General features: G+C 42.1%; 120 protein-coding genes, 1 tRNA gene and 1 pseudogene (2 of these 122 only partly in view). 35 read left to right on the top strand and 87 right to left on the bottom strand.

All coding sequences use genetic code 11. From position 1 onward, the window contains the following. Both CDC33_RS29580 and CDC33_RS29575 read left to right on the top strand, forming a co-directional pair. Positions 1-56 carry the 3' end of a glycosyltransferase family 4 protein gene (locus CDC33_RS29580; RefSeq protein ID WP_109011948.1) on the top strand. 1093 nt of this gene lie to the left of the window's left edge, so 56 of the gene's 1149 nt are visible here — the last part of the coding sequence; the start codon falls outside the window, past its left edge; its stop codon occupies positions 54-56. 260 nt (positions 57-316) lie between these two features. Next, positions 317-760 (top strand): DUF29 domain-containing protein, encoded by a 444-nt coding sequence (locus tag CDC33_RS29575; RefSeq protein WP_109011947.1) that lies wholly within the window; start codon positions 317-319, stop codon positions 758-760. Between the two features lie 61 nt (positions 761-821). Here CDC33_RS29575 and CDC33_RS29570 read toward each other — a convergent pair whose 3' ends face one another. The 10 genes and pseudogenes from CDC33_RS29570 to CDC33_RS29525 all read right to left on the bottom strand — a co-directional run bounded on the left by CDC33_RS29570 (position 822) and on the right by CDC33_RS29525 (position 8525). Further along, a complete protein-coding gene (locus tag CDC33_RS29570) occupies positions 822-1634 on the bottom strand; it encodes a peptidase (protein WP_109011946.1) in 813 nt (270 codons plus the stop codon). Positions 1635-1644: 10 nt separating this feature from the next. Further along, a complete protein-coding gene (gene secG, locus CDC33_RS29565) occupies positions 1645-1878 on the bottom strand; it encodes a preprotein translocase subunit SecG (protein ID WP_109011945.1) in 234 nt (77 codons plus the stop codon). 182 nt (positions 1879-2060) lie between these two features. After that, on the bottom strand, positions 2061-3659 hold the full coding sequence (gene gpmI / locus CDC33_RS29560) for a 2,3-bisphosphoglycerate-independent phosphoglycerate mutase (protein ID WP_109011944.1): 1599 nt from the start codon (positions 3657-3659) through the stop codon (positions 2061-2063). Between the two features lie 221 nt (positions 3660-3880). After that, on the bottom strand, positions 3881-5566 hold the full coding sequence (locus CDC33_RS29555; protein ID WP_109011943.1) for an ABC-F family ATP-binding cassette domain-containing protein: 1686 nt from the start codon (positions 5564-5566) through the stop codon (positions 3881-3883). 155 nt (positions 5567-5721) lie between these two features. Next, positions 5722-6033: a hypothetical protein gene (locus tag CDC33_RS29550; protein WP_109011942.1), complete on the bottom strand. Its 312-nt coding sequence runs from the start codon at positions 6031-6033 to the stop codon at positions 5722-5724. 51 nt (positions 6034-6084) lie between these two features. Next, positions 6085-6369 (bottom strand): annotated as a pseudogene (locus CDC33_RS29545) (Rpn family recombination-promoting nuclease/putative transposase); the annotation flags it as partial. Positions 6370-6415: 46 nt separating this feature from the next. After that, positions 6416-6913, bottom strand: a complete 498-nt coding sequence (locus tag CDC33_RS29540) for a hypothetical protein (RefSeq protein WP_109012753.1) — start codon at positions 6911-6913, stop codon at positions 6416-6418. Positions 6914-7071: 158 nt separating this feature from the next. Further along, complete coding sequence (locus tag CDC33_RS29535; RefSeq protein WP_109011940.1) at positions 7072-7782, bottom strand: DUF4336 domain-containing protein; 711 nt, start codon at positions 7780-7782, stop codon at positions 7072-7074. A gap of 108 nt (positions 7783-7890) precedes the next feature. Next, positions 7891-8166 carry a DUF29 domain-containing protein gene (locus CDC33_RS29530; protein WP_109011939.1) on the bottom strand — a complete coding sequence of 92 codons (276 nt, stop codon included), beginning with the start codon at positions 8164-8166 and terminating at the stop codon, positions 7891-7893. Next, positions 8163-8525: a helix-turn-helix domain-containing protein gene (locus CDC33_RS29525; protein WP_094328443.1), complete on the bottom strand. Its 363-nt coding sequence runs from the start codon at positions 8523-8525 to the stop codon at positions 8163-8165. The genes CDC33_RS29530 and CDC33_RS29525 overlap by 4 nt, the downstream gene beginning before the upstream one ends. Positions 8526-8770: 245 nt before the next feature. Between CDC33_RS29525 and CDC33_RS29520 the strand changes: the two genes are divergently transcribed. Then, positions 8771-9217 (top strand): hypothetical protein, encoded by a 447-nt coding sequence (locus CDC33_RS29520; RefSeq protein WP_109011938.1) that lies wholly within the window; start codon positions 8771-8773, stop codon positions 9215-9217. 9 nt (positions 9218-9226) lie between these two features. Here CDC33_RS29520 and prfA read toward each other — a convergent pair whose 3' ends face one another. The 31 genes from prfA to rplC all read right to left on the bottom strand — a co-directional run bounded on the left by prfA (position 9227) and on the right by rplC (position 27383). Beyond that, complete coding sequence (gene prfA / locus CDC33_RS29515; RefSeq protein ID WP_109011937.1) at positions 9227-10324, bottom strand: peptide chain release factor 1; 1098 nt, start codon at positions 10322-10324, stop codon at positions 9227-9229. A gap of 102 nt (positions 10325-10426) precedes the next feature. Further along, a complete protein-coding gene (rpmE, locus tag CDC33_RS29510) occupies positions 10427-10669 on the bottom strand; it encodes a 50S ribosomal protein L31 (protein ID WP_109011936.1) in 243 nt (80 codons plus the stop codon). Positions 10670-10817: 148 nt separating this feature from the next. Beyond that, the gene (rpsI, locus tag CDC33_RS29505) at positions 10818-11234 is read right to left on the bottom strand and encodes a 30S ribosomal protein S9 (RefSeq protein ID WP_109011935.1); all 417 of its coding nucleotides are present in this window, start codon (positions 11232-11234) and stop codon (positions 10818-10820) included. Then, a complete protein-coding gene (rplM, locus tag CDC33_RS29500; protein WP_012410699.1) occupies positions 11234-11695 on the bottom strand; it encodes a 50S ribosomal protein L13 in 462 nt (153 codons plus the stop codon). The genes rpsI and rplM overlap by 1 nt, the downstream gene beginning before the upstream one ends. A gap of 116 nt (positions 11696-11811) precedes the next feature. Beyond that, complete coding sequence (truA, locus tag CDC33_RS29495; protein WP_109011934.1) at positions 11812-12660, bottom strand: tRNA pseudouridine(38-40) synthase TruA; 849 nt, start codon at positions 12658-12660, stop codon at positions 11812-11814. A gap of 99 nt (positions 12661-12759) precedes the next feature. Continuing rightward, positions 12760-13110, bottom strand: a complete 351-nt coding sequence (gene rplQ / locus CDC33_RS29490; RefSeq protein WP_100901254.1) for a 50S ribosomal protein L17 — start codon at positions 13108-13110, stop codon at positions 12760-12762. Between the two features lie 32 nt (positions 13111-13142). Beyond that, positions 13143-14090, bottom strand: a complete 948-nt coding sequence (locus CDC33_RS29485; protein WP_100901253.1) for a DNA-directed RNA polymerase subunit alpha — start codon at positions 14088-14090, stop codon at positions 13143-13145. Positions 14091-14417: 327 nt separating this feature from the next. Beyond that, on the bottom strand, positions 14418-14813 hold the full coding sequence (gene rpsK / locus CDC33_RS29480) for a 30S ribosomal protein S11 (protein WP_069070761.1): 396 nt from the start codon (positions 14811-14813) through the stop codon (positions 14418-14420). Between the two features lie 54 nt (positions 14814-14867). Beyond that, positions 14868-15248, bottom strand: a complete 381-nt coding sequence (gene rpsM, locus CDC33_RS29475; RefSeq protein WP_104906411.1) for a 30S ribosomal protein S13 — start codon at positions 15246-15248, stop codon at positions 14868-14870. A gap of 115 nt (positions 15249-15363) precedes the next feature. Beyond that, on the bottom strand, positions 15364-15477 hold the full coding sequence (gene rpmJ / locus CDC33_RS29470) for a 50S ribosomal protein L36 (RefSeq protein WP_015129703.1): 114 nt from the start codon (positions 15475-15477) through the stop codon (positions 15364-15366). Positions 15478-15594: 117 nt separating this feature from the next. Then, positions 15595-15819, bottom strand: coding sequence for a translation initiation factor IF-1 (infA, locus tag CDC33_RS29465; RefSeq protein WP_006196724.1), 225 nt, complete (start codon positions 15817-15819; stop codon positions 15595-15597). A gap of 208 nt (positions 15820-16027) precedes the next feature. Then, the gene (locus CDC33_RS29460; protein WP_109011933.1) at positions 16028-16582 is read right to left on the bottom strand and encodes an adenylate kinase; all 555 of its coding nucleotides are present in this window, start codon (positions 16580-16582) and stop codon (positions 16028-16030) included. Between the two features lie 2 nt (positions 16583-16584). Continuing rightward, positions 16585-17895: a preprotein translocase subunit SecY gene (gene secY / locus CDC33_RS29455; protein ID WP_109011932.1), complete on the bottom strand. Its 1311-nt coding sequence runs from the start codon at positions 17893-17895 to the stop codon at positions 16585-16587. A gap of 74 nt (positions 17896-17969) precedes the next feature. Next, positions 17970-18413: a 50S ribosomal protein L15 gene (gene rplO / locus CDC33_RS29450; protein WP_109011931.1), complete on the bottom strand. Its 444-nt coding sequence runs from the start codon at positions 18411-18413 to the stop codon at positions 17970-17972. A 48-nt stretch (positions 18414-18461) separates the two neighbouring features. Next, positions 18462-18989, bottom strand: coding sequence for a 30S ribosomal protein S5 (gene rpsE / locus CDC33_RS29445; RefSeq protein ID WP_109011930.1), 528 nt, complete (start codon positions 18987-18989; stop codon positions 18462-18464). A gap of 130 nt (positions 18990-19119) precedes the next feature. Further along, positions 19120-19482 (bottom strand): 50S ribosomal protein L18, encoded by a 363-nt coding sequence (gene rplR / locus CDC33_RS29440; RefSeq protein ID WP_109011929.1) that lies wholly within the window; start codon positions 19480-19482, stop codon positions 19120-19122. Between the two features lie 2 nt (positions 19483-19484). Then, the gene (gene rplF / locus CDC33_RS29435) at positions 19485-20033 is read right to left on the bottom strand and encodes a 50S ribosomal protein L6 (protein ID WP_109011928.1); all 549 of its coding nucleotides are present in this window, start codon (positions 20031-20033) and stop codon (positions 19485-19487) included. A 99-nt stretch (positions 20034-20132) separates the two neighbouring features. Next, on the bottom strand, positions 20133-20534 hold the full coding sequence (rpsH, locus tag CDC33_RS29430; protein WP_109011927.1) for a 30S ribosomal protein S8: 402 nt from the start codon (positions 20532-20534) through the stop codon (positions 20133-20135). A gap of 20 nt (positions 20535-20554) precedes the next feature. After that, positions 20555-21103 (bottom strand): 50S ribosomal protein L5, encoded by a 549-nt coding sequence (gene rplE, locus CDC33_RS29425; RefSeq protein WP_109011926.1) that lies wholly within the window; start codon positions 21101-21103, stop codon positions 20555-20557. A gap of 116 nt (positions 21104-21219) precedes the next feature. Further along, entirely contained in the window at positions 21220-21573 is a 354-nt protein-coding gene (gene rplX / locus CDC33_RS29420; RefSeq protein ID WP_109011925.1) for a 50S ribosomal protein L24, read from the bottom strand. Further along, positions 21573-21941: a 50S ribosomal protein L14 gene (gene rplN / locus CDC33_RS29415; RefSeq protein ID WP_012410715.1), complete on the bottom strand. Its 369-nt coding sequence runs from the start codon at positions 21939-21941 to the stop codon at positions 21573-21575. Before rplN ends, rplX begins: the two co-directional genes overlap by 1 nt. A 46-nt stretch (positions 21942-21987) precedes the next feature. After that, positions 21988-22236, bottom strand: coding sequence for a 30S ribosomal protein S17 (rpsQ, locus tag CDC33_RS29410; RefSeq protein ID WP_100901244.1), 249 nt, complete (start codon positions 22234-22236; stop codon positions 21988-21990). A gap of 6 nt (positions 22237-22242) precedes the next feature. Beyond that, entirely contained in the window at positions 22243-22470 is a 228-nt protein-coding gene (gene rpmC / locus CDC33_RS29405; RefSeq protein ID WP_109011924.1) for a 50S ribosomal protein L29, read from the bottom strand. Positions 22471-22473: 3 nt separating this feature from the next. Continuing rightward, a complete protein-coding gene (gene rplP, locus CDC33_RS29400) occupies positions 22474-22899 on the bottom strand; it encodes a 50S ribosomal protein L16 (RefSeq protein WP_069070775.1) in 426 nt (141 codons plus the stop codon). Positions 22900-23006: 107 nt separating this feature from the next. Further along, positions 23007-23789: a 30S ribosomal protein S3 gene (rpsC, locus tag CDC33_RS29395; RefSeq protein ID WP_109011923.1), complete on the bottom strand. Its 783-nt coding sequence runs from the start codon at positions 23787-23789 to the stop codon at positions 23007-23009. Positions 23790-23842: 53 nt separating this feature from the next. Then, the gene (gene rplV / locus CDC33_RS29390; RefSeq protein WP_100903154.1) at positions 23843-24199 is read right to left on the bottom strand and encodes a 50S ribosomal protein L22; all 357 of its coding nucleotides are present in this window, start codon (positions 24197-24199) and stop codon (positions 23843-23845) included. 80 nt (positions 24200-24279) lie between these two features. Next, complete coding sequence (rpsS, locus tag CDC33_RS29385; protein ID WP_012410721.1) at positions 24280-24558, bottom strand: 30S ribosomal protein S19; 279 nt, start codon at positions 24556-24558, stop codon at positions 24280-24282. Between the two features lie 127 nt (positions 24559-24685). After that, on the bottom strand, positions 24686-25549 hold the full coding sequence (rplB, locus tag CDC33_RS29380) for a 50S ribosomal protein L2 (RefSeq protein ID WP_109011922.1): 864 nt from the start codon (positions 25547-25549) through the stop codon (positions 24686-24688). 152 nt (positions 25550-25701) lie between these two features. Then, positions 25702-26016 carry a 50S ribosomal protein L23 gene (locus CDC33_RS29375; RefSeq protein WP_109011921.1) on the bottom strand — a complete coding sequence of 105 codons (315 nt, stop codon included), beginning with the start codon at positions 26014-26016 and terminating at the stop codon, positions 25702-25704. Next, the gene (gene rplD / locus CDC33_RS29370; RefSeq protein ID WP_109012752.1) at positions 26009-26647 is read right to left on the bottom strand and encodes a 50S ribosomal protein L4; all 639 of its coding nucleotides are present in this window, start codon (positions 26645-26647) and stop codon (positions 26009-26011) included. The genes CDC33_RS29375 and rplD overlap by 8 nt, the downstream gene beginning before the upstream one ends. 103 nt (positions 26648-26750) lie before the next feature. After that, positions 26751-27383 carry a 50S ribosomal protein L3 gene (gene rplC / locus CDC33_RS29365; RefSeq protein ID WP_109011920.1) on the bottom strand — a complete coding sequence of 211 codons (633 nt, stop codon included), beginning with the start codon at positions 27381-27383 and terminating at the stop codon, positions 26751-26753. Positions 27384-28476: 1093 nt separating this feature from the next. On the opposite strand from rplC, the gene CDC33_RS29360 reads away from it, so the two are divergent. Then, a complete protein-coding gene (locus CDC33_RS29360) occupies positions 28477-28953 on the top strand; it encodes an NAD(P)H-quinone oxidoreductase subunit N (protein ID WP_100901239.1) in 477 nt (158 codons plus the stop codon). A 143-nt stretch (positions 28954-29096) separates the two neighbouring features. Here CDC33_RS29360 and CDC33_RS29355 read toward each other — a convergent pair whose 3' ends face one another. Continuing rightward, on the bottom strand, positions 29097-29924 hold the full coding sequence (locus tag CDC33_RS29355) for an ABC transporter permease (RefSeq protein ID WP_109011919.1): 828 nt from the start codon (positions 29922-29924) through the stop codon (positions 29097-29099). Positions 29925-30230: 306 nt separating this feature from the next. Between CDC33_RS29355 and CDC33_RS29350 the strand changes: the two genes are divergently transcribed. Beyond that, positions 30231-30770 (top strand): DUF3172 domain-containing protein, encoded by a 540-nt coding sequence (locus CDC33_RS29350; RefSeq protein ID WP_109011918.1) that lies wholly within the window; start codon positions 30231-30233, stop codon positions 30768-30770. 110 nt (positions 30771-30880) lie between these two features. Here the strand turns inward: CDC33_RS29350 and CDC33_RS29345 are convergent, their stop codons facing one another. Continuing rightward, a complete protein-coding gene (locus CDC33_RS29345) occupies positions 30881-31645 on the bottom strand; it encodes a DeoR/GlpR family DNA-binding transcription regulator (RefSeq protein WP_109011917.1) in 765 nt (254 codons plus the stop codon). 294 nt (positions 31646-31939) lie between these two features. Between CDC33_RS29345 and CDC33_RS29340 the strand changes: the two genes are divergently transcribed. After that, complete coding sequence (locus CDC33_RS29340; RefSeq protein WP_109011916.1) at positions 31940-33859, top strand: thiamine pyrophosphate-binding protein; 1920 nt, start codon at positions 31940-31942, stop codon at positions 33857-33859. A 91-nt stretch (positions 33860-33950) separates the two neighbouring features. Here CDC33_RS29340 and CDC33_RS29335 read toward each other — a convergent pair whose 3' ends face one another. The 5 genes from CDC33_RS29335 to CDC33_RS29315 form a co-directional block, all read right to left on the bottom strand. After that, entirely contained in the window at positions 33951-34781 is an 831-nt protein-coding gene (locus CDC33_RS29335; protein ID WP_109011915.1) for an AMIN domain-containing protein, read from the bottom strand. Between the two features lie 106 nt (positions 34782-34887). Further along, positions 34888-35370 (bottom strand): hypothetical protein, encoded by a 483-nt coding sequence (locus CDC33_RS29330; RefSeq protein ID WP_109011914.1) that lies wholly within the window; start codon positions 35368-35370, stop codon positions 34888-34890. Between the two features lie 5 nt (positions 35371-35375). Then, entirely contained in the window at positions 35376-37583 is a 2208-nt protein-coding gene (locus CDC33_RS29325; RefSeq protein WP_109011913.1) for a cation:proton antiporter, read from the bottom strand. Between the two features lie 333 nt (positions 37584-37916). Then, positions 37917-38351 (bottom strand): hypothetical protein, encoded by a 435-nt coding sequence (locus CDC33_RS29320; RefSeq protein ID WP_109011912.1) that lies wholly within the window; start codon positions 38349-38351, stop codon positions 37917-37919. Between the two features lie 41 nt (positions 38352-38392). Further along, the gene (locus CDC33_RS29315) at positions 38393-39118 is read right to left on the bottom strand and encodes a GDSL-type esterase/lipase family protein (RefSeq protein ID WP_181374170.1); all 726 of its coding nucleotides are present in this window, start codon (positions 39116-39118) and stop codon (positions 38393-38395) included. Positions 39119-39198: 80 nt separating this feature from the next. Here CDC33_RS29315 and CDC33_RS29310 point away from each other — a divergent pair, with 80 nt between their 5' ends. Both CDC33_RS29310 and CDC33_RS29305 read left to right on the top strand, forming a co-directional pair. Continuing rightward, positions 39199-39609, top strand: coding sequence for a ribosomal eL19 family protein (locus CDC33_RS29310; RefSeq protein WP_219930076.1), 411 nt, complete (start codon positions 39199-39201; stop codon positions 39607-39609). A 111-nt stretch (positions 39610-39720) separates the two neighbouring features. Further along, a complete protein-coding gene (locus CDC33_RS29305; protein WP_181374169.1) occupies positions 39721-40719 on the top strand; it encodes an ATP-binding protein in 999 nt (332 codons plus the stop codon). Between the two features lie 49 nt (positions 40720-40768). Here the strand turns inward: CDC33_RS29305 and CDC33_RS29300 are convergent. From CDC33_RS29300 to hisF, 3 genes are all read right to left on the bottom strand, one after another. Beyond that, positions 40769-40841: transfer RNA gene (locus CDC33_RS29300), tRNA-Ala, on the bottom strand. A 94-nt stretch (positions 40842-40935) separates the two neighbouring features. After that, complete coding sequence (locus CDC33_RS29295; protein ID WP_012410736.1) at positions 40936-41130, bottom strand: hypothetical protein; 195 nt, start codon at positions 41128-41130, stop codon at positions 40936-40938. Between the two features lie 99 nt (positions 41131-41229). Beyond that, positions 41230-42003, bottom strand: coding sequence for an imidazole glycerol phosphate synthase subunit HisF (hisF, locus tag CDC33_RS29290; RefSeq protein ID WP_109011910.1), 774 nt, complete (start codon positions 42001-42003; stop codon positions 41230-41232). 213 nt (positions 42004-42216) lie between these two features. Here hisF and ruvB point away from each other — a divergent pair, with 213 nt between their 5' ends. The 4 genes from ruvB (at position 42217) to CDC33_RS29265 (ending at position 46628) form a co-directional block, all read left to right on the top strand. Continuing rightward, complete coding sequence (ruvB, locus tag CDC33_RS29285; protein ID WP_109011909.1) at positions 42217-43317, top strand: Holliday junction branch migration DNA helicase RuvB; 1101 nt, start codon at positions 42217-42219, stop codon at positions 43315-43317. A gap of 254 nt (positions 43318-43571) precedes the next feature. Next, on the top strand, positions 43572-44375 hold the full coding sequence (locus CDC33_RS29275) for a tetratricopeptide repeat protein (RefSeq protein WP_109011907.1): 804 nt from the start codon (positions 43572-43574) through the stop codon (positions 44373-44375). 94 nt (positions 44376-44469) lie between these two features. After that, a complete protein-coding gene (locus CDC33_RS29270; RefSeq protein WP_109011906.1) occupies positions 44470-45750 on the top strand; it encodes a glycosyltransferase in 1281 nt (426 codons plus the stop codon). 56 nt (positions 45751-45806) lie between these two features. Beyond that, the gene (locus CDC33_RS29265) at positions 45807-46628 is read left to right on the top strand and encodes an FkbM family methyltransferase (protein WP_219930075.1); all 822 of its coding nucleotides are present in this window, start codon (positions 45807-45809) and stop codon (positions 46626-46628) included. Positions 46629-46652: 24 nt separating this feature from the next. On the opposite strand, the gene CDC33_RS29260 is transcribed toward CDC33_RS29265, so the two are convergent. The 3 genes from CDC33_RS29260 to CDC33_RS29250 all read right to left on the bottom strand — a co-directional run bounded on the left by CDC33_RS29260 (position 46653) and on the right by CDC33_RS29250 (position 49450). Further along, positions 46653-48041: a cytochrome P450 gene (locus tag CDC33_RS29260; RefSeq protein ID WP_109011904.1), complete on the bottom strand. Its 1389-nt coding sequence runs from the start codon at positions 48039-48041 to the stop codon at positions 46653-46655. A 74-nt stretch (positions 48042-48115) separates the two neighbouring features. Next, positions 48116-48931: a TIGR01548 family HAD-type hydrolase gene (locus CDC33_RS29255; protein ID WP_109011903.1), complete on the bottom strand. Its 816-nt coding sequence runs from the start codon at positions 48929-48931 to the stop codon at positions 48116-48118. Between the two features lie 51 nt (positions 48932-48982). Next, positions 48983-49450, bottom strand: a complete 468-nt coding sequence (locus CDC33_RS29250; RefSeq protein WP_109011902.1) for a DUF29 domain-containing protein — start codon at positions 49448-49450, stop codon at positions 48983-48985. Between the two features lie 224 nt (positions 49451-49674). Here CDC33_RS29250 and CDC33_RS29245 point away from each other — a divergent pair, with 224 nt between their 5' ends. Then, a complete protein-coding gene (locus CDC33_RS29245) occupies positions 49675-49974 on the top strand; it encodes a 30S ribosomal protein PSRP-3 (RefSeq protein WP_069071048.1) in 300 nt (99 codons plus the stop codon). 10 nt (positions 49975-49984) lie between these two features. On the opposite strand, the gene CDC33_RS29240 is transcribed toward CDC33_RS29245, so the two are convergent. The 5 genes from CDC33_RS29240 to CDC33_RS29220 all read right to left on the bottom strand — a co-directional run bounded on the left by CDC33_RS29240 (position 49985) and on the right by CDC33_RS29220 (position 57758). Then, a complete protein-coding gene (locus tag CDC33_RS29240) occupies positions 49985-51943 on the bottom strand; it encodes a serine/threonine-protein kinase (RefSeq protein ID WP_109011901.1) in 1959 nt (652 codons plus the stop codon). Between the two features lie 53 nt (positions 51944-51996). Further along, entirely contained in the window at positions 51997-54111 is a 2115-nt protein-coding gene (locus CDC33_RS29235) for an SPFH domain-containing protein (protein ID WP_109011900.1), read from the bottom strand. A 342-nt stretch (positions 54112-54453) separates the two neighbouring features. Beyond that, positions 54454-54867, bottom strand: coding sequence for an ATP synthase F1 subunit epsilon (gene atpC, locus CDC33_RS29230; protein WP_109011899.1), 414 nt, complete (start codon positions 54865-54867; stop codon positions 54454-54456). A 159-nt stretch (positions 54868-55026) separates the two neighbouring features. Beyond that, complete coding sequence (gene atpD / locus CDC33_RS29225) at positions 55027-56475, bottom strand: F0F1 ATP synthase subunit beta (protein WP_012410748.1); 1449 nt, start codon at positions 56473-56475, stop codon at positions 55027-55029. 464 nt (positions 56476-56939) lie between these two features. Then, positions 56940-57758 carry a DUF1194 domain-containing protein gene (locus CDC33_RS29220; RefSeq protein WP_109011898.1) on the bottom strand — a complete coding sequence of 273 codons (819 nt, stop codon included), beginning with the start codon at positions 57756-57758 and terminating at the stop codon, positions 56940-56942. 1324 nt (positions 57759-59082) lie between these two features. Here CDC33_RS29220 and CDC33_RS29215 point away from each other — a divergent pair. Next, positions 59083-59907, top strand: a complete 825-nt coding sequence (locus tag CDC33_RS29215) for a SirB1 family protein (protein WP_109011897.1) — start codon at positions 59083-59085, stop codon at positions 59905-59907. Positions 59908-60115: 208 nt separating this feature from the next. On the opposite strand, the gene CDC33_RS29210 is transcribed toward CDC33_RS29215, so the two are convergent. Then, complete coding sequence (locus tag CDC33_RS29210) at positions 60116-60556, bottom strand: SRPBCC family protein (protein WP_109011896.1); 441 nt, start codon at positions 60554-60556, stop codon at positions 60116-60118. A gap of 199 nt (positions 60557-60755) precedes the next feature. Between CDC33_RS29210 and CDC33_RS29205 the strand changes: the two genes are divergently transcribed. Both CDC33_RS29205 and CDC33_RS29200 read left to right on the top strand, forming a co-directional pair. Next, positions 60756-62408, top strand: a complete 1653-nt coding sequence (locus tag CDC33_RS29205) for a mechanosensitive ion channel (RefSeq protein WP_109011895.1) — start codon at positions 60756-60758, stop codon at positions 62406-62408. Positions 62409-62544: 136 nt separating this feature from the next. Then, entirely contained in the window at positions 62545-62853 is a 309-nt protein-coding gene (locus tag CDC33_RS29200) for a ribbon-helix-helix domain-containing protein (RefSeq protein WP_109011894.1), read from the top strand. A 509-nt stretch (positions 62854-63362) separates the two neighbouring features. Here the strand turns inward: CDC33_RS29200 and CDC33_RS29190 are convergent. The 3 genes from CDC33_RS29190 to CDC33_RS29180 all read right to left on the bottom strand — a co-directional run bounded on the left by CDC33_RS29190 (position 63363) and on the right by CDC33_RS29180 (position 66657). Next, positions 63363-64283: an alpha/beta hydrolase gene (locus CDC33_RS29190; protein WP_109011893.1), complete on the bottom strand. Its 921-nt coding sequence runs from the start codon at positions 64281-64283 to the stop codon at positions 63363-63365. 271 nt (positions 64284-64554) lie between these two features. Further along, positions 64555-64851, bottom strand: coding sequence for a hypothetical protein (locus CDC33_RS29185; protein WP_109011892.1), 297 nt, complete (start codon positions 64849-64851; stop codon positions 64555-64557). A gap of 183 nt (positions 64852-65034) precedes the next feature. After that, positions 65035-66657 (bottom strand): hypothetical protein, encoded by a 1623-nt coding sequence (locus CDC33_RS29180; protein ID WP_109011891.1) that lies wholly within the window; start codon positions 66655-66657, stop codon positions 65035-65037. Between the two features lie 89 nt (positions 66658-66746). Here CDC33_RS29180 and CDC33_RS29175 point away from each other — a divergent pair, with 89 nt between their 5' ends. Next, the gene (locus CDC33_RS29175) at positions 66747-69941 is read left to right on the top strand and encodes an alpha-mannosidase (protein WP_109011890.1); all 3195 of its coding nucleotides are present in this window, start codon (positions 66747-66749) and stop codon (positions 69939-69941) included. A gap of 90 nt (positions 69942-70031) precedes the next feature. Here CDC33_RS29175 and psbN read toward each other — a convergent pair whose 3' ends face one another. Further along, the gene (gene psbN / locus CDC33_RS29170; protein ID WP_109011889.1) at positions 70032-70163 is read right to left on the bottom strand and encodes a photosystem II reaction center protein PsbN; all 132 of its coding nucleotides are present in this window, start codon (positions 70161-70163) and stop codon (positions 70032-70034) included. 85 nt (positions 70164-70248) lie between these two features. On the opposite strand from psbN, the gene psbH reads away from it, so the two are divergent. From psbH to pth, 3 genes are all read left to right on the top strand, one after another. Further along, complete coding sequence (psbH, locus tag CDC33_RS29165; RefSeq protein WP_109011888.1) at positions 70249-70452, top strand: photosystem II reaction center phosphoprotein PsbH; 204 nt, start codon at positions 70249-70251, stop codon at positions 70450-70452. A 151-nt stretch (positions 70453-70603) separates the two neighbouring features. Next, positions 70604-70876 carry a TatA/E family twin arginine-targeting protein translocase gene (locus CDC33_RS29160; protein ID WP_109011887.1) on the top strand — a complete coding sequence of 91 codons (273 nt, stop codon included), beginning with the start codon at positions 70604-70606 and terminating at the stop codon, positions 70874-70876. 362 nt (positions 70877-71238) lie between these two features. Continuing rightward, positions 71239-71880, top strand: coding sequence for an aminoacyl-tRNA hydrolase (gene pth, locus CDC33_RS29155; RefSeq protein WP_109011886.1), 642 nt, complete (start codon positions 71239-71241; stop codon positions 71878-71880). A gap of 266 nt (positions 71881-72146) precedes the next feature. Here the strand turns inward: pth and rpsU are convergent, their stop codons facing one another. Beyond that, the gene (rpsU, locus tag CDC33_RS29150; protein WP_069073049.1) at positions 72147-72326 is read right to left on the bottom strand and encodes a 30S ribosomal protein S21; all 180 of its coding nucleotides are present in this window, start codon (positions 72324-72326) and stop codon (positions 72147-72149) included. A 1063-nt stretch (positions 72327-73389) separates the two neighbouring features. On the opposite strand from rpsU, the gene CDC33_RS29145 reads away from it, so the two are divergent. Next, positions 73390-74235 carry an SPFH domain-containing protein gene (locus CDC33_RS29145; RefSeq protein ID WP_109011885.1) on the top strand — a complete coding sequence of 282 codons (846 nt, stop codon included), beginning with the start codon at positions 73390-73392 and terminating at the stop codon, positions 74233-74235. On the opposite strand, the gene folP is transcribed toward CDC33_RS29145, so the two are convergent. The 3 genes from folP to CDC33_RS29130 are packed head-to-tail and all read right to left on the bottom strand — an operon-like array spanning position 74232 to position 76055. Then, positions 74232-75092 carry a dihydropteroate synthase gene (folP, locus tag CDC33_RS29140; protein WP_109011884.1) on the bottom strand — a complete coding sequence of 287 codons (861 nt, stop codon included), beginning with the start codon at positions 75090-75092 and terminating at the stop codon, positions 74232-74234. The genes CDC33_RS29145 and folP overlap by 4 nt on opposite strands. A 52-nt stretch (positions 75093-75144) precedes the next feature. Beyond that, the gene (gene tpiA, locus CDC33_RS29135) at positions 75145-75876 is read right to left on the bottom strand and encodes a triose-phosphate isomerase (protein ID WP_109012750.1); all 732 of its coding nucleotides are present in this window, start codon (positions 75874-75876) and stop codon (positions 75145-75147) included. A gap of 44 nt (positions 75877-75920) precedes the next feature. Continuing rightward, the gene (locus tag CDC33_RS29130) at positions 75921-76055 is read right to left on the bottom strand and encodes a histidine kinase (RefSeq protein ID WP_109011883.1); all 135 of its coding nucleotides are present in this window, start codon (positions 76053-76055) and stop codon (positions 75921-75923) included. 150 nt (positions 76056-76205) lie between these two features. Between CDC33_RS29130 and CDC33_RS29125 the strand changes: the two genes are divergently transcribed. After that, on the top strand, positions 76206-77687 hold the full coding sequence (locus CDC33_RS29125; protein ID WP_109011882.1) for a GTP-binding protein: 1482 nt from the start codon (positions 76206-76208) through the stop codon (positions 77685-77687). 15 nt (positions 77688-77702) lie between these two features. Here the strand turns inward: CDC33_RS29125 and CDC33_RS29120 are convergent, their stop codons facing one another. Both CDC33_RS29120 and CDC33_RS29115 read right to left on the bottom strand, forming a co-directional pair. Then, on the bottom strand, positions 77703-78014 hold the full coding sequence (locus CDC33_RS29120; protein WP_244919376.1) for a hypothetical protein: 312 nt from the start codon (positions 78012-78014) through the stop codon (positions 77703-77705). Between the two features lie 60 nt (positions 78015-78074). Beyond that, positions 78075-78845, bottom strand: a complete 771-nt coding sequence (locus CDC33_RS29115) for an SDR family NAD(P)-dependent oxidoreductase (protein WP_109011880.1) — start codon at positions 78843-78845, stop codon at positions 78075-78077. A 201-nt stretch (positions 78846-79046) separates the two neighbouring features. Between CDC33_RS29115 and CDC33_RS29110 the strand changes: the two genes are divergently transcribed. Further along, positions 79047-79394 (top strand): hypothetical protein, encoded by a 348-nt coding sequence (locus tag CDC33_RS29110; RefSeq protein WP_109011879.1) that lies wholly within the window; start codon positions 79047-79049, stop codon positions 79392-79394. Continuing rightward, entirely contained in the window at positions 79382-79672 is a 291-nt protein-coding gene (locus CDC33_RS29105; protein WP_109011878.1) for a type II toxin-antitoxin system RelE/ParE family toxin, read from the top strand. The genes CDC33_RS29110 and CDC33_RS29105 overlap by 13 nt, the downstream gene beginning before the upstream one ends. Positions 79673-79889: 217 nt before the next feature. On the opposite strand, the gene CDC33_RS29100 is transcribed toward CDC33_RS29105, so the two are convergent. Beyond that, on the bottom strand, positions 79890-80378 hold the full coding sequence (locus CDC33_RS29100) for a hypothetical protein (RefSeq protein WP_109011877.1): 489 nt from the start codon (positions 80376-80378) through the stop codon (positions 79890-79892). Between the two features lie 163 nt (positions 80379-80541). On the opposite strand from CDC33_RS29100, the gene CDC33_RS29095 reads away from it, so the two are divergent. Next, positions 80542-82452 carry a protein kinase domain-containing protein gene (locus tag CDC33_RS29095; protein WP_109011876.1) on the top strand — a complete coding sequence of 637 codons (1911 nt, stop codon included), beginning with the start codon at positions 80542-80544 and terminating at the stop codon, positions 82450-82452. A 119-nt stretch (positions 82453-82571) separates the two neighbouring features. Here the strand turns inward: CDC33_RS29095 and CDC33_RS29090 are convergent, their stop codons facing one another. From CDC33_RS29090 to ndhL, 5 genes are all read right to left on the bottom strand, one after another. Continuing rightward, entirely contained in the window at positions 82572-83282 is a 711-nt protein-coding gene (locus CDC33_RS29090) for a PEP-CTERM sorting domain-containing protein (RefSeq protein WP_109011875.1), read from the bottom strand. A gap of 318 nt (positions 83283-83600) precedes the next feature. Beyond that, positions 83601-84263, bottom strand: coding sequence for a heterocyst differentiation related protein (locus CDC33_RS29085; RefSeq protein ID WP_109011874.1), 663 nt, complete (start codon positions 84261-84263; stop codon positions 83601-83603). A 236-nt stretch (positions 84264-84499) separates the two neighbouring features. Beyond that, positions 84500-85327 (bottom strand): tryptophan synthase subunit alpha, encoded by an 828-nt coding sequence (trpA, locus tag CDC33_RS29080; RefSeq protein ID WP_109011873.1) that lies wholly within the window; start codon positions 85325-85327, stop codon positions 84500-84502. Between the two features lie 117 nt (positions 85328-85444). Beyond that, positions 85445-85756, bottom strand: a complete 312-nt coding sequence (locus tag CDC33_RS29075; RefSeq protein ID WP_109011872.1) for a DUF3007 family protein — start codon at positions 85754-85756, stop codon at positions 85445-85447. Between the two features lie 24 nt (positions 85757-85780). Then, the gene (ndhL, locus tag CDC33_RS29070; protein WP_100900242.1) at positions 85781-85993 is read right to left on the bottom strand and encodes an NAD(P)H-quinone oxidoreductase subunit L; all 213 of its coding nucleotides are present in this window, start codon (positions 85991-85993) and stop codon (positions 85781-85783) included. A gap of 276 nt (positions 85994-86269) precedes the next feature. Here ndhL and CDC33_RS39225 point away from each other — a divergent pair, with 276 nt between their 5' ends. Then, complete coding sequence (locus CDC33_RS39225; protein WP_181374167.1) at positions 86270-86410, top strand: hypothetical protein; 141 nt, start codon at positions 86270-86272, stop codon at positions 86408-86410. 459 nt (positions 86411-86869) lie between these two features. Here CDC33_RS39225 and tnpA (CDC33_RS29060) read toward each other — a convergent pair whose 3' ends face one another. Next, complete coding sequence (gene tnpA / locus CDC33_RS29060) at positions 86870-87271, bottom strand: IS200/IS605 family transposase (protein WP_109011870.1); 402 nt, start codon at positions 87269-87271, stop codon at positions 86870-86872. 105 nt (positions 87272-87376) lie between these two features. On the opposite strand from tnpA (CDC33_RS29060), the gene CDC33_RS29055 reads away from it, so the two are divergent. Then, positions 87377-87964, top strand: coding sequence for an RNA-guided endonuclease TnpB family protein (locus tag CDC33_RS29055; RefSeq protein WP_109008102.1), 588 nt, complete (start codon positions 87377-87379; stop codon positions 87962-87964). Between the two features lie 555 nt (positions 87965-88519). Beyond that, on the top strand, positions 88520-89626 hold the full coding sequence (locus CDC33_RS29050; protein WP_501193675.1) for a Sll1247 family protein: 1107 nt from the start codon (positions 88520-88522) through the stop codon (positions 89624-89626). Between the two features lie 12 nt (positions 89627-89638). Here the strand turns inward: CDC33_RS29050 and CDC33_RS29045 are convergent, their stop codons facing one another. After that, positions 89639-90559 (bottom strand): lysylphosphatidylglycerol synthase domain-containing protein, encoded by a 921-nt coding sequence (locus CDC33_RS29045; RefSeq protein ID WP_109011869.1) that lies wholly within the window; start codon positions 90557-90559, stop codon positions 89639-89641. A gap of 468 nt (positions 90560-91027) precedes the next feature. On the opposite strand from CDC33_RS29045, the gene CDC33_RS29040 reads away from it, so the two are divergent. Further along, a complete protein-coding gene (locus tag CDC33_RS29040) occupies positions 91028-91597 on the top strand; it encodes a DUF6658 family protein (RefSeq protein WP_109011868.1) in 570 nt (189 codons plus the stop codon). A 110-nt stretch (positions 91598-91707) separates the two neighbouring features. Continuing rightward, positions 91708-92223 carry a hypothetical protein gene (locus CDC33_RS29035; protein WP_369694369.1) on the top strand — a complete coding sequence of 172 codons (516 nt, stop codon included), beginning with the start codon at positions 91708-91710 and terminating at the stop codon, positions 92221-92223. Between the two features lie 331 nt (positions 92224-92554). Here the strand turns inward: CDC33_RS29035 and CDC33_RS39935 are convergent, their stop codons facing one another. Both CDC33_RS39935 and CDC33_RS29020 read right to left on the bottom strand, forming a co-directional pair. Further along, positions 92555-93154 (bottom strand): IS200/IS605 family accessory protein TnpB-related protein, encoded by a 600-nt coding sequence (locus tag CDC33_RS39935; protein ID WP_244919338.1) that lies wholly within the window; start codon positions 93152-93154, stop codon positions 92555-92557. A 279-nt stretch (positions 93155-93433) separates the two neighbouring features. Continuing rightward, entirely contained in the window at positions 93434-93616 is a 183-nt protein-coding gene (locus CDC33_RS29020) for a hypothetical protein (RefSeq protein WP_109009857.1), read from the bottom strand. A 75-nt stretch (positions 93617-93691) separates the two neighbouring features. On the opposite strand from CDC33_RS29020, the gene tnpA (CDC33_RS29015) reads away from it, so the two are divergent. Further along, a complete protein-coding gene (gene tnpA / locus CDC33_RS29015; RefSeq protein ID WP_109011110.1) occupies positions 93692-94117 on the top strand; it encodes an IS200/IS605 family transposase in 426 nt (141 codons plus the stop codon). A gap of 366 nt (positions 94118-94483) precedes the next feature. On the opposite strand, the gene CDC33_RS29010 is transcribed toward tnpA (CDC33_RS29015), so the two are convergent. From CDC33_RS29010 to CDC33_RS28980, 7 genes are all read right to left on the bottom strand, one after another. Further along, positions 94484-95758: a glycosyltransferase gene (locus CDC33_RS29010; protein WP_109011866.1), complete on the bottom strand. Its 1275-nt coding sequence runs from the start codon at positions 95756-95758 to the stop codon at positions 94484-94486. Positions 95759-96167: 409 nt separating this feature from the next. After that, the gene (locus CDC33_RS29005; RefSeq protein WP_109011865.1) at positions 96168-97427 is read right to left on the bottom strand and encodes a glycosyltransferase family 2 protein; all 1260 of its coding nucleotides are present in this window, start codon (positions 97425-97427) and stop codon (positions 96168-96170) included. A gap of 151 nt (positions 97428-97578) precedes the next feature. Beyond that, on the bottom strand, positions 97579-98046 hold the full coding sequence (locus CDC33_RS29000; RefSeq protein WP_109011864.1) for a DUF2141 domain-containing protein: 468 nt from the start codon (positions 98044-98046) through the stop codon (positions 97579-97581). A gap of 79 nt (positions 98047-98125) precedes the next feature. Continuing rightward, positions 98126-99109, bottom strand: coding sequence for a glycosyltransferase family 2 protein (locus tag CDC33_RS28995; protein WP_109011863.1), 984 nt, complete (start codon positions 99107-99109; stop codon positions 98126-98128). Positions 99110-99293: 184 nt separating this feature from the next. Continuing rightward, positions 99294-100298, bottom strand: a complete 1005-nt coding sequence (locus tag CDC33_RS28990; RefSeq protein ID WP_109012749.1) for an NAD-dependent epimerase/dehydratase family protein — start codon at positions 100296-100298, stop codon at positions 99294-99296. A gap of 208 nt (positions 100299-100506) precedes the next feature. Next, the gene (gene devC, locus CDC33_RS28985; RefSeq protein WP_109011862.1) at positions 100507-101685 is read right to left on the bottom strand and encodes an ABC transporter permease DevC; all 1179 of its coding nucleotides are present in this window, start codon (positions 101683-101685) and stop codon (positions 100507-100509) included. A gap of 114 nt (positions 101686-101799) precedes the next feature. Continuing rightward, entirely contained in the window at positions 101800-103008 is a 1209-nt protein-coding gene (locus tag CDC33_RS28980) for an ABC exporter membrane fusion protein (RefSeq protein ID WP_109011861.1), read from the bottom strand. Positions 103009-104339: 1331 nt separating this feature from the next. Between CDC33_RS28980 and CDC33_RS28975 the strand changes: the two genes are divergently transcribed. The 4 genes from CDC33_RS28975 to CDC33_RS28960 form a co-directional block, all read left to right on the top strand. Next, on the top strand, positions 104340-104618 hold the full coding sequence (locus CDC33_RS28975) for a hypothetical protein (protein ID WP_109011860.1): 279 nt from the start codon (positions 104340-104342) through the stop codon (positions 104616-104618). Between the two features lie 223 nt (positions 104619-104841). After that, positions 104842-110211 (top strand): type I polyketide synthase, encoded by a 5370-nt coding sequence (locus CDC33_RS28970; RefSeq protein WP_109011859.1) that lies wholly within the window; start codon positions 104842-104844, stop codon positions 110209-110211. A gap of 284 nt (positions 110212-110495) precedes the next feature. Continuing rightward, positions 110496-112223 carry an SDR family NAD(P)-dependent oxidoreductase gene (locus tag CDC33_RS28965; protein WP_109011858.1) on the top strand — a complete coding sequence of 576 codons (1728 nt, stop codon included), beginning with the start codon at positions 110496-110498 and terminating at the stop codon, positions 112221-112223. A 188-nt stretch (positions 112224-112411) separates the two neighbouring features. After that, positions 112412-114559 carry the start of a PfaB family protein gene (locus tag CDC33_RS28960; protein WP_109011857.1) on the top strand. 2604 nt of this gene lie beyond the right edge of the window, so 2148 of the gene's 4752 nt are visible here — the first part of the coding sequence; it begins with the start codon at positions 112412-112414; the stop codon falls past the right edge of the window.

Genomic DNA, 114559 nt, shown 5'->3' with positions numbered 1-114559 from the left:
AACTTTATAAAGAAGTTTTAGCACAGCGACCTCTACCGCTAAGTCGTAGAGCTTAGGGAAAGAGAATAAGTGCGATCGCACTGTAAATTATCAGATAATAATGAGTGCGATCGGGACTTATGGTGCTGTGTATCTTTTTTTCTGGGCAATTATTAGCAAAAATTAATAAATTATAGGACTTACGCAAAGTACCTCTCAAACTCTCATTAGTCCGTGTTCTCTGTGCCTGGAGCGGTTTGATTCTTTCGTCACCTGTGCGTAAGTCCTGAATTAGTTAACATTAAATAATAGTGAATTAAAGCTAAAAAATCAACAAATGACTGCAATCATCGACATAAAAACATTATATGAATCCAATTACCTGCAATGGTTAGAGGAGACTATTAAATGTCTCAAAAATCGACAATTAGCAGACGTTGACTATGAAAACTTAATAGAAGAATTGGAAGATTTGGCTAAGAAGGAAAAAAGGCGAGTAAGAAGTTTATTGGAACAGATTATTAGACATTTATTACTTTCTCAATATTGGGATTTAGAAAAGCCAAGAAATGCTAATTATTGGGCTGCGGAAATTATTAGTTTTCGTAACCAACTAAATGAAGATTTAAGTGCCAATTTACGCAATCATTTAGAAGAGAATTTCAACATAATTTATAGCAATGCCTTAGATTATGTTAAGGCTAAAACAAATTTAACCAATTTACCTGAATTATGTCCTTATACCTTAGAGCAAATTTTAGATAAAAATTGGTTCCCTTAATCTTAAATTTTGATTTTTTACACAAAATATATTCATATTTTAACTCAGCAACACGATAAAATTAAGTCGCCGAATTATCTATTAAAGACCATCCCAAAGTAGTTGGCTGTTCATAAACCCGCTTTAGAGTATTTACATCTCTAGAAGAAATAGACGGCGGATTGCGAACTTGGGAAAAATATAGCGCATCAGTTTGTAGTGGACTATGACCCCAAATTCCCAGCGCATGACCGAATTCGTGGCGGGCTGCTGCAATGAGATACTCACCTGTTTGACTGGGGCTTAACAAGATGGTGAAGTGGTGGGATAAAACTTTGTTGCTGGTATATAACTCGTAAGTAGTTTGTGCCGATCGCGCACGGGTTATATTACTACCAGGGAAAATTTGTAGAGGTGGCGCTTTTCGTACAATCGTAATATCAGCAATTTCCGGCTGTTCGACTATTGTTATAGGTAAATAATTACTCCACTCCTGTACACCTTGTAATACAGCGTCAACCCATGCTTGAGCTAGTTTTTCGTTAATGGCTGTTGGTAGTTCAACGTAAACTCGAATAGGAAATTGCGACCAAACTAAGTAACCCACTTGGGTTGTTGTGACTTGGGAAAAGTAGTCACCACTGTTTGTACTATCTTGCCACTGTGCAAGTGTGGACGGTAGGGGATGGGGTTTTAAAGGAAATGATGGAGGGAGAGAGATTATTAATTCTGAATATACAGATTTTGGTATTCTTGTAAACCCATCACTCGACTGAAGATTAGTAAAAATGATTAATAGCCCTGTGCCAATAAAAAAGGCAAGAGCTGTAATTAACCGTTGTGAAATTAAATTTATTAAGGTGTTAAGTATGGGATGTTGGGTTCTTCTCCCCATTTACCTATCCTTATTTAGGTAGCCAACCAGCACTTAAAACTACTGTTAAACCGAGGAAAATTACTGTCAATGCCCAAGTAATTCGGTTTAAGGTGTTTTCTGCACTCTTGGTGCTGCTAAATAGCTGGGCTTGTCCGCCAATAGCGCCAACGCCATCACCTTTAGGGCTATGCAGTAAAACTAAGATAATTAAACCAGTGGCGGAAAACGCCCAAATGCCTTGCACTATATTGCTAACTGTCATGGTAGGAATCTCATTTATAAAAAGTTTCAAAAAAGAGGAGTTAGAAGTAGAGACGCGATTAATCGCGTTTGTACAGGAGACGCGATTAATTGCGTTTGTACAGGAGTTAGGAGTTAGGAGTTGGGAAAGTTTTAATTCATTACTCTTTACTATTAACTCCTAACTCCTCACTATTAACTGTTTTACAGTCCGACTTGTACGGGGGTGCGAGTGCGTTGCAACTCATATTCTGCTGTTTTCAGCAGCGATCGCCCGGTCATTTCTGGTGGCTGAGGCAGCTGTAAAATCTCTAGAATCGTGGGGGCGATGTCGGATAGCTTGCCATCGGTTCGCAGTTCGACATTTGTGCCATATCCAGGGATTTTAACTCTCTCTCCTTCTACCAAAATTAAGGGGACTGGGTTAGTAGTATGAGCCGTCCAGGGATTACCCCCTTCATCTAGCATATACTCAGCGTTGCCGTGGTCAGCAGTAATAATTGTTGTACCACCGGCTTTGATAACGCTTTCTAACAAGCGTCCCAAACAACGATCAACTGTTTCGATTGCTGTAATGGTAGCGTCGATTTGACCAGTATGCCCTACCATGTCTGGGTTGGCATAGTTAATCACCACTAGGGAATACGTACCCTTTTGAATTGCAGCGATCGCTACATCTGTAACTGCTGCTGCTGACATCGCTGGGGCGTGATCGTAAGTAGCTACCATTGGGCTGCTTACTAATTCCCGATCTTCTCCAGCAAAAGGTTCCTCTAGACCCCCATTAAAGAAATAGGTAACGTGAGCATATTTTTCTGTTTCGGCGGTGCGGAACTGATTCAGACCATGATTAGCTATTACTTCTCCCAGAATATTACTGAGATTTTGCGGCTCAAAGGCTACAGCCACAGGTAAGTCTGAATCATACTGTGTAAACGTGACAAAAGACAGGGGTGTGATTTGCTGTCTTTCAAAACCGTTAAATGTGGGACTGACCAAAGCTTGAGTCAGTTGTCTGGAGCGATCGGGGCGGAAGTTGAAAAATATCACCCCATCCCCTGGTTCGATTGCGCCGGGAGCAATTCGGATTGGGTTGACAAATTCATCTTTTATTCCTTGGTCGTAAGATGCTTGCAACACTTCCACAGCCTTGAGACCATTCCCAACACTATCTTGTATCATCATGTCGTAGGCGCGTTTGACCCGATCCCAACGGCGATCGCGATCCATTGCGTAGTAGCGACCGCTAAGGGTGACTATACGCCCAATTCCTATGCGGTCTATATAATCTTGCAGCAGTGCGATCGCTTTTACACCGTCAGTTGGGGCGGTGTCACGACCATCGGTGATGGCGTGGATACAAACTTCTGGAATTCGCTGGTTTTTGGCTAAGTCAAGTAGTCCGAATAGATGGGTGATATGCGAATGTACCCCTCCCTCAGAACAAAGCCCGACTAGATGCAGCTTGCTATTCCGAGAGCGAACTTCCTGGCAGATTTTGACGAGTGCTGGGTTTAAGGCAATAGAACCGTCTTCGACCGCATCAGAGATGCGTACCAGTTCTTGGGGTACAACTCGCCCAGCACCAATGTTCAAATGACCTACTTCCGAGTTGCCCATTTGACCTTCTGGCAACCCTACGGCTTTTCCTGATGTGCGGATGAGGGTATGCGGGTAAGCTGCCCATAAACTTTCCATAATGGGAGTTTTAGCAGCAACAATAGCGTTTCCTCGCTTCTGGTCGCAGTAGCCCCATCCGTCTAAAATGACTAGCACCACAGGAGCAACAGGTGCTTTGGTCATAGTAAAATTGCCCTTTACTTTTTGTAATATCCGAATGATACCACTGCTAATCCACGCCGCAAGTGAATTTTTGCTTATTAATTTATTTTATGAAAGACTTACAGTTTTTTGAATGATTTTTTAAACTCTAGCGATTTTTATATAATCTCGGTGATCGCTAATAACAAGTAATTACTTAGTAATAGCATTTTAGCACTACTACTAAGTCCGTATTCAATCTTTTATTTCTTTTTACTAGAAGCTTTTGCAGCTTTTTTAGCTGCTTTTTCAGCAGCGATCGCAGCTAACTTTGCTTGTTCTTTTTCTTCGGCAATTTTTTGGAGATAGTAATGATAGTCTCCTAAATAAACCCGGAATTCACCATCACGAATCTCAACGATTTTGTTAGCTACTTGAGAAATAAAGTATCGGTCATGGGAAACTACAATTGCCGTACCATCATAGTTTTTAAGCGCTTCTTCCAGCATTTCTTTCGCTGGAATATCTAGGTGGTTTGTCGGCTCATCTAAAATCAGTAAGTTTGCAGGGCGTAAGAGCATTTTTGCCAACGCCAGACGAGCTTTTTCACCTCCACTTAATGCTCCAACTGCCTTAAATACAGTATCACCTGTAAATAAGAAGCGTCCCAAAAGCGTGCGAACTTCTTGATTATCCCAGTCTGGAACTTCATCATGGATAGTTTCCATGACAGTTTTCTTCAAATCTAAAGCTTCAGCTTGGTTTTGCTCAAAGTAACCAGGAATAACGTTATGATCCCCTAATTGAACAATACCTTCTGTGGGTGGTTCCATACCCATAATTACGCGCAGAAGGGTAGATTTTCCAGCACCGTTGGGGCCTAGGAAAGCAATGCGATCGCCTCTTTCAATTAGCAGATTTGCTGCCAAAAATAAGATTTTATCACCATAAAGATGAGTTAAGTCTTTAATTTCTACTACCTCGCGTCCACTGCGGGGTGCAGGGGGAAAACGGAAGTGGAGAGTTCTTACCCCAGCAATAGGTGCTTCAATGCGCTCAATTTTTTCGAGTTGCTTTTCCCGGCTTTTTGCTTGGGTACTGCGGGTAGCACTGGCGCGGAATCTATCAACAAAGGTTTGTTGTTTCTCTAATTCTTTCTGCTGGCGTTCGTAAGCACTCAGTTGTGCTGATTGACTTTCGGCTTTTTGTTCCAAATATGCCGAGTAGTTACCAAGGTAAGTACTGGAAACGCCACGTTCAGTTTCCACAATTTGGGTGCAGAGGCGGTCAAGGAACTCCCGGTCATGGGAGACGATTACCATCGGCGTAACCAGCCCTCTGAGGTAATTTTCCAACCACTCAATGGTTTCTAAATCTAGGTGGTTAGTCGGTTCATCCAGCAGCAACAAGTCAGGTTTTTGCAGCAGAATTTTACCTAAACTCATCCGCATTTGCCAACCACCACTAAAGGCACTGACGAGGCGATCGCCATCTTCTAGCCCAAACCCCATCTCTGGTAAAATTTTCCCGATGCGTGCATCTAAGTTGTAGCCGTCCAAGGCTTCAAATTTGCGCTGCAAGCGATCCAACTTGTCGATTAGTCGATCCAGTTCATCTGGGTTAGCCGTTTCCATCTCTTGTGGGATGTGCGCCAGAGATAACTGGACTTCGTTGGCTTCTTTGAAGACAGTCCAAAATTCTTCTCTAACGGTGCGGGTGGGGTCTACTTCAAACTCTTGGTTGAGGTAGGCTATATGTAAGCTATTAGGACGGATAATTTCGCCTGCGGTGGGTTCAATTTCCCCAGAGATGATTTTAAGTTGGGTAGATTTTCCAGCACCGTTGACACCGACTAAGCCAATGCGATCGCCTGGTTTAACTTCCCAGTTGATATCTTTGAGAACTTCGCCTGTGGGATAAATTTTACTTATATGTTCTAGTCGCAGCATTAAGTTTCTCTCAGGTAGGGAGTGGGTGGTTGAGGACGAAGTACTAATACCGCCTCTAATATTAACAAAAATTAACTATAAATTCGTCGTGAGAAAGTCTGGAAGCCGCAAACCAAATTTGGCTTGAGCCACGGATAAAATTTACCACATCTATCTTAAGGCTGGCTTTGTGTTACTTGTCTAACTTCTTCGACACTGAAATCAAATGCCTCAGCCACTTGTTCCACTGTCACCCCCAATTTCAACAAGGTGGGTATTAATTTTAATTTGGCTATACGCTCCCCTATTTGGATGCCATCATGATAGAGTTTCGCGTTTTGAACTTGGTTTATAGTTAAACCTAATCCCTCCGCAACTTGCTCAATAGTTAACGCTAAATCTAATAGACGAGGTACTGATTGCCGTAAACCTTCCAAACGCCCTTCTTCAAATGCTTCTTGATAAATTTTTGTATCTTTGAAACTCATAGTTCCTATGTTGTAGTCCACCAATTCCTCTACTCCTTGATCAGAAGAATCCTACTGCGCGGCTTGTCTGACTTGTTCGACACTCAAATCTAGCGCCTGTGCTACTTGTTCTACAGTCAACCCGGCTGCCAACATTGCTGGTACTGCTCTGAGCTTACCTTGCTCAATGCCTTGAACCTTACCTTGTTCAATACCTTCAACCTTACCTTGTTCAACACCCTCCTGAAAGGCTTCCTGATAAAATCTGGTTTGCTTTAACTCACTTAAGCCAAACATTTCTTCCATCTCCTCCCTACTCATTGCAGGAAATTCTTGAAACAGCCGATAAAAGATGATGTCTGTTTTCACAATTTTATATCATTTGAAAATTTTGATTTGCTGTTCATGTGTTGCTTGATTCTTCAGAACCATCTCGCACTTTCAGCAATAGCTCTTTTGCCATCCCTAATATACGTGAAAGTGGCGCTAACAAACTATCATCAAATGCTTCTCCAGCATAAATATTATTCAGTTCGGTAGGGGATAATTTAAAGGTGTCGCAGAATTTAGTAAACTCCTGATTACTCAAGTCAAGCTCTTTTTGCCTATCCTGAAGTAAAACTGCGATCGCTCTAGTTCCATGCTTTGGACGCTCACTAGTTTTTATATATTTTTCCATTAAAAAATTGACTTTTCTGGTATCGCCGCCAATTTTTTTAATTAAATCAGTACAAGCCATTTTCAGCGCTTTCTTTAAAACTTCTTCTTCATTTAAAATTTTAATAATTTCATTGGCATAATCTGGTTTAAAAAATCCCACCAAATTCCCTTGATGATAAACTGGTATATAAGGATTATTGGTTTCAATTTGCCAATCTAAAGGCTCATTGCGTAGCGACATAGCTGCACCCCTAAATATTTTAAGATTGCACCATTTTAAAACCATTTATTCCTTAACTGCCAGTAGTTCTATTTGGTCTAATACCAAATCTATGTGAGGCTACCTTGTGCTGAAACTATCTCCCTCAAAACTGCCTCCAGCTGCGGTGGTGCGTGGTTTTAAAGAGATTCCCCTAAAAACCACTCGTACCCTTCTTTAAACTGCTTCTTCGCATCATGCTCTACAATGCTGCCATGAGCCACAATAACTCTTCTAAAGTCCCATCGCAGTACCTTTTGAACTGATTGTTTAACCTTCTCTTTTTCTTGAGTAGCCAACTGTTCTAACAATGATGGTCTAAATTTCTTGTACCCTCCCATTATTTGGGATACTATTTTTGTTGTCATTGGGAAAGTTTCATCAAAGTAAAAAGCTGTATCTGTCAAAACCAAAGTTTTACTTTCAGCATGAAAAAAAATGTACTCATTTAAAGGTAATGCTCCACTTGGAAGAAAGGTTTTGAACCCTTCAAATAATAAACATTCAAGTTCGCCTAAAAGATTTTCGCCATTATCCTCTAATGCTTGATCAATAGATATCTCAGGTCTTTTAGCCTTTAATGCCGATACAGCATAGACCTTTGATTGAGGATAGACAGCTTTAAAGTTAGATAAGAACAGATAGTGAAAAAGATTTGGGGCAATAATATATTTAACATTTCCAAGCTGATTGAGTTGCTCAGTAGTTTCGTCATCAACTTGGATCGGAGAGATAACAGCTAATTCACCATTATTGAAACGAATTACCGTCATTCTTGTACCGACACTCAATCCAAAATACTTTAACGGTTGCTCGGCGATCCAAATATTCTTATCAATTTTTCTGAGCATCACTAATTCCAACAGTAGCTTTGAGCGGTTATGTGTGGCGAACTGACAAGGCTCAATAGTCGATTCTGTATTAAACTAAAAACTTATAATGCAGAAAAATTGTAGTAATTATCCTTCCCAGTCTTGACGAGTATCGCACAGAAAATTGTCTGCGATCGCATCATCAAATAAATAGGGGCAATGCTCTGGAAAAGTTCGTAATGGTAAGTTAGTTTCTCGTAGTGCCAAATCGACTCCCGCTTCAAAGCCATCTAACACGGCTTCTTCGATTCGAGACTTTAAGCTAGGGTTCTGTCGCAAATGTCTGTAGATGGCGCGACGCTGTTCTCGAATTGTTAAAAACCAACTGCGAGAGCGTTGTTCGGGTTGATACTCCCACTTCAACTAGCCTTCGCCTCATCCCCGGATGCTTCAGCTACAGCCGCCAATCTCTCTGCCGCAGCTTGGACGATTTGAGCCACTTGGGCCAAAGGCATGTGCTGGATTTGTCTAAGAATCAGACTCAAATCTGAGGTTTCTGGAATTGGCTTGCCATCTATGCAGCTGATTAACTCTTCCATTGTGTAGCCTGCTTTCGATGCGATTCGAGCCAAATTTTCTGTATCTGGAACTTTCACACCTTTTTCCCACATCTGAACAGCAGTAGCAGATACCCCCAAAAGCTTACCAAATGCTCGCTGACTCATTGAACCGCGAGCTAGTTTAATGATTTCAATCAGTTTTTGTTTGCTTTCGATCTTCACTGCTTATATAGCTAGCCAACTGTATTGTATTTACAAGTTTACTTTCAATATTACAAGTTTACTTTTATATTGACAGCCTTGTGTTTTAGTACTAAACTATTTCTCTTGTTGTAAATCGGCAACTACAGGCATCAAGCTAGTAGACTAACCTATCTATCTTTAACCAACCCAAAAAACTTAGTTTGCTACGGCTCTTGTGCTAATAGCTCAACTTTGCTGCGAAGAAATAATATCGAAGGTGCATCATGTTTCGCAAGCCACGCAAAATTAACCAATATCGCCGCAAAGGTAAAAACCTTATCGCCACTAATAAAATTAAACCAGAACATTGGAACATTTCTGACGCAGAAACCAAAAAAGCTTTAAAAGTTAAAGGCTACGATGTTAAGCAAATCAAAAAAATTCATCTTCTGAAGCATCAAGTGTGTATTTCCTACTGGGATACAAAAGGCAATATATGCAGCAGTTTTTTTAGCTACCGGATTTTTGCGCGTTGGCAAAAGGAAGTAGAGAAATTAATTTATACCTGTCAAACCCTGAAGGAATGGGTGAAGCTAAACTACGTTATGAAGTACGAATTTGCCTATTACCATTATCCCAATGAAATAGAAGATGCACTCGACACGATATTAGAAAACCACCTGTGTCTGTTAAAAACAACAGAACAACAAGTGATTTTACAGTATCTTTAAGGGCAAAAATTAGTTAGCGGCAGAAGTCGCTAACTCTGCGAGACGTTCTTGTTGGTCTAGAGATATACAAGACTGGATAAGCGTCTCTAAATCACCATCCAAAACAGGGGTAAGGGAATAATTCTGACCTAACCGATGATCGGTAGCGCGGTTATCTTTATAATTATAGGTGCGAATTTTTTCCGATCGCGATCCAGTACCAACCTGCGATCGCCGCATGGAAGTAACAGCTGCTTGTTGTTCGCTTAACTTGATTTCATACAACTTCGCCCGCAGAATTTGCATCGCCCGTTCTTTGTTTTGCAACTGGCTGCGTTCTTCTGTACAGAAAATCCGAATCCCTGTTGGTTTGTGCATCAAGTCAACGGCTGTTTCTACCTTGTTGACGTTTTGTCCACCAGCACCGCCAGAACGAGCTGTAGTCATTTCAATATCTTTCGGGTCAATGTGAATTTCCACATCATCCACCTCTGGCATAATCGCTACGGTAGCTGTGGAAGTATGAACCCGTCCTCCAGATTCAGTTGCTGGTACGCGCTGCACGCGATGTACTCCAGCTTCAAACTTTAACTGGCTATAAACGTTATTACCTTTAATTTCGAGAATGACTTCTTTCCAGCCACCCATTTCTCCACGAGATTCGCTCACTAGAGAAACTTTCCAACCTTGAGTCTGGGCATAGCGGGTGTACATCTGCATCAAATCGCCAGCCCAAATACTCGCTTCATCGCCACCTGTGCCAGCGCGAATTTCCAACATGATATTCTTTTCATCATTGGGGTCGCGTGGTAGCAGTAAGACTTTTAAGCGAGACTCTAAATGTTCTATTTTTTCTTCAAGTTCTTTTACTTCCAGTGATGCCATTTCTTGCAACTCTGGATCACTTGCAGATTCTTTATAAACCTCACGCGCTCCGATTAAATCTTCTTGGGCTGCTTTCCAAATTTCATAGGTATTAACTACCTCTTCCAAAGAAGAACGAGACTTAGCAATTTCTTGATACTCATCAGGATTGCTAGCAGTATCGGGGTCGCCAAGACGACGTGTTAATTCATTAAAAGTTTGTTCAACGGATTTTAGTTTGTCCAGTAAGTATGATTCAGCCATGACGATTGCGATCGCTCCTTAAAAAATAACAAATTGGCTCGAGCATATAAATGAAAATCGACCCAGCTGATGCAGGGCCGTCTTAACAGCAGAGCCAACCCGCTACTTTTTGTTTTGATCGTCGCCAGATGTTTGAGTGCTGCTCATGCCGTACTTGCGGAGGAAGCGCTCTACTCGACCCTCAGTGTCAATAATCTTCTGAGTGCCGGTGTAAAATGGGTGATTTCCAGACCAAACATCTACATGCAATTCTGGCTTAGTAGAGCCAATAGTCATAACAACTTGACCGTTGCAGTAAACTTTAGCATCTGGATACCACTTGGGGTGAATATCAGCTTTAGCCATTGTTCCTTTTGTGATGAATCTATATCAATTATAACTTTCAGGTTTCAATTGGAGCTAGGGAGTGGAGGGATCAGGGAGCAGGGGAAGATGAGGGAGTGGGAAAAACCAATGCCCAATGCCCCATGCCCAATTCCCAATGCCCAATTCCCTAACGCTTAGAGTACTGAGGCGCTTTTCGAGCTTTATGTAAACCATATTTCTTCCGCTCTTTTGCTCTCGGATCGCGAGTCAAATAACCTTCGGTTTTCAAAGGTGGGCGGTTGTCTGGGTCGAGTTGGCACAAAGCACGAGCAACTCCTAAGCGAACAGAATCAGCCTGTCCGGTCAAGCCGCCGCCTTCTGCTTTTACCAAAATGTCATATTCATTTTCTAGTCCTAGAGTTTCCAGGGGTGCTTTAATGACTCCCAGGTAGTTGGGGTTAAATTGGAAATACAAGTTTCCATCTTTACCGTTCACAATCAGTTGACCACTACCTGGAACCAAGCGTACCCGTGCTACTGCGTTCTTACGACGACCAGTACCCCAGTATACGGCGCGACCGCTATTGGCATCTGCTACTACCATTAATTTTCTTCTCCAGGAATTGTACTAACTTTTAGTTCTTTAGGTTTTTGAGCATCATGGGGATGCGTAGGCCCAGCGTAAACTTTCAGCTTGGTGAATAACTGCTTACCGAGGCTATTTTTAGGTAGCATCCCTTTAACAGCTTGTTCTAAAATCCGCTCTGGTATGCGGTCTTGCAGTTTAGCGAAAGTTTCCGTTTTCATTCCACCGGGACGGCCAGAATGGCGGCGGTAAAGCTTTTGAGTGCGCTTCTTGCCTGTAACTGCTACTTTCTCGGCATTAATGACGATTACAAAGTCACCTGTATCTAAGTGGGGTGTGTATTCGGGTTTCTTTTTGCCTCTCAATACCTGAGCGATTTCGCTGGCGAGGCGACCGAGGCGTTTATCGGTGGCATCTACTATGTACCACTCACGCTCAAGGGTTGCTTGAGAAGGAAGGTATGTTTTAACTGTTGTCATTTGTCATTTGTCCTTTGTCATTTTTAATTTGTCATTAGTCAATTGTCTTTTGTCATTTGTCAGTTGCCCTTTGTTATTCACTAATGACTATTGTACAGACGCGATTAATCGCGTCTCTACTGACCGATGACTAATGACTCTTGACTAGTGACGAACTTTGGCAAGGTGTCGTACCAAATCTCTTTTGGAAAGGGAAAATCTGGATAGCCGACTCGCAACAAGCATAAGCCTTGGGGCGGTGCGGCGTGTTTCACTTCTTCTCGACGTTGTTCTTTCCAGAGTTCGGTGAAGCTAGAAAGTGTTCGTTGTCCAGAACCTACTTGTACCAGCATCCCTACCAACAGCCGTACCATGCCATACAAAAATCCATCTGCCTGTATTTCAATATGGATAAATGGCCCACTGCGACGACAGTCTGCTGCTTGCACCTCTACCCAGGAATGTGATCGCTTTGAGCCTGCACGGTGAAAAGCAGCTAAGTGATGCTTTCCCAACAGAGGTTTCAAGGCAGCTTGAATTAAAGATTCATCCAGGGGTGCATAATAATAATGCCAACTTAAGGATCTTACAAACAAGTTAAGCCGATCTTCAGTATATATTGTGTAACGATACCGTCGATAAGCTGCACTAAAGCGAGCGTGCCAACGGTTATCTACACTAGCTGAAGCCCTGATTAATATATCTGGCGGCAGATAGCTATTTAGGATTGTTGCCCACTTGTGAGGCGGAATCAAACCTGTTGCTTCAAAATGGGCTACTTGAGCAGCAGCATGAACTCCAGAATCGGTTCGCCCAGCACCATGTAGTGTTACATGATACCCAAGAATAGTAGCGATCGCTCTTTCTATCTCTTCTTGGACAGTCCGTTGTTTTTTTTGCCGTTGCCAGCCATGAAAATGAGTGCCCAGGTATTGGATTACCAAGGCTACTCGATGAGTTTGTGTAGGCTGGTGGCTTTCTAACATACAGATTTTGTCCTTATGTCATTTGTCGTCCTTTGTTATTCACTAAGACCTTTGTACAGACGCGATTAATCGCGTCTCTACTGACCAATGACCAATGACTTAAACCAATTCAATTATTGCCATTTTTGCATTATCGCCCCGACGCGGTACGGTATGCAGGATGCGGGTATAACCGCCCTGGCGATCGCCATATCGAGTTGGAGCTTGCTCAAATAGAGCGTGAACCAGTTGTTTGTCGAAGATATAGCCAAGAGCTTCCCGGCGTGCTGCCAAGGAGCCATTTTTAGCTAGGGTAATCATTTTTTCCACTTCACTTCTTAGAACTTTCGCTCTAATTAAAGTGGTGGTGATCTTACCATGACGGATCAGCTCGGTGGCGAGCGATCGCAGTAAAGCACGGCGTTGATCGGCTGGTTTACTGAGTTTTTTGACGCGACAACGGTGACGCATAATTATGCACTATGAATTATGAACGGTTTTTCTTAAGGGTGTTTAGAGCCTCTTTCCATTGGCAGGGTGATGCCCAAGCGTCGCTGCAAAGCTTCCACGACTTCTTCTGCTGACTTCTGCCCAAAGTTTTTAATTTCTAAGAGGTCTTCTTGGGTATAATCCAACAAATCTGCCACAGAGTTAACTTGTGCCCGTTTGAGACAGTTATATGCCCGCACAGAAAGTTGCAACTCTTCGATGGGTATCTGGGCAGTTGGGTCGTCTGGAATCTCTGAACCTGTATCTGTTGGTTCTAGGGAGATGTCTTTCAAGGGGTTGAATAAATCTACCAAGATTCCAGCAGCCGAAGATAGTGCTTCTTGGGGGGAAATACTGCCGTTTGTCCAAACTTCCAATAGTAGTCGGTCTTTTGGAATCAAGCCTTCCCCACGAGATTCTTCAACACTGTAGTTGACTTTTCGCACCGGCATAAATATTGAGTCGATTTGGAGAAAGTCCAACGATGTGGCTTCCTCACGTCCTCGCTCTACGGTGCGATAGCCTTTGCCTTTCTCGATCCGAAATTCCATTTCTAGCTTTCCACCCTCAGCGATGGTGGCTACATACTGGGTCGGATCGATGACTTCTACTTCACTAGGCAAATCAAAATGTGCCGCAGTGATTGTTGCGGGGCCACTAACAAGTAATCTACCAATTTGGGGCTGCGAGGAATAGTTTTTTAGGATAACTTCCTTCATTTTCATGAGGATTTCCAGCACATCTTCCCGCACGCCCGGAACTGTAGCAAACTCGTGGGAAACGCCTGCAATCCGCACTGCTGTAACTGCTGTACCTTCTAGGTTGGAGAGTAAAACTCGCCGCAGTGCGTTGCCAACTGTTGTTCCTTGACCGCGTTCTAGAGGTTCCAGAACAAATTTACTGTAATGGTTCCGACTTTCTTCAGTATTCGACTCTACACATTCAATCTGAAACTGCGCCACGGATGAGCCTCCCTTTTTCTAAGGTGCTGCTAGCAGACAAATCAATTGCCTCCCGAATTGAATTTATGTCCTGTAGATTATAGGTATATCAAACTATTAGTATAAAATTACGCTATAGTTTGACACTCCCATTGAGCTTGCAGGCGCTAATAATATTTTGGGTTCCCGAAGTTTATACAGCTTTCCCTCTGGTAAATCTGACGCACTTTTGGTCGCCCAAGCTTTCACACAATGACAATTTCCACGTTAGAAACCCTAATAGTCATTGTAAGTAATTTTACTTACCTTGATTCTAGCTTCTCGTCCTCAATGCCCAAGTCTTGATGTTTAAACTCGACGGCGCTTGGGTGGACGGCAACCGTTATGAGGAATAGGAGTAATATCCCGAATGAGTGTAATTTCCAGTCCTGCTCCTTGAAGTGCCCGGATAGCGGTTTCTCTACCTGCTCCTGGCCCACTGACCATTACCTCAATTTGGCGCATTCCTTGATCAATGGCTCTACGGGCTGCACTTTCAGCAGCAGTTTGCGCTGCAAAGGGAGTTCCCTTTTTTGCTCCCTTAAAACCGCTAGAACCAGCACTAGCCCAGGAGATGACATCTCCATTTTGATCGGTAATGGTGACAATGCTATTGTTGAAAGTAGACTGGATGTAGGCCATCCCACTGGGTACATTCCGTTTCTGCTTCTTGCTCCCGGTTTTTTTAGTTGGTTGTCTCGCCATACTTCTTTAGTTGATTTAAGGTAAAACTTGCTCGGATTAGCAAGCGTTGCAAAATTATTTCCCTGGAGCCTTCTTCTTCCCAGCCACTGTCTGCCTTCTGCCTCGACGGGTTCTGGCATTGGTGCGAGTTCTTTGTCCTCTTACTGGTAAGCCCATGCGATGACGACGACCTCTGTAGGTACCAATGTCAACTAAGCGCTTGATGTTCAAAGACTCCAAGCGCCGCAAGTCGCCTTCAACTTGATAGTTGGTTTCTATTTCCCCTCTTAGGGCTGTCACATCGGCATCACTTAAGTCCTTAACGCGAGTGTCTGGGTTCACACCAGTAGCCGCTATAATTTCTTGAGAACGTGATAAACCAATTCCATAGATGTAAGTCAGACCGATCTCAACGCGTTTATCGCGTGGAAGGTCTACTCCGGCAATACGTGCCACAATGAACTCTCCCTATTGTTCTCGCAATTACTGTTGGTTGGAAAAACGTGATTAATCGCGTCTTTTCGTTTTAATGATGATATGCGTCCTGCAACTCACTCTGTTGGTAAGAGTGTTATCCTTGACGTTGTTTGTGCTTGGGGTTTACGCAGATCACCATCACGCGACCACGACGTTTGATCACGTTGCATTTTTCACAAATTTTCTTGACTGAGGCTCTAACTTTCATGCCTTTTATTTTTTGACTCCAAATATAAAATTATAGCATTTCTAGGGAAATTAATCCAGTTTAATGACTAGCAAACAGCCAAAAAAATGGTTTTATGGTAAAATTCTCTACATATACTTACTTCTTTCTTAGTCGATAGGTAATTCTGCCTTTGCTCAAGTCGTAAGGAGTTAGCTCTACCTTGACGCGATCGCCGGGCAAAATCTTGATATAATTTCGGCGAATCTTGCCGGAAATGTGAGCTAGCACGTTAAAGCCATTGTCCAAGTCAACGCGAAACATCGCATTGGGCAGGGACTCTGTAACCGTGCCTTCCATTTCAATCAAATCTTGCTTAGACAATTTGTTTTTTCCTCAACTCAACAATTTCGTGTTCAGTTGCAGCACTTTATCTGCAAGAGAACACACTTTAAGAAATATATCAACAGTTTATTAATATATCTTAGCTAAAATTGATCTTTTTCTTGTCATGGGGAATGGGAAGAGACGCGATTATAGCGTCTGTAATCGTGAATTCCCTACTCCCTACTCCCCATTCCCTACTCCCCTTTCAGGAAACAATTACCTTTTGCAGTTCACTAGTGACATCTTCTTGGGACTGATTACCATTGACTGTTAGAAGTTTTTTGCGATCGCCGTAATAATTAATTAAAGGTGCAGTTTCAGCGCGATACACTTCTAAACGACGACGAATTACCTCTTCGGTATCATCTTTTCGTCCTCTAGCTAGCAAACGCGCGATCACAACTTCATCTGGTGCATCTAGATTGACTACCCTTTCGCCACTTTGATGTATTTCTTCTAGTAACTTCTCCAGAAAACCTGCTTGGGTCACTTTGCGGGGAAAACCATCAAGAATCCAACCATTTTTGGCATCTGGTTGATTGAGGCGCTCCTGTACCAAGTCCTGCACTAGCTGGTCGGGGACTAACTCGCCGCTATCAACATAACCTTGAGCCTTGATTCCCAAATGAGTTTGCTCTTTCATGGCTTGTCTTAAAATTTCACCAGTAGAAATATGGGGAATACTCAAGTGTTCAGCCAAAGTTTGAGCTTGTGTTCCTTTACCCGCTCCAGGTGGCCCCAAGAAGATTAATCGCGTCACTATTATTTCACCATTCCTTCATAGCGCTGAGAGATGACATAAGTTTGAACTTGTTTGGCTGTCTCAATTGCCACACCAACTAAAATTAACAAAGAGGTGGCACCTATTCCTCGGAAAGTTTTCACATTCAAAGCGCTTTCCACGGCGGTGGGGATAATAGCAACCAAGCCCAAAAAGATCGCACCCAAAAAAGTTAGTCGATTGGACACGCGTTCGATATACTCACTAGTTGCCTTGCCAGGACGAATTCCAGGAATACTAGAACCCATTTTCTTCAAGTTTTGCGCCACATCTACTGGGTTGAGAATCAACGAAGAATAGAAGTAGCTGAAGAAAACGATGGAAATCATGTAGACCAAGGCATAGACCCAGGAGCTAGAACCGCTTGGACTCAAATAAGTGTTAACTATATTCGCCAAATCGGCATTTTTTGTAAAATTAGCGATTAGCAGTGGCAAACTGAGGATGGCAGCAGCAAAAATAATTGGCATCACGCCGCCTTGATTCAACCGCAGAGGCAGGTAGCTACGCTGTTCTGCTAATACTCGCCGACCTACTTGGCGACGAGCCGAAATAATTGGGATGCGGCGCATTCCTTCTTGCACAATCACAATACCAACAATTGTTGCTAAGAAAACTAAGACCAGCACTATGACACGGCCCACTGTTTCCCTACCGCCAACTTGTACCAAGTCGATGGTATCGCCTAAAGCTTTTGGTAATGACGCGACAATGTTGACAAAAATCAGCAATGATGCTCCGTTACCAATGCCACGTTCTGTAATCAGTTCTGATGCCCACATTACGAACATGGAACCAGCAGTTAGAGCGATCGCAGTTTCAGCTACGAAAATTGGCCCTGGCTTTAAGGCGAATTGTTGGAGGAATAATGCCGAAAAAGCTGTACTTTGTAGAATTGCCCAAACTACAGTGACATAGCGGGTAATTTGCGATATTTTGCGCCGACCTGCTTCGCCTTCATTTTTCTGTAAATTTTCTAAAGATGGAATCGCTGCGGTGAGCAATTGGATGATAATAGACGCATTAATGAAGGGTAAAATCCCTAAAGCAAAGACTCCCAAAGTCGAAAGTCCTCGCCCGGAGAATATATCCAATAAGCCGAATATGGAATTACTGCCCGATATGGCTTCGGCAAATCTAGGTCTATCAATCCCTGGCACGGGTAAAAAGATACCCAGGCGAACCAAAATTAAAATACCGACGGTAACAAGCAGCCTACCTCTGAGGCCAGCTGCTTGCGCCATCTGCATAAAAGTTTCTTGAGCCGTTGGGGCTTTATCTCGACTGATCATAGAGTGCTACCTTTATAGTGAACCAGGCGCTGACAGCGAGTTGGCTTCCATTTAAGTGCGCTGTTCCGGCTCACTCATAAGACTTCACAACTACCACCAGCTGCCTCAATTTTGCTACGAGCTGAACCTGTGAAAGCTGCCGCTTGTACCTTGAGCGGAATGCTCAATTCCCCGTTACCTAAAACTTTCAATGGCCCCTTGACAGCAGTCAGGATACCTGCGGCTTTCAATGAGGTCAAAGTTACTTCTGTATTAGCAGGAAGAGAGGCTAGCTTCTCTACATTAATCGTAGTGTAAATCTTCTGATTAACAATCGGAAAGCCCTTCAGCTTAGGTAAGCGGCGGTACAATGGCTGTTGACCACCTTCAAAACCTGGACGAGTGCCACTACCAGAACGAGATTTTTGACCTCGCATACCTAAACCAGCACTGGCACCTTGTCCGGCGGAAATACCTCTGGCTACACGCTTCTTGCGTTTCTTTGAGCCTTTTTGCGGCTTAACATCGTTGAGTCTCATGATGTAATTAGTTCTTGTTTACACAAAAGCTCTATAAGTGGGACTCTACTAAATGTAGAGACTTTCAATAGGAATACCGCGATCTTCGGCGACTTCAGAAAGAGTCCGCAGTGTAGATAAGGCATTGACTGCGGCTCTAGCATTATTGAGCGGATTATTAGAGCCAAGTTGCTTGGCTAAGACGTTACGAACTCCTGCCAATTCCAGCACAGTCCGCACAGCACCACCAGCAATTACCCCAGTACCAGGTGATGCTGGGCGCATCATTACTTTCGCACCGCCACCGACACCATTAATGGGATGGGGGATGGAGTTGGATTTGGTGATGGGTATATCAATGAGGTGTTTTTTGCCGTCGGCTACGCCTTTTTTGACGGCGCCAATTACATCTGAGGCTTTGCCTACTCCGACACCAACCTGACCGCGTTCGTTACCGACAACAACGATCGCTCGGAAGCTGAGTTTTTTACCACCTTTGACCACTTTACTTACGCGTCGGATTTGGATAACCCGTTCTTGCCAAGTGGTTTCTTCTTTTTTGGCACGCTTTGTTCTACTTTTACGCTCTGTTGCCATAATTTAGTGCTCTGGTGAACGTCATTTGTCAGTTGTCATTTGTCCTACCCTACGGGAAGACGCCAAAGGGCGTCTATGTCATTTGTCTTTTGTCATTTATCCAATGACTAATGACCAATGACCAATGACTTTAGAAATCTAAACCAGCTTCGCGGGCTGCATCAGCTAATGCTTTGACACGACCATGATATAAGTTACCACCGCGATCAAAGACTACTTTGGTGATGCCTTTTTCTAGCGATCGCACTGCAATCAATTTACCAACTTGCACCGATGCATCGCGGTTTGCACCTGACGCTAAACTAGATTTCAATTCTGGTTCTACAGTCGATGCTGCCACGATGGTTTGATGTTGAGTATCATCAATTACCTGGGCGTAAATATGCTCATTAGAACGAAATACCGCTAAACGCGGACGTTCTGGGGAGCCAATAACTTTGCCACGAACGCGCCGATGACGACGGTTTTTTGATTCTCTACGAGTAAGTTTCATTTCTACTTCTTACCACCCTTACCAGTCTTACCAGCTTTCCGTCTGACCACTTCACCGGCATAGCGAATGCCTTTACCTTTGTAAGGTTCTGGTGGACGAACAGCACGAATTTTGGCGGCTGTATTACCTACAATTTCTTTGTCATAGCCACTAACAATGACGTTAGTGGTACCTTCTACAGCAAATTGAATTCCATCTGGTGGTTCAATTTGCACTTGATGGCTATAACCCATATTCAAAATTAGGTTACGCCCTTGAACTTGTGCCCGGTAACCAACACCTTGAATTTCTAAACGGCGCTGAAAACCTTGGGAAACTCCCTCGACCATGTTGGCAACTAAAGTGCGGCTCAAACCGTGCAGTTGCTTTGAGGTACGAGTTTCATCCCGACGATTTACCTGTAATATGTCTCCTTCTTGAGAGAGCGAGACATTAGGTGTGAGAGTGCGAGAAAGTTCTCCTTTCGGGCCTTTCACCACAATATTCGTACCATTGATCGCCACTTGAACTTTGGCGGGAATAGTAATTGGACGTTTACCAATACGAGACATGACTTTTGTCCTTTATCTGTTATGAGTTATGAGTTATGAGTTATGAGTTTTTATAACTAACTTTTCACTCCTGACTCCTAACTCCTCACTTATTAGTGACTACCAAACGTAACAAAGTACTTCGCCACCCAAGTTCTGACGCCGCGCTTCGCGGTCAGTCATAATCCCACTGGATGTAGAAATAATGGCAATGCCAATGCCGCCTAGTACCCTTGGTAATTCTTTTCTGTTGGAATAAACACGCAAGCCAGGCTTACTCACTCGCTTTAAGGCGGTGATCAGAGGCTGACGGTTTTTACCCTTGTATTTCAGGGAAATCACCAGATTGCGTTTTACCCCTTCTTCTGCTTCTTCGATTTCAGCAATAAAGCCTTCCTCCCGTAGCACTTTGGCAATGCTCCGGGTCATTTTTGTCGCTGGCACTTGTGTAGTTTGATGCCGCGCCAGGTTGGCATTGCGGATGCGCGTCAGCATATCTGCAATTGTGTCGTTAGCCGCCATCGTTCCCTCTATAGATGAACTTATTGATCGCGAAAGGGCATTCCTAATTCTTTAAGTAAGGCGCGTCCCTCTTCGTCGTTTTTTGCTGTGGTGATGATGGAAATATCCAGACCACGTACTTGATCGATGCTGTCGTATTCGACTTCTGGAAAAATTAGCTGTTCTCTGACACCTAGAGTATAATTACCGCGTCCGTCAAAGCTTTTAGGGCTAACGCCGCGAAAATCTCTAATTCTGGGTAGCGACAGGCTAACTAGTCTGTCGAAAAAGGCATACATCCGTTCTGCTCTGAGAGTAACCATGATCCCCACAGGCATCCCTTGACGAATCTTAAAGCCAGCGATCGCCTTTTTCGCCCGTGTCACCACTGGTTTTTGACCAGTGATCACTGAAATTTCGTTTATGGATGCTTCCAGCGACTTCGCATTCTGAGCTGCTTCACCCAAACCCCGGTTAATCGTAACCTTTACCAACTTCGGTACTTGATGAACGTTGGTATATTGAAACTGATTGATCAGTTTGGGGACGATTGTCTCTTGATATAAGCTTTTGAGTCTTGTTGTCGCCATAGTTTTTTGTCCTGATATCCCTGGGCTTGGTCAGGGAACAAAGTTATGAGTTATGAGTTATGAGTTATGAGTTATGAGTTAAATTTAATTCCTAACTCTTAATTCCTAACTTCTAACTATTTATCCAGAATTTCGCCAGTTTTCTTGAGTTTTCTGACTTTTTTGCCTTCTGAGGTAAAGGTATAACAAACACGACTGGCAACGTTTTGCTTGGTGGAATAAAGCATCACGTTAGAGCTATGAATCGGGAATTCTTGGGTGACAATCCGCCCTGATTCCCCTTCTTGCTGGGGTTTGACGTGCTTGGTTTTAATGTTTACACCTTTGACGATAACTTTACTCAGTTGGGGAAGTGCCTGGATAATTTCACCAACTTTTCCTTTGTCTTTGCCAGCAATCACTTGTACGGTGTCGCCAGTTTTGACGTGCATTTTGTGGAATACTTTGGGCGTACCCTGTTTGGTTGCCATTAAAGCACCTCCGGAGCCAGAGAAACGATTTTGGTAAAGTTTTTATCGCGTAGTTCCCGTGCAACTGGGCCAAAAACCCGTGTACCTCTGGGATTCCCGTCTTTGTTGATGATCACAGCAGCGTTATCATCAAAGCGAATACTCATGCCACTGTCACGACTTACAGCTTTACGAGTGCGGACAATTACTGCTTCCACAACATCAGACTTTTTGACAGCCATGTTGGGTGTAGCATCTTTGACAACGGCGATAATTTTATCACCGATAAAACCATAACGACGGTTGCCTCCGCCTAAAACGCGGATGCACATAAGTTTGCGGGCACCGCTATTATCTGCGACATTCAGGTAAGTCTGGGGTTGAATCACAATTATTCTCCCTTGTAATGTTGTTAATTTCTAACAACTATGAGGTTTAAGTAGGCTTGACGTTCAGGACTTCTGTGATTTTCCAGCGCTTGGTTTTGCTCAGGGGTCTAGTTTCCTGAATGCGAACGCGATCGCCTACTTTACACTTATTTTCTTCGTCGTGAACTTTATATCGTTGGGTGTTAACCACAATTTTGCCGTACTTGGGGTGAGGAGCGCGGTTTTCTATGGCTACTACCACAGTTTTTTGCATTTTATCGCTCACTACCAAGCCAACTCGTTCTTTAACTGCCATAATCTCCTACTTTTCTTCTTTAGCCGATTGACTTGCTGCCCGTTTGCGTTCTGTTTCTAGCGTTAGCAATTGGGCTAGGCGGTGTCGCAATTGCCGGAACTGGTGAGGCTTTTCTAATTGCCTTGTAGCTTTTTGCAAGCGCAACTGAAACAGTTGTCTTTTGATCGCGACAATTTCTTCAGAAAGTTTCTCGTCACTTAATTCTCTTGCTTCTGAAATCTTGGGAAGAGGCATAAGCTACTCCTGCTCCTGTGGTTGAGAGCGCACAATAAACTTAGTTTTTATAGGCAGTTTAAATGAAGCCAGACGCATCGCTTCACGGGCGATTTCTTCAGAAACTCCACCAATTTCAAACAAAATTCTTCCTGGCTTGACTACAGCTACCCAAAACTCTGGATTACCTTTACCGGAACCCATCCGGGTTTCAGCAGGACGCATGGTTACAGGTTTATCAGGGAAAATCCGAATCCAGATTTGTCCACCCCGACGAATATAACGAGTCATTGCCCGACGGGAAGCCTCAATTTGCCGAGAGGTAATCCAAGCAGGTTCTTGGGCTTGGAGGGCAAAATCACCGAAGTTAAGGGTACTACCACGGCTGGCTAGTCCCTCCATCCGTCCGCGCTGTTGTTTGCGGAATTTAGTTCTTCTAGGGCTTAACATGATTGGCTACTGGGTACTAGGTACTGGGGATTAGGGATTGGGGATGAGGGATTGGGGATTGGCTGTAATTATTACCCAGTCCCCAGTCTCCAGTCCCCAGTCCCCATTTACCCTTCATTTGAGCGGTCTTCAAATTGCTGGCGACGACGTTGTTGTTGACGACGACGGGGTTCACGCTCACGATCGCGGGGATCACGTTCGCGATCGCGGCTTGCTGGTGGTAACGGTTCTGGTTCCTGTCCCGGAATAATTTCTCCCTTAAACACCCATACTTTGATGCCCAGAATGCCGTAAACCGTTTTTGCCGTGCAATAAGAGTAGTCAATGTCAGCCCGTAAGGTATGTAAAGGTACTCTACCTTCACGAGTCCACTCTGTCCGGGCAATTTCTGCACCGTTGAGCCGACCACTAACTTGGATTTTAATCCCTTGCACACCAGCGCGTTGGGCTCGTTGAATCGATTGCCGCACTACCCGCCGAAAGGACACCCGGCGTTCTAATTGTTGAGCAATGTATTCGGCAATTAGGTAGGCATCAGCATCAACTCGTTGCACTTCAACTACGTTAATGCGAATTTGGCGATTACTACCCAAAAGTCCTTGGAGTCCGGTACGCAAGGATTCAATGCCTTGTCCACCACGACCCACTACCACACCTGGTCTAGCTGTACGTACTTCTAAGTCAATTTGGTCGGCTTTGCGCTCAATCCGAACTTCGGAAATACCGGCGTTGTTTTGAGCAAGTCTACCCAGCTTTTGTTCTATGTACTGACGGAGTTTGTAGTCTTCTTGTAAAAGTTCTGGATAACGATCAGGAACAGCAAACCAACGAGATTGATGCTCATGTGTAATACCCAGGCGAAAACCAACTGGATGAATCTTCTGTCCCACGAATGCTTCCTCTAAGATTTCTTACTTTACGTAATTTATTCGTGTAAGCGTGCTTATTTTTCTGGGGCGGCTCCAACAGCCACTGTAATATGACACGTCGGCTTGCGAATTTGGTAAGCTCGACCTTGCGCTCTTGGTTGGAACCGCTTCAGCGATGGCCCTTGATCGGCATAAGCCTGAGTAATCACTAGTTGAGTCCGATCTAACCCAGCGTTGTGTTCGGCATTTGCAGCAGCGCTTCTAAGAACCTTCAATATGGGTTCAGTGGCGCGATAGGGCATGAATTCTAGGATGATTAATGCTTCACGGTACGATCGCCCGCGAATTTGATCGAGTACCCGACGCACTTTGTAGGCCGAGATGCGGATAAAACGAGCGATCGCTTTTACTTCAGTAGTATTAGTAGCCATAATTTTCTCCAATTTTGTCATTTGTCATTTGTCATTTGTCACTTGTCTTTAGCTAATGACTAATAACTAATAACTAATGACTACCTACCTGCTTTTTTGTCGCTTTTTCCATGACCTCTGTAGGTGCGTGTCGGGGCAAATTCACCCAACTTGTGTCCTACCATCTGTTCATTTACAAAAACTGGAACGTGTTGGCGTCCATTGTGAACAGCTATGGTATGACCTACCATTAGAGGCAAAATTGTCGAAGCTCTTGACCAAGTTTTAATAACTTCTTTTCTGTTGTTGTCGTTGAGCTTTTCAATTTTCTTTAGGAGATGATCCGCAACGAAAGGACCTTTTTTTAGAGAACGACCCATAGTTCAATTTTGGATTTAGGATTTAGGAATTAGGAGTGAGGAGTGAGGAATTAGGAGTGAGGAATTAGGAGTTAGATTTTACTCTCAACTTATAACTCTTAACTCATAACTCTTAACTCCTAACTCTTTAAGACTCACGACCACCGCGACCGCGTTTAGAAGACTTACGGCGACGACGGATAATCAATTTGCTGCTAAGTTTCTTACGATTGCGTGTCTTCGCGCCCAATGTGGGTTTACCCCAAGGTGTAACAGGCCCCGATCTACCGATAGGTGCCCTACCCTCACCACCACCATGTGGGTGATCCACTGGGTTCATGACGCTACCTCTAACCTTAGGACGGCGACCTTTCCAGCGATTTCGCCCTGCTTTACCTGCACTCAGGTTTCTTGCATCGGTGTTGCCTACTTGCCCAATAGTGGCGTAGCATTCGCGCCGAATCAAGCGGACTTCTCCTGAAGGCAACTTGAGAGTTACATAATTACCTTCTTTTGCCACAACTTGAGCGCTAGCACCAGCAGAACGCACGATTTGACCACCTTTGCCAGGAGTCAGTTCTACGTTGTGAACACCAGTACCCAAGGGAATCTTTGAAAGAGGTAAAGCATTACCATCTTCAAAAGGAGCTTCAGGCCCAGAAATAATTATTGTTCCAACTTTCAATCCGTTGGGATGGAGGATATACCGTTTTTCGCCATCTTGGTAATACAAAAGGGCAATTCGGGCATTGCGGTTAGGATCGTATTCAATTGCTGCGACTTTGGCAGGAATATTATGTTTATCCCTTTTAAAATCGATGATCCGGTAAAGTTGTTTGTGTCCGCCACCCCGGCGACGACTAGTAATCCGCCCAGTATTATTCCGACCTTTAGCGCGATGCTTCGAGGTAGTTAGGGATTTTTCTGGCTCGGTTTTTGTGATCTCCGCAAAGTCAGAAACTGTAACTTGGCGAGTACTGGGGGTATAAGGGCGATAAGAACGAGTACCCATAATCTATTTTGGATTTTGGATTTTGGATTTACTTAATTTTGGATTTTGAATTTTGGATTTTGGATTTAATGAGTGTTTAACTAATTGCGACCATGTTTGATACTTCTTGAGTAAACCTCAATCTAAAATCTAAAATCTAAAATCTAAAATTCCTAGACTTCTGGGAATAGAACTTGTCTAATCTTGTCTTCATCCCCAGATGCGACGGTAACAATGGCTCGCTTATACTGGGGCTTATAACCAATAAATTTACCAACGCGCCGCTTTTTACGCGGTGGTAAGGTGGTGTTGACTTTTACAACCTTGACCTGAAACAAGTCTTCGATCGCAGCCTTGATTTCTGGCTTAGATGCCTTTGGAATTACTTCAAAGGTGTACTTATTCTGCTCCATCAAGATAGTCGCTTTCTCGGTGACAATTGGGCGACGTACTAAGTCGGCAAGGTCGCGGGGGTCAAAGCTAGGCACTGTAGACCTCCTGAATTTTTTCTAGGGCTGATGCCGTAACTACTATTTTGTCAGCGTGCAGTAAATCAAAAACATTTAGCTGGTCTGCTGCAATTAGTTTTAAATTTTCAATGTTGCGGGCTGACAAATAAACATTATCTGTATCCGCAATTTCAGACAAAATTAACAGTGACTTGCTTTCTGGTACTACTCCCCAACGTGCAAGTGCTGCCACTAATTCTTTAGTTTTCGGGCGAGATAGCTCGGTGCTAAATTCTTCTACTACGATCAAATCCTCAATGCGGCTGACAAATGCTGTCCGCAATGCTAAACGCCGCTCTTTGCGGTTCAACTTGAGGTTGAAGTCTCTAGGCTTTGGCCCAAAGATTACACCACCACCACGCCACAATGGCGAACGAATAGACCCTGCACGAGCGCGACCAGTACCTTTTTGTCGCCAAGGTTTACGGCCACCGCCTCTGACTTCTGAACGAGTTTTTGTACTGGCATTTCCTTGACGAGCATTAGTCAATTGCCGTACTAAGGCGCGATGCACAATATGAGACGCTGTTTCTTCCTTGGCAGTGCGCAACTCGAAGGTCGTCTCGCCGACCTGTTCTCCTTGCCAATTTTTAACTACGCTTTCAACCATCTTTGTTATTTGTCCTTTGTCATTGGTCATTTGTCATTTGTCTTTTGCCATTTGTCCTTAGCCAATGACTAATGACTAATGACGTTTGACTAATGACTTTTGACTATCCCACTGTTTTTGCAGGCACAATACTTACTAGAGCGCCCGGTTTACCAGGAATTGCTCCTTTAATAAGTAATAAGTTGCGTTCTGCATCAACTCGAACTATGGTCAGCTTACGGATTGTGATCCGTTTGCCACCTAAACGCCCTGCCATCCGCTTACCTGGATAGACACGACCTGGTGTTGTACCAGCACCAATAGAACCTGGCGCTCTGTGGTTTTTGGAACCGTGTGACATGGGCCCCCGACCAAAGTTGTTGCGCTTTTGGTTACCCGCAAAACCGCGACCGATGCTTGTGCCGACTACATCGACAATTTGACCTGCACTAAAAATATCTGCTTTAATCTGTTGACCTAAAGCATAATCACCAGAACTATCGGTGTGATATTCATTTAGGTGACGCAATGCTGGAGCAGATGATTTAGCTAAATGACCCAGTAGTGGTCTGTTCAGTGCCTTTGGTTTAACTTCGCCAAAACCAACTTGAATGGCAAAGTAACCGTCGGTTTGTTTCGTTTTAACTTGTGTAACGGTGCATGGCCCTGCTTGAATGACAGTTACAGGAATAGCTACTCCTGCTTCGTCAAATATTTGGGTCATGCCCAGCTTGGTGCCGAGAATACCTACAGACACAGTAACTGGTTCTCCTTTCTACTTGCTGACCTTGGAATTGGACTCTAGAGGACACGCTTTGTACGCATCAGTTTAGGCTGGGTTAGCCTGCGAAATTTGGAATGGTTTAAATAAACCCCTCCAAATGCTTTCGGACACAACAAACCGTGTCCGTACTGCTTGGTGAATCTGTTTAGCTTCACTCACTAGATCACCAGAACAGCCACAAGTCCCTTCCTATTGGGAAGGAGTAACTTCTGGAATCAATGCAAGGCGCTACAGCTTTAAGCTGTGTGCAGCAATGCTTTCGTCCAAGCAATTGCTCTGGCACTTTCTGGAGGCAGCGCTGTCGGCGGGTTTTCCGATTTTCGCCCATAAGACGGCTTCCCGGAGATTGGCTACTGCCGTGTTGCAGTTGGACTTAAGCGGTTTTTACCACCCAGTATCCGTCAACTGAGACTGACGTAATGCCATGAAACCAACATTGCTGCTCAGTTTTCACTTCCTTAAACACCTTAAACTATTGTTTAAGGTTTTGCCTGCTTTTTCAGAGGCACTGGAGTAAATGTACTCTGGAGCTTTGGATTGGCTTTAATTCTTCGTCCGTAACGCTCCAATTTTGACCTGAAAGCTTTCTTAGTTTACCAGTCTATGATCAATCTGAGTTAGATTATCCAATTTGGATTAAGTCATCAGCTTTTGATGCTAACACTATCTCAAAATGACAGTAAGAAGGGAGTCTAATTTGCGTTTTTGGTCACAATCTAATAATATAAATTATTTATTTATGTTTGTCTAGTAATTTATAGAGTTATTTTTGGGAAGTGGGGAGCAGGGGGACAAGGGGACAAGGGTAGGACTTACGCACACTCTACGAATTCTCGGCGCTCTTGGCGTCTTGGCGGTTCGAGAAATTAAGCTTTTTAGCAATTTTTGCGTAAGTCCTAAAGGGGACTTGTGAGAACTTGCAACAAGTCTTTCCCCTTGTCCCCAATTCTCCTTGTCCCCAAGTCCTCTTTCCCATGCCCCATGCCCGATACCCAAAGAAAATGCTTTTAATCTATCGGTTCTGGGTAAATAATAGAGATATCTAAGTGGGATAAGACGAAAATCTATGGCACTAATTACCACTGGCAACGGTTTAATGCGCGATCTGGAAAAATTTGGCGCTCTTGGCGTGTATGTACCTCTGGAAGGAGGTTATGAAGGTCGATATCAGCGCCGACTACGTGCAGCTGGCTATACTACCCTCCACATTACCGCCAAGGGGTTGGGCGACATAGCTGCGTATCTCACACGCATTCATGGAGTCAGACCTCCTCATCTTGGTAAAAAAAGTACTGGTAGTGGTGCGGCAGTAGGTCATGTGTACTACTTACCACCAATTATCAATTCTCATCTAGAACAGCTACCACCAAAGTCAAAGGGGTTGGTGTTGTGGATTATTGAAGGGCATATTCTTTCAAATGAAGAACTTGAGTATTTAACGAATTTGCCTCAGCTAGAACCACGAGTAAGAGTAGTTATTGAGAGGGGTGGCGATCGCGCCTTCCGTTGGACTTCTCTAGAAAAAACTCTCTTAGCTAGTTAGTCCTTTGTCATTTGTCATTAGTCATTTACTGATGACTAATGACTCAATTCAATTAGCATTTCAATAATGCTGGGTCGAAAATCACAAGATGCAAAAGTTAAAGCACAGATTGTAATAAAGGCTTTAACGAATTACGAATTATTTTAATCTTGTTGATGAGCGAATTTATAACCACCCCACAAAGAAAGAGCGATCGCTATCACTAGCAAAATCGGTATGCTGTACCAAGGGAACTGAGACAAAGGTAAATGGGCAGCTGCACGCAGTCCGATGCTGGCGTAGGTGAGTGGTAACAGGTAAACTACGACTTTGAGGGCTGCTGGTAATGTGCCAGGGTCAAAGAAGGTCGCTCCTAAGAATGACATGGGGATAATTATAAAATTGTTGTAGAGTCCAACTGATTCGAGCGATCGCACACTCAAACCCACAATTACCCCTAACCCAGCAAATACCGAACAATTCAGCACTACCAACAATAAAAATAGTGGGTTGAGAAAATTCCAGTTTCCAGTCAACAGCACCGCTACTAAAATCACCGAAGCCGATGTCATCAACCCTCGTACTACTCCCGCCAGCATTTTTCCGATGTACAAAGCTAAGGGATGTATAGGAGTTAACAACAATTCCTCGAAGGTTTTGGTAAATAGTCTGTCTCCACAAATCGAGAATGTCGTTCCAGCAAAGCTAACCGTCATTGACGATAGCGCCACCATCCCCGGTAATATGAATTCTAAATAGTTGTTATAGCTACCACTAATCCCTGAGCCGGGTTTGATGGAACTACCCAAACCCAAGCCAAAAGCTAAAATATATATCAGTGGGGATATTAAGCCTGATGCCGCAACTGGTACAATTCTGACACGTAAATCTAACCAATCTCCCCAAAAAATAGTCAGACTATCAGCTAGAAGGATTTGAAGTTGCGAAGTTTTGAACTTCTTGCTTGAGAATAACGCTCTTTGAGATGCCACTTGCTTCTAATTAATTATTAAAACTTTCTTAAATTTTAAGTTACATTATTTGACATATAAATTACTAGGGGTAACAAAAATATCTAATACGAAAAATTCGTCTTGGAAATTTATAAGCAGATGGAAACAAGAACCGACAAGGTTGAAATTCTGTCCATATATCTAGATAAGTTCCTATTTTTATCATTTAAGAAGAATACTGCCCAAAAACTCGCAGACAATTACAGTTAAGAATAGGCATACTGAAAGAGGGAGAAAACTTTAGACCACTCCCTTCCTAATCGGCGTGAAGGTGATTAAGCAAAAATGAGACGCAAACCTACTGGTAGATCGGCTACTACTTCTAAACCCTCTATTTTCCAATCCCCAATTTTTAACCTCTTCACTATCGCAATTATGGGAGGGGTGTTGATTTTGGGAATTGGGATTGGCATTGCTTTTAGTTCTACAACCACGTTAGCCCCATCAAATGTGGCTTCTCGTGAATTCATTGATTTGAAAGCACCTAACCCTGAAATTTGCGTGCAGTACGGAGCCAGCGCGATGGTGATGGACGCTCGACTGTTCGTCACTCTCAACCCCTTCAATGTCTATGTTGCCCAACCGAGTATGCGTCCTGGATGCGTAATCCGACAAAATAACTGGGCGCTTTTAGAGAACCGCAAGTTGGTGACATCTGAGCAGGTAAATGAGTGCAAAAATCGCCTGAATACCTTTGGCTTTACGGGTAACTTGGACAGTGATAAACCTGATATTAGGTGTATATATCAGAATGAAGCTGCTCAAAACTTCTTTACGGCTCAACCAGGAGCAGTTGGAACACCTCAAGAAACGGACAGATTTTAGATTTGGGCATGGGGCATTGGGCATTGGGCATGGGGCATTGGAGAAATTCTTCCCTTGTCTTCCCAGTTCCCAGCCTCCAGTCCCCAGTTCCCAGTCCCCCCAAATCACGATCATTCGTACTCATCACGGATAATGGTCAAACCTAAAGCTTTGTAGGCACTCAGCATATTATTAGATACTGTCGGTGCAGTTACTAGGTAAGTCAGGGCACGAATAGACTCCACTAGATAAGGAGCTGCTGTGTCTAATTTTTCTGCTGTCACTAATCCTACTACCTCTGCCGATCCAGCAATCATGGCTCGTTTGACGTGGGCTTCGTCTAGGTTAGGTACACTAATTCCAACTTCTGGATGTAAACTGCAAACTCCCAACATGCACAAATCTGCACGAATCATCCGTAATGTCTCAATCGTGACAGTACCCACGTTCACCAAGGCTTTTTTGTAGAGTTGTCCACCTAACATCACAACCTCTATATGGGGATGTTCTGCTAAAGCAACGGCGATTGGCGGACTATTTGTGATCACTGTTGCGTGCAAATCCAGGGGTAAATGACGGGTTACTTGGAGAGTTGTTGTACCTCCGTCTAAAATCACCACCTGTCCTGTACAAACTAATTTTGCTGCTGTCCGAGCGATCGCTTCCTTTTCTTTTGGCGCTTGCTTTTGGCGATCGGCATAACTAGCCGTGGCTGGAGATTTGAGGAGCGCTCCCCCATGAACGCGTTGTAATAGTCCAGTTTCTGCCAGTTCTCGCAAATCCCGGCGAATCGTATCTTCAGAAACTTTGAGAACAGCACTAAGTTCTGTCGAAAGTACCTTTTTATCACGACGCAGTATTTCTAAGATGAATTGTCGTCGTTCAGCAGTTAGCATAGTTAATTTTCCGGAAATTGCGTTTTTGGACTTGAAATTGCACGTTTGTGAGTTTATACTTATTGATATGCAAGTCTTTGTACGGTAATCCGTAACTTCAATTGAATTCAAGCACATTCATGCACAATTGCATGTATTGATTTTGGCATTTGATGAAATCACACGGTTCCACAGTGGTTCTGAGTGGTTAGCTTGAGCTTAGATAATTGTTGCCTAATGGGGGTTTTAACAATTTTTTTTAGTGCGATCGCGCGTCCTGTCTGTTCAAATTGTTTTTTATTCAATCAATAAACCATGACTATTATGAATACCCAATTTCCAATTGATCTCGGTGCTTACAAACCTTTAGCGCTCAATCCCGCAAATTCCAGCCTTACAACTGAAGAGCGAGAAACTCTAAAAGCGAATATTCAACTCTGCCGAGATGCGATCGTCTTTTTTACAGCGACTGGCGCTGCTAGCGGAGTGGGTGGTCATACTGGTGGGCCTTATGATACAGTGCCAGAGGTAATGATTCTCGATGCCTTTTTCCGGGGAGCATCGGAGCAATTTGTACCGATTTTCTTTGATGAGGCAGGACATCGAGTCGCCACCCAATATCTGATGGCAACATTACATGGTGATTTACCTGCCGAGCAACTTTTACGTTATCGGCAAGCACATTCCAATTTACCGGGACACCCGGAACTAAAACTAACTCCTGGTGTGAAATTTAGTTCTGGGCGCTTGGGCCATATTTGGCCTTACATCAATGGTGTGGCAATGGCGAATCCAGGCAAGGCTGTTTTCTGTCTCGGTTCTGATGGATCGCAGCAAGAAGGCAATGATGCCGAAGCTGCTCGCTTGGCTGTTGCTCAACATCTGAATGTCAAGCTGATTATTGATGACAATGATGTAACGATCGCTGGACATCCTTCTAAATATTTACCAGGTTTTAGTGTCGCCAAAACCTTAGAAGGGCATGGGTTAAAAGTACTTCAGGGAGACGGGGAAGACTTAGACGATTTATACCGTCGCCTGAGCGAAGCTGTGAATACTCCCGGAGCGATCGCTATTATCAATAAACGCCCGATGTGTCCTGGTATTGAAGGTTTAGAAGGCTCCATTCATGGCCATGATGTCATTTCTGTAGATTTAGCACTTAAGTATCTAAAATCTCGCGGACAAACTGCGGCTGTTGAATACCTTAAAAGTATTGAGAAACCCAAACAAACATATACGTTTCTGGGTTCCAGTGACAAATGGGGCGCTAACCGTAGTGTGTTTGGGGAAGCCGTGGTAGGTGTCCTCAGTCGCCTGAGTGAGGCGGAGCGTAAAGAAAAAGTCAAGGTCATTGATAGCGACTTAGAAGGCTCCTGCGGTTTAAAGAAAATTCATGAAACATACCCAGAAATATTTATTTCCTCCGGCATCATGGAACGGAGCAACTTCTCTGCTGCGGCTGGATTCGGGATGGACGAGGGTAAGCAAGGTATTTTTGCGACCTTCAGCGCCTTCTTAGAAATGTGTATCTCAGAAATTACGATGGCACGGCTAAACTATTCCAATGTTCTGTGTCATTTTTCCCATGCGGGTATAGATGACATGGCAGATAACAGCTGCCACTTTGGTTTGAACAATATGTTTGCCGACAATGGTTTGGATGATGGCTACCCAACACAGTTGTACTTCCCGGCAGATAATAATCAAATGACAGCTTGTGTAGAAGCTGTGTTTTTTGACCCTGGACTGCGGTTTATTTTCTCTACCCGTTCCAAAGTGCCCAATATTCAGGACAGCAACGGCAATGACTTCTTTGGAAGTGGCTACAAATTTGTTCCTGGTAAAGATGAGGTTATACGAGAAGGGACGCAAGGCTACATTATCAGTTTTGGCGATGCTCTCTACCGTGCCGTTGATGCTGTAGAACGTCTGAAACAAGAAGGACTGGACGTTGGTTTAATTAACAAACCAACTTTAAACACCATTGATGAAGAAATGATTACCAAAGTTGGTAATGCTCCTTTTGTGCTTGTAGTAGAACCCTTCAACCGTCGCACTGGCTTAGGCAGCCGTTTCGGTTCCTGGCTACTAGAGCGGGGGTTGACTCCCAAATATGCCCATCTTGGAACTCATAAAGAAGGTTGCGGCGGTTTGTGGGAACAGTACCCATATCAAGGTATCGATCCAGTCGGCATCATCAACAAGGTAAAGGAGTTAGTTGGAAAAAAATAATTCATTTATTAGGGCATAGCGTATAGTAAATGGGGCATTGGTTCGATTTCCCATGCCCCATGCCCAATGCCCCATGCCCAATTCCCTATTTTTATTTAGTTTTGGGTAAAGGTTGACCAAACTCAATGATTTGGGGATTGGAAGCATTGGGGATTGTTGGAACTGGAAATTCTGATATTCCCAAAGGAGGAATGTTATTTAAATTATTGGGTTGATTTGGGAAAGAAGGAGGGGGAAGAATCGAAGCAGGTTGTTGAGAGGATATATTTGGATTTAAAGGAGGTACGGTGACAAAAGGCTGTCCTGAGTTAGTAGTAATTGTTGAGGGCAGTTCATTGGATGGAGAGGGAACTGTGAGTAAGGGCAGTTGTAGATTAGTAGTTACGGGTGGGTTACTAGGTGGTTTTTGAAGTGTTTGAGGTTGTTTCTTGGCTGAAGGTGCGGACTTTCCTGGTTTTACGGCAGTAGTTTTACCAGAAATAACCGGACGTAATACCCAGCGAGTGGGGTTTTTTCGAGAAACAGGTTGCAGTTGTATCTGTTTAGGATTTAAAACAGTCCCTGGTGCTAAATCTAAGACAATGCGTGTGTCATTTGCATTCAGTTGAGAAACGCGAATGCTTTTGATTGCTCCAGAATAATTTTGTTGTGTAATAATTTTGCCCAACTTAGTATTCGGTAAATCTACAACAAGCCGAGATGGTTGAGCTAGGTAGAAATAACGGGGGGTTGTGCCTGCTGAGAGGGTGATTTCGAGTTGCTGTGTCTTGGAGGAAAAACGCCAATTTTCTAGCTTTGCCACTGGTGTCGCAGCAGTAGTGCAAGTTCCAAGGGCGATCGCTGCACAAAAGCCTAATAAACTGATGCTAAATAGCTGCTTATACCATTGGCAAAATTGCCTAGTCTTTAGTCCCTGATCCATTCTTTTTATCTGCTCCATAAAACCTATACAATGCGCTGACAATCCCGTAGATGCGATGAATCGCGTCTCTACAAATGCGATGAATCGCGTTTGTACCTACTCCCAATTAATTGGCTTTTTGGGGCACAGCAGTAAATTTTAGAGGTTGTGGAATACCATTTACGGTTAATTGACCTGTCATATTACTTTTATCCACAAGTTGCATTTGAATTGTGACTGAGTTTAGAGGATCATTTTGGGGGCGAGGAATATTACAAAGGATTGATTTACCAACTTTTCCAGATAAATTTAACTGTTGATTTCGGAAGATGCCTGCTAGAGAGTGCTTTTCGTTAATATCGGCGTTAGCGTTTGCCGATAATACAGAGGCATTTAAGTAAATACCCGACTGCTGAATGTTTAAAGTTAGAGTATCCGATTTTTCACAGTTAGGCAAATTCTCTGACAGGGTAAGACGATACCGACCGTTAATTGCAGGAGGAGCCTTGAGATTGTTTTCTCCGTAAGCAGTGACAGTTTTAAACAACAGTAGCACTGAAATTATTGTTACTCCGTAAAAAGTTAAAGATTTGAAGTTGAAATGATTCATGAATTTCAACTCCTTAATGTTGGCTCTTGACTACTAACTTCAGGAAGCATAGAGGCAAGGTGAGCGGTAACTTGGCTATAGCGGCGGGTTATTAGCAAGGAGGAACGACATTGGATAGCTAGTTGATCTGTATATCTTCCCAACGTTTGGCGCTCGATACCCCAAGCGCGGCTGGTACCAGCAATAGTTAGGTCTACACCTTCTGAGGCTTGAATTACGGCTTGGATTGGTTCTGAGGCTTCGATAATTTTGATTTCAATGCGATCGCGTACACTGCTGGGCAATTGTTCCATCATCGTGTGCAGTTCGTAACTCGATTCTTCCTTGGCATGATTTGCTACTATCTGTAATATCTGCAACATACAATCACGATTGATTAGCAGTCTCAAAGCTAGGATTAGTGCTAAATCATCATGGATATTAGCTGAATAAGGTACTAATAAACTTTCTAATTGCTCTTTACCTTTATCCACAAACACTGCTACATCCACTGGGGCAGTGGTAAGCATTTGTCCGACTCTTCCACCTAAACGATTACTACTAAAAGCTGGGCGATGCCAGCCGACGAGAATTAAATCAGCTTGTTCTGATGTGGCAATCTGTGCTGTTTCGCGGGCAACGTTGCTGGATATGCGAACGATAGGATGCACACAAGAACGAGTTTCTGGCGGTTCAAGAGTATTAATTAATTCTTGTAGCTGCTGGCGGCGCTGGGCGATTAATCGATCTGCTTCAACTGGGGTACTTTCAAAGGCATAGTCTTCTTCAAATTCAATCAGGCTAAGAGGGTTAACAATAGCAGGATATCGGTAATTAAGAGCGATACCTACGGCGGGCTGCGCCAACGCTACTGCCAACTGTACTAAACCTTTTTGGGTAGTTGGATTAGCTACTGGTACTAAAATTCGGAAAGGATGAGGGGAAGTTTTACCTTCAGCAAAGGTTTCTATACCTGTTTCTGCTTCTGTATCCGGTTCCACAACATCTAACCTGATCAGCTTTTTCGGATATGTCCATTCCAGCAGTGGCGAGGTCATGAATGTAGTTACCAATGCCATAATTACTAGCATGGTAAATATTAAGGGGGAAATTACTTTTAACTCTAGACCAATATTTAGTACTATCAGTTCGGTTAAACCGCGAGTGTTCATTAACCAACCAAGGGCTGAGGCTTCCCGTTTACTAATGCCACTGACACGGGCCGCTACATAAGTGCCAACATATTTGCCTGCGATCGCCACTCCTAAAACTAACGCACACAAAAGCCACAATTCTGGACGGTTGAGTAAACCAATCTGTGTCTTTAAGCCACTGTAGGCAAAAAATATTGGTAGCAAGAATATCAAAACAAAATCTTCGGTTTTTATTGCCAATTCCCGCACTAAATCTTCATTTTTGGGCATGGCTGCTCCCAGTAAAAATGCCCCAAAAATTAAATGAATACCAATTAGTTCAGTGATTAATGCCGACGCAACTACGCCCATATAAATCCCAGCTAGCAGCAATTGGCTAAGGCGTCCTGCACGGAGGTAGTGTTTGGCAAGGCGTTGGAGGAACCAACGTCCCGCCGTCAACATCAAGCCGATGTAAACTATGCTGGCCATAATTGTGGGTATCGCACCACCAAAGTCACCAGTTCGCGCAACTGCGATCGCTACTGCTAATAGACACCAAGCTGTCACATCATCCACTGCTGCACAAGTTAACGCCAAGGTTCCTAAACGCGTTCCTTGTAAATTGTTTTCAGTAATGATTCGCGCCAACACCGGAAAGGCCGTAATCGACATCGCCGCCCCCAAAAATAAGGCGAAGGCAGTGAAGGATACACTTGCATCGGAAACTAGGGGATAAAGTAGCACCGCTAGCAATGTTCCTAAAGAAAACGGCACTAAAATGCTGACATGAGAAGTTAAAACAGCTACTTCTAATTGTCCACTGAGGTATTTGGGATTTAGTTCTAGCCCAATCAGAAACATGAAAAATATTAGTCCCACCTGAGACAAAACATTTAGAAAAGGAATAGTTTCTGGTGGAAACAAGGAAACTGCTATATCGGGAGCAACTAAACCAAATAAAGATGGGCCAAGCATAATCCCGGCGACAATCTCACCAATTACGAGTGGTTGCTTAATAGAACGGAATCCTAGCCCTACTAGGCGTGAAAGCCCGATAATAATCAGCACTTCAACCAGAACGAGAATAACTATATGCATGGTTTCTTCAAAATTAACTATCTGGTTTCCCTAAGATAATTCTTTAAAAGACCGGGAAATGTCAAGCTTGTTAGATACAGCTAAGGTTAATTTATGCTTTGTTGTAATGTCAATTTTTGTCAATTACTAAGTAATTAATCTAAGATTTAAATTTGCTTAAGCGGAATATTTTTCATAGCTTGTACCTTGCAACATAAAGGCAATCAATGGTGATGCGCGGGAAGCCACTTCTCTAACGAGACGCTGCGCGAATGCGGTTCGTTTTTCTTCCTTATACTTAAATATGCTTTAGCGCAGCTTCATACAGAATTGGTATAACAAGCGGACACGATATTATAACCACTCACCACCCCGAAAACGCCAACGGGGAAAGATAATTCGCATCAGGCTTTGTGAACTAATAAAAACTGCTAGCCACACGACGGTATAGTGCAATAAAAAAACTGCTAACGGTAGTTCTTCTTTAGGTAAAGATATTGGTAAAAAGCCAAATAGTTTGACTCCACAGAACATAAATACTAATTCCCATATACCAGCTAAGAGTTGATAGGCTGCTGGCCAATCTCTATCCCATCGAAATTTTTGGAGATAGTTATAAAGCACATCCCAACCTAAGCCAAAGACGGCGACATAACCAAGTATCAAAAAATAAACCGAGTTAGCACTAGAACCAATCAAACCCGTTGCAAAGGGCAAAGACACAAGTACGCCCACCGTTGCAAGTAATAATAATCGAGTTTGCCAACGACCAAATAAAGTTGGTGTCATAGAAGTTAGGAGAGACGCGATTAATCGCGTCTGTACAAAAGTTATGATCGCTCAAGCTGGTAATCGAATTTAGAATGGTAAGTTGCTATAGCATCCCAATTGATCACATCTTCTAGCAAAGCTTGATAACCTAGTGTATTAGGATGTAGACCATCTTCACTCAAGCGTTTAAGCCGCCAATTTTCACCGCGTTCCATCCATTGCTCAAAAATATCTAAATAGGGAATCTGCCGTTTAGTACAAGCAATGCGAGTTGCTTCTTTGTAGCGGTACTGATCGGTATGATTATAGTAAAAACAATCTAAAAATGGCATCTTGGCTTCATCCACTGGCACCATGCCGACGAATAACACAGGACATAGTTGCTGTGCTAAATCTAAAAGAGTTGCAATTTCCTTTTCAAACAATGCAAAATCTGTGTAACTTCGGCCATTGGGACGCGCCAACCGCGCTGAGTCATTCACGCCTACTGATAATATAATCAAATCGGGGACACGATTTCGCAGTTCACCCCGGTGGCGGAACTCTACTTCTAGCCTTTGGGCTACTTGTTGCGTGCGATCGCCTCTTACCCCTAAATTATAAAGAACATGACCCGCACTATCTGGCAACATCCACCATCGCCGTAGTTGCTCAATCCAGCCTCCTTTTTCTGGGTCGCCGAATCCATAAATTAAGCTGTCCCCCAGTGCGACAATCTTCATGGGCTGAACGTGATTTGGTGGTACAGACAGCTGCATTGAGGAAGAAGCTACAAATGTGTGCATTTAACAACTATATTTTATATCTTTACAAGATTCTATACATTTCTATACCATAGATGGCTATCTTTAATGTCCAAGCATATATGGGGTTTCTACTTGTTGATATGGTTGCAAAGTTAATATTTGCCGCAGTTGAGCCTCTGAGGGTGAAGGTTGAGCCTCTGAGGGTGAAGGTTGAGCCTCAGAAGGTCAACGTCGAGCCTCTGAGGGTGAAAGTTGAGCCTCGGAAGGTCAACGTCGAGCCTCTGAGGGTGAAGGTTGAGCCTCAGAAGGTCAACGTCGAGCCTCTGAAGGTCAAAGTTGAGCCTCAGAAGGTCAACGTTGAGCCTCTGAGGGTGAAAGTTGAGCCTCAGAAGGTCAACATCGAGCCTCTGAGGGTGAAAGTTGAGCCTCAGAAGGTCAACGTTGAGCCTCTGAGGGTGAAAGTTGAGCCTCAGAAGGTCAACCTGCGGCTTCTCTTATTATTAATCAAGCTCAACGCAATGAAACTGTAGTTAGAACTTTAAAACAATTCAATTAATAACTTTCTCCACCGCCATCGTCACGGTTACTTCACCATCATTGGCGCACCCGGTAGCGGTAAAAGTGCCATTCTCGCCAAATATGTGACAAACAATCCTCAAGTTATTTATTACAATGCCGAACTTGAGGGTAAAAATCGTGCTGACGAATTTCTCATCAATATCTGCACGCAACTCATTAATCAATACTCGCTTAATTACACCTCTCTCCCAGATAACGCCACAGAGGGAAGTTGGTTTTTCTCTAGTCTTCTCCAGCAAATCAGCGATGAGTTAGAACCTCATCAAAAACTGATAATTGCCATTGATGCGTTGAATTGCATTGACCGCAACAGCCAACCACCCAGTACAAATCTGTTTTATCTCCCCCGCTATCTCCCGGATAAAGTCTATTTCCTCCTCACTCGTAGACCTTTCTTGCGCGAGAAGTCGGGTTTATTAATTGAAACGCCGTCACAAAGTCTTGATTTAGCAGATTATTCAGAAGAAAATCGGCGGGATATTCAAACTTATATTCAAAATTACCTAACCCCCCTAACCCCCCTTCCCTATGAGGGAAGGGGGGGACAAGATTACTCCCCTCCGCTACAAGGGGAGGGGTTGGGGGAGAGGTCAAATCTTAAATCTTGGCTGAGTAATCACCAGATTAATGAGCAAGAATTTAGCGATCGCCTCACCACTTTGAGCGAAGATAATTTTATGTATGTTAGCCAGATCATAGATGCGATCGCAGACAATTTCTACCCGGAATCTTTCGAGTCCAATCAACTCCCGCCTGGTTTAGAAGCATATTATCAGCAGCATTTACACAAAATGTTTCCACCCGAACAAGACACGGAACATAGCACAGATGTGTTAAATGTCTTAATACAGCAGCAAAAAGCAATATCAGTGGAAGCTTTAGCGCAGACTGCCGCAGCGATCGCACAAATCATTGATACTGATGAGTATGAAGTCGAAGAAGTGCTAGAAAATTGGCTAGAGTTCTTACAACAACAAAAAATCGCCTCAGAAACCCATTACAGTCTCTATCATTCCAACTTTCGAGACTGGCTAAGTAAACAAGCATTTAAAACCTTCTGAAAACTTTCATAACCCTCTCAGTTAATAGAGAAGGTTAGGGTGTGAAGAATGGAGCTAAGCGGATTCGAACCGCTGACCCCCTCAATGCCATTGAGGTGCGCTACCAACTGCGCTATAACCCCTTAAAATCCATTATACATAATGGCTTGATTATTGGTACTTTGTCAAGCTTTTTGTGAAAAATAAATTTTTAATATCTCCTCAACCACTGGACACTCACAACGATACTTGCAACAAATAGGTCATACAGTGCCCCATCAAAAAGTAAACTACTAACATGGCAGCAGCAGCCAGAGCAACTAATGTACCAGCCAACATCAGAGAAAATTCTTTACTCTCGTAGGCTTTTTCCATTAAGTGTAGTGACCACGCCACTAGGGCGACATCAAAAAGTAAAATAGGAAGCAACATATTTTTTAATATTTGTTAATACTTGTAAAATAATATTAACACCGTTTCAGGGAAGTGTGTCTAACCTTAGATGGATGTCATTAAACAGTAAATGATGGATTAGGAGAATGTTCTTACTGGCACATTGCGATCGCGCAAGTAATTTTTGATTTCTGCTACGCTTAATTGTCCGTAATGTAACAGGGATGCGAGTAATGCTGCTTCAGCTTTGCCTTGGGTTAGGGCTGTGTAGATATGTTCACAATTACCTGCACCACCTGAAGCAATGACTGGAATTTCTACAGCATTGGCAATTGCCCGTGTGATCTCAATGTCATACCCGGCTTGGGTTCCATCAGCATCCATACTTGTTACTAGCAGTTCACCGGCCCCCCGTTTTTCAACATCTTGTGCCCACAGTAGAGCATCTAAGCCTGTATTTTCCCTGCCACCCCGCACATACACATCCCAACCTGGATTTTCCGGGTTATTTCTGCGTCTGGCATCAATTGCAACAACTATGCACTGATTACCAAAGCGATCGCTTGCCCGATTAATCAAGTCTGGATCACGCACCGCCGCAGAATTAATACTAACCTTATCTGCGCCTGCTCGTAACAAAGCTTTAACATTTTCTAAGGATTGAATGCCACCACCCACAGTCAATGGAATAAAGACCTGTTCAGCAGTTCGGTAGACCACATCTAAAATAGTAGCTCGGTCTTCATGAGTAGCTGTAATATCCAGAAATACTAACTCATCAGCACCGGCTTCGTTGTAAACCTTGGCCAGCTCTACCGGATCGCCTGCATCTTGGAGATTTACAAAGTTAACTCCTTTTACAACCCGTCCCGCCTTCACATCTAAGCACGGTAAGATTCTTTTAGATAACATAATAACTTTTGTACTTCTGGGTAATTGACCGGAATTTAAATTTTAAATTGGCGCGGGTATTCTCAAACTAAAATTTTCACGTATTGGGTATGGGGCATTGGGCATGGGGCATGGGGCATTGGTTCTTCTTTCTCCCCCTGCCTCCCCTGCCTCCCCTGCTCCCCCACTCCCCACTCCCCACTCCCTAGTCCCTTAAAAGTAGATAGCTGAATTATGGCGATAATCTCCTCGAAAAAACAGCCTCCAGAACCCAACGGAGAACCAAAGCAGCTTCGAGAGTCGGTGAAAGCACCATCCACAGAAAATATTTTGAAGCCTGAAGCTGCTATTGATGAACAAGAACAGCAGGAAGAGGGTATTCGACCACACCGATTTGCTGATTATATTGGGCAAAAAGATTTAAAGGATGTGCTAGATATTGCCATCAAAGCAGCCAAGTCTCGTGGTGAGGTGCTGGATCATTTGCTGTTGTATGGGCCGCCGGGATTGGGCAAAACCACAATGGCAATGATTTTAGCATCGGAAATGGGGGTAAATTACAAAATTACTAGTGCGCCAGCCCTAGAACGTCCACGGGATATTGTCGGGCTACTGGTGAATATGAAACCAGGTGATATTTTATTTGTGGATGAAATTCATCGCCTCTCACGGATGACGGAGGAAATTCTCTATCCCGCGATGGAAGATTATCGCTTAGATATTACTATTGGTAAGGGTTCCAGCGCTCGGATTAGAAGTTTGCCGCTATCAAAGTTTACCTTAGTAGGAGCTACAACTCGTGTGGGTGCTTTAACTTCACCACTGCGCGATCGCTTCGGTTTAATTCAAAAACTGCGATTTTACGAAGTTGACGAACTGACTCAAATTGTACTGCGAACCGCTCAATTACTCAAAACCCCTATTACAGAAGATGGTGCTACAGAAATTGCCCGTCGTTCACGCGGTACACCACGGATTGCTAATAGATTACTCAAACGAGTCCGTGATTATGCGGAAGTAAAAATATCTGGTGAGATTAATGAAAGCATTGCATCTGAGGCATTGCAACTATTTCAAGTAGATCCTTGCGGTTTAGATTGGACAGACCGCCAGATGCTGAGTGTAATAATTGAACAATTTAACGGCGGCCCAGTGGGGTTAGAAACAATGGCAGCAGCGACGGGTGAAGATACTCAAACAATTGAAGAGGTGTACGAACCTTACCTTATGCAGATTGGGTATTTAACTCGGACTCATCGCGGCAGGATGGCGACAAAGGCAGCATACAAGCATTTGGGGTTCACGCCGCCTAATGAACAGTTGTCATTATTGTAATTATGGGCATTGGGCATTGGGCATTGGGCATTGGGCATTGGAATGAGTCTTTGATACTCGTGAATGAGTCTTTGATACTCGTGAATGAGTCTTTGATACTCGTGAATGAGTCTTTGATACTCGTGAATGAGTCTTTTCTCTACTCCTGTCCCCAATACTTCGGCAACGCTGAGTACAAGTGCCCCATGCCCCATGCCCCATGCCCTATGCCCCATGCCCCATGCCCCATCTTTAAGATAAACAGGTAAACCTAGATGATTAAGTTGATTGGTATTGTTCTCAGTCTGTTACTTGTGTTTGGCTGGGGTACTCCAGTTATGGCACAATCTCAACCGCCCATTACTCAAGAACAGTTAAAACAAGGCGATGAGTGGGCAAATCAAGCGTTTGCAGCAACGAATCAAGGTGACTTTGCGACGGCTGAAACTTATTGGACAAAGATTATTGAGCAATTTCCCACAAATGCAGGGGCCTGGAGTAACCGGGGAAATTCGCGGGTGAGTCAGAATAAGTTACAAGAAGCGATCGCAGATTATAACAAAGCTATAGAACTAGCGCCAAATGTCACCGATCCTTATTTGAACAGGGGTGCGGCGTTGGAAGGAATGGGAAAATGGGATTCGGCGATCGCAGATTATAATCATGTCTTAGAACTCGATCCTAATGATGCGATGGCATATAACAATCGCGGAAATGCCAAAACAGGTTTAGGAAAATGGGAAGATGCGATCGCAGACTACAAAAAATCTAATGAGATAGCCCCAAATTTTGCCTTCGCCCGTGCTAACTATGCCCTCGCTCTTTATGAAACAGGTCAAAAAGAGCAAGCAATCCGTGAAATGCGAAATATCGCCCGTAAATACTCCAAATTTGCTGATGTGCGTGCCGCCCTCACAGCTGCATATTGGGTAAATGGAGAACAAGGTGAAGCCGAAAGCAACTGGGTAGCAGCTTATGGACTTGATAGCCGCTATAAAGATATCGACTGGGTAAAAAATATCCGCCGTTGGCCGCCAAGTATGGTGGTGGCTTTAGATAAATTCTTGAAAATCAAGTAGGCACTTCTAAGTCAGCAAATTTTTTTTTACTTTGCCTATGCTTATCTACCTGTTTTCTGGTATACATCATTGTAGTTAACCAGAAGCAGAAATTATGACTCATTTTGGACTGATCTGTCCGGCAGCAACTGGTCATCTCAACCCCATGACCACGCTAGGGCATGAACTTAAAAAACGTGGTCATCGCGTCACCCTATTCGGTATACTTGACGCTCAATCTAAGACACTAGCAGCTGGATTGGAATTTTGGGCAATTGGCGAGTCTGAGTTTCCCCGTGGAGTGATGGCGCAGTTGTTTGCCCAACTAGGAAAACTTAGTGGATTAGCTGCATTACGGTATACGATCGCTTGGATAGAGAAGATGGCGGCTATGTTTCTTAGGGAAGCTCCACAAGCCCTTAAAGAAGCTGGAGTAGAGGCGCTACTAGTAGACCAGGTTTCACCCGAAGGAGGAACAATTGCAGAATTCTTAGGCATTCCGTTTGTCAGCGTGTGCAACGCCATGATGATTAATCGGGATGTCAGCGTTCCACCTTTTAACACCTCTTGGAGCTATAGTTCAACATGGTGGGCATTGTTACGCAACAGAGTGGGTTATGAGTTGTTAAACTATGTTGGGCGACCAATCAGGGAGGTCATAGATGAATATCGCCGAGAATGGAAGTTACCCCCTCATTTTAGTGCCAACGACTCTTACTCTCAACTAGCTCAGATCAGCCAACAGCCTGCGGAGTTAGAATTTCCAAGGGAGAATTTACCCAATAGTTTCCATTTCACAGGGCCATACCATCACACAGTCACTAGGGAACCCGTATCTTTCCCCTTTGAAAAGTTGTCTGGGCAACCGTTAATTTACGCTTCGATGGGGACTGTACAAAATCGCCTATTGAGAATTTTCAACTTTTTTGCCGAAGCTTGTAACGAATTAAATGCTCAATTAGTTATTTCTTTAGGTGGTTCTGCAACTCCAGAGTCTCTGCAAGAGCTACCCGGAAATCCCTTGGTTGTTGGTTATGCACCCCAACTGGAATTGCTGCAAAAAGCTACTCTCACCATTACCCATGCTGGCATGAATACCACTTTGGAATCTCTGAGTAATGGGGTGCCGATGGTGGCAATACCAATTACCAATGATCAACCAGGTGTAGCAGCACGTTTAGTTTGGGCTGGTGCTGGTGAAATGATTCCCCTAAATCGATTGAATGTTCCCCGGTTGCGAGCCGCTATACAAAAAGTGCTAACGGAAGATTCTTATAAAAAAAATGCAGTTAGGTTACAAGAGGCGATTCAGAAAGCAGGGGGTGTGAGTCGAGCCATTGATATTGTGGAACAAGTCGTTGCTACAGGAAAGCCTGTACTTTCTGATGCTAAATGATCCGGGAATTTTTCAGAGAATTGTTGCTTTAGTTTTATTACATTGGGGATTTATATATGACAGCTTTAACTTGCGAAACGATACTTCCCAATGGGATGAAAATCTTTTATTTGCGAGAAGAAGAAGTACTTACTCTTTACGAACAAATCCAGGAATATTTCAGGAATGGGATAGAGTTACACGAGGATGATACTGTTTTTGATGTGGGAGCCAACATTGGTTTATTTACCCTTTGCGTATATCATCTGTGTAATCAAAATGTTAATGTTTATGCGTTCGAGCCTATCCCAGCTATTTTTGATGTGCTGCACGCTAATGCTCAACGTGTTGATCCAGAAAAACTCAGAGTATTTCCCTGTGGACTTTCAAGGGAGGCAAAGATAATGACCTTTGCTTACTATCCCAACGCTACACCTTTATCTAACGCATACCCAGAAGGCTTAAAGGAGGATCGCGAGCAATTAAAGAGGACTGTCCTGAAAAATCTCAAAGATGCTCCTCCATTTATTCGTTGGCTCCGTTGGCTTCCTCCATTCCTTAGATCGTTTATTCTCGACTTTAAATTAGAAAAAGCTTTTCAAATAGAACCAGTCAATTGCCAGTTAAGAACTATATCAGATATCGTTCGCAATCATAATATTCAGCAGATTGATTTACTGAAAGTGGATGTGGAGAAAAGCGAGTTAGATGTCCTGTTAGGCATAGAAGAACCGCATTGGCAAATAATCAAGCAAGTGGTCGTTGAAGTTCATGATTTTGATAGCAGAGTTGAAAAAATTACAACTTTACTAAAAGAACAGGGATTGAGCAAAATTACAATTGAGCAGGAACCTATTTTCAAGGGTTCTAAGATTTTTAATCTGTATGCCTTGCGCTAGCAGCTTGATGATAAATCATTGGCTTTAAACCAAACTAGTCTCCTGAACTGCCTGATTTTGCTCACGCTTCCCGGTCACTATCATCTGTACACTTCCTCCTGGCCCCAATAGCGCCCCCTTACGGGCTGGCTGCACTGGTTTGCTATCAGCTAACTCCATCTGCCAGCGAGACAGCACTGTTGCCAAAACCACCTTCATCTCAAACAGCGCAAATGCCATGCCAATACAGCGACGGTTCCCGCCACCAAAAGGTAAATACTCAAAAGGGGTAAATTGCCGTTCCAGAAAACGCTCTGGTTTAAATTGCTTCGACTGGGGATATAAATCTTCTCGATGATGGGTCAGATAAATGCAGGGAATTATCACAGTACCAGGATTTAACTGATAACCCATGACTTCTAACGAAGATTTAACCAAGCGATTTAATGCCAACATTGCCACTGGATACAGGCGTAGAGTTTCCGAACAAACAGCACTCAAATAGGGCAATCGCAAAATAGCATTTGGATCGGGGTTTTCGCCCAGGCTATCTAGTTCTTGCAGTAGTTTTGCACGCACCTCTGGCAAATGGTGAATCCAGTAGAAAGCCCATGCTAAAGAAGTTGCAGTAGTTTCGTGACCCGCCACCAAGAGGGTAATTAACTCATCGCGTAACTCTACATCAGTCATCGACTGCCCCTCTTCATCACAAGCTGCCATCATCAAAGATAGGATATCAGTCCGAGATGGGTCAGGTTGCTGTTTGCGTTCTTGAATCTCAGCATATATGAGTTCATCCATTTGCTCTCGTAAACGCAAAAATTTTCCCCAAGGACTCCAAGAACCTAAATCTCGTTGCAGTGATGGGAAAACAAGCATCATTGCCGTAATAAAAGGTTGCTGTGGATTCAGGATTTTCAGCAGCACTTCCTTGAGTTTTTCATAACGTGGACCATCTGTTAGACCAAATACAGCTTTCAAAATCACCTCTAAGGAGATTTCTTGCATAGATGGCAGAACTGAAAAGGATTCCCCAACTTGCCATTGACTAATCACTTGCTCAGTGATGTCACGGGTTAACTGACCATAAGCCAGCATTCTTTCTCCATGTAAAGGGGGTGTCAACAACTTTCGTTGGCGCTGGTGAGGCTTACCTTCTAGAGCTAATAATGATTGCCGTCCTAATAAAGGCGATTTAATACCCGCGTGTTCACCAGAGTCCAACTGTTTTGGATCTGTAGTAAAAATCTGCTGAATTGCCTGGGGATTACTAATGAATACTTGGGGAGTAAAAACTGGGCCAATCCTAAGAGTGAAGATATCACCATAGCGTTTAGCACAGGCTTCCATATACTCTAAAGGATTAGTCAGCCACTGATATGTCTGTACCCAAGGGTGAGTTTTAGGGCCGTTAGGCAGTTTAAGTGCAGACATTTTTATTAATCTCCCAATGATTAAAGCAAAATTGTTATCAGTCAGTCATTTATGCACCCGTAGCTTGATTAATCTTAGACCACAGATTGGGCAGATGAACTTACCAATTCTTGAATCTGCCTTGGAGTCAATTCTTGCACATTACGCAAAACTACTGCTGCTCCGGCTGCTATTAGTGTCTCACTGTATGCATCACTACGCGCTGCTGTTTCCTGCACATGGGGTGGTAAAACCCCTACACCAAGCCAAGTGTGAGCAGAATCTAGACTCCGCGCTTTCTCGACGGTATACATATCTGCTACCGTATCTCCCACATAGACTACAGCTAATTTTTGCTCAATTCCATTATCTAATTCACGAACTGTAGCGAAAAGTCCCGTAGGATCAGGTTTTCCTGGCGCATCTTCCATCGCAATCAACACTGGAGATTCCAAGCCCAGGCGTTTTTCTAATACATAGTTGGCGGAAGCACGAGTTGCACCGCTAAAAAATCCCCAAGCAATCCCGGCTTGGGTAAGTTGCTCTAAATAGCTAGGTTGTAATAATAAGGGTTCATTACAGATATACCCTGTAAAATTATTTGGGTCTGAACCTCGGTAGCGGGATTGAAAAAAAGCAACGATCGCACTGTAATCTAATTGCAGTTGTTCTCGGCTCTGTCCTTGGGTTTCAAAGTAGCGGTAAATTAATTCCTGCGATGCTTCCCAATCGTTATTCCACACACCTTCAGACTTCAGTTGGTCAATATCCAGTGGGGTTGGACGATATGCTTGGGTAGTAAAATATTCTACGGTATCTGCGATCGCCCGGCGATAGGAACCGCTAACATCGCGCACAACACCATCAATATCGAAAATAACGATCGCTTTTACAGAAGTTTGTTGAGTCATGGAGTAGGAAGCAAAAGAGTTTTAAATCATCATAAAACGTGAGATCATGACTCACTCAGGTAAAAAATCGGGGTCGAGGGCTTGCTCTGGCGTAAAGGGAGATTTTTCTGGGAAGATAGCGATATCTAATCCAGTTTCAATGACAGCCAGCCGTCTAGCGGTTTGATAGCTTTCGTCAAAAACCTGATCAAAGTAAGGTTTCAAACTCGGACTTTCCTGAAGTGCTTTTTGGACTCGCCTGCGGTGTTCCAAAATTGTGTACTGCCAACTTTTTGAGCGCCTTTGAGTTTGAATTTGATATTTGAGCAGATGCATCAGCAACACTTCCAGATTGCTCTCCAATGCCCGCTTTTCACTTCTGCCCATCGTTTCAATTTCTTCAATCAAGTTGTCTAAGTCCAGTTGTGTAAAATTCTTTTGCTTGAGCAGTTCTGCCGTGGTTTGAATCCACAGGTAGAAATCTTGCTCGTACAAATCTGAACCAGATGTTGTTTGAGATTGGGGCACTTGAGCAGTCACGTCGCTTCACTCCGAAGTCAAAAGTCAAAAGTCAAAATTCTCATAAACAAGTTTACTTGCTCTGTATCATGGGTCTGTTTCAGTCATAAGGATCTTTGTGAGCGCCGACTTACACCTTATGCTAGCCCAATCCAATCACAGTTTGGTCATTTGATAGGGTATTGCGTTAAAATAAGCGATCGCTATCCTAGTTCAGTAATGCCCGGAAATTCCCGGAGGTGTGATTGACCAAGTTTATTTTGAAAATTCTGTGGTTAGACGAGAACGTTGCTCTTGCAGTGGATCAAATTGTCGGCAAAGGCACCAGTCCCTTGACTAAGTACTTTTTTTGGCCCAGAAATGATGCCTGGGAAGAGTTAAAAAAGGAATTAGAGTCCAAACATTGGATTACTGATGTGGATCGTGTCGAGTTGCTTAATAAAGCAACAGAAGTGATTAACTATTGGCAAGAGGAAGGCAGAAACCGTCCAATGGCAGAAGCTCAATTGAAATTTCCAGAAGTTGCCTTCACAGGTAGCGCTTGATATTACAAAATTAGCTATTGTCCTGTTCTACAAGCTGCCACAGTTTGATAGTCTTGTCCCGACTGCCACTTGCAATTAATTGTGTAACTTTGCTCACAGCAACAGCAGATACTGAGTCTACATGACCAGAGAGAGTAACAATCTCTTCTGCTGTGCTTACCCTCCAAAGTTTAACTGTTTTGTCGCAACTTGCACTTAGGAGTGTTTCGCCATCGGCAGTAAAAGCCACAGCCACCACAGACCAAGAATGGCCTACAAGTGTGCAAATTAGCTGACCAGTGTTTACCTCCCACAATTTAATAGTGTTATCATCACTACCCGTCGCCAAAATTTGACCATCGGGACTAAAAGCGACTGTCAAAACCGCCCATGCATGACCCGAAAGGGTGCCTAACAAGCTGCATGGGCGGTTTTCAACAGGAGGCAAGGGGGAATGGGGCTGGGGGAAAAGGGGAATGTTCTTTGCCCCTTGTGAGTGGTCTTTTAACTCAGCACTATTCATATCCCCCTGCCCCCTGCTCCCTGCTCCCCTACCTCTTGTTGGTATCTGCCACAGGCGAATTGTTCTGTCATAACTAGCGCTGGCTAAAAGTTGTCCTTGGGGACTAAATGCTACTGAATTGACCTGTAATTGGTGTCCAGCTATGGTGCAAATTTCTTTGCCTGTATTGACATCCCAGAGTTTAATTGTCTTATCCCAGCTACCACTAGCGAGAATCTGCCCATCTGGACTAAAAGCAACTGATTTTACAGCGTGTGCGTGTCCCAAGAGGGTGCAGATTTCCTCTAATGTCTCAACCTGCCACAATTTGATAGTTTTATCGTCGCTAGCAGTTGCCAAAATTTTTCCATCAGGACTGAAAGCAACTGATTTTACAGCTTGGGAATGTCCTGATAAGCTAGCTAGGACTTTTTTAGTATTTAAATCCCACAATTTGATGTTTTTGTCATCACTAGCACTGGCTAAAGTGTAACCGTCAGGACTAATGGCAAGGGCATTCACACTACTTAATGTCCCAGAATGCCCAGTTAATGTATGTAAGCATCGCCAAGGAGGATTTGGTAATTTAAAATTTTGAGTTTTAAATTCCATACCCATTGCTTGCATAACTTCATCAGCTGATTGAAAGCGGCGGTTAAGAGACTTTTGCAGCAGCTTGTCGAGAATTTGCGCCAAGCGTAGACTCTTTGAGTCTTGTCGCCAGACATCGCTTACCTTAGTAGTAAGATATTCTTGCCAAACCCAGCGATCGTTAGCAATATCATATAAATCAAAGGGAGGAATCTGGGTAAGTAAGTAAATACAAGTTACACCCAAGCTATATAAATCACTAGCAAAAACGGCTTTTCCCTTTGCTTGTTCTGGTGCTGCGTATTCTGGACTACCGATACTGGTTTCAAATGTTAGCTGATCAATTTCTGTGACGATTTTCGCAGTGGTAAAATCGACTATAACGAAATTCCCCTTTTTAGTAATTGGGGATCTACGGATGATATTTTGGGGTTTAATATCGCGGTGGATGATGTTGCGTAGGCGTAGCCCGCCGCAGGCATCGCTCATAAACTGCAAAACTGGCAACACATCTTCTAAAAGTTGCCAAATCTGAGTTTCATTAAAAGCGCCTTCTTCCTCAACCACTTGAGCTAAATTAGTGCCTGCAATAAACTCCTGCACTAAATAGAAATGCCCATCTTGCTGAAAATAATTTAGTAATGCGGGAATTTGCGGATGCTTCCCTAATTTTTCTAGTTGTTGCGCCTTTTGCCCAAAAGTAATAGAAGTCTCATATTCTTGCGATAATTCTTGAACGACGCAAGGAATTGGAGGAAACTCACCCTCATCTACAGCGAGGAAGGTTTTAGAGAATCCCCCTTTACCAATCTGCTTGATTAAACGATAACGTTCTTGTAAAAGCAAAATTTCTCTACCTACAAGGTGGGCAAAATGCCCACAATAAGATACTGTCATTTGTTTTTTGGAAGGGCAGAACAATGTTATGCCCTTACCTCATATTCCTGATGTTACTTATCTACAGGAAAATTCACAACTATCGGTGGAAGACCATTGTCTGTAGTTGGTTGTCCTTTGGTAACTACTGGTTGTGGATGCAAAGGTGTTGGTGTCAATTCACCCTTACCAGTTTGATTCCATAGAATCATCGATAGTAGCCCATCCACTAAGCCGTTATTGCTGCCGTTACTGCCAACTAAGACATCTGGAATCAAGCGGACATTGCGATCGCCTATAATCTGCATTAGTTGCATTGCTGTATAACCTTGTGAACCCAAGGCTTCTACACCAGCGCGGTAGGTTTCAGCTTTGGCGTTACCTGTGGCCCGAATACCTTCAGCCTCAGCAATTGCCCTGAGTTTTGTCCCCTCAGCTTCACCATTCGCCTGCTTGATTTGGGCTTGGGCTTTCAGGTCAGCAATCTGTACACTCTGCTCTGATTCCACCATTTCTTGCTGAATCTCAGCCAATGCCGTTTCGCGGACAAGTTGCTGCCGTTGGGTTTGCGCCATCTGCTGAACTTCGTAAGTTTTGCGTTGTTCCTCAGCAATTTTACGTTCTGTGAGTGTATGCATTAATTCTTGTGGTGGGGTAATCAGACCAATTAATGAATCCACTGCTTGCACATCATAAGCACGCAAGGCAGATTTAACGTATTCGGAGGCTTCAGCTTGGCGCTCACTTCGGGCAATTAAGAAATCCAAGATAGTATACTCTTGAGCCGAGTTGCGGAAATAATTCCCCACAATTGGACGCAAAACCTGATCGATAACGTTTTGCATTGAACCTAAGCGTGAAATCACTTTCGGTGCATCTGAAGCACCAATATGGATAATTTGGAATATCTCTAAACTAAAGCTAAAACCATCAAATGAAAGCAGTTTCAGCGCCTGCAAGTTGGTATCATAACCGTGGTTTCCAATGATTCTTTCAGTGAAGTTTAAGACAATATTTGTTGTTGGTACTAGCTCAATTTTCATCACCTTAGTATTGAGCGGGTGTTTCCCAGGATACAACGGCTCAACCCAAACGCCTTTATGTCCTTGATTTACCAAATTCCCGTGGGTGAAAGCTGCTCCGCTCACATCTTGATGTTCTTTGCCTACGAAAGAAATCACCACGCCCACATAACCGATAGGGATTTCAGTCATCGGTACTTGTTCAATATTTACCAACCAAGGGTTCAGGTTCCACGAACCTGATAATAATACCTGTTCTTGTAAACCGCGTTGCCCCCCAGCATCGATAAATTTTTGACCATTTTGGAAATTATCATGCCCAGGAATAATGCGTCCAGCGATTTCACCTGCTGCAATCGATGAACCATCCAAAGTAGTAACAATACCAACTTTCTCTGCTGCTATTTCATGAATGTGCAACTGTTGTGGACTCATGCCATGAGCGCTAGCATTTGCTGCTGTAATCACTTTAAACAGCGCGGTGTTGATGCGGTAAGTCCCGGCGGTGAGAAAACCCATTTGTCGCCCTTTTTCTCCACCTTGCGTGAGGAATTTCCGAGCATCTTGGAAGTTGTCACAACTGACAATTTTACCCAAAATCCGCTCTGGTGGGTTGGATGCCCCATCTGCCGCCACAATCAAAGCGATTTCCCCTTGGGGAACGACAATTACCGGCTCTTTTTTTACAGAATACTGCCAAGGCCCATAGCCCCAATGCCAGCCAGGAGCTAAAGTATCTGCCTGCAAGCCAGCTTCCCCGTTGAGAGCAATCAAACTTCCGGCGGGGAGTCCGCGCCCGGAAAGGGTAAATTTCCTAACTACAATACCGACTTCACGTTCGCCAATTACTACAAGTCCGCCAAAGAATAGGGGGACAAATATGACTAAACCACCAACAAGTAGAATTGGAACCACTACAACAGGATTAATTCCAGCAGCTTGATATTGAGTCCTGCTAATTTGTAACTGAGCAATATTTGGTTTGGTCTGATTTAGCTGGACTGATGCTGTAGTTGTTTTTACAGGCGTGGCATTGGCAGAGTGAATACTTCCAGCCATCGTCAAAGACGTTGGCGCAGCGATCGCTAATGTCGCTACGACAGATGCTGCAAAGCGAGCTACCTTATTTTGTCTACGAGTACCAAGTAAAGATGAAAACCTTTTCATAATCTGTGCCCATCTGGGCAACTAATTAGCTAAGTTAACACTTCACCAAGGCTTGGCTCGATTTCTTAAACTTGGCGTAATTTTTTTAAATTTAATAAATAAGGATTCAGAATACTCCATTTATTTACGGAGAAACTTTTAGCACCCATACAGAATTAATACTGATTTCTGACTTCTGAGTTGTTCATAAATAATTTGTAGGTTGGACATTACCCAACCTACATAGGACTTACGCAAAAATTGCTAAAAAGCTTAATTTCTCGAACCGCCAAGACGCCAAGAGCGCCGAGAATTCGTAGAGTGTGCGTAAGTCCTACTACAAAGTTGAAATAGAAAGTAAAATTAGACCAAACCGCCAGCCGCTTGAAACCGAGCGCGGGCGCGTTTGAAGGCTTGGGTTGCTTGAATTTGGGCTTGGCGATCGTCTGCTGACACTTGACTTAGACGCGCTTCTGCTTGATTGTAAGCAGTACGGGCTTCATCAAGGTTAATTTTGTCGCCACGTTCAGCGCCGTTAACCAGAATTGTCACTTCATTTTCTTCGACTTCGGCAAAACCACCCAAAAGGGCGATCGCTTCCCAATTCTGATTTTTAGCGCCGCGAACTCGCATTACACCAGTATCAAGGGCGGTCAACAGTGGTGCGTGTCCAGTTAAGATACCTAATTGACCAGTGGTGCTAGGTAAAACTACTTCTTCAGCTGGGGCATCCCATACTGTTTTGTCTGGGGAAATTACACGAACGGTTAATGTCATTTGTCTTTTGTCCTTTGTCCTTTGTCCTACCCTACGGGAAGCCGCCCAAAGGGCGTCTATGTCTTTTATCCTTTGTCATTTGTAATTGCCATTAGTCATTAGCACTTGAACTAATGACTAATGACCAATGACCAATGACTAATGACTAACGACTAATGACTAACCTTTGATTTTTTCAGCTTTAGCGATCGCTTCGTTAATATCGCCAACCAAGTAGAAAGCCTGTTCTGGCAGAGCATCCAACTCACCAGACAGAATTTTTTGGAAGCCTTTGATGGTATCTTCCAACTTCACATATTTACCAGGAGAACCAGTAAATACTTCTGCTACAAAGAATGGCTGAGATAAGAAGCGCTCAACTTTCCGCGCCCGCGCCACGATTAGACGGTCTTCTTCAGACAATTCATCTAGACCGAGAATGGCGATAATGTCTTGGAGTTCTTTATAACGTTGCAGAGTTGATTGCACCGCGCGGGCAGTATTGTAGTGTTCGTCACCTACAATATTTGGCTGGAGCATGGTGGAAGTGGAACCAAGGGGGTCAACTGCGGGATAAATTCCTTTAGCTGCCAAACCACGAGATAGTACTGTAGTTCCGTCCAAGTGGGCGAAGGTGGTAGCAGGTGCAGGGTCAGTGAGGTCATCCGCAGGTACGTACACTGCTTGAATGGAGGTAATGGAACCCTCTGTTGTTGAGGTAATCCGCTCTTGCAGTTCACCTACGTCGGTTCCTAATGTGGGCTGATATCCTACCGCAGAAGGCATCCGTCCCAGTAGCGCGGATACTTCCGAACCTGCTTGCACAAATCGGAAGATGTTGTCAATAAACAGCAGCACATCCTGTTTGTTCACATCCCGGAAGTACTCTGCTACTGTTAATCCCGAAAGACCAACCCGCATTCTCGCTCCGGGTGGTTCGTTCATTTGACCGTAGACTAGAGCAATTTTTGATTCGTTAAGGTTCTCGTTATTGATAACCCCAGATTCAATCATTTCGTTGTAGAGGTCATTGCCTTCACGGGTGCGCTCACCCACGCCAGCAAATACCGATACTCCACCATGCTGGGTAGCGATGTTGTTGATCAACTCCATCATGATCACGGTTTTACCAACACCAGCACCGCCGAACAGACCAATCTTACCGCCGCGTCGATAGGGAGTCAGAAGGTCAACAACTTTAATCCCAGTTTCAAACACCGAAGGTTTGGTTTCCAGGTCGGTGAATTTGGGAGCAGAGCGGTGGATGGGTAAACTTGCTTCAGCATTTACAGGCCCCCTGTTATCCACAGGTTCGCCAAGGACGTTGAAAATCCGGCCCAAAGTGGCTTTACCAACTGGCACGGTAATGGGAGCGCCTGTATCGGTGACTTCAAAACCGCGCACTAAGCCTTCAGTGGAACTCATCGCAACAGTCCGCACTTGGTTGTCGCCCAGCAGTTGCTGTACTTCAACGGTGATGTTGATTTCCTGTCCACTTTCGTTGGTGCCAACGATTTTCAAAGCGTTGTAGATTTGTGGCAATTTCCCGCCGGGAAATTTAACGTCTACAACTGGGCCAATGATTTGGGTAATGTAGCCAATGTTTGTTTTTTCTGCGGTTGTGACCATGCTGCGCCTAATGATTGAAGCTATATTTCAGATACGGTCGGAAAAGACATAAGAATAAGCAATGTCACCTTTCACTGTAGCACCGGACGGGGACATAACTCCCTTAGTAATTCCTTAAAAAGCAGCTTGGCTGTTTTAGCTGCAACCCTCATCCTGAAAAGCTTGTCTAGACAAGCGGATGCTTATTCTTTATCCAATTAACACCCTAGTTTTTCACCAAGCTCATTTTAAGCCGCTTAAATAGCGGTACAAGCGTTATGCGTGTCAACACAATTAGGACTTACGCAAAAATTGCTAAAAAGCTTAATTTCTCGAACCGCCAAGACGCCAAGAGCGCCGAGAATTCGTAGAGTGTGCGTAAGTCCTAACAATAAAAATGCTGTGTCTGTTCGCCAGACACAGCCGATATTACACAGGGACAAAAAAACAGTTTTCAGTGAAGGCAAGCCTTTGTCGCTTAACTGTTAACAATCAGCTTGGAATTTCTTATTGCGTTTGAGTATTGAACTAGCACCAATAGTACCAAAAACTAGCAAGCCTACTATAGAAGCTGGTTCAGGAACAGAGGTTGGCTTGATTTCTGCCTTAATTTTTTTATCAATTGCAGCACCAAAGTCTTGGAAGTTCTGTGCTGCTAGAACAAAAGCGGGGTCACCATTGGCATTGGTACCGCCAATTACATTATTTTGATAGAAGGCTTGAAGTCCAACTTCGTTCCCGATAATTACACCGTTAATCGCATCGACACCTAGTGCTAGAGCAGCATTGCGGGCAGCTATTGTATTAGCACCTTCGTTTGTAGCACCGTCACCAGACACATCGATAACTTGGCGTGCACCATCGTAGTCATTATTGAAGAATTTAGGTGCGGCAAAATTGAGTGCAGAACCAATAGCAGTACTGCCATTGAAGCTACGCGTCGTTGCTGCTATATTATTAGCAAAAGTCTGTGCAGCAGCTACACTATCGATCAAACTCCACCCTACAACTTCTTGCTGCTGGTTCACACCAGACCAGTAAATCAGGTTTACTGCAATCTTGCCCAGATTTCCTTTAGAGATAAAATTATTAAAAAGGTCGGCGTTTGAGAAAGCATTAACATAGCCTTGTTTTTGCAGATTGAACTCGCTATTATCTACGCTTCCAGAAACATCAACAAGTAAAGACAATTCCAAATCAACGGGAACCAAAGTGGCAGCGTGGGCGCTGGTTGAAATAGCTAAAACAGACAGACAACAAGATGCTGCCGTGAGTGTTGCACGAACAAAGTTAGAAATTTTCATGATTGACCTTATTAGTTCCAAAAAGCAGATGTGAATAATAAAAATGCTTGAGTAGAAAAATATTTAGGCTTGCCAAGCATTTGGACATAATTGACATAACGCATCCTGTACAAGAAGCTATAAATAAGCCTCTTGCAGCGATCGCAGATATAAGCACTAGTGAAAATAACTAAAGTTTTTAACTTAGCTTTTGTCTTCTAGTTATTTAAAGAGGTTTTATCTGTGTTTTCCTCACTTGCTTATTCACTTAGATTAGTGGCAAATTTTATTAGTGACTAGATTTTTTGCGTGTATTCACATAAGAATTACATTCTAAATTAGAATAAATAACAGCCAAAACTTAGATTTAATGAGACTTGTAGAAGCGGGATCAAATGAATAGTTGACTAAAATTTTGTAAACTTAAGTTGTTCCTTTAAGACAGATTTATCAACGTAATTATGCGTAAGCACTATCTGTACTTATAATTACATCTAAAAGATCATGGTGACACACTGTTATGATACTTACCGATTAAAACTGTAGTGGTTAAAAACTTAGGGTAGCGATGCCTGCGGCGAACTTCTCTACAAGACGCTTTGCGTAGCTTGTTTCCACGGAGTGGTACGCTAACGCTTGCTAAATTCCGTTAGAAAAGTTTACATAAAAAATCTGCTCTCCCTAGCGATCGCAGAAAGAGCAGCTTAATACCATTTATTCAAATAGTTACTACACATCCTCTTAACGCGATTTCGGAATCTGAGTAATTAATAATCACTAATTGCTACTGGGATACCATACAATACTTGTCGGGTTTTGGGGAAAAGGGGAAGGGGAAAGGGGAAAGAAAAAACCTTTAACCTTTTCCCGAAACCTAATTCCGAGTTAAAAATCCTTAACCGAACAGTATTGGAATACCATACATCTTTAGGCTTATACTACGTTAAGAAAGCTTACATAAAAAATCTGCCCTCCCTAGCGATCGCAGAAAGAGCAGCTTAATACCATTTATTCAAATAGTTACTACACATCCTCTCAACGCCATTTCGGAATCTGAGTAATTAATAATTACTAATTGGTACTTTGATTCCATACATCTTTACATTACATTGCTCAAAACAGATTTAGCACACAGCTATATCATAAAACTGCATATTAGTCAACATAAAATAGCTACATTAATCTAATTCCATCCCCTGGATAGATTAAGGTCATGAAAGTTATGCACAAATTAGATTTCCAAATCTTCTGAATATCCCTAATATAAAAATAGGTACAAAAAACTATTTTCAGTTTAGCCAAGCCGCTTTCGCTTCATCCTCACACTTCCACCAAGCAACAGCTTATGAATTTCTCGTCAGCACGACAATATTTTTATCAAGAGATTCAACAGTCTGACGAACACATTGACCTAGCAAAGGCAGCTTTATATATTGCACAAGAAGAATATCCCAAGCTAGACCCAGAGGAATATCTCAACGCCCTTGATACAATGGCATGGGAGCTTCAAGAACGCCTGCCTGATTCACGATATCCTTTGCGGATGGTTCAAAGTATTAACCAATATCTTTACGAAGATTTAAAGTTTTCTGGTAACAAAGTTGACTATTACGACCCACGTAACAGCTTTTTTAATGATGTAATTGACCGTCGGCTAGGTATTCCTATTAGCTTGGCGCTGGTTTATCTGGAAGTTGCCAGACGGATCGATTTCCCGATGGTGGGTGTGGGGATGCCAGGACATTTCCTAATCCGCCCAGATATTCCAGATATAGAGATTTTTGTGGATGCCTTCAATGGCGGTGAAATAATATTTGCTCAAGATTGTGAAGAACGGCTGTCTCAACTTTATCAGCAACCTGTAACGCTACAACCAGAATTTTTAGCTGTAGTCAGTAATCGGCAATTTTTGGCACGGATGCTGACAAATTTAAAATTTATTTACCTTAAACAGCAAGAATTAGAAAAAACACTGGCAGCAGTTGAACGAATTTTGTTGCTATTTCCTGGTTTAACTTTAGAGTTACGCGATCGCGGTCTAATCTATTATCAACTCGGTTACTACCCCCAAGCCGTAGACGACTTACAAAATTACTTAGCAAAAGTTCCCGATGCCCAGGATGCATCTGTAATTCGGCGGCTACTTACGGAATTGGGGAAAGAGGAGTAGGGAATCGGGAGTGGGGAGTGGGGATGAGGGAGCAGGGGGAGCAGGGGGAGCAGGGGAAGCAGGGGAGGCAGGGGAGACAAGGGGACAAGGGGACAAGAGGTGAGAACTTGAAACAAGTCTTTCCCCTTGTCCCCAATTCTCAAGAGTCCCCAAGTCCTCTTACCCATGCCCAATGCCCAATGCCCACTGCCCAATACCCAATTACGAATTACAAATTTTCTGCAACTCGTTTGAGGCGACGCAGCTGGGCTTGCATATCTTCTTTTGTCCAAGATGCGGCAAAGGTGTTAAAACCCCAACTCACTAAGGGGTTAGGGATATTGTACTCAAAGCGGTTGAGTAAGAGCGTTCCCTTTTCTGTTGGCTGACATTCCCAGCGATCGCGCCCTTGAAAAAATCCCTGAAATTCCCAAACTACCAAACCCGGTTGTCGTTCTACAACTACGCTATTCAACGTGGGTTTCAGTAGAGGAATTTGAATGATAAAACGACTTTTACTGCCAACATCAGTACTCCAAGCTTCACCCACAGGTTCGCAACGCAGAACTGGGTTGAGCCAGCGATGCATGAGAGCTAAATCGCTAATACAGCGCTCTACCACCGTAGCTGTAGCATTAATTTGAATCGATTGTTCCAAGACTTGGGACATTCTATATCTCTGATGCTGTTGCTGCAATTAGAGTAACGCAAAATTCAGCACTGTCAGTAGATTAAATCAAATATTAGTAACAAAGTCAAAAATTACTCTTGATATCAATGGCATAAATGTATGTTTTTACTGGTAAATTGATAGGCAAAACACTGAGTCAGTGTTTGCGGTGAATACTTAAGCTTAATTCCCGAAAACCATGAATACAACTTGGCAAGGAATAACCCAGGTGATAGGAGTTGCTTTGTCCACGAGGGTACAGCAATTTTTGGCACAATCGCCCAGCCTGCAACCGCTACAACCACCAGTGAATCAAGGAATTGCTGATGTACAAGGTATTGTTCAACAGTTGATTCTGTTTATACCCCGTCTGTTGGGGGCAGTGGCAATTTTGGTAGCAGGTTGGCTAATTGCGTTGGGCGCGGCGGCGCTGACGCGAGGAATCCTCAATCGTACAAATATAGATAACCGCATTGCCGCAGGGATAACGGGTCGTCAAGATGTTCCGCAAGTGGAGAAATTAATCTCCAGCTTAGTCTTTTGGAGCATTATTCTGTTGACGGCGGTAGCTGTTTTACAGGCATTGGATCTGGAGGTAGCGTCTCGACCTCTGAATAATTTTCTCAATCAACTTATTGGCTTTTTACCAAAGTTGGTTGGTGCAGGAATCCTTTTGGTAACCGCCTGGTTTTTGGCGACTATTGTGAAGATTATCACTGTGCGCTCATTGCAGGCATTTAACCTGGATGAGCGTTTGAATCCAGAACCAGAAGACAGCGCACCCAGTCTCAATCAGTTGTCTTTGAGTGAGACGATTGGCAATGCTCTGTATTGGTTTATATTTTTACTGTTTCTGGCCCCCGTTTTAGATACTCTCGAACTCAGGCAGGCTCTACAACCAGTACAAGCTCTTATTACAGAAGTTCTGCTAATTCTGCCGAACATTTTAGCGGCGGCGCTAATTGCTGTAGTTGGTTGGTTTATAGCTAATGTGGTGCGGCGGATTGTAACAAACTTGCTAGCGACAACTGGTATTGACCATTTAGGTAGTCGGTTGGGATTATCTGCGACTGCGGGGGTGCAACCTCTATCGAATATTATCGGCACAATTGTCTATGTTTTGATTTTGATTCCTGTAGCGATCGCAGCCCTCAATGCCCTAGAAATTAATGCGATCTCTGTGCCTGCGATCGCCATGCTGCAACAGATTCTCAACGCCCTCCCTGCCATCTTTACAGCCCTGGCAATTTTGATTGTTGCCTATTTCGTGGGGCGGTTTATCGCGGATTTGGTTACAAGTATCCTCACCAATTTAGGGTTTAATAACATTTTCACTATTTTGGGTCTGACAACACCCAGTAGACGAATCGTAGTTTCAACAGAATCAACAACCCCGCCGATTCCAACCCGCACACCATCGGAAATTGCAGGCATTGTTGCCTTAGTGGGGATCATGCTGTTTGCAACGGTGGCGGCGGTGAATATTTTGAATATTCCAGCCCTGACAGCATTAGTGTCTGGGATTGTGATTATATTCGGGCGGATTTTGGCGGGATTGGTGATATTTGCCATTGGTTTATTCTTAGCAAATCTGGCTTTTAACATCATTACCAGTTCCGGCGATCGCCAAGCCCAGATTTTAGGACAAGTAGCGCGAATTGCCATCATTGTTTTGGTTTCTGCAATGGCACTGCAACAGATTGGAGTTGCCAGTGATATTGTGAATTTAGCTTTTGGACTTTTACTCGGTGCGATCGCAGTTGCTATTGCTTTAGCCTTTGGTCTTGGGGGACGCGATATTGCCCGCGAACAAGTTCAAGAATGGCTAAACTCTTTCAAAGGTAAAAACTAATTCTTCTGTGACATCTCCCACCACTAAATCGTCCTTCCCGATTTTGGTGGGGGCTTCCGAGACAGACTCTGGATTTGAATATGCGATCGCTCTGGTAAGGTAGTAGATAAAATCAGCCTACCGGAACTCTCATAGTATGACTGACATTCAAATTTCCTTGCCTGAGTCAATGAAAGTCTTTGTCGAGGAACAAGTAGCTAAGGGCGGTTATAGTTCAGCTAGTGAATATCTTCAAGAGCTAATTTTTCAAGACCAACAGCGTAAAGGTCAACAAAAAAAACACGCTCAGTTGATGGCGAAGTTTCAGACACAAGATCAACTAAATAATGAGGAGTTTGAACTAATTGCAGATAAGTTAGCTGACGAATTTGCGCTATATGTTGGGTCTACTTTACCAGTGCTGTCAGATTATGATGTTGACGCATATTTTGACATTAAATACTAAAGATTTCATTTGCTATGCCTCTGAAGGAATTGTAGCGGTTAATCCAACAACACTGTAATTATAGGAATCCGGTTTGATTTCTGAAAATATCTGTAGGATGTGTTAGCACAGAGAGTACGGCATCAAACCCTTGATAATAGTGCGTTACGAACTTCGTTCTAACACACTCTACAATACCTAATTCCGTTCAAAAATCAAATAGTAATCCTGTATTATTCAATGTGCGATCGCCTGTTTGATGGAAGTGAATGCGATCGCTCTGGTAACGTAGTAGATAAAATCGCCCACCAGATATTTCAAGGTATGACTAACATTTACCTGAGTTCGATGTAAGAAAATAAGCTATAAATGGCTCCTCATGAGAGCTACAGGATTCTGTGAGCCTTGATTGGTTGTCAATATTTCTAAGCTATTGATAAATAATTGCTAGTTGACAACTTCAATAAGTAAATTTTTCCAACACAATACTAATTATTTTTGTTGATTCACATAAATTTTTAGTTATGCAGCTAAGAACCAGGAAACTCTAACTCAGCGCTTCCCCGTCCTAACTGCGCCGTCTGAGGTGGTAGATGTCGCTCCAACCAATCTTCTAAATCAGCTAGTACCTCGTGGTAATTTAGGTCACAATGAATTTCGTGATAGGCTCCCGGATACTCGATTCTCAGCTTATCTGTGCAGTTTACCCGTTGATAAAAGATATCACTTCCCGCAGGTAAAGCAACTCGGTCTGCACCACCGTGGAGAATCAACAATGGTAATTGCCAATCAGCTGCGTGAGCATAAATCCAATCAACTGTTGCAAAAAATTCTGTAGCCAGACGGGCAGTAGCAAGGGTATGGCGCAGTGTATCCTGGGCGAATGCGGCTAAAACTTGCTGATCTCGTGAACCAGCACTCAGGTCAATGCCTGTATTCAGGGTAAAACGCGGCCACACTCGTGAGAGCATTTTTCCTAAAAGCACCCGAATAGGTGAAACCCCAACTTTTCCTAAGCTTGGCGCTAGAGCGATCGCACCTTGCAAAACTGATGCTATTTGGGGATGGCGTAGAATATAATCTAAGACAATCACCCCGCCTAAACTATGACCCAAAAGAAAAATTGGGCAGCCAGAATTCTGAGTCTGAATTAACTGTAAAAAGGCTCCTAAATCTTCGCAAAACTCACTCCAAGCGTTGATATAGCCTCGCTGACCTGATGAGCGTCCATGACCACGCAAATCTAAGGCGTAGACAGCATATTGTTTGGGTATCAAATGCTGAACTATATTATTGTAGCGATCGCTGTGGCCTCCGAGTCCATGCACAATGGCTAATATTGCCCGTACTTTACCCTCTGGATACCAGCTTTGGTAATACAGGTCAAGTCCTCCAACACCCTGAAATCTCCCTTCTCTACGAGACACGAGGCGATCGCTATGGTCAATCATCTGGTTAGTTTTTTACGTATTTTCCCAGCAAGCTACTAACATGTCAACTAATTATTAATAACCAACAGGAGCCAAATTGTTACGTTATTTCCTCAATCACCGAAAGACGACTTGGAAGCCCGTTCCTTCACGGTACGGGAGGAATTGTCGCCAAGTCGTCTTGGTCAATAGTCATTAGTATTATTAAACACGAAAAATCTCGTATAACTACTAATGACTTGAAATTCCCCAGCTTGAAGCCGGGGGATGAGTTAAATGTTGTTGTGAGGGTTTATTGTTCTAAAAAGTTTGTAACTTTGAAATTTGATGTTCCCTCCCAACAGTGATTTAAAAATGCGTTTACCTGAGCATCTGCTGAGTCAGCCGATTCTTTAGAGGCGTTAAATTGCACTGCTGTGACAATGTATTCAAAAATAATTACAAACTGCTTTTGGGGTGAAATTCTTTCTACTACAATTGTTTCACCTATTTTAGGAATTTGAGGCACATTTACCACAAATGTCTCAATTTTCGGTTTATCTAGTGGATTTTTGAAATTGAAATATTTACAGTAAACAACAATTTTCACTTAGACAACCACCAATAACATTATAGATAATCCAAATTATCCTTTAATTGGAAAATTGTAAATATTATAATAGTTTTTTAAAAAATATCTACCAACTTACACGAAATAATCCAAAATCAGGCTACAAGATGTTAACCTGTAAAACCAGATGGGATTTAAAAAATCTTAATTACCAATTACGACTTATTTACCCTGCCATAGTTGTCGTAACGATTGAAAAATCTTTACAAATCTCTCTTCTAGCCAGAGCATAGCATAATCAACCCATTCTAGAAGTTGCTCTAAGGGGTGCTTTTCGTAACCTATTGAAGTTGCTTTGGTTTCTATCCAGTCTGGTTGCGCCTCAACTTGACTGCTTTGGTGAAATTCCTGGTGTAAAATTTCCCCTTTCTGACTCTCGCTTTTAGATTGGGAAATGCTAGTTCGGCTTTGTTTTGTAGAGACAACTTTTCCAGATGTTTTTTGACTTCTTCGCGCCAAACCAGATCCAACTTTAGGTTGTTTTACAGTTAAATGATTTTGTGGAAAATGTCCTGCTGATAAACTTGAGGCTAAAGCAGGATTTGTCCTTCCAGAAGGTATAACTGGCTTTTGGGCAATGGTTTCGGTGTCGCCAAATAAATCATTCCATGTTAGCCAAGGATCATCTGTTAAATCCTGGTTTTCCAACTGAGAGTTTTTAGACAAGGACTTTTGAAAGCGTGATGATAATAGTTTACCTTGCACTCGCTCATTACTAGTTGTTGACTCAAGTGTTTCTCTATTCCCAACACCAAAAAAGTAATTAAGCGCTGCTTCAATCAAAGCCTGAAGATCCAGTGTATGAGTTTCTAAACCGTCAGTATTGGCTGTAATTTCTCCTCTAGCAGCTAATTGCTCTTTGCCATAAAGAAATATATTTAACTGAGTTTGGGCAACTTTGACAATTTCTTGGCTACGTTCTTGCACAGGTACTAAAGTATTTGATTCAAATTTAGCTAAAGCTATATCTAGAAATGCTAATAATTTATCTGTATTAAGTAAATCTTTTGGTATCCTCTCGGCTAAAACTGAATTTTTATCTGTATTCCCATCAGTAAGTTTTGCTAATAAACGGTCAATTTGCGGTAATAGCTCCGTTTCTTTTTTAGATATAATCAACCGCCAACACTTCCAGTAATTAGCAACTTCGTTAATAATTCGGTCTTCTAGTATTGCCTGCTGCTGGGGTGTCAAAATATCTAGAATTTCATTGCCGGCAGTAACAAGTACTAAACTACGATCCATCAAACTTGTGGCAATTCCCCGCACTCCTGAAAGATGCTGATTGAGAGCATTTTCTAGCTGTAAAGGATTGAGACTTTCGCTTTGATGATCATTAATATTTGATAATTGAATAAGATTAGCATTATTTGTAGATTTCTTATCAGCAAATTTCAGCCGTAAAACTTTCAAAAAAGCCAAGGTTTTGAAAGATTCAACTGTTTTTGCAGGAGTAGAAACGGCTTCATTTGATGACAGATAATTGACTGCCTCTAGTACATGTTGAATCGGATTATCAACATTTGGAATTTCGGGCTGGAAATCGGTATCATTTGGTTGTAACTTTAGTCTAGGTTGTGGTTCTTTGGTCTGTAGCGTTTTCCCAGATGATTCAGATGACTGAAACAGTAGATACACTGGGTAAAGTAGTACCTCCACACCCCACTTAGTAGCAACTTGCAAATGCCGGAAGGTGTGTTCCCACTGTTGTGTCACCCGCCGAGATTGCTGGTGGACAAAGTTAAATAGTCTGCTTTGATAACGACCAGAGGAACCAGAAGACATAGTAGTAATTTTTTTAGTTCAAGTCTTGTATAAGTTGTCAGACTCGCGCCAAACAATAAAAACGATCAACACCTCATCTTAGCGAATATATGACCCCGACTGTCTCTCAATCCCAGACCAAATTAATCTCACAAGCAATTGAGCAGCTGCGCTCTTTTTGTCAAGTTAATATTCAGTCTACTTGGCTATACCAGGAATCTGACCTGATTATTACTGATGTTGTAGCTGCTAATTTGTCTCATTGGCAACCTGTCCAGTTAAATGCTAAAGAACATATCGCTTGGACAGGCGGGAAAAAAGTGTTATGGCTAGTGCAAAGAGTGGTGGTTCCCCAAGATTTACAGGGCTATCCCTTAGCTGGGTTATCTTTGCGGCTGGCGCTGGTTTGGTGGGCGGATTCTGCTGAAATTTATGTGAATGGGGAGTTAGTGCTGGAGGGTGATTTATTTGATTGTTCGCCTAGAGTGCTTCTCAGTCAAGGGGTGACGCCAGGGGAAGAGTTTATTGTGGCTTTGCGGTTAGTGAGTCCGGGGCATTGTGATGGTGCTTTAGTGCGATCGCTCCTAGTTTATGAGTCTACTGTTGATAATAATCCCGATCCGGGTTTTGTGGCTGATGAGTTAGCTGTAGTGCAACTTTATTTAGAAAAGTTTGCGCCGGAGAAGTTAGATGTTTTGGTCGAAGCGCTGAAGAAAATAACGAACCGCCAAGACGCAGAAAACGCAGAGAAGGGAGAGTTGGTTAAGTCGTTGAGGCAAAGCTTATCCCAATCCAAAATCAAAAATCTAAAATCTAAAATTTTCTTGTTGGGTCATGCTCACTTAGATTTAGCATGGTTATGGCCTGTGAGTGAAACTTGGAATGCGGCACAAAACACTTTTGAGTCGGTTTTGAAGTTGCAAGAAGATTTTCCTGAGTTAATTTTCTGTCATTCGACTCCTGCACTTTATGCTTGGATTGAAGAACATCGCCCGGATTTATTTAGGATAATTCAAGCACAGGTAGTTGCTGGACGTTGGGAAGTTGTCGGCGGAATGTGGGTAGAACCAGAACTCAACATAATTGCTGGTGAATCAATAGTCCGTCAGCTATTGTATGGCCAGCGCTACATTCAGGAAAAATTTGGTAAACTTTCAACTGTGGTGTGGGTTCCAGATTCTTTTGGTTTTTGTGCCACTTTACCGCAGTTTTTCGCTAATGCTGGCATTGAGTATTTTGTCACGCAGAAGTTGCGGTGGAATGATACTACTAAATTTGATTATGGGGCTTTTTGGTGGCGATCGCCTGACGGTAGCGAAGTCTTTAGTTTGATGTCTGCACCCATCGGTGAAGCTATAGACCCAGTTAAAATGGCATCCTACGCTCTTGAATGGCAAACCCAAACTGGTTTAGCAGAATCGCTGTGGCTTCCCGGTGTCGGCGACCACGGCGGCGGCCCCACCCGTGATATGTTAGAAACCGCCCAACGCTGGCAAAAGTCGCCTTTTTTCCCAGATATCGAATTCACAACGGCTGAAAAATATTTACAGCAAATTGTAGAGACGCGATTCATCGCGTCTGTTAATAATCATGATTCTCCCCCTACCTTCCCCACCTGGAATGACGAACTATACCTCGAATTCCATCGCGGTTGCTACACTACACACGCAGATCAAAAGCGCTGGAATCGTCGTTGTGAAAATTTATTGTATGAAGCTGAATTATTTGCTACTTTGGCAACCGTAAGCTGTGGTGTGATATATCCTAAAGCAGAAATCGAAGCAGCCTGGAAGCAGGTGTTATTTCAACAGTTTCACGATATTTTACCTGGTTCTTCAATTACCCAAGTTTACACAGATGCGTTGCCCCAATGGCAGCAAGTGGAACAAATGGGAACGAAGATATTACAGGAATCACTTTTAGCGATCGCATCTCACATTACCCTATCAGAACCACCAAAACCCAATAGTTTGCCTATTTTCGTTTTCAATTCTCTCAATTGGCAACGCTCTGAGGTAGTCTCTGTAGCTTTACCTACGCCAGAGCAATGGCAGATTTACGATGCTTCTGGAAAGCAGGTTGTCTCCCAATTATCTGAACCATCAACACTACTATTTCTCGCCACCGAAATTCCACCCGTCGGCTACCGCATATTTTGGCTTTCCCCCTCATCTCCCTCATCCCCCCCACCCCCCCCACTCCTCCCAGACTGGATTTTAGAAAATGAATTCCTACGGGTTGTTATAGATCCTGATACTGGAGATTTATCAAGTGTTTTTAACAAAACTTATCAACGAGAAGTTTTGAATGGAGCGGGGAATCAACTACAAGCTTTTAAAGACAGTGGTCAATATTGGGATGCTTGGAATATAGACCCCAATTACGCTCAACATCCCTTACCCTCAACAAATCTTCTATCTATTCAGTGGGTAGAACAAGGCCCAGTGCAAAGTCGTGTGCGCGTGGTGCGTCAGTTAGGTGAATCGGAATTTTGCCAAGACTATATTCTGCAAGCTACTTCACCTCTGCTGAAAATAGCTACTACTGTCAATTGGCAAGAAAATCATGTATTAGTGAAAGCTGCTTTTCCTTTGAATATCGAAGCAGACTTTGCTACTTATGAAATTCCCTGTGGCGCAATTCGCCGTCCAACTAAACCGCAAACCCCCGCAGAACAGGCAAAATGGGAAGTTCCCGCCTTGCGTTGGGCTGATTTGACAGGAGAAACACAGGAGGGTATTTACGGAGTTAGTTTGCTGAATGATTGTAAATACGGTTACGACAGCAAACCAGATCAACTCCGCTTAACACTCCTACGCAGTCCTAATTGGCCAGACTCAGAGGCTGACAAAGGTTTTCACGAGTTCACATATACCTTGTATCCTCATGCTGGTAGCTGGGAATCAGCCCATACAGTACGGCGTGGCTATGAATTAAATATACCGTTGCAAGTAATATTGAATCCCGTTAATCAAAACCCACATAAAAATTCTCCTCTATCTGCCGATAAAGAGTGGTTGGGGGTGAGTTTTCTAGATTTATCAGCTGAAAATTTAATCTTGATGGCCTTCAAGCCATCAGAAGATAACCCACAGCAGTTAATTCTGCGATGTTATGAATGTCAAGGAGAAACAGCCGAGTTATCTTGGCAAAGTGATTTAGGGTTAAATTTAGGGGATAGAGTAGATTTATTAGAGCGTTCCTCTACTACTGAATTCTCATCTGGGCAACAAACCTTGACGATACAGCCTTGGAAAATCGCCAGTTTCAAGGTGATACCAGCGATTAATCCCAGGCTGGAGTGAGCCACTATTGCTATGTCAGTGGTCAGTTGTGGTTTTCCACAAACCATTGACAAATGACTAATGACTAATGACTAATGACTAATGACTTTTTTAGTCTTCGTGATCATCGAACGGATCGTTCAATTGCTTGCTAGGAGGGCCAAAAGAGGTATAAATCGAAATTCCGGTGATGGCAATCACCACGGCAGCTACAGAAATGCTAAGAACTATTGCGGGTTCCATAATTGAGGAATAGATGATGAGTGCTATTCTTATAGAATATTACAGAAGATTAAAAAAAGCTTTGGCAAGTAATATTAGGTGAACTATGGCACAAAGGACTAGGTTGGGAGATATCCTGAAACCACTGAACTCTGAGTATGGGAAAGTGGCTCCAGGTTGGGGTACTACCCCGGTGATGGCTGTTTTTATCTTGCTATTTTTCGTGTTTCTGCTAATTATTCTGCAACTTTACAATAGAACACTGTTGGTTGAGGATGTAGTAGTCGATTGGCGCAGTTTAGGGCGCTAAAGGATACACAGCTATCAAGTTTGGATAACAAGTTATGTTACACCCGGTTTTTCCGGGTTTTTTTGTCAATGCTCAGTGCATACGAACCATTGAGTAGACTAAATAATGTATGAGTTTCTGTAGTGGTTCATATAGTTTATAGGAGACAAAAATGAATATATTTGGTATTGGTCTGCCGGAAATGGCTGTAATTATGGTAGTAGCATTATTAATCTTTGGCCCCAAGAAGCTACCAGAGATTGGTCGGAGTGTAGGTAAAACTATTCGTAGTTTCCAAGAGGCTTCCAAAGATTTTCAAAACGAGTTTCAAAAAGAAGCAGAACAGTTAGAAGAAGTTGTCAAGACTACTGCTGAGTTGGAACCTAAGCAAATCTACCCTGCTAAATCTGAGCAGGATACCGCTAGTTCTTCCCAATCTAGCTAGGAGAGTGCTAGATATCAATTGACCATACCAATTTTGGATTTTGGATTTTGGATTTTAGATTAGACTTATCCGAAAAAGAATGTAGAGACGTTACAATGCAACTTCTCTACAAGGATTTCAGGTAACGCATAATTATTTTCTGGAGATGTCTATTGTTTGTTTTGCGGTTCAGAGCAATTTCCTTGGTGGATAGAACAAATCTAAAAGACGCTCATAAGCGTTGCATTAACGATGCAGGAGCGTTTGACTGGCTAATGATACGCGCGATCGTCAATCTAAAATCACCAAACCCTATACTCTTGTGGTTTCTTTCAATCCAAAATTGCAAATCTAAAATCTAAAATTGATCGACTGTAGGCAAAATGACAGAAGCTGTTAAGCAACCAGCTTTGGTGATTCCTCAGCTAATTGTCGGGTTGGGGAATCCAGAAAGCAAGTACGACCAAACACGCCATAATATCGGCTTTGCTGCTGTAGAAAGTCTCTCCCGTTCTTGGCGCATTCCCTTAGCAGAAAACCGCAAGTTTCAGGGTGAGTATGGTGAGGGTATGGCCATAGGCGGAGGTAAGATTCGCTTGCTCAAGCCGTTAACTTATATGAATCGCTCAGGACAAGCAATACAAGCGGTGACGAGTTGGTATAAATTACCGCCTGAATCAGTGCTGGTGATTTATGACGATATGGATTTGCCTTTGGGAAAAACTCGTCTGCGTTTATCTGGTTCGGCTGGGGGACATAACGGCATGAAAAGTGCGATCGCACATCTTAGTACCCAAAACTTTCCCCGTTTGCGAATCGGTATTGGTAAACCCAAAGGTGCAGCTAACAACGATGATTCTGATGCTGTTTCTCATGTGCTGGGGCGATTTTCGGCAGCAGAAAATCAGCAGATGTCTCTTGTACTTCAGTTCGTGGTTGAGTGTATTGAACTAAGCCTCAAGCAGGGAGTAGAAAAGGCGATGAATATTTGTAATAGCCGCACCATTAATAATTCTGAGTCTTAGAGTTGGATGAATACTGGCTTGTAAGTTTGGCAAAGGCGCTTATTTTAGTTGATGGGCAGCGATTTTAGCTTGTTCCATCCAACTGATATAAACTCCTTAACGCCTTCTGTACATACAAGAAGTGACTCATCTACACCCTAATTTGGGGTGCGGCATAGTTTGCTTAAATTTTGTAAGAATAATGGCGATGTCTACGACGGGCTAGGACTACGCGCTATTACCTGTTTTAGGTCATAACCTTAAGCAACGCCCGTACCCAAATAAGTTTATTTAAAACGTCTTGTGCGTCTAGCTGCCACTGCCTTACGTTTACGTTTTTCAATCGGTGTTTCAAAGTGCCGATGATATTTCACATCAGCTAATATCCCAGCTTTGGAAACCTGACGCTTAAACCGACGCAAAGCTGAGTCTATTCCTTCGTTCTCTCCTAGAACCACCTGGGTCATTCTTGCCTGTTCCTCATCATCAATAGTTTCCATTCTAATATTACTCTCAACCTTAGTAAAACCCCCCTGAGCTAAAGTCATCATTAAGAGGCTATCCGTCCGCTTGAAGAAGGTTGTGTGTGTTTCTACGTCGTGAAATCGGTACTTAACTAAATGATAATCTAAGTGCCCTAATGCACTCTCAGATGCAATACAGATGATGGGAAAATTATAATGTTAAATTTTTATGGCTGTACTATGAACTGGCTAATATTACATTATTAGTTAATAATAAGTATACTAAAATGTAATGATTATATATACAAATTTTGAAAGTTGATTTTACCTTCGTTAAATAATTTATATCACACTCTTGATGTAGTGATAAGAATAAATAAACTTTATATGCTAGTTGATTCTTAAAATTACTCTACCATTGAATAAAACTAGTACTATACCAATTTCTAATAAAACCTATCCAAAATTACTAGCTTTTCTACGAAAAAACACTAATATAAACACACTTGTTATAATCGCTAATATCTAAAGAATAGCTGGTAATCTCCTGGGAAGAGGTATCTATTAGTCGCTAAAAACTATGATGTTTGATTAAAAAACTCTAAACTTATAAAAATTAAAATTAAACATATAAGTCTGATTTACACCCTGCCTATAATCTTTTTATATTTTTAATGGTCAAAACCAATTTTTCTCAGATTATACTAAAGTTTTAAAGTTTTCATAAATTTTACTATAACTTACTTAGTCTATGTAAATATACTGAATTCAAGTCCAAGCTGTCTGAAGATGTCAATACAAATAATGTTGATGAGATAAAGTAGTCCTTGCCAGCATTTTATCAAGGTGCTTTAATAGCGTTGTCTGACGACAAGAAGCAGAGCTTCTACGCATTCCGCAAAACAGGCTACTTACAGAATATGTACAAGACGCGCAGCGATTCGACATCAGACATCGCTGCTGGTGTTGATAAAATTACAGACTCAAAACATTAAACTCAAAGATATGACAAGCTATTAGCATATCTTTGACACTAAATTCTCCCAAAAGCTGAATAGGAGTATATATGGAGACGCCAATCATTTTTATAGTTTTAGTGCTTATAGCTTATGCCTTAGGTTCTGCAAAACTAATTAATCAAGGTAATGAAGCCCTAGTTGAACGCTTGGGGCAGTATCATCGGAAACTTAAACCTGGGCTGAATTTTATTGTTCCCTTGGTAGATCAGATTGTGATGGAAGATACTACACGAGAGCAGTTTTTAGACATCAAACCTCAGAATGTGATCACCCAAGATAATATTTATGTAGAAGTGGATGCTATTGTCTACTGGCGCATTAGAGATATTGAGAAAAGCTTTTATGCTATTGAGGATCTGCAAGGGGCACTGATACAGGTGACTACAACCACGCTTCGAGAAATCATTGCCCAAAACACCTTAGAGCAGACTAATGTCTCCAGAGCGGAGATGCACTCAGCTATCATAGACCAGTTAAATGAGATAACGGCAGATTGGGGAGTTGAGATTCTCCGGTTAGACCTTCAAAGAATTACCCTACCTGAGAGTGTACGAAAGTCGAGGGAAGAGCAGCAAGCTGCTGAAATCAAAAAACGGGCGCTGATTACTGAAGCAGAAGGAGAAAAGGAAGCTGCGATTAAAAAAGCAGAAGGAACTATGGCTTCAGTGCAAATCATTTCTCAAGCTCTCCGTTCCAATCCAGATAGTAGGGACATTCTGCGGTATCTTGTAGCTCAAGATTACGTAGATGCTAGCCAAAAACTTGGTGAGAGCAGTAATGCCAAAATTGTCTTTGTAGACCCAGCAAACTCAAGTGAAATGTTCCAGGAGTTGATAGCCAACCCAGAAAATCCAGAAGGTAACGGCAAAAAACGCGAAAACGGTAATACCTAACAGTCATGGTGTGCGGCTTGCCTCAGTAGTGCATCGGCTACTAGTGAAACATCACGCATTTCTTGAACATCGTGAACTCGAAGGATATCAGCGCCGTTAAAAATAGCAGCACAACAAGCTGCTGCCGTTCCCCAAACTCGTGCTTTGGGATCTGGTTGATTTAAAATGCGACCAATAAAACTTTTACGGGATGCTCCTACCAAGATAGGACAATTGAGTGGTGAGAGCGATCGCAAGCGGCGAAAAATTTCTAAATTTTGCTCATAGTTCTTAGCAAAACCAATACCAGGATCAATAATAATTTTATCCCGGTCAATGCCCGCAGCAGTTGCTACCCCAATTTGCCGATCTAAAAAACTATAAATTTCTCCGAGCAAATCTTGATAATCAGTCTGTTGCTGCATTGTCTGTGGTGTTCCCCGGATATGCATTAAAATAATCGGCACACCTAACTCTGCAACTGTTGGTAACATTTCTGAGTCAAAAGTACCGCCAGAAATATCATTAATAATATCCGCTCCAACTTCTACAGATGCCTTGGCTACAACAGCACGGGTCGTATCTACAGAAATCGGGACTGAAATTTCTGGTCTTAGCACCTGTAACACCGATAACACCCGGTCAAGTTCCTGTGCCAGAGTTATTTGCTTTGCCCCTGGTCGAGTTGATTGACCGCCCACATCGATAATGTCAGCACCAGCAGCCACCAGTGCTTGCGCCTGTACTAAAGCGGCAGAGGTAGTGTTAAACTCACCCCCATCACTAAAACTATCAGGCGTTACATTCAAAATCCCCATCAAATAAGTGCGCTGTCCCCACTCGAAACAGCGTCCTCGAATTATCAAGTTGCTTCGCATAAATCTATATTAGGCATTCCCATGCAGAGCATGGGAACGAGAAGAAAGCACATCACAGTGACTGAAAATTTACAATTCGAGCGAAACTCTCAGCTTCCAAACTTGCTCCTCCAACTAAAACACCATCAATTTCTGGTTGAGCCATAATTTCATCAATATTGTTCGGCTTAACTGAGCCACCATATTGAATTGATACATTTGGATTACTCAACTGGCTACGAATTAAGCCAATAATTCGATTAGCTTCCACTGCTTCACAAGTGTCACCAGTACCAATCGCCCAAATTGGTTCATAAGCAATCACCAAATTATCCTGATCAATATCTACCAAGCCTTTGTCGAGTTGAAGAGCAATCAATGATTCAGTTTCTCCTGCATCTCGTTGTTGTTTAGTTTCGCCAACACAAAGAATTGGTGTTAAACCAAACCTTTGAGCAGTTCGGAGGCGCAAATTAACGGTTGCGTCCGTTTCACCAAAGTATTGTCGTCGTTCACTATGACCGACAATTACGAAGCGCACACCACTTTCTGTCAGCATTGGCCCAGAAATCTCACCTGTATAGGCTCCATATTCTTCCCAATGGATATTTTGTGCCCCCAGTTGGATGAGGCTACCGTGCAAAGTCTTGGACAAAACGCTTAAATCAGTGAAAGGAGGGCACAATATCACTTCTCGCCCTTGGGGGGTTTCCTCTAAGTGGGGCAGAAATCCTCGGAGAAACTCTTGGGTTTCTGCCTGGGTTTTGTACATTTTCCAGTTGCCGGCAATAACGATTTTCCGCACAGTTAATTTAGTCAAGATCCTAACGAGTTATTTAGATGCATTTTTCAGTTTATGACTTTTTGTTGGTCATTGGGCATTGGGAATTGGGCATTGGGCATGGGGCATGAGGCATTAGCATTAGTTATTAATTCTTGTCCCTCATCCCCCTCATCCCCCCTTGTCTCCTTTGTCTGCCTCATCTCGCCAAACCGTTCCTAAAAATAACTAGGATAGTAAAGGGGGTGTATTTAAAATCTAAAAACTAAAAACTAAAAACTAAAAACTAAAATCTAAAATCTAAAATCTAAAATCTAAAATCTAAAATCTAAAATCTAAAATCTAAAATTAATATGACTTCCACACTACCCATGCCTGAACCTTATCAAAGTGATTCCGCTAACACTGACGCAAATTCTCTCAGTTGGGAGGAAGAACTGGATAGTGCTATTTTCAGTTTTGAAGACATTCAGACGGAACTGAACTATAAACAAGCACAAACGGCGCTGCGAAACTTAGTAGCCAATCTCGACCTCACCCCCCAAGAAAAAACCGGGTTAGAGACGGAAATTGCTGATTTGGAAACCATGCTGGGGAAGTTAGACCGCATGGTGGTGCAGATTGCGGCTTTTGGCATGGTGGGACGTGGTAAGTCTTCGTTACTCAATGCTTTGGTTGGGCAAACAGTATTTGAAACTGGGCCGCTGCATGGTGTCACTCGTGCTGCACAAAGAGTTAATTGGAGTATTAGTGAAGAAGCGATTGGGGAAACTGAACGTGCTTTGCGAGTTACTCTCCCTGGCGTAGGTCAATCCCAGGTGGAATTAATTGACACTCCTGGGTTAGACGAAGTAGATGGTGCAACTCGTGCCGCGTTAGCTGAACAAATTGCCAAACAAGCGGATTTGATTCTGTTTGTGATATCTGGCGACATGACGAAGCTAGAATATGCCGCGCTTTCTCAGTTGCGGGAAGCAGGTAAACCGATCATTCTGGTATTTAACAAAGTAGACCAGTATCCAGAAGCAGACCGGATGGCAATTTATCACAAAATCCGGGATGAAAGGGTGCGGGAATTACTCACACCTTTGGAAATTGTCATGGCTGCGGCATCGCCATTGGTAAAGACGGCGATTCGTCGCCCTGATGGTACTAGAGGTATACAGTTGCGTACAGGTAATGCCCAAGTTGAGGAACTCAAGCTGAAAATCTTGGAGATTCTGCACCGTGAGGGTAAAGCTTTGGTTGCCCTCAACACCATGCTTTATGCCGATATCGTAAATGAGCAGTTGATAGAACGAAAACTGATGATTCGGGAAGTAAATGCCAATCAGTTGATTTGGAAGGCTGTGATGACTAAAGCATTAGCGATCGCACTTAATCCCGTAACTGTGGTAGATATTCTGAGTAGTGTGGTAATTGATATTGCTCTGATTTTAGGTTTGTCTAAACTCTATGGCTTCTCTATGACCGAAGCCGGGGCTGTACAATTGCTCCAAAAAATTGCCCTGAGTATGGGCGGAATTGGTGCTAGTGAATTGTTAGCAAATTTGGGCTTGAGTGGATTAAAAACTTTACTTGGTATCTCTGCAACAGCTACCGCAGGTGCTGCCCTTGGCCCTTATATATCAGTGGCAATCACGCAAGCAGCAGTAGCTGGTGTTTCTTCTTACGGGATTGGACAAGTTACCAAAGTTTATTTAGCCAACGGTGCGACTTGGGGGCCTGATGGGCCAAAAGCAGTGATTAATCGGATTTTGGCAAACCTGGATGAAACTTCAATTCTCAACCGCATTAAAGATGAATTACTCCACAAGGTAAAACTCAGAAAGTGATGCATAGACGTAGAATTAATAAGCTTCTGAAAAATACGTTGCTAAAGATTGAGAGTTTTTTCCAGCCAAAATAGGCTCTCCCTTTACTCCTCCACGGGTGAGAGTACAAATCTTATAAAGGTTTTCGCACTCAAAGATTGCCATAACTAGCTCTTTCCCCGTTTGATAAGAGGATGGTAAAGGTTTACCTACCTCGCATTCCATATCAATTTCGTTATCACGCCACTGTAACTTCCAAATACGCTTTTCGGTTATTGGTGCTTTGACAGACCGAGCAAAAGCACTATACACCTGCTCTGCTTTAATATCATCCTTAGCTGCTGGCACAAAAAACTTCATAGATGGTTACAAGTAACGTAAATTTCACGCTTCTTCAGCGTAACGTAGTTACCAAGGCAATCTGCTCCCATCCCATGAGAAAAACTGTCCACTATCCCCTTCTTGAAGCTGTTCGATGACAGTCAGTAATTGGGTAACAGTGCGTTCCACTGTAAATAATTTTTCCGCAGGTACATTTCCCTGGAAAGGACGGGAAAGTTGCGTATCAGTTGTACCAGGATGCAATGTCACTATTAATGTTTTAGGACAACTTCTTTTATACTCAATTGCCGCAGTTCGCATCAACATATTGAGTGCTGTTTTAGAAGCGCGATAGCCATACCATCCACCAAGTTGGTTATCGCCAATACTGCCTAATTTAGCAGAAATAGTGGCAAACACGTTGCGTTCTCCATGACGAAACAAAGGCAATAGATGTTTAGCCAGTAAGACAGCACCAATACTATTTATTTGAAAGTAGCGCAGCAAATTTTCTGAGTTTATCTGTCTTAAGCTTTTTTCAGGTTGCAAAGTTTCTTCATGCAACAGTCCTACACAGTTGACTACCAAATGCAGTTTGTCAACTTGGGTACGTATTTTTTTAACAGCTTCAACAATCTGCAATTCGTCAGTAACATCCATCTTTAAACAAACTAATCGCTCAAAATTCTCGCCTGCAAGAGCTATTAAATCTGAGGCTGATTCCGGTTGACGAGAAGTTGCATAAACTTTGGCTATTCTATCATCTTGTAGCAATTTTTTTACAAAACCCAAACCAATACCTTGGCTGGCTCCCACAATCAATGCGTTAACAGGATTAATTTCATCGATAAAAGACATATCAATTCATAGCTTTACAATTTTTATCTGCGGGATTAAGAAAACTTCCAAGATTCAGATTAATGGAGCAAAGCTAAAATCAACCATCCAGTTACCCAAATATCCATTCCAGTAAGGCTCACCGTCAAACCAACAAGTTAAAATTAGATATGCTGGTGAAACGTGGAATTTTAATGAAATTGCGCTAAAAATCTCATACTTATGACAGCCAACAATATTAAACAGCAAATTTTAGAGCATCTTGAGGCATTGCCAGGGGAACAGGTAAAAAGTCTGCTCAAAACATGGTTGACTGTAACTGATGGAGACTTAGAAGATTTTGAGCAGTTACTCAGTTATGAATCTACTCAAAGTATAGAAGAAATCTTTGATTACGGTGAAATAGATACAACATTAAATTTTCAGCCACTGACCCAAGCCCAAATGGTTGAGCAAAGCCGTCAAGCTCTGGAAGTATACCGTAGGACAGGCGCAGGAGTAGTACATGAGCGTGTGCGTGAATGGGCAGACTCTTTAGGAACCGATGAAGAACGTCCATGTCCCAGATAGTTTGGATGCAAACGGCGATTAATGACTTAAATCGTCATTACGATTTTATCAAACTTAATAATGCTGATGCAGCAGCACGGGCAGTACAAGCAATTGTCTCTTCGGCTGAGAGTCTACAGGAGAATCCCCGTCGAGGTGCGATTGTCGACGAAATAGCAGGATTACGAAAACTTGTAGTTTCTTTTGGGAAATACGGCTTTATAATTCACTACGTGATTCTTGAGGATGATATTGTAATTTTACGCATCTATCACGGGCGAGAAAATCGACCTCGCTAAATCAGATTGACCACTAAAATTTCTCTTAGCATCACTCTCTACATTCCAGATAAGTTAAAAAAGCGATCGCATTAACTCATCAACCCACACAGGTGGGCTATGTTCGTATAGCCTCAGAATTTTCAGCTAAGGTGATTAGGACATCAACAGATGATAAAACTTAGACACAAAAGGAATTTTCACCCAATCCCCAATCCCCAGTCCCTTGCTATATTTATTAATCCTGTGGCAATTTAGCAAACGCCTCCTCAACTAACTGCTTGGATTTAGCATCCAAACGCAGCCAATCGACTTCACCGAGTTCATCGATTAAACTAGTATCTATATCAGCACTTTCCTTCTCTGGGTTGTATTCAAGAAAACACACTTGATAACACAGTTCCCACAAATCGATACTTGCTTCTTGCTGTTGACGCTGTAAACGTAGATGATATCCTGGATGGGGCATCGGCAGACGAGCCAGAGTCTCTCTGATTTCATCTGCTTCTTTGGGTGTTGCAGTTTCCATTGCTTGCAACAACTCAGTCACCAATGCTTTGATTTCATCAGTGGTGCTAGGCGGCCAAATCAAGACATCGTGGTAAGTTCCTATCCAGGAAGATTCATCAAGCTGCTTGCGGATATTGTCGATAACGCGAATGAAAGCAGGCTGCATGAGGATTTCAGCTTGCTGCCATGCAACTGAGTTTGTTATTTTAGGTGGCATTGGTAGTAAACAGGGGCACTAAAAGAAAAATAAACAGTCTGCGTTTATTAAAAAGCTGCGTTTTTAATCTAAATCTTTTCTCAAGATAGCGGATTTCATTGAAGAAAATTTGGAGATATTTATTACCAGCTGGAAAATTAGGTAATAACTCTGGGGAGTGAACATGATAGGCAAGTTACTAGACCATCGTTACCAAGTAATTCGAGTCCTCGCAATGGGAGGATTTGGTCAAACCTATATTGCCCAAGATACTAGGCGGCCCGGCAATCCCCTCTGCGTTGTCAAGCACCTCAAACCCGGAACTGACCCCAGAGTTTTTGATACTGCTAAACGTCTGTTCAATAGCGAAGCCGAAACTTTAGAAAAACTGGGCAATCATGACCAAATACCCAGGCTGCTGGCGTACTTTGACGAAAACCAAGAATTTTATTTAGTACAAGAATATATTGAAGGGCATACCCTAGCTGAGGAACTTATACCTGGTAAGCGCTGGAGTGAAAGCGAAGTAATTCAACTATTACAAGAAGTTCTGGAAATTCTCGAATTCGTCCACCGCCAAGGCGTGATTCACCGCGATATCAAACCGGATAATATCATCCGTCGCGCTTTAGATAATAAGTTAGTTTTAGTGGACTTTGGGGCAGTGAAACAACTGCGTACACAACTGGTAATAGCAGGTGGACAACCCTCTGCTACAGTAGTTATTGGCACTCCTGGCTATATGCCCACTGAACAAGGGCAAGGTAAACCCCGTCCCAACAGTGATATCTATTCCCTCGGCATTATTGCCATTCAAGCACTAACAGGATTATCGCCAACAGAATTGCAAGAAGACCCAGAAACGGGGGAAATCATCTGGCGTCATTCAGTAACTGTGAACCCTCGACTAGCGGCAGTGTTGACTAAGATGGTACGTTATCACTTTAAAGACCGCTACCTAAATGCCACGCAAGCACTGCAAGCATGTAAAGAGGTGATTAATCCAGTACCTGCACTTTCCACCCCTCAAGAATCTGCTAAAAATTCTAGTTACCAAACTGCTAAATCCCAACCTCAAGTATCTCGGTTACAAACTGTTGCAGTTGCACCAGCAAATCCTGTCCCCGCTAAACCTGCGCGTAAAGACTCTGAGAAATTCGACCCATGGCCGATATTAATTGGCATATTATTGGCGGGTGGTACAGCTGCTTTGGTAGCAAATGTATCTCCAGTGAAAAATTTAGCTTTTAATCTTACAGGTAACGATACTGCTTTAACAAATAAATGCTTGGCTATTGTCGCCAGAAATTCTAATATTCGTTCTAAACCTAGTTCGAGAAATTCTGATATTGTGCAAACAGCTGCCGATAACACCAGTTTCGAGGTGACTGGCAAACGGACAAAACGAGGTTGGATAGAAGTTAAACTTAACTCTGGTGATTCGGCTTGGGTAGGCTCGAATGTGATAACCAATAATCAAGAATGGGCTTCTTGCCTGCGCGAAAAAGGTATTGCAACTACGATTGTAGATGATAGTAGTTTGATTGCGACTCAACCGACTTCCAAGGCAAAAGCAAAATCTAGAGATGTTGTAACTTCATTACCAGAAAAGTTGAAGGGGTCAACTGACGATGCTGGGAAAACAGAGCGATCGCAGCCTACTGATAACAGTACTAATATTATAGAACAAGCAAGACAGAAGTATGAATCAGGAGATATTGTTAGAGCGATCGCACTTTTAAAATCGGTTCCGGCAAATGCTGCTTCTGGTATCCAAGAGACGAGTAAAATGATTGCCCAGTGGCAAGATGATTGGGCTAAAGCAGAGGCGTTATCTAATGAAATCAACAAAGCAATAGATGATGGTAAATGGGATAAAGTTCTAGATTACAGAAACCATCCAGAAAAATTGCCTAATACTAAATACTGGCGAAACAGAATAGAACCATTATTTAAACAAGCAGCCGAAAATCTGGCAAAACAGGCACTAACTAAACTAGGAAATCAAGGTAATCAAAAGACTACGCAAGATAAACTTCCCAATACTAACCAACTAGCTAATACAGAGAGTCGTAATGCTACAGAAACTCCGTAAGGCGGTTTGTAATATCAAGGTTGATTAACCATCCTGTTTAACTATCTATTGATAATGAATAATAGATAATTTTATTACCTTTATTTATTACCAATAGACACGAAGATAACGTTGTTGGTTTAGACTTTCGCTCTAACTTTGTACTGCTGTTTGCGCTTCAGTAGTGAACCGACACCTACAGCGCCAAACGCTAATAAACCTAATCCAGAAGCAGGTTCAGGTATAGTTTGTCCCTTAGATATAGCCCCAGTCACGTTATCCAATCCGAAACCTTCTCCTCCTTCTCCTAAATCTTCAGTTCGTGATATGAAAGTCACCCTACGAATGTCTTCTACAGGATTAGTAACAAACCCAAAGAAGCCATCGTTGACTGTTACTGGAATGGTGTCTAAAACTCCACCTATATCCAACACAAGGTCTAAATTCAGTCCTTCTCCACTATTTGCTTCAAAGAAATCTGCTCCCCATCCAAAAACTGGAGTATTTAAAGTTAAGTCTACCTTGGTAGCCCCAAAATCAGTAAATACTGAAGCATGATTTGTACCATTATTGTCGTCGTACTCGAAAGGTGACACGTCAATCAAGTTGCGGAATGCACGAGCATTTCCTACTTGAAGGAGTGTGAACTCTCCAATGTCAACAGGGGTGGTTCGGAATTCTGTATCAGAAGTAAAACTTTCAAAATCTTCACTGAATGTGTCTCTTCCTGATACAGCAGTGTTCCAATCAGTACGTGAAGTGAAAACTGTAATAGCCTTTGCCTGTTGCGTATCAAGGCTTAACAAAGCAAGAATTGCTGCTGTGGCAGTAGCCAGATGTAGTCTTTTCATACAAACTAAGTGTTGTTACCAATATAGATTTCCATCAATATATCAGTAACTTTTGCAACATTTATATCTATCATTCATGCAAATCATAAAATTTACCAAAAAATTCATTCCACCTTCCAGATTGACAATTTTGGTAATCTGTGTTAACTTCAAACGACTGTTTTTAAATAATAATTTACATAAAAACAAAACATCTAGGTAAGAATTTAACAGTGCTACCCTGTATACTTTTTACCTAAATGCTTTTGTCCAATATTTTTTATTTACACTTACTCACAATTGTAGTAGTTGCTACTTCTACTAACAAATATTTCCCTGTTAGTGCATTTCGTCGTATTCTGGGGCTTCAACTCGTCTTGCTTCCATCCGCGAAGCAGGCAAAAACTCAGCGCGACGGACTGGAACCAAGGGTGGTGTATTTCCTTGGTAAGGGTGAATCACTTGTACAGTACGGGCTGGACGCTGCCGAGGTGAGAATAAAGCCAATACACCAGCGACGACAACACCACCACCAATAGTGAGAGTTGCGCCTCCCACAGCCCAAAGCACAGGTGAAGACCACCAAGAATTTTGAGGCTGGAGTGTTGTTACTTTTTGTTGGTTATTCTGTTGGGCTAATTGCCACTGCTGCTGAGTATTAAAATTTTGAACTTGACCTTGGAGTTGTTGATTTTGCGCCCTCAGCTGTTCATTATCGTTTTTTAAACGCTCTAACTGCATTTGCGTGTTCAGCTTCTCCATCTCCAAACGCTGATCAGTATTGGGAGCAGTCGATGGCTGAACCTGGCCGGGATACATTGGTTGCCCATAAGGCCCATAAGGATACATTTGTGGCTGTATTCCCGGCGCTACTACAGTCCCTGGCATTTGCGGAGCAACAGCAAAGTTAGGCTGTAGGGGGGTATTTGTTCCTTTGAGCAATACGAGAGCCGCCAGCCCAGCTACAGCAACCCCACCGATAAACGCCATACTCTCACTCATCGCCTTTGCTCCTCAATTGCGACCTAATTATAACTATTTGTGACTGACTCACTCTCACACTCATAAATTATGCCTACTTGACTTCACATAATACTCAAACTATAAGCGACCGGATCAGCTAGTTTTTTTACATCATGATATCTGATGTTAATATTCAAAACCATAACGGTCAAATTGTCTACCAAACAAGCATCGAAAAACTGCGTTGTTATACTTTTTTAATCTACTTTATTGGTCTAATCAAGAGGAGTATTTGTACTGGTGCTGGTGGTTTTGATGGCAGCCTTGAGACTTTGGCAAAATTGGGCGATCGCCGAAAGTCCCTGTTCTGGAGTACCTTCTGCTAACCGTTTCACAAAAGCACTACCGACGATCGCCGCATCTGCGCCCCATTCCTTTACCTGAAGGGCTTGGGCAGCTTCAGAGATGCCAAAACCTACACCGATAGGTTTATCAGTAACACTACGAATTTGTTTAAGTAAATCAGATACGCGGTTTTCAAGTTGCGATCGCACCCCTGTAACCCCTGTGACGCTAACTAAATAAATAAATCCTTGGGAAGAACGAGCGATCGCTTCTATGCGTTCAGAGGAACTCGTGGGAGCGATCAATAAGATTACGTCAATTCCCTTCTCACTAGCTAGTTGGAGCAAACCTGCTGCTTCTTCCAAGGGCAAATCTGGTACTACTAATCCTGCAACCCCAGCCGCAGCAATTGAAGAGAGGAATTTTTCAATTCCCTGGTGCAGAATTGGGTTGTAGTAAGTAAATAGGATAATAGGCGATCGCAATTTGGGAGTAATCCCTTGCAACATTTCTAGCACTTGCTCTAATTTCGTACCCCTTTGTAAGGCGCGAGTAGCAGCAGCTTGAATTACTGGCCCATCTGCTAGAGGATCGGAATAGGGTATACCCAGTTCTATAATGTCGGCTCCACTACGATCTAGAATCTGCAAGGCTTTTGCTGTTGTTTCTAAATCTGGATCGCCAGCAGTAATAAACGGGATTAGAGCGCACTCACCATTTTTCCCAAGGGTTTCAAAGCAATCAGAAATCGCAGTCATTTTAGTTAATAGTCAGTGGTCATTGGTCAGTGGTCATTAGTCATTAGTCATTAGTCATTAGTAAAGGACAAATGACTAATGACAAAGGACAAATGAGACAACTGACCAATGATAACTTTACACCTGAGATTGCTCTTCTTGTTCTATTTGGGCTTGAATTCGTGCTAGTTCTTCGGGAGTAAGCTTATCTAACCGTTTTTGCAGAAAGTCTTGCTCATACTGTTCCCGTTGTTGGTGGTAGGTCATTTTTTGTCCCACCGCACGGAAAAAATAGGTGGCTAACCAGCCAACTAACCCACTGACTAGTAAAACTTGGCTCCATATACCAGCTTGCTGATTATCCAAACCGACTAGCTGCAATCCTATATAAGCCAAGCCGCCAGCAATAAAAACGCCCAAGCCAATTCCAATAGCGTCAATCCGTCGCATGAGAGTTATGACCTACCAATTTAGTTAAACTTCAATTTGTCGCCGTTGGGGTCGAAAATTTAGGAACGGCGATAGAACCAACAAACCCGGAAAGAAGAAAAACACCAAAAAGTACATAAAGGTACGCTCAATGGAGGTAGCTACATACCAACGCTGCTTCAGGTACAGCAAAATAGCAATTGGGATTACCAGAAGGTAAGCTCCAGCCAAAATCAGATACAGCAGGGCGACAATCATAAACTTTCAAGTCTTAAGCTTCTGTTTTCCATCATAGGCTGAAGAGCGAAACTGAGGAAAGTATAGTTCGCTTTTAAAGAAGAGGCAGGGGGCTTGAGTGAGAACTTGCAATAAGTCTTTCCCCTTACTTGCTGCTCCCTTGCATTTTGGTTAACATAACTACCCCAAAATTCTTTGTCTATGTCCAAATTAATTGACAAAAGGTAGTATTCTGCTAAGATAGTAAATCTGCCGCAAAAAAGGCTCTAGTCAGACAAGATAGAAAACTCATCCAGATTGATTACGAGGAAACAAGGAAAACTTGTAACTCTAGAAAGCGATCGCCCAATCTGGAAAAAATATTTTCAATCTAGTTGGACAAAAGACACAATTGATGGTGGAATAGATGAGGAGGTATTTGCTGCCTCTAAAGAATAACTAGTTATACTAGTTGCAAAACACCTGCGGGGGTGTGGCGGAATGGTAGACGCTACGGACTTAGATAACTGAGCCTTGAAGGAGAAATCCCTCAAGTGAAAGCTCTCAAACTCAGGGAAACCTAAATCTGGTGACAGACATGGCAATCCTGAGCCAAGCCCGGAAATTTTAGATTTGCGATTTTAGATTTACGATTAGTCTTCAATCCAAAATCCAAAATTGAGGGAAGGTGCAGAGACCCGACGGGAGCTACCCTAACGTTAAGCCGAGGGTAAAGGGAGAGTCCAATTCTTAAAACCTGACTTTGCTAAAGCCATCAGGTAGCAGTGAAAACTGCGGAAGAATGAAAATCCGTTGACCGTAAAAGGTCGTGTGGGTTCAAGTCCCTCCACCCCCATTTGACAGGCGAAAAGACTTCTATACAAGTTATCGAAAAAGTGGGTTTAAAACCCCGTCGTTCTACGACGGCTTTTCTTGATTCTGAATGTATTTTTTAAGGACTTCAAGTGGCGCTCCCCCGACAGAAGATACAAAGTAACTAGGACTCCATAGGGCTTGCTTCCCGTAGGGTTTGGCGAATCCAGCTTGACCATACCTGCGGCTAGACACACCTTTTAACGCATTAACAATTTGAGATATTGAAAGTTTTGGTGGGAACTCAATTACAGTGTGAATGTGGTCTGACTCTCCGTTAAATTCAAGTATTTGAAAATCCATTTTTTTAGCTACTTCTACAAATGATTTGTGGATTAGTTCAAGACTTTCGTTAGTAAAAATCTTTCTTCTGTACTTAGTGACGCAGACCAAGTGCATTTTTAAGTCTGAAACACTATGCCTTTCATGTCTTAAACCACTTGCCATCCTGACCTGACCCTTCGGGTTCGCAGTCGCTACAAGTCGGGGAACCCGCCCAACGCGCTGCTCACCAATGTAGAATATTTTAACAGACCAATCTTAGCATAAAACATGAAAGCTAGATATCAGTATAGATTTTACCCAACAGACCAACAGCAACAGAGTTTAGCTCGGTTGTTTGGTTGTGTTAGGGTTGTCTGGAATAGACAACAAAAGGATTCCAAACGCAGAAATAAAAATAGACTGCGGATAGCCAAACATCACAACCGAATTACAGATACCCGAAAAGATTTTCTGCACAAACTATCAACTAAAGTAGTTAGTGAGAACCAAACTATTGTTTTGGAAGATTTGAATGTGTCAGGGATGGTGAAAAACCGTAAGCTGGCAAGGGTGATTAGTCTGCAAGGTTGGCGAGAATTTCGGGTATTGTGTGAGGCTAAATCTGAAAAATTTAGTCGAGATTTCAGGGTAATTAACAGATGGGAACCCACTAGCCAAACCTGCTCTTGCTGTGGGTATCGCTGGGGTAAAATCGACCTTTCTATTCGCTCAATACTTTGCTTGAGTTGCAATACTGAGCAAGAAAGAGATGAAAACGCTTCCAGAAATATAGAAATGGTCGGCATGGGGCATCGGCACGACCTTAAACGGACGGGGAGTGACTGTAAGACTGTAACGGACTGCAAGTTACTGTGAACTGTCAAGTGTTTCCCCGACGTTCAACGTCGGTGAGTATGTCAAAGGAGTCTTTTTGCATAATGATAAATGAACACGGTAACGCCCATTGGTGTCAACTTAACCTAAAAATCATGTGCCGTGTAGTTTATTCAGAAGAAAATCGTTATAAAAGTAAGCAATTCCACTGGAGTATTTGATAAAGGATTAAACATAAATTGTTTAATCCTTTATCTATAGCCGGAGTTTATCAAATTTGTGTAAAAAGATTACTGAATCTCTGAAGAATAGATTGATACTGTTGTCTACCAAGGTTAAGCTGGTAATAATATGAACAGGAAACCTTTTGATCCTGGTAACTGGAATGACCGCTAATAGTTTATCAATTAGTCAGGAATATCCGCATTGTATTACGTCTAACTCTAGACAAGTAAATGTACAAATTGCACAAGAAGAGGTTTATAGCTTCTTCATAAGAGTTGTCAATACAATGTCACCAGATGAAGTTTTGTGCGAATTCAAAGCTTTTTTCATAGACGGTCTTGATTTAGAATATTCACATTCTGTACCTGAGATATACAAGATTTTTTAAATGACAAAGAACAGGATTTTCGTAATACACTTAAGCGGTGTATATATATAATAATTAATACTTGGAAAACTAATAGAAAAGATAAATACATCCAAAATTTAGTTAATTTATTTGATCTTAAAAATTTAAAAGTAAAAGCTCACTATTTGCCAGGATTAAATACCTGTAAAACCTGGCTAGATAACTTTATAGATAGCAAAGACTATCAAGAAATAAAACTATTTGCTGCTAAACATGACGAATTACATAAAGGTCATTGGGCTAATCGCTACACTTCCTATTTCTTAGTTGCTCAATCTGTTAACGAGAATAATCCAAGAGAGCAACAAGAGGCTGCCAAAAAGCTTTATAGACAGATAAAAGACAAATATAAGTTTGAACTGGCAATGTATATCGCTCGTTCTCAATCTGCCGTCTCAAGCACAGCACGCTACAAAAATCCTAGTGTCTTGGGAGATAATGTTCTGCGTTTAATAAAAGCTATTGTTTTAAAAAAGGGTGCGTTTAGCCATGAAAATATTGCCAATATATTTATCAAGCAAACTCAAGGGCAAACCCTTGAGCAATTTAAAACAAGTATAGAAAAGTATCTATTTTTTTCTGTAGACAATCAAGAATTAGTTAAGACTTTGCGGCAGCAGTTTGCTGAAATTTTATCTTTATGGAAGAAAGATTGTAATCAAGAAATTATCACTAAAGAATTGTTTTTAAGAGCTTGTAATCGAGTGATTGATTTTTTTACAACAGAAAACGGCAAAGAACCTTCATTATTATTTGTATCACTACTTACTCAAGGTCACTCTTTAACATTGGTAATTATACTCTTAAAGACTATTTTGATTTCTAGAAATTGCCGTAGGCATTTAGAAATAAAAATTGCTCATTTGATTCGTTATTACGAAAAATATCCTGAAGATGAGTGTAAGTGGGTAATCAATTTTATGGAAATTTTTAATATAACGTTTGCAATTTACGCAGAAAATGTAGAATACAACTTGATTAAGATGGAAGAAGACGAAAGCATTAATCCGCAATTAAATCTGGATGCTTATCGGGTGTTTTCACAGATGAAGGTGGATAGACAAAAATGAGTGTTGTCTGATTCATGATTTAGCAAGGCGTTCGTCTAAGCAAGCCAAAGCAGCACCCGCAGTTTCAGCTAGAATACTAATGAGGCGATATAGAGCGATCGCACTAAATACTAAGGCAGATGGAAAATGGTGTCGTAAAAGTTCATACGCAGTCGCTTCAAACACACCTAACCCACCAGGCGCACCCGGAATCACAAGTCCCAACAACCAAGCGCCGCTAAAAGCTCCTAATAATAAAGGAAGTTGATTCACATTCAACGAACCTAGAGCGAACATAGTTAATATAAACCCAGTGGCGCGTAGTATCATAAAGCCTAATTCTCCTAACAAAGGTCGTAGAGGATAGCTTTTAAGACTGAAGGGAACAGTTGACTCAGTGGTAGTAGCAGATTTTTTAGCTTTCAATTTGTACAAAAAGCGAATAACTGGGTTTAAAAACCAAGGATGAATCGCACAAAGAACTATAGCTAAACTCAGTAATTGTAGTATTTGCAGAACAAAAGTACTATTAACTGCTGCAAATTGGCTACTGCATAAAACAATGATAATTAAAGCAGCCGTTAGCATGAGTAGGGGTTCTAGCAAAACGCTTAAGGTGGCTACACCAGTAGAAACATTGGCATTTTTGGCGGCTACAATTCGCCCGTAGTAATGCCAGATATTACCTGGTAAATACTTAGCTATGTTCGTTTTTAAATAAACCTGGATGAACTCAGGAGGCGATACAGGTTGATTTAATTCTTGCAAAATCCAAGTCCAAATCCAGCCTGCCCAAGTATGTGCTAGTAAAGTAACGCCTGTAGCGATCGCTATAATTGCCCATCCTACCCCATCAATGCGGATAGCAGTTACTCCAATCCAATTATCCTTCAAAGCTTTCGCTAAAAAAAACAGCGTTCCGCCCAAAATTATCCAACGTAAAAATTGCTTCATGAATTTAGTAATTTAACGGTTAGAGCAACAAGGGGCCAATGGCTCAATTATTACAGTACATTAACGGCCTATTAAACCAATTCGCAATGGGCTTTGCCCCGCTACGCTAACGCAATTCGTAATTCGCAATTACGTTTTGTAACGGGGATTTAGACTGCGACACAAAACGCGCTGCTTGATGAAGCAGGGGACTGAAACCTTCAAAGCTTTTGAAGTATCAAACAGGTTGATGTAGTTCTTTTTACGAAACTCACATTACTTTATTTTATATCTCTCTAGAGTTAGATAAAAATATTATTTTTGTAGTAGTTAAAATGTAGCCTGCGCTAGAGGTAAAGCGCATTTTATTATTCATATCCTTAAAAGAGGTTGTCGAATGAGCAAACCAAGACAAGCACAATAACTTGCTGACCACTCCAAAGATTCAGCAAACTCTTAACTTATTAATATTTTGGTAAGGAGGACTACGTGAACGCTGTGAGACTATTCTTGAAAAAAATAAGATTGCGCCAGATAGTAACTATCTTTTTAGCTGGACTATTGTTGATAGTTAGCACTGCTTGTAGTGGGGCAAATGCTCAAGGTGCAAATCCACAAAATCCTGCTGTACAAGCTGGTGGAGCAAACAATCCTTATAAAAATGGTGGAGACAACTATACCAACAACAGATTGTCTACCGATCCGAAAATAGCAAACCCAAAAGCCAATAAGGGACGCGACCAAGCTAGCTTACAACCAAGTTCGGAATTGTTGATTGCTACAACAGATAGAGAATCAAAGATACTTTATCCTGGTGCTGAGACACCAGCAGGTCGAATCGAGAAAGAAGCAGAACTACCAATTATCACAGATAAAGATTTCCGAGAAGCTGAACCAGGTGGTTTGATTCAGGATGAACCAAAGGTAGGAAATCGGATTCAAGATCGGATTGAGACTGTAAAAGAGAATGTTGAAGAAGCTTCCAGCTTTTTGAAAGATAAGGGGGATGAAGCTGCTGCTAGACCTGAATTACAAAGAAATCCAGCAGTAGGCAGATAAAACTCTTATTTTTTCTGAATGCCTTGGATGTAAAATTAAATCCAAATGCCTTCTTGGTTGAAGTTTAAGTTAGTCACAAAAATGCAAGGTGTAGAAGTATGAAGAAAGCAATGAATTGGCTCAAAAGCATTCGTCCCTTGAAAGTTTTAACTGTTTTGTTTGCAGGAATATTCTTATTTCTGACACAAGCTTGTGGTGATCCAGGAGTAGCAACACAACCACCACAGCCTGATAATCAACCAGGTTATACCAAACGATATGATCCCACAAAAGATTATCCTCTCTCTTCTCCTGAGGGTGGGATAAATAACTTTAGTGATGTAGATCCCAGAGCGAAATCAGATGAAAAGGCAGCGAGTGACAAAGCTGATGCGTTTGCAAGAAATGCTGAAAAGAGGATTGATGAGAAAGGGGTTGAAAGTCCAGGGGAATATATCCGCAATTTCAAGGAAGGTACACCCTTGGGTGAAAGAGTGAAGAACCTGGGTGAAGATGTCGGCAGTTCAGCTGAAGAAGTTCGCAAAGGTGTTGTTAAGGGAACTCAGCGAGGAATTGAAAATCTTAAGGGAAATACCCAGAATGCAGCTGAAGATGCAGGCAATGCAGTGAAGAAAGCAGTTGATTAAAATTAGTTCTTGAACGCACCCCAACTAATTGCTTGCAATATAGTTGGGGATTCTTTCGCTAGGAAACCCTAAGATTTCTCAGCGTATCCAGAGTTACTGGCGTTCTCAGTGTGTCGTTGGAACTTTTGCCTACGAACACTCTAGAAAAGTGCTTATCTCCTACAATTAACGAGTACCAGTATCTAGCACCAATATTGTAAGAAGCAGAGAGATCAGCGTTGTACTGCTTATCATTTTTAAATACAGCCAAAGAGTAATTAACAAACTTCGGCGGGTTGAAGTCCCCGGCTTCTAACAAGCCGCAAGTTTTGTGGCGGGGTCTAAATCCCCGTTACAAAACGTAATTGCGAATTGCGAATTGCGAATTGCGAATTGTTTTAATCTTACTCCTTCTAACCTTACCACTTCCATCAAAAGCGTAAGCACTGGTGTATTTAGGGTTAATAAAAATTATTTTACCTCCCAATTCATTCCATCTTTGTTGTGTCAACTCAACTATTTTACAGTGACACCAAAGATGGAATTTTTGCTTTTGCAGAGAACCCTTTCTACCTGCCTTAGCTTTCCATCCAGATAAATTCTCAAACACAATTACTTTAACATTGTGAGTTTTCGCAAACTCCACAATGTCTCTCATAACCTTACGAGATATTTCTAAATTGATGTTGGCTGACTTGCGGTAAAGTCCTTTGCAAAAACCAGTAGGTAGTTTTCGTTTTGTTAGATTAGCTGTTTGTGATGATTTCTTCCTAATCATCATTCTACGTTGATTTCTGCGGTCTATGTCTCTGGCAGGGTTAATGAACTTCCTTGCCTTTACAGTACCGTTTTTACCAACAATTGAGACTGTAGCAGCATTGTTAATGCCCATATCAACACTGCATACAAAATCAGAGTCTTCTGTATCAACCTTCTTAATTTGAACGGGCATAGAAAGTTGACTTTTGTTTTTGCTAACAACTAGAGCAGGTGATTGTATCTGATTACCATCAATTAGATGACGAGATCAACCATGCCTTTTGACTTGAATATTGTTAAGCCATACCCAATCAGTTCCACTCCACACTTTCATATCAACAGTTTGATAATTTAAACCATACTTTACCTGCTGACCTTTATATAAAGCAGGATAAGTTTTGCACGTTGCAGTTAGTCCAATACGGTTCGGTTAAAGGGCAAAGGGAAAAGGTATTGGTTTTCAATACATCCTTTACCCTTTACCCCTTACCCTTTCCCCAGACCACAAGGAAAGTGAAAAATGCTTATCCGAACCGTATTGATATACCTCTACTGTTAAAACCATTTGGCGTTTTTGCTCTTTATCCGCTACTAACTCCCAAACATCGGTTCTAACTTCCTGTATGGGTTTCTTTTTAGTTCTTGCTTTACTCATTGGCTTTGTCTCGACCTTGACAAAGATATACTACCAAGCTCCTGTTTAATTGTCAATATAGTTATTGAATTAGTTATGGATAATGATATCAAGCTAAAAACCCGTTCTAACAGTGCTTTTAGACTCATCTATCATTTAGTTCTGGTAACTAAATTCCGTCGCAAATCTTTAACGGCGGAAATACTCACCAGGATGAAATCAATCATCAATGAATTACTGTTTAAATGGGAATGTGAGTTAATTGAGTTTGGTGGAGAAGCAGATCATCTGCATCTGTTGATTGAGACTCATCCCAGTGTTGACTTATCTAAATTAGTAAATAATATAAAAACTGTAACTTCTCGGAAGTTACGCTCTGAATTTTCTCAACATCTAAAAAAGTTTTATTGGGCAGAAAAACCTCAGTTTTGGTCTGGTTCTTATGCGTTAATTAGTGTTGGCGCACAAGCACCACTGGATAAACTTATAGAATATGTGCACAACCAAGAGAAACCAGAATGAATCGTTGCGGGAGCATTTTATACTGGTTTCCCTAACCCTACCTATAACGAAGTTTAGGTAGGGACTGCGCTCAACATTTTTGTTCAATTTCCTGCAAAAATATGAAAGCGGCCACAGAGCTTTAATCTGGGGTTATCTAAAACAAAGCCTGCATAAGCAGGCTTTGTTTTATGTCGGCTTGATTGCTTATTAAACCGGAAGAACCCCACCCTGCCAAAGCTATGCTTTGTCTCCCCTCTCCACATGCGAGGAAAAGATTAAGAGGAGCTAGTACGAATTACGCGGACATGATATTATTACGCAGTTTACGATCGCACCCTTGAACTAACAGGCTTTGTCAAACTGAAGCCCCTGCATTCTTCAACGTTATCGTCTGATACTGTCTGTACCTATCACCTTCTGTGATCTTTCAACGATTTGATAAAGTTTCTCTTCAAATTTTTGCATACATGCCGACCAATCAAAGTCAAGTATGGAGGGGCGAGCGTTCCGAGTCATATCTGCTTTCAATTCGGGATTTTCTAAAATCGCAATCACCTTTTGGGCAAAATCTGTGGGATTGTTGGGTTGGGCAAGAAAGCCGTTACGTCCAGGAGATACCTGTTCTGAAGTTGAGGGTGCAATAACTGCAACCAGAGGGGTTCCAGAGGCTAGCGCTTCATTATTTGTAGTGCAGAAGTTTTCCGTAATGGAAGGATTGACAAAGACATCGGCTCTGGCAAACCAACCTAAAAGTTCTGTACCATGAGACTCGCCCCATACAGTAATACCCGATCTAAACTTTTGGGCACGCTGACGAATTTCTTCATCTAGCGGGCCACTACCAACAATCACCAGATGAACATCAGGGATTTTGGCAGTGATGAGCGGAAATATATCAAGTAGTTGGTTGACATTCTTTTCTGGGGTGATGCGTCCGACAAACAAGAGAGTTGGTCGGTTGTCGTTAGGAATTGGGTTATAACAAATATTTCGCGGGTGAAATTTTTCGCAATCGATGCCTTGATAAGGGACGTATTCGGCACGTTGGCATTTTAGTTCTTCGTATTTAGTGAGTTGTTCTTTAGAAGAAAAGTAATTGTAGTCATAAGACTCACTAAATTGCTTGACTAAAGCGGGAATGATAGGACGAACAAAGTTAAAGAATTTATCCCCAAAGTAATATTTGATATATGCAACAATATCTGTATGGAAGAGTGATATTGTTGGTGTACCTGTACGTCTTGCGTATTCTGTACCAATCGGGCGACCATAACCTTGCAAGAAAAATGAGTATAAACCTCTCATTTGTGCAGCTTCTTCAACTATGATAATATCCGGCTGAAATTTCTCCAGCAACTTGGTATCGCTCCAATGCCGATAGTTCAACGGTTGAGGTAGAGACTTGTAAAATAACAGTGGTTGTGTGGGGAATGCGTAAGTAGAGAAGTTGGGGAAAGACTGAATTTCATTTAAACCAGGCATGGGGCGATCGCCAACATTCTTGGGATAGCGATCGTTGATTTGCGGATGGATTAAAAAAACCTCATGTCCCTGCTCTAGCAACCAACGAACCCGTTGGTGGACTGCGACGGAAACTCCAGTTAAGAAAGGAGCATACAATCCTGTAAACAGTGCAATCCGAAGTGGTTTCTTAGTCATAAAAAAAGGAATATTTCACGAAAATGCTGGTTTTGAATTTAGAATTTACGCAGAAAATGCTTCATGAACATCCTGATTGTTTGGCTTAGAAATTCCCACTAATACAGTTAGACTAAGGATTTACAATTTTTCAAATAGCCGAAGTTTTAGATTGTGAGGAGGATGTTTATAAACTTGGATTAGAAACTATCAAAATCTCCAAAATAATAAGCCAAAATTCCCCTTAATATATTTGTCTAAACCCTTGCCATTAAACAAATATATTTTGGTAATTGACAAGCCAAAAGGTGTATTTTGACAAGGTTTATAGCTAATCTAGTTCTACTAAATATAAGATAATACAACTTGAAGACTAGGGAATGTTTAGTGTAATAACTTTCATGCCCTAGTTCATATTTAGCGATTTAATTCAAAGAGAAACCTTGCTATCAATAGGCTGATCTAACCATTGATAAGGGCGATATTCGATTAGTCGGACATTCCAAGGCCCTTGAACCCGATAGGAAACACCGCGCCAAGTAACTGTTGAAACCCAGAGGGATGATAGCATCGCTAACCCATAAACCCACTGTGTCAACGGAATCGCAATTAACATTTTGATGATTGTAGCAGCTGATAATTTTGCGATCGCCTGGTCATTAGAGCGAACCACTCGCTGTATCTCTAATTCCAACACGAGCATTATCAAGAGTAACCCTATAGTATAAACACCATAGCAGCCTAAGAAGAGAGTCGCAGCTTCCCATTTTGCCTCTAACAACGACTCAAGAACTAAAATGATCAGTGCAGTAGGAAACAAAATGCTAGAAACAGCTTCACTAATTAAAGCTAACCAACGTGGGTGATACAGTCGAGAATAAAGTAGGAGGCGCTTGAGGTAGTCTATTAAGTTGAATAAATTAGTCTCTTCACGATTTACAATCAGCAGCGAAGGCACAAACTTTACCTTCAACCCCTGTTTTTTCAGGATATCGTGCATCATAAAATCTTCGCCTAAAGCTTGTCCCCACTTATCAAGCAGTTCTGTTTGGCGAAGCACTTCTGTTTTCACAGCCAAAGTCCCACCCCAAGGAATTTGGAAGAGAAACATTTGCACAACTGTGGCTACATTGCCGGCGTAGCGCACCAAAGATCCCCAATACTTACCTGTAGGTACATACCAACGATAACCTGTTGTTGCCCCTACTTTGGCATCGTTTAAAGGACTGACTAATTCTCGCAGCCAATTCACATGGACTATAGTATCAGCATCTACTAAAGCAACCACTTTGTAGGAATCATCCAACTCACGCACAGCTTGGATTAAAGAACTGCATTTAAGACTACAATTATTGCGTACTATTCTCAAAGGGCTGATTTGAACGTTGGTCGCTTCTTGCTCTGTGATAGTTTCACTGGCAATTTTCCAAGCGGGGTCTTCGTGACTATCAACAATCAATTTTAAATCATATTGTGGATAGTTTTGGTTTAGGAGCGATCGCAAACATCTAGGCAAAAACGGATCGGCTCCGCGTAGGCAAAGAATCACTGCTGTTTTGGGTAACTGCTCATCTGGTAATAATTTTTTTTTAGATGAGCGCAGATACCATATAAAGACAAGCGTTAAACATACCTGAATAATCAACCAACCCGTCAAAGACTTAGATAGAAATATCGCCAAATCTTCCATTAAATTTTTAGTCTCCGACAGAATAAGGGATTGGGGATTGGGCATGGGGAATTGGGCATTGGGCATTGGGCATTGGGCATGGGGAATTGGTCAATAATTAATAGTTATTCTTCCCCTGCTCCCTACTCCCCACTCCCCACTCCCCACTCCTTTACGAATCCAGCGAATATTTCATGATGATGTTGACTGTTGTATTTTTGTTTACAACAAAGCTGGCATCACGAAACTTTGGTGCACCTGTTTGTATAGACACAGTTGGATTTTTGGAAATCCCAAAACCTTCTTTGGGAATACCGAAAAAGTCTTTATTGAGTTTGCGATCGCCATTTTGATCGTCAACTACGGCAACAGCATAAGTTCCAGGCTTCAGACCGGAAAATTGTTTTTTTACAGAATTGCCAGTAATCTTAGCGCAGCCACTTTGAGATCCGCTAGAATTACTCATTGGGAATCCTTGTTCACTTGCGTAAACTCTGAAGCAAATCTCACCTTTTTGGTGATGTATTCCATTTACCACGACATTTAGTGTTGCAGTTTGCTCTGCATTCACTGTTTTAGCAAAGCTGAAGCTCACTAAAGTAGCAAGCAAAACATAACAAACTTGAGATAGTTTCAACATAGTTTTGTAGTGAATAATAGGTGATTCGTTGGTTGAAAAAAAGCCGTTTTTACCAGCTTATTTTTATGAAGTGATTCGTTTAAAGTCTGACTGGCTGTTTTTTAATTGATGCTGCTTGCCAACCTTGCCAAAGTTTTAGCACCAGCATTAGCAAATCTTTCAGCAAAAGATATTCTGTTCCTTTTAACTGCTGATGTAAACTTCTATAACAACACAGCTGCTCATAAAAACTCAAGCGACTACGCCATATAGAGAGTAGATACTCCCAGAATATTCTCCAATGTGGCAATAAAATTTGTCCTTTTTTTGCTGAATCAAACCACACTGCATAGGCATAAAAATCAGGCAGCAAATTCAATGATTGTTTTTTTATGTTGTTAGTAAACAACAAATAATTAGGGAAATACATACTCATTGATTGTTGCGGATGGCTTCTGGCAAAAAATAGGTATTCAGGAATTTCATAAAATCTACCGAGCATACCAAGTCTTAACAAGAAAATTCCATCCGCATTACCATAACCACCCATAGGCGGTGTCATTCTCAGGGCGCTGGCGCGAATTACACCGTAACATTGATAACATAAATGCTTCGTCAGCAATTCGTGAAAACGCTCGTGTGGTTTTAGTGCATCTGCCTTGAGTTTTATATCATAGTTTTGAAGAAAACTCCCCTTTTCATCAATGAAATATGTCTGAGAATGACACAAGATTATAGTAGGATCTTGGTCAAGCACATTAACACACTTCTTGATAAAATCTGGAGCATGTAGATCATCATAGGCTGCCCACTTAAAGTACTTACCGGAAGACAATTTAAAAACTTGATTGAAGTTACGGGCGCAACCGATATTATTGTCATTGCGGTAGTAACAAATACGTTGGTCTTGCTCGGCATAAGCTCTACAGATTTCTTCAGTTTTATCTGTAGATGCATTATCTGAAATAATTAGCTCAAAATCTTCAAAGGTCTGAGCCAAGAGTGAATCTATAGCTTCTTTGATAAATTTTTCACCATTATATACAGGTAAACCGATGCTCAATCGTGGCTGATTGCTACTCATAGAAAACAACTATTCTAAAAACCTGTGGATTATTTGATGCCTAATTACAGATAATTGTTAGGCAGATGCAACGTAATAATCCAAAAGTAAAAATTAAAAGTTTAGTAGTAGCATGACATACTTAAAATGTTAGGTTTAAACCCTAAAGCCACCTACTATTCTAATTATCCCTACTCCCAAAAGACTATTTCATCAAGCTTTGAATATCTGTTTTTTGCAGCCATTCATGTGTTCGCTGCATTCCTGATTCTAGGTCAATTGTTGGTTTATAATTTAACAGGCTTTCTGCTTTGGCAATTGAACAAGCATAGGGACGAGTCATAAAATCTATAGACTCTGGTAAAATATCAACTTTTTTCCGGAAAAGTTTTTGTCCTTGAACGCGTAGCTTTAGAAACAACTTGATTTCATCTTTCGGTAATGAAAGCGGTGCTGATAAACCTTCGATTGCTGCTAAACGCATAAAGTACTCTTTCCAGGAAGTTTCTTGTCCGTCGGTGATATTAAATATTTCACCAAAGGTTTCTTTTTCTATGGAAAGAAAAATACCATCAATCAAGTTATCTATATATACATGATTGATTACTCCTTTACCATCATTGGCATAGGCAAATAATTTTTGACGCATCATCAGAATTGGTCTAACTATCCAGGGAATACTTCCTGGACCGAAAACATCTCCGGCTCGAATAATGATAACGCCAAAATCTGGAGAATTATTGAGTTCTAATAGTGCTTGTTCAGCCTCTATTTTCGTTTGACAGTATGGATTATTTTCGCCAGAGAGTGGCCCGGATTCTGTAATACCATTAGGATAGTTGAAACCGTAAACCATCACACTGGATAGATGCACAAATGTTTTGACACCAGCTTGTTTAGCGGCTTTAGCTATGTTGACAGTACCGCCAACATTAACATCACGAAAATGGTTAATTGCGCCAGCTTCTTCGGCAATTTGCTCTGTATGTAAAACGATATCTACTCCCTGGCAAGCTTTTTGAGCAATAGCAGAATCGGTAATACTACCAATAATTACTTCAATACCTAAATTCTGTAATTGTTTGTTCTGTTCTGTAGAACTTTGCAGTCCACGAACATTCATTCCTTGCGCTATAGCTAACTCTGCTGTACGCAAACCGACAAGTTGATCAATCCCAGTGATTAGCAGGGTTTTGTTTTTGAGATTCATAAATTTGAACTTATGGTTAAATAGGTGAATTTGAGTTGTTAGATAAAAGATTTCAAAGTTATACCGAATTTTAATTTTGATAATAACTTTTAATCTAAAATCTAAAATGGGTATAAAGAGCAATTTTTTTGTGTAGACTCTGCACCAATGCTTAGTTATGAGCCTATATCAAGGCAAAATAATTTGATTATTTTGCTGTGATAAATAGTTAGAAAATATCTCCTGGATCTGCGGAGCGGAGTTTATTGATAGCAAGCGCTCCTGATGCTATACACATCAAAATAGTTGAAGTTAAGACAAGTAGTGCATTATTAATGGTCATCAATATTGGTAATTTAGTTGCTTCTGCTGCAAAACTATATATCAATATGGAAGTAAGAAATCCTGGAATGTAACCTAATATTGCCAAAATTAAAGCTTGCTGAAACACCACATTTAATAAATATTTATTGGCATAACCTATAGCTTTTAAAGTAGCGTAAGCAACGAACTGTGTAGCAATATTGCTGTAAAGAATTTGATAAACAATAACTACACCAACAACCGCAGCCATTGTCAACATCAAGTTAAGAATAAAACCAATGGGTGTTCTGACAGCCCAATATTTTTTCTCAAAATCAATAAAGCCTTGGCGTGTAAAAACTTGGACATCATTAGGCAAAGTTGCTTGCAGATTTTTCAATACTGCTTCTGCATCAGTACCAGGTTTGAGGGAAATCAAACCGATATCTATCATATCTGCCGGACGAGTATTAGGATTTATCCTCAAGAAAGTTGAGTCACTGACAAGTAAATTACCGTCTACCCCAAAGGAAGGCCCTAAGCTGAATAAGCCACCAATTCTGACTCTATAGCCAATTAATGAATTGAACGGAAATATTTCAATTGTCTGTGCAGTATCTCCCGCATCAAATTTTTTAGCTATTGGGCCAAACTCTGGGCGAGAACTCCGGTCAAAAAGCACGACATCGGGAATTTTCAGTTTATCTAAATTTTTCTCAATTTCTGGGATGTTCATCACAGGTCTACCTGGATCGAAACCAATAACGTATATTGAATATTTCTCACCAGTTGCCGGATTTTTTAGTTTTGCAAATTGCAAATACATGGGGCTAACTGACTCTACGCCATCAAAAGCCAGAGATTGGTACAAACGAGTCCGCGAAAAACTTTGATTTGAGGTCAAAGATTTATATTGAGAACTAACTAAAAATAAATCTCCTTTGAGATTCTGATGCACTGCGGTTGCACTTGAATAGAGGGCATCTTGAAAACCAAGTTGCACAAACATTAGCAGCACAATAAAACCAATCCCAGCTACAGCTACTAGTAAACGAATTTTTTGCTGGGCTAGCTGTAGCCATCCTAAAGGAATTTTGAAATTCATGGATTTATTTGTCATTTGTCATTTGTCAGAGACGCGATTAATCGCGTCTGTACAATGGTCATTTGTCATTTGTGAATGACCAATGCCCTATGCTCCATGCCCCATGCCCAATGACTAAATATGAATGGCGACATCCACTTGTAAATTGGTTAAACGAGCAACCTTTTCACTATCTGCGGGACTATCGATGGAGATTTTCACTTCAATTATTCTGCGGTCTGTATCTGAGCCAGGATTTAGGCTGAAGATGTTTTGCTTGTCAACTTGCCAACCAATCTCTTTTACAGTTCCTTTTATTGTTCCAGTAAATGCAGTGCTGGTAATTGTAGCTTTTTGTCCTACACGCACTTTTTGAACATCGGTTTGATACACCTCTGCAATCACATACATTTGAGATGTCTTACCTATCTCAGCAAATCCTCTGCTGGTGCTGATTACTTCTCCAGTTTTGGCATGAATTTTCAAAATTTTGCCATTTATGGGAGATTTGATATAACTTAAATCCAAGTCGGCTTTTGCTTGTTGAACAGAAGTTGTTGCACTGTTGACTTCGGTTTGTGCTACTTGAACATCTACACTACGCACTTCACTAATACTGGTGAGTTGCGCTTGTGCTTGCTTGCGTTGTTCTTGGTATGTGTCTTGAGTTCGCTTGAGAGTGGCTTGGGCTTCTGCTAACTGCTGTTGTGTAGTCTTTAGTTGCAAAGCTTTGCTATCTGCTACAGAAGCCGCGATCGCACCTTGTCTATATAATTGCTGATAGCGATTATTCTCGGCTTGAGCATTGTCTACTTCTGCCTGGATACGGTCGATTGTCGCCTGTTGTGTAGCAACGTCTCCTTTATATTGTGGCTCTAAACGGGCGATCGCGGCCTTTTGAGCTTCGATATCTCCGGTTTTTGCTCCAGATTTCACCTGCGCTAGTTTAGCTTTGGCAACTTGCAGTTGGTCTAAAGCCTGTTGCAATGCGGTTCTAGAACGACCATAATTTTCTAGATACGCCAGTACTTGCCCTGTTTTAACCGTATCGCCTTCTTTTACCAACAGTCTGTCTACTCGCACCCCGTTATTGGAAGCGGGAGCAGTCAAAGAAGTAACTTCGCCTTCTGGTTCTAAACGTCCCAAGGCTGTCACAGCAAGTTTTGCAGGAGCGACTGCTTTTGGAGGATTTGCTTGCGGTGTCACAACTTTAGATTTAGACCAAAACGGTATCAAACTATAAAAAGCTATTAATCCGGCCGCCAAGGTGAGAGAAGCTGCTAAAATTACTTGCGATCGCCCTACGGGTTTTGTGAATAATCGGCTTTCTTTATTTACTGCCATCTTTTCATTCCAATTCTGTTTTCTAGGGGATAGCCTGGTTATATTTAATCGCTTAGATATAGACTCATCCGCAAATTACCAAGAGGGCTTTTCCTCTAAGGTTTCTACCTTAATAAAGTGGATGGGTCTAAATTGGTTTTATATGAATTGTTGTACGCTTTTGCCGCCCAAACTCACTATTGTGGCGTGAAAATTAATGGTGGTGTTACTTCAAAGCTTCCTAAGTTATATCCTAATTTGACATCTAATCCCGTAGCGTAAAATACAATAGGGCTAACCAGAAAACTTAACTTTCAAGAACAATGAAGCGCTAATAAAAATGCTCTCAAAGTTCGGATAAACTTGTTATTAACAATTGCACAAAAATTTAATTTTGTCAACTAATTAGCTTTGCATAAGTCCTGATTCTCTCACTAAAATATTTCATTACAGTCAGATTAGAGACTGAAGAAATTTACTCATTACTAATCGCTCGTTTGCTAATTGAATACCAAAAGATAGTTCGTTATTAAGCAGATTTGATATTACTAACAGATTATTATCAGCAAGGTTGTGTAGTATTAGACATTCTTATCAGCTTTGTTCATAGTAATTAAAGGCGTGAAGCAATACATTTGGTGCTTTATACCAATTCTGTATGAATATGCACCTATAGTGCAATAACGAACCGCCAAGTACGCCAAGAAATAAGAAATTAAGAGATTTGGCGCAGCTCCCCAAAGAATGTTTATCAAGTAACATACTAAAAATTAACATTTGCTTTATAAATAACCGCTTTGCGTCTTAACTTGACTTATATTGAAAAATAACCCGAAACTTTGGCTCAATTATGATGTTTCTCTGAAAAAACATACTTATGGTTATTCAATTTATCTATGTATTCATAGAATTGTTATTTACTAGACAACAGATTTGCATTGTTAAGTTAATTCAGTACAAATTTTTGGCTAACCCGTAGATAACAAAATATCTCACACATTTATATCGTCATAAATTATACTTGGATGCAGAATTTTATTCAAAATTGATATAAGTAATATTGCAAGCTTATTTATAAAATAACTTTAAAGGAATGATTTAGTTTATGTAAAGTGTGTTATTGTTTTTATTAATTCAATGCTTAAAAGCAGTTAAGCAAACTAGTTATTTAATTAGAATTTAAAAATTAAAAATAACTAAAATTAACTGTTTATCCATCACATTATGATCGTTTAATTACTTCTAAACTTGCATAAACTCGGATAAAAGGTGGTGTCTTTTCTGTAACGAACTTGTCAACTTTCCTGGGTCAAATCCCATAAAATATATTATCCTGGACGTTGAAACTGGCTATGACATTGATCGAGATACAGAACGTTGTCATTAATAACAGCTATGTTGCTGTGGTTAGGCTAGAGAATCAAAAAGTTTCGGGTGAGAAAAGCGTTTCTGTTCCTTTAGCTACTCGTCAGCTGTCATCGTTCCAGTGGGATAGCATTGCTCAAAATCTCTACTATTACAAATGCATTGAATTCACTGGTCAAGCAGGTATTACACTCCAAGACTATTTTACCAGTTTTAACAACGTCATCGACCTATTGCCACAACATAAAGAGTCTAACGTTGGATAAGATTTTTTCGCGATGTCTACGACGGGCTACGCCTACGCAGTGTGCCAAAGTCGCCTGGAAACATAAGGCTTTATCCCGGCAGTATGTATCGTGTGGTGTCGATTTCAAGACAAGCATTTAGCAAAAATAAGATAGCTAACTGCTTACAAAACGAGAGTTTTTCATTAATTAGTAGGCAACAGAATTACTGTAGCTACACAATCCACAGTACTAACTATGCCCTATGTCTGCTTATTCGATTGATACTGCCTTAGCGGAGTTAGAAAGCCTTATCAATAATTGTGAGAAGGCTGTGATGAGGTCTATAGAGGAAAAAAACATGAAGTCAGATAAATCAGATAAATCAGTGTCAATTAACAGAATTAACAGACAATTACAACACAATCCTATCGCCATTGTTGGGATGGCTTCTCTATTGCCTCAAGCCAGAAATTTGCGGGAATACTGGCAAAATATAGTAAACAAAATTGATTGTATTACTGATGTTCCTTCCACTCACTGGAGCGTCGAAGATTATTACGATCCAAATCCTAGAACTACTGAAGATAAAACCTATTGTAAAAGAGGTGGATTTCTTCCAGAAGTAGATTTTAACCCGATGGAATTCGGCATACCACCTAGCATTTTGGAAGTCACAGATGTATCGCAACTATTAAGTTTAGTGGTTGCGAAAGAGGCGATGGAAGATGCAGGTTATGGCGAAAAACGTGATTTTAACCGCGAAATGGTTGGGGTAATCTTAGGCGTGGCGATGGCCAAGCAATTAGGAATGCCACTTTCTGCTAGATTGGAATATCCGATTTGGGAAAAAGCGCTCAAAAGCAGTGGTTTATCTGATGAAGATACCCAAAAAATCGTTGATAAAATTAAAAGCGCTTACGTTAAGTGGGATGAGAACGCTTTTCCTGGAATGTTAGCGAATGTCGTCGCGGGTAGAATTGCCAATCGCCTAAATTTTGGCGGGATGAATTGTGTAGTTGATGCTGCTTGTGCTAGTTCCTTTGGTGCTTTGAAAATGGCAATTAGCGAACTAGTTGAACATCGTTCAGACATGATGCTAACTGGTGGCGTTGATACCGACAACACCATCATGGCTTACATCTCGTTCAGCAAAACACCGGCGGTTTCTCCTAGTGAAAATGTCAAACCTTTTGATGCCAAATCTGATGGGATGATGCTGGGTGAAGGTATCGGGATGATTGTCCTCAAACGGTTAGAAGATGCTGAACGAGACAACGATAAAATATATGCCGTAATTAAAGGTATTGGTACTTCCAGCGATGGGCGTTATAAGAGCATTTATGCTCCTCGCAAAGAAGGTCAAGTTAAAGCTTTGGAACGCGCTTATGAAGATGCCGGCTTCTCTCCCGCTACTGTTGGTTTGATGGAAGCACATGGTACTGGCACAATGGCTGGAGATCCGACAGAATTCGGTTCTTTAAAAGACTTCTTTGATGTACATGATGACAAAAAGCAGCACATAGCTTTGGGTAGTGTAAAATCGCAAATCGGACACACAAAAGCGGCTGCGGGTGCGGCGAGTTTGATTAAAACTGCTTTGGCTTTACATCACAAAGTATTACCACCCACAATTAACATTACCGAGCCGAACCCCAAACTCAACATTAAAAATTCATCCTTTTATTTGAATACTGAAACTAGACCTTGGATTCGTCCAGAAGGGGAAGCACCAAGACGCGCAGGTGTGAGTTCCTTCGGATTTGGCGGAACTAATTATCACGTCGTTTTGGAAGAATATGAAGCCGACCAAAACGCCGCTTACCGCTTACATAGTGATGCTAGTGAAGTGCTGTTGTTTGCTCCCACAGTAGATCAATTGTTGAGCAAATCGGAAGAGATTTTAGGTAAGTTGCGCTCGCCAGATGCACTTACACATTACGCACAATTAGTCAATGAGTGCAAATCACAACAAATTCCCCTTTCTGCTGCCAGATTTGGGTTTGTAGCTGAGAATCTGGAAGAAGCTTGCAAGTTGCTGCAAACTAGCATTGAGTGGCTGAAACACAAAGGAACAGCAGCATCTTGGGAGCATCCCCAAGGGATTTATTATCGCTCCTCTGGTATGGAGTTGGGCGGAAAAGTTGTCTCTCTATTTTCTGGACAAGGTTCGCAATACTTGGAGATGGGACGCGAACTGGTAATGAATTTTCCTTTGATGCGCCGTCTTCATGGTTATATGGATAGCCTGTTGCTCAAAGATAATTTGCAGCCGTTGTCAGAAATCGTTTTTCCTCATCCTGTGTTTGGAGAGGCAGAAAAAAATGTCCAAATTGCTGCCTTGCAACGCACAGAATATGCTCAACCAGCCATCGGGGTGTTGAGTGCAGGGATGTACAGCATACTGCAACAAGCTGGATTTAAGTCAGATTTTGTTGCGGGGCATAGCTTTGGTGAACTAACCGCACTATGGGCTGCGGGGGTTTTGAGTACCGAAGATTACTTGTTCTTAGTGAAAGCTAGGGGTCAAGCAATGGCTGCACCCGAAGACCCGGATCATGATGCGGGAAGTATGCTGGCTGTCAAAGAAGACATCAGCAAAGTGGAAGCAGTGCTGAGACATTTTCCCCAAGTTGCGATCGCTAATCAAAATTCTCCGACTCAATTTGTCTTAGCTGGGCCGACCGCAGAAATAGCGAGAATCAAAGAGGCTTTACACGAGAAAGGATATACAGCTGTATTGTTACCTGTTTCAGCAGCGTTCCATACACCGCTAATCGCCTTTGCTCAGAAATCATTTGCGATCGCTACCAAGTCTGTCAAGTTCCAAAGTCCCAAAATCCCTGTTTACAGCAACGTTACCAGTAAGCAGTATCCCAAAGAACCCCAAGGTATTCAAAAAATCCTCGAAACGCACCTTTCCAATTCAGTGCTGTTTAAGCAGGAAATTGAAAATATCTATGCAGCCGGTGGTACTTGCTTTGTAGAATTTGGGCCGAGAAGAATTCTCACTAACTTAGTCAAAGATATCCTTGGCGATCGCCCACATATTACCGTATCTTTGAACCCCAGTACTCAAAAAAATAGCGATCGCTCTTTACGAGAAGCAGTTGTGCAGTTGCGGGTGATAGGTATGGCTTTGAATAACCTCGATCCTTACCAACTTCCCCAAACTATCCCGCCAATTGAGACGAAGAAGACATTAAATGTCCGTTTAAACGGGATAAACTACAGATCCGAAAAAACGAAAAATGCTTTCGCTCTCGCTTTGCAGGATGGGCATAAAGTTACATTACCTACTCCTGAATATCCTGATGCGGTTCCTTTATTTAGCAGCCCAGGTGTAACTCCAACTCTCGCAGCGATCGAGACTAACGGACATAAAAAATCCACCGCAACAATGAACGGTGTGAGTTCTAATATCGTCACCCAAACAGAGCAACAAATGAATCCTGTGACCCTTTCACAACCAGCCCAGGAATCTAAGATGCAACCAACACCAGAAAAACTTACAAATTACGAACAACTTTTAGCAAGTTTAGAATATCTCCTGACACAGTTCCAGGAAAATCAAGCCGAGAATTTACAAGTTCACGGTACTTATCTCAACCATCAAATGGAATATGCTAAAGCGTTTTTCCAACTGATGCAACAGCAGAATTCTTTGTTGAGCGAAAGTAAGTCAACAGCCGAAACTGCCAAAATGAAGCTTGTTGTCATGGAAAGCCTAGAGCGTAGCATGATGCAGTTTCATTCCCAACAAGGTGAAACTCTACGCATCCATGAGCAATATCTTCAAGAGCAGTTGGAATATACTAAGAGCTTTTTCCAACTCATACAGCAAGAATATTCGCAAATCATCTCTGGTGAGGGTGTAACTCAACTTACAGAGAAACTCAGCAATTTCACTCCGTTCACCGCAGAAACAACTGTTAGTGATGCACCTACCAAGATAGAAGAAAGTCAGCCTTTACCGGCAGCTATTACCCAAGAACCTGTTCCGGCTCCTGTAGAGCCAATACAGACACGAGCGATCGCGTTACCAACTCCCCACTTCGCCACTGTTGAGACAGTAGAGCCTGTAGTCGCGCCACCTATCCCAGTTGTAGAACCTCAAGCCGAGGTTGTAGTCAAAATTAGCGCACCTCCAGCCGAGGAAGTTGTTGCATTCACCCCAGAACCAGCACCTACAACTGCTGCACCTGTATCTGGCGCAACCATCGATATTGTTGACTTGGATAAAAACCTCTTAGCCATCACCAGCGATAAGACCGGCTACCCAGTCGAAATGCTGGAAATGGACATGGACATGGAGGCTGATTTAGGAATTGACTCCATCAAACGGGTGGAAATCTTAGGGGCGCTACAAGAAATGTACCCCAATTTACCCAAACCCAATTTAGAGGAACTGTCAGAAAAACGCACCATCGGTCAAGTTGTCGAGTATCTGCAATCTCACGCTTCCAAAAGTATTACTGTAGAAATTGCTGTTCATGAAGTACCACAAGTAACTGAGCTTCCAGTAGAGACTGCACCAGTAGTTGAGGTAGTTACTGCACCGGAACCAAGCGTAGTTGTTGCATTCACTCCAGAACCAGAAGCCGCTACAAGTGATGAATTTGCAAACTTAGGTGAAACCCTGTTAGCCATCACCAGCGATAAAACCGGCTATCCAGTCGAGATGCTGGAACTGGAAATGGACATGGAAGCCGACTTAGGGATTGACTCGATTAAACGGGTAGAAATCTTAGGGGCGATGCAAGAAATGTACCCCAACTTACCCAAACCGAATATTGAAGAACTCGGCGATCTTCGCACCATCGGTCAAATAGTCGATTACCTACAGCAGTTGGCTGGAGGTGAAAAAAAAAAGTCTGAACCTGAGTTTGTCCAACAGCAACCACCGGAATTAGAGCATAATATCCAGCGCCATCCCGTCAAACTCAGGAGCCTAGCACAACCCGATTATTTGGATTTCACGTTACCAGAGGGACACATCAGTTTAATCACCGATGATGGTTCCCTCACCACTTATAAATTAACTGAATCCTTAATCGAGAAAGGCTGGAAAGTAGTAGTTATCAGCTTCCCCCAATCGCTCATCGCCCAGCAAGCGCCCTTACCCACAGGAGTAACCCGCGTCACCTTAGCAAACTTGAGTGAAGAACATCTTCAACAACAATTGCAAGCGATCGCATCTCACTGCGGAGCGATTGGGGCCTTTATCCATCTCCATCCAATGTTTGTAGGAAATCACACCGGGAGTATTTCTTATAACGAATCAGAAAAGGCGATCGTCAAGCACGTATTTTTGATGGCGAAACACCTCAAACCCTCCCTCAACGAAGCTGCAAAGCATGGACGTAGTTGTTTCTGCACAGTTGCTCATCTTGATGGAGCCTTCGGCTTAGAGTACAAAGTCAACTTCGGTGCGATCGGCGCTGGTTTATTTGGATTAACCAAAACTCTGAGATGGGAATGGCCAAAGGTATTTACTCGTGCGATCGATTTGAGTCCTAGACTTGACGCTAAACAGTCAGTACAAAACATTATCGCCGAACTTCACGACCCCAACCTTTATATAAGTGAAGTTGGGTATGGTTCACAAGGACGAGTCACCATTATCGCCGATTAAATTTCCTCCCACTACAAAATTACCTCTTTATCCTCTGAGAGAATTCCGAATGTTTGATTTTTAAACGCAAAGGAGCGCAGAGGTTCACGCAGAGGGACGCAGAGCTTTAACGAAAGTTTCGTGTTTGAGAAAATTGGAATGCTCTTTCTTCCTTAGCGTCCTTGGTGTCTTGGCGGTTCGTAAAAACAATTAAATCTTCTCCATCAGGAAATAACTAGTTATTGGCCAGCACTCAACTGGCCAATAACAAAAAACCCAATTTATGCAGGTATTCACGAGGATTTATGACACAAACAGCCCAGCTTAGTCCATCATCTGTCTTTGTCGTAAGCGGCGGTGCAAAAGGGATTACGGCTGAGTGTACTATTAGATTAGCCCAACAGCAACCCTGCAAATTCATCCTCCTCGGTCGCTCTGAACTATTAGAAACCGAGCCAGATTTTGCTCAAAATTCTGATGAATCCGCATTGAAAAAATGCATCATGGAAAACCTTCTTTCTCAAGGAGAGAAGCCCACACCCATGAATGTGCAAAAAATATATAACAAAATTACCTCCAGCCGCGAAATTAAAAAGACTCTTGCAGCAATTGAAAAAACCGGAGCTAAAGCCGAATATATCAGCGTCGATGTTACAAATACGCAAGCTTTACAAGAAAAACTTGCTACTGCTGTACAACATCTGGGCCCAATTACCGGAATCATCCACGGCGCGGGAAACTTAGCTGATAAGTTAATTGAAAAGAAAACTGAAGAGGATTTTGAAAAAGTTTACACCGCCAAAGTTCAAGGTTTAGAAAACTTACTAAATTGCGTCAACCCTAATCAACTTCAGCATTTAGTTTTGTTTTCTTCAGTAACAGGCTTTTACGGAAATCCTGGACAATCTGATTATGCGATCGCAAATGAAATTCTGAACAAATCAGCCCATATATTTAAGCAAAGTTATCCCTCATGTCATGTAGTCGCTATCAATTGGGGCGCTTGGGATAGTGGGATGGTGACAGCAGAATTAAAGAAGATTTTTCAAGAGCGAAAAATTGATATAATTCCCATTGCAGTTGGGGCACAAATGCTAGTTAAGGAAATGGATAATACCAATCATGCAACTGCACAAGTTGTTATTGGTAGTCCGTTAGTTCCAATGGCGGCGGAGTTAGATTCAGAACTACGAACCTATCGTATTCGTCGCCAAATGACATTGGAGGCTAATCCATTTTTACAAGATCATACGATTGCTGGTTCTCCAGTTTTACCAGCAACTTGTGCAATGACCTGGATTATCAATGCTTGTGAACAATTATATCCAGGTTACAGATTGTTTAATTACCAAGATTTTAAAGTTTTAAAGGGGATTACTTTCAATGAAACATTAGCGAAGGAACATTTTTTAGAGATAGAAGAAATTTCTAAAGTTAATCTTGAAAGAATCGAACTTAAAGCCAAAATATCGAGTAAAAACCCACAAGGCAGAATCCATTTTCATTTTAGCGCTCAACTCAATCTCCAGCGAGAAATCCCAGATGTACCCACTTATGAATCTCTCAATCTCGAAGAAGATAATATCATCACCGCTACAGGAAAAGATTTTTACCAAAATGGTGGGGCTACATTATTTCACGGCCCGGCTTTTCAAGAAATCAAAAGAGTTTTAAACATCAGCCCTGAAAAAATTACTACAGAATGTCTGTGGCCAGAACTCAGCGCCCAGCAACAAGGACAATTCCCGGTGCAATGGGTCAATCCTTATACAACTGACTTGAGTATGCACGCCTTATGGGTTTGGACACAACACTTTCATCAAGAAGGTTGTTTACCTGGAAAAGTAGAAAAATTTGAACAGTTTGCGATGATACCACATAACGAAACATTTTACGTTTCTTGTGAAGTGATATCTAAGACACCAAGCAGTGCGATCGCAAACTTTATCATACACGACCGCCAAGGTAAAATATACTCACGAATGCTCGGCGCTCATGCCATTATTTGGTCAATGAAAATGCTCAGAAGCTAGTAATATCTCAATTTTAAAGTTCGTAGTAAGGACTTTAGTCCTTCTTAATACAAGCACTAAAGTGCTTACTACAAACTATCAAAATCTTAGGATTGCTAGAACTTGCCTCGTTCAAAGTTTGGGGAACAGCGTAAATCCTGCCTTTTAATTATCTCTTGCTAAATACCCAAACTCGGAGCATATAAATCGTGGAAAAAATAGCCATCATCGCATTATCATGCCTATTCCCCGATGCAAAGAATCCTGAAGAATACTGGCAAAACATTGTTAATCAAAAAGATTCGACATCCTCTGCAACCGTCGAAGAAATCGGAGTAGATCCGACAATATTTCATAATCCAGTCAAAGGTACACCAGACAAAACCTATTCTCTCAAAGGCGGTTACATCCGTAACTTCCAGTTTAATCCATCTGAATACAATCTACCATCAGAATTTGTTGCTGGTTTAGATAACACCTTCAAATGGTCATTGTATGCTGCTAAACAGGCAATTGTAAACAGTGGTTATTGGGGTAATCAAACTGTTCTAGCAAAATGTGGCGTAATTTTAGGTAATTTGTCATTCCCGACAAAATTATCTAATCAATTATTCTCTCCAATTTACCAGCAAGCTATTACCCCTGCTGTTAGAGAACTTTTGCAGTATGAAGATTTTGATTTAGCTGCTTTACCAAGTGCAAACAAAGCATCTTTATATAATGCGATGATATCTGGTTTACCAGCATCTATCGTTGCTCAAGCTCTATCTCTATCTCAGATTAATTTATGTCTGGATGCTGCTTGTTCGTCATCATTTTATGCGATTAAACTAGCATCTCATTACTTATGGTCACACAAAGCTGATGTTATGTTAGCTGGAGCCATCAGTTGTGCAGATTCCCTATTCGTGCGGATGTTATTTTCCGGTGTTCAAGGGTATGCAGAAAACGGCATCAGCCGCCCCTTAGATAAATCCTCTAGAGGGCTAATTCCCGCCGATGGTGTTGGGATGGTAATGCTGAAGAGATATTCTGATGCCGTTAGAGATGGTGATAATATTCTCGCCACTATCTGTGGTAATGGACTCTCGAATGATGGCAAAGGTAAGCACTTACTTAGTCCGAATCCTAAAGGGCAAATATTAGCTTTTGAACGAGCCTATAATGAGGCAAAAGTTAGCCCAAAAACCATTGATTATCTAGAGTGTCACGCCACTGGTACATTACTAGGAGATACAACCGAATTTAACTCCATAGAAACATTCTTTGGTCAAAATCAAGCTGCGCCTCTGGTGGGTTCTGCTAAGGCAAATACTGGTCACTTGCTAACTGCTGCTGGCATGGTTGGCTTGACTAAAGTGATTTTGAGTATGTCTCATGGTGTAATTCCAGCAACCATGAATGTTTCGGAACCTTTAACATCAGAAAAAGGTACAATCTCCGCCGACAAGATTGTTAGAACAGCTACGACATGGCCGAATAATAACGCACCAATCAAACGGGCAGCTATTAGTGCTTTTGGTTTTGGCGGCACTAATTCTCATCTAATTTTAGAGCAAGGAAATACAACACAATCTGTTGAACCAACTCCACCTGTTCCACCTAGCAAAGTCGCCATTGTTGGCATGGATGCCTTTTTTGGTAACTGCAATGGTTTGGATGCTTTTGAACGCAGTATTTATGATGGAACACAACATTTTACTTCCCTACCGCCTCAAAGATGGCATGGTATAGAAAATCAAGAAAGTGTCTTGAAAGAGTACGGTTTACCAAACGGGAAAGCACCAGTAGGGGCATATATCAAGGATTTTGAAATCGATACTTTATCGTGCAAAATCCCACCGAATGAAATCGAGAAATTAAATCCACAACAATTGTTGCTTCTGAAAGTTAGCGATCGCGCCGTGAAAGATGCGAAACTACAGGAGGGTGGCAATGTGGCTGTGATTGTTGCTGCCGAGACAGAATTCTCTGTGCATCAGCTACAGCAAAGATGGAATCTCTCTTGGCAAGTTAAGGATGGTTTACTCAATCAAGGAATTTCTCTACCTGCTGAACAGCTTTCCCAACTGGAAACCATTGTTAAAGATAGTATTCACCAACCTGTAGAAATCGGCGAATATGTAAGTCACATCGCCAACATCATGGCAAGTCGGATTTCTGCTTTATGGAATTTCACTGGCCCTGCATTCACCGTCAGCGCTGGCGAAAATTCCGCCCTCAAAGCGTTGGAAGTTGCCCAAATGCTACTCGCTACGGGAGAAGTAGACGCGGTGGTTGTTGGTGCTGTAGATTTAGCCGGTGGTGTAGAAAATGTCTTATTCCGCAACCAATTTGCCCCAATTAATACGGGTGTC

It is taken from the genome of Nostoc commune NIES-4072 (assembly GCF_003113895.1).
GTDB classification, from domain to species: Bacteria; Cyanobacteriota; Cyanobacteriia; order Cyanobacteriales; family Nostocaceae; genus Nostoc; species Nostoc commune.
The sequence above is the reverse complement of the archived record's forward strand: the minus strand, read 5'-3'. Positions and strand labels throughout refer to the sequence as shown.

Bases quoted from the DNA above. Each gene is read 5' to 3' on its own strand.
- rplR (WP_109011929.1), bottom strand. From the start codon at position 19,482: ATGAAACTTACTCGTAGAGAATCAAAAAACCGTCGTCATCGGCGCGTT.
- ruvB (WP_109011909.1), top strand. From the start codon at position 42,217: ATGGCGATAATCTCCTCGAAAAAACAGCCTCCAGAACCCAACGGAGAA.
- CDC33_RS28975 (WP_109011860.1), top strand. From the start codon at position 104,340: ATGACATTGATCGAGATACAGAACGTTGTCATTAATAACAGCTATGTT.
- CDC33_RS29265 (WP_219930075.1), top strand. From the start codon at position 45,807: ATGACAGCTTTAACTTGCGAAACGATACTTCCCAATGGGATGAAAATC.
- tnpA (WP_109011870.1), bottom strand. From the start codon at position 87,271: ATGGCAAGTGGTTTAAGACATGAAAGGCATAGTGTTTCAGACTTAAAA.
- CDC33_RS29190 (WP_109011893.1), bottom strand. From the start codon at position 64,283: ATGATTGACCATAGCGATCGCCTCGTGTCTCGTAGAGAAGGGAGATTT.
- CDC33_RS29345 (WP_109011917.1), bottom strand. From the start codon at position 31,645: ATGCTAACTGCTGAACGACGACAATTCATCTTAGAAATACTGCGTCGT.
- CDC33_RS29340 (WP_109011916.1), top strand. From the start codon at position 31,940: ATGACTATTATGAATACCCAATTTCCAATTGATCTCGGTGCTTACAAA.
- CDC33_RS29160 (WP_109011887.1), top strand. From the start codon at position 70,604: ATGAATATATTTGGTATTGGTCTGCCGGAAATGGCTGTAATTATGGTA.
- CDC33_RS29075 (WP_109011872.1), bottom strand. From the start codon at position 85,756: ATGCGACGGATTGACGCTATTGGAATTGGCTTGGGCGTTTTTATTGCT.
- folP (WP_109011884.1), bottom strand. From the start codon at position 75,092: ATGCGAAGCAACTTGATAATTCGAGGACGCTGTTTCGAGTGGGGACAG.
- CDC33_RS29010 (WP_109011866.1), bottom strand. From the start codon at position 95,758: ATGACTAAGAAACCACTTCGGATTGCACTGTTTACAGGATTGTATGCT.
- CDC33_RS29210 (WP_109011896.1), bottom strand. From the start codon at position 60,556: ATGTCCCAAGTCTTGGAACAATCGATTCAAATTAATGCTACAGCTACG.
- CDC33_RS28965 (WP_109011858.1), top strand. From the start codon at position 110,496: ATGACACAAACAGCCCAGCTTAGTCCATCATCTGTCTTTGTCGTAAGC.
- trpA (WP_109011873.1), bottom strand. From the start codon at position 85,327: ATGACTGCGATTTCTGATTGCTTTGAAACCCTTGGGAAAAATGGTGAG.
- rplF (WP_109011928.1), bottom strand. From the start codon at position 20,033: ATGTCTCGTATTGGTAAACGTCCAATTACTATTCCCGCCAAAGTTCAA.
- rplP (WP_069070775.1), bottom strand. From the start codon at position 22,899: ATGTTAAGCCCTAGAAGAACTAAATTCCGCAAACAACAGCGCGGACGG.
- CDC33_RS29310 (WP_219930076.1), top strand. From the start codon at position 39,199: ATGGGGTTTCTACTTGTTGATATGGTTGCAAAGTTAATATTTGCCGCA.
- CDC33_RS29535 (WP_109011940.1), bottom strand. From the start codon at position 7,782: ATGCTCAGAAAAATTGATAAGAATATTTGGATCGCCGAGCAACCGTTA.
- CDC33_RS28995 (WP_109011863.1), bottom strand. From the start codon at position 99,109: ATGAGTAGCAATCAGCCACGATTGAGCATCGGTTTACCTGTATATAAT.
- secG (WP_109011945.1), bottom strand. From the start codon at position 1,878: ATGACAGTTAGCAATATAGTGCAAGGCATTTGGGCGTTTTCCGCCACT.
- rplX (WP_109011925.1), bottom strand. From the start codon at position 21,573: ATGGCAACCAAACAGGGTACGCCCAAAGTATTCCACAAAATGCACGTC.
- CDC33_RS29110 (WP_109011879.1), top strand. From the start codon at position 79,047: ATGACAGCCAACAATATTAAACAGCAAATTTTAGAGCATCTTGAGGCA.
- CDC33_RS29200 (WP_109011894.1), top strand. From the start codon at position 62,545: ATGACTGACATTCAAATTTCCTTGCCTGAGTCAATGAAAGTCTTTGTC.
- CDC33_RS29335 (WP_109011915.1), bottom strand. From the start codon at position 34,781: ATGGATCAGGGACTAAAGACTAGGCAATTTTGCCAATGGTATAAGCAG.
- CDC33_RS29180 (WP_109011891.1), bottom strand. From the start codon at position 66,657: ATGTCTTCTGGTTCCTCTGGTCGTTATCAAAGCAGACTATTTAACTTT.
- rplO (WP_109011931.1), bottom strand. From the start codon at position 18,413: ATGAGACTCAACGATGTTAAGCCGCAAAAAGGCTCAAAGAAACGCAAG.
- CDC33_RS29295 (WP_012410736.1), bottom strand. From the start codon at position 41,130: ATGTTGCTTCCTATTTTACTTTTTGATGTCGCCCTAGTGGCGTGGTCA.
- CDC33_RS29555 (WP_109011943.1), bottom strand. From the start codon at position 5,566: ATGCTGCGACTAGAACATATAAGTAAAATTTATCCCACAGGCGAAGTT.
- secY (WP_109011932.1), bottom strand. From the start codon at position 17,895: ATGATCAGTCGAGATAAAGCCCCAACGGCTCAAGAAACTTTTATGCAG.
- CDC33_RS29550 (WP_109011942.1), bottom strand. From the start codon at position 6,033: ATGAGTTTCAAAGATACAAAAATTTATCAAGAAGCATTTGAAGAAGGG.
- rpsU (WP_069073049.1), bottom strand. From the start codon at position 72,326: ATGACCCAGGTGGTTCTAGGAGAGAACGAAGGAATAGACTCAGCTTTG.
- CDC33_RS28980 (WP_109011861.1), bottom strand. From the start codon at position 103,008: ATGGCAGTAAATAAAGAAAGCCGATTATTCACAAAACCCGTAGGGCGA.
- ndhL (WP_100900242.1), bottom strand. From the start codon at position 85,993: ATGATTGTCGCCCTGCTGTATCTGATTTTGGCTGGAGCTTACCTTCTG.
- CDC33_RS29085 (WP_109011874.1), bottom strand. From the start codon at position 84,263: ATGAGTGAGAGTATGGCGTTTATCGGTGGGGTTGCTGTAGCTGGGCTG.
- CDC33_RS29125 (WP_109011882.1), top strand. From the start codon at position 76,206: ATGACTTCCACACTACCCATGCCTGAACCTTATCAAAGTGATTCCGCT.
- hisF (WP_109011910.1), bottom strand. From the start codon at position 42,003: ATGTTATCTAAAAGAATCTTACCGTGCTTAGATGTGAAGGCGGGACGG.
- rplB (WP_109011922.1), bottom strand. From the start codon at position 25,549: ATGGGTACTCGTTCTTATCGCCCTTATACCCCCAGTACTCGCCAAGTT.
- CDC33_RS29315 (WP_181374170.1), bottom strand. From the start codon at position 39,118: ATGCACACATTTGTAGCTTCTTCCTCAATGCAGCTGTCTGTACCACCA.
- CDC33_RS29055 (WP_109008102.1), top strand. From the start codon at position 87,377: ATGAAAGCTAGATATCAGTATAGATTTTACCCAACAGACCAACAGCAA.
- CDC33_RS29260 (WP_109011904.1), bottom strand. From the start codon at position 48,041: ATGTCTGCACTTAAACTGCCTAACGGCCCTAAAACTCACCCTTGGGTA.
- CDC33_RS29105 (WP_109011878.1), top strand. From the start codon at position 79,382: ATGTCCCAGATAGTTTGGATGCAAACGGCGATTAATGACTTAAATCGT.
- rpsE (WP_109011930.1), bottom strand. From the start codon at position 18,989: ATGGCAACAGAGCGTAAAAGTAGAACAAAGCGTGCCAAAAAAGAAGAA.
- psbN (WP_109011889.1), bottom strand. From the start codon at position 70,163: ATGGAACCCGCAATAGTTCTTAGCATTTCTGTAGCTGCCGTGGTGATT.
- CDC33_RS29035 (WP_369694369.1), top strand. From the start codon at position 91,708: ATGAATTGGCTCAAAAGCATTCGTCCCTTGAAAGTTTTAACTGTTTTG.
- rplE (WP_109011926.1), bottom strand. From the start codon at position 21,103: ATGGCGACAACAAGACTCAAAAGCTTATATCAAGAGACAATCGTCCCC.
- CDC33_RS29570 (WP_109011946.1), bottom strand. From the start codon at position 1,634: ATGGGGAGAAGAACCCAACATCCCATACTTAACACCTTAATAAATTTA.
- CDC33_RS29005 (WP_109011865.1), bottom strand. From the start codon at position 97,427: ATGGAAGATTTGGCGATATTTCTATCTAAGTCTTTGACGGGTTGGTTG.
- CDC33_RS29270 (WP_109011906.1), top strand. From the start codon at position 44,470: ATGACTCATTTTGGACTGATCTGTCCGGCAGCAACTGGTCATCTCAAC.
- CDC33_RS29330 (WP_109011914.1), bottom strand. From the start codon at position 35,370: ATGAATCATTTCAACTTCAAATCTTTAACTTTTTACGGAGTAACAATA.
- atpC (WP_109011899.1), bottom strand. From the start codon at position 54,867: ATGACATTAACCGTTCGTGTAATTTCCCCAGACAAAACAGTATGGGAT.
- psbH (WP_109011888.1), top strand. From the start codon at position 70,249: ATGGCACAAAGGACTAGGTTGGGAGATATCCTGAAACCACTGAACTCT.
- CDC33_RS29175 (WP_109011890.1), top strand. From the start codon at position 66,747: ATGACCCCGACTGTCTCTCAATCCCAGACCAAATTAATCTCACAAGCA.
- rpsK (WP_069070761.1), bottom strand. From the start codon at position 14,813: ATGGCGAGACAACCAACTAAAAAAACCGGGAGCAAGAAGCAGAAACGG.
- CDC33_RS29320 (WP_109011912.1), bottom strand. From the start codon at position 38,351: ATGACACCAACTTTATTTGGTCGTTGGCAAACTCGATTATTATTACTT.
- rpsI (WP_109011935.1), bottom strand. From the start codon at position 11,234: ATGGTAGTAGCAGATGCCAATAGCGGTCGCGCCGTATACTGGGGTACT.
- rplV (WP_100903154.1), bottom strand. From the start codon at position 24,199: ATGGCTACTAATACTACTGAAGTAAAAGCGATCGCTCGTTTTATCCGC.
- pth (WP_109011886.1), top strand. From the start codon at position 71,239: ATGACAGAAGCTGTTAAGCAACCAGCTTTGGTGATTCCTCAGCTAATT.
- CDC33_RS29540 (WP_109012753.1), bottom strand. From the start codon at position 6,913: ATGTCGCTACGCAATGAGCCTTTAGATTGGCAAATTGAAACCAATAAT.
- rpsH (WP_109011927.1), bottom strand. From the start codon at position 20,534: ATGGCGGCTAACGACACAATTGCAGATATGCTGACGCGCATCCGCAAT.
- prfA (WP_109011937.1), bottom strand. From the start codon at position 10,324: ATGGCTGAATCATACTTACTGGACAAACTAAAATCCGTTGAACAAACT.
- CDC33_RS29115 (WP_109011880.1), bottom strand. From the start codon at position 78,845: ATGTCTTTTATCGATGAAATTAATCCTGTTAACGCATTGATTGTGGGA.
- gpmI (WP_109011944.1), bottom strand. From the start codon at position 3,659: ATGACCAAAGCACCTGTTGCTCCTGTGGTGCTAGTCATTTTAGACGGA.
- CDC33_RS29255 (WP_109011903.1), bottom strand. From the start codon at position 48,931: ATGACTCAACAAACTTCTGTAAAAGCGATCGTTATTTTCGATATTGAT.
- CDC33_RS29090 (WP_109011875.1), bottom strand. From the start codon at position 83,282: ATGAAAAGACTACATCTGGCTACTGCCACAGCAGCAATTCTTGCTTTG.
- CDC33_RS29235 (WP_109011900.1), bottom strand. From the start codon at position 54,111: ATGAAAAGGTTTTCATCTTTACTTGGTACTCGTAGACAAAATAAGGTA.
- CDC33_RS39935 (WP_244919338.1), bottom strand. From the start codon at position 93,154: ATGCCCGTTCAAATTAAGAAGGTTGATACAGAAGACTCTGATTTTGTA.
- CDC33_RS29275 (WP_109011907.1), top strand. From the start codon at position 43,572: ATGATTAAGTTGATTGGTATTGTTCTCAGTCTGTTACTTGTGTTTGGC.
- CDC33_RS28970 (WP_109011859.1), top strand. From the start codon at position 104,842: ATGTCTGCTTATTCGATTGATACTGCCTTAGCGGAGTTAGAAAGCCTT.
- CDC33_RS29130 (WP_109011883.1), bottom strand. From the start codon at position 76,055: ATGAGGCAGACAAAGGAGACAAGGGGGGATGAGGGGGATGAGGGACAA.
- tnpA (WP_109011110.1), top strand. From the start codon at position 93,692: ATGGATAATGATATCAAGCTAAAAACCCGTTCTAACAGTGCTTTTAGA.
- CDC33_RS29575 (WP_109011947.1), top strand. From the start codon at position 317: ATGACTGCAATCATCGACATAAAAACATTATATGAATCCAATTACCTG.
- rplD (WP_109012752.1), bottom strand. From the start codon at position 26,647: ATGGTTGAAAGCGTAGTTAAAAATTGGCAAGGAGAACAGGTCGGCGAG.
- rplM (WP_012410699.1), bottom strand. From the start codon at position 11,695: ATGACAACAGTTAAAACATACCTTCCTTCTCAAGCAACCCTTGAGCGT.
- CDC33_RS29220 (WP_109011898.1), bottom strand. From the start codon at position 57,758: ATGAAAATTTCTAACTTTGTTCGTGCAACACTCACGGCAGCATCTTGT.
- CDC33_RS29520 (WP_109011938.1), top strand. From the start codon at position 8,771: ATGTTTCGCAAGCCACGCAAAATTAACCAATATCGCCGCAAAGGTAAA.
- rpsS (WP_012410721.1), bottom strand. From the start codon at position 24,558: ATGGGTCGTTCTCTAAAAAAAGGTCCTTTCGTTGCGGATCATCTCCTA.
- CDC33_RS29145 (WP_109011885.1), top strand. From the start codon at position 73,390: ATGGAGACGCCAATCATTTTTATAGTTTTAGTGCTTATAGCTTATGCC.
- CDC33_RS29045 (WP_109011869.1), bottom strand. From the start codon at position 90,559: ATGAAGCAATTTTTACGTTGGATAATTTTGGGCGGAACGCTGTTTTTT.
- CDC33_RS29350 (WP_109011918.1), top strand. From the start codon at position 30,231: ATGAGACGCAAACCTACTGGTAGATCGGCTACTACTTCTAAACCCTCT.
- CDC33_RS29240 (WP_109011901.1), bottom strand. From the start codon at position 51,943: ATGACAGTATCTTATTGTGGGCATTTTGCCCACCTTGTAGGTAGAGAA.
- CDC33_RS29205 (WP_109011895.1), top strand. From the start codon at position 60,756: ATGAATACAACTTGGCAAGGAATAACCCAGGTGATAGGAGTTGCTTTG.
- CDC33_RS29020 (WP_109009857.1), bottom strand. From the start codon at position 93,616: ATGAGTAAAGCAAGAACTAAAAAGAAACCCATACAGGAAGTTAGAACC.
- truA (WP_109011934.1), bottom strand. From the start codon at position 12,660: ATGTTAGAAAGCCACCAGCCTACACAAACTCATCGAGTAGCCTTGGTA.
- atpD (WP_012410748.1), bottom strand. From the start codon at position 56,475: ATGGTCACAACCGCAGAAAAAACAAACATTGGCTACATTACCCAAATC.
- CDC33_RS29095 (WP_109011876.1), top strand. From the start codon at position 80,542: ATGATAGGCAAGTTACTAGACCATCGTTACCAAGTAATTCGAGTCCTC.
- rpsQ (WP_100901244.1), bottom strand. From the start codon at position 22,236: ATGGCAGTTAAAGAACGAGTTGGCTTGGTAGTGAGCGATAAAATGCAA.
- rpmC (WP_109011924.1), bottom strand. From the start codon at position 22,470: ATGCCTCTTCCCAAGATTTCAGAAGCAAGAGAATTAAGTGACGAGAAA.
- CDC33_RS29215 (WP_109011897.1), top strand. From the start codon at position 59,083: ATGAATTTCTCGTCAGCACGACAATATTTTTATCAAGAGATTCAACAG.
- rpmE (WP_109011936.1), bottom strand. From the start codon at position 10,669: ATGGCTAAAGCTGATATTCACCCCAAGTGGTATCCAGATGCTAAAGTT.
- rpmJ (WP_015129703.1), bottom strand. From the start codon at position 15,477: ATGAAAGTTAGAGCCTCAGTCAAGAAAATTTGTGAAAAATGCAACGTG.
- rplQ (WP_100901254.1), bottom strand. From the start codon at position 13,110: ATGCGTCACCGTTGTCGCGTCAAAAAACTCAGTAAACCAGCCGATCAA.
- CDC33_RS29325 (WP_109011913.1), bottom strand. From the start codon at position 37,583: ATGCATATAGTTATTCTCGTTCTGGTTGAAGTGCTGATTATTATCGGG.
- CDC33_RS28990 (WP_109012749.1), bottom strand. From the start codon at position 100,298: ATGAATCTCAAAAACAAAACCCTGCTAATCACTGGGATTGATCAACTT.
- devC (WP_109011862.1), bottom strand. From the start codon at position 101,685: ATGAATTTCAAAATTCCTTTAGGATGGCTACAGCTAGCCCAGCAAAAA.
- CDC33_RS29360 (WP_100901239.1), top strand. From the start codon at position 28,477: ATGGCACTAATTACCACTGGCAACGGTTTAATGCGCGATCTGGAAAAA.
- CDC33_RS29000 (WP_109011864.1), bottom strand. From the start codon at position 98,046: ATGTTGAAACTATCTCAAGTTTGTTATGTTTTGCTTGCTACTTTAGTG.
- CDC33_RS29100 (WP_109011877.1), bottom strand. From the start codon at position 80,378: ATGCCACCTAAAATAACAAACTCAGTTGCATGGCAGCAAGCTGAAATC.